The following is a 115,343-nucleotide window of genomic DNA, read 5'->3' on the forward strand; positions in this document are numbered from 1 at the left end:
CGGACGTACCCGGCGAGCGACGGCGTCGCTTGGCCAAGCTGCGCTTCCGCGCGCGGCACGAGCGTCGCAACGTACTCGTCGATCGCCGCGCGCACGGCGTCGGCGGGCAGCGAGCCGCGGTGCGTCTGCGGCTCGACCTGCGCAAGCGCAAGCGCGAGCTCGCCGAGCAGGAACGTGCGCTCGTCGGCGGACGCCGCTTCCACCTCGAGCGCACGGGCGAGCGCGTCCGCGCCGACCGGCCCGTGCAGCCGCCACGCGAGTGCGTTCTCGGTCGCGACCGGCTGCGCGAGCTTCTCGCACAGGCCCGCGATCGCCCACGACGCGCGGCGCGCGCGTTGCAGTAGGAACGCGCTCGTGTCGACGCGCCGGTGCGGGTCGAGGGTTTCATCGATGCTTGCACCGTGCAGCAGCTCGCGCGCACGGCGGCGCAGCCGCCGTCGCATGATCTCGAGCAGCGGCCGCGCGGACGTGAGGATCTCGATCAGCGCGTCGAGCGAGAGCGACTTGAGCTCCTCGACCGGCGGCAGGGCGAGCGCGTCGCGGATGTTCACCGGCCACCACGCGGGCTCGGTCGTGCCGGACCAGCCGACCTCGAGGCCCGCCGGCGGGCGCGGCTCCGGCCACGGGATCTCCATCGTCCGCGGCGCGCCCTCCGCCTGCCAGCGCGACTGATCGACGAGCGGCGTCCGCGCATCCTCCGCGCGCACCCACCAGCCGTCGGGCAGCGCCGCGCCGATGCGAAGCCGAAGACGCATCGCGCCGTGCTCGACGAAGACCTCGGCGTCCTCGAAGCCGGCGGGCAGCGCGGGCGCTTCGTCGCCGGCGTCCTCGTCGGCTTCGTTACGCGGCTGCCAGAGGGTGATCGTTTCGTCGTCGAGCGGCTCGCCGCGGAGGAACGCGGCGTCGAGCGCGGCAGCGCGCTCGGGGTTGCTGCGCGCGTTCGCCGTGTAGCACAGGTTCGCCTCGATGTTCGCCGCGCGGCCGAGGCCGAGCCCGGCGCTCGTGAAGTTGCTCGAGCCGATCAGCAGCGCGCGCCACGCGGGATTCGCAAGCAGCAGGCTTTTCGCGTGCAGCGGGCGGTAGAGCGGCCCGTGCTCGCCGGGGAGATCCGCTTCGGCGACGCGGTGGAAGCGCGTCGTGAAGCGATCGCCGGCGGGCGCGGCGTCCTTCAGCGATTCCGGCGCGTGCAGCACGATGCCCTGCTCGGCCGGGCGCGTCTCGCCCGTCGTGTGGATGCAGAGCTCGGCCGAGCGCCGCGCCTTGAGCCATCGCCAGAACGCGTGCGCCGGCGCGTTGCGCGTGCCGAGGTCGAAGAACGGGGTGACGACGTCGAGGCGGTTCGGTGCACGCTTGCCGGGCCAGAGTGACTCGAGCTGCGCCGGCACGGACGCGCGTCCCGGCGCAAGGCCGACGAAGTGCAGCTTCGGGCGGTCGGCCGTCGGGTCGCGCACGTCGGCGAGCCGCTCGCGCCGTTCTGGCGGCGGCTCGGGGACGCGCTCGCCGGCGTGCCATTCGATCCCGAGCGGCCGCAGCTGCACGCGAGCTACGCGTATGCTCACGCGCTCGATTGGCCGCGCACGATCGCCGCAATCGAGGCAGTGCCCGATCACGCCGACGAGCCCGTGCTGCTCGAGCGGCTCGCGATCGCACGCCTGCGCAGTGGCGACCGCAACGGCGCCATTGCCGCGTTGTCGCAGCTGCGCTGGCGGTCTCCGGAAACGGCATCGGAATGTCTCGAGCAAGGACGTATCCGCGACTTCACGGTGAGCCAGGCGTGGTTCGCGTTCGTCGAGCTCGACGCAGAGCCCGACGTGACGTTCTTCCCGACGTATCAGCTCCTCGCCGAACCCGGTCTCGTCCGCTCGTTGCCGGAGACGCTCGCGAGCGGCGAGCGCGTCAGCGCGGGCGAGCAGGCCTTCTCGGCCGTGCGCGCATTGCTGCGCGACGACACCGCCGGGACGCGGCGAGCCGTGCGTGCGGCGGCCCCGTGGTTGCTCGACGCGTATCACGAGGCGCGAGACCATCGGATTCGAGGAGCATAAGTTGATGCTTCGTTGTCTCGGCTTGGCAAGCGTGCCGTCTTAGCGGGAGAACGTCCGCAGCTCTCATGAGACGCCCCCGAGAGCTGCGAGCGGCGGACTCAGGAGGCGGGATTGCCGGAGGCAGCTTTACTCGACGAACGTTCGCCTCCCTCGCTCATGCTCGCGTTTCGCGTGCCCGAGGTCGACTGTGCCGGCAGCGGCGAGTACCTTCTCGCCATCTCGAACGCCATCGCCCGAAACTCCGCCCTGAGCGACGGCGGCTCGAGCACCTCGACCCGATCCCCGAAGCCGAGCAGCCACCACCGCAGCTCGCTCGTGTTCGGCACCGTCGCTCTCAAGACGACGTCGCGCGCACGCCGCTCGAGCCGCTGGTCCGCAGAAATCTCTCGCTCGTAGAGATGCGCGGCCGTTTCCTCGACGAACGCTGCAACGAGGCGGATCTTCTTCTCGTCGACGGGATAGGCGAAGCGCTCCTCTTCTATGTAGGCCTTCAACGTGAAGCCAGGCGGAGCCTTCGCGGGTAGCTCCTTTGTCTCCGCGCGGCTCATCCGATGCAGGGCGAGCTGACGCACGTCTTGATAGTCTCCGAGCGTCGCGACGAGGTACAGCACGTCCTCCTTCGTCACGAGACCGAGCGGATGGATCCGCCTGCGCTTGGTCTCGCCGGCGCTCCGGCTGTGGTAGTCGGCTTCGAGCTGGCGGCCCTCGAGCAACGCGCGATACACGGCATCCAGCACGCCCGGCGCGACGGTCGGCGCCTTGAGCACCGGACCCCGGCGGATCATTCGCACTCGGCGTCCCCACTGCTCTAGCTTCGTGCCTTTCAGTACCTCCTTTGCCTTCTCGAAGTACGGCGCGAGCTCGTTGCCGATCGACTTCGGCAACAGCGGGAGCAGGTAGTCGCGGACGAGGAGCAGCGTGATCGCCGTCGGTGTCTCGAGCCGCGGAATCTCGAGGCCGGGATGGTGACGCGACCAGCTCCAGTGATTCGTGCGGCCGTCCACTCGGCAAATGAGCGGAAATTTCGCTTCGAGCGTCGTCAGGTCGCGCTGGATCGTTCGTACGTCGGCCTCGTAGCCGTGCTCGGCAAGCCGGCCCTTGATCTCGGCGGTCGTGATCGATCGGGGCTCGCGCGGGACGAGCCGGAGAAGCTCCCACTGCCGGCCAATCGTGTCCGTGCTTCTTCTCATCAGCGGCGCTTCGTCATGTGCGATCCGGACAGCGCTCTTTCCGACAAACGTGCAGGACCGACCGTCTTCGGTCGACCAGGGCGGCCCGAGGCCTTCGGAAATGTGCTCGAACGATACGACTAGTTGCGTCGCATCGCAAACGACTGTTTCTCACTTACAGCGAACGACGTAGTTAGACGTGCTGCCGGCTATCGTCGAGACCAGGCAGGGAAGCGAAGAGATTCCTGCCGATGTCGCTCATACGACAGGAGGGCTCTCGAACACCATGCAGCTGCTTCCTGACAGCCGAACCGATCGAGTCAAGGCGGACGATGACACGGCAGAGGGTGACGCTTCCGTGATAAGCCGCACCATTCTTGGCATCAGGAATAGGTATCGTGAACTCGTGCAGCGCATCAGGCCCCAGGGACGGCGCAAAGTTTCCCGCGAAACCACCTGCGACACGTGGGACAGATCCGGCTCGGAAGGGCCCGAGACGTGAAAGCGCAATCATCCGGTGCTCGCCATATCGCCGTCGTCGACGTTGAGACGACGGGGCTCTCGCCCTGGCGCCACGACCGCATCGTGGAGATCGCCGTCGTGCTTCTCTCGCCCGACGGCGAGATCCGCGACGAGTACGAAAGCCTGGTCAATCCCGGCCGGGATGTCGGCCCGACCAGCATTCACGGCATCTCGGCGAGCGACCTGATCGACGCACCGCCGTTCGCCGCGATCGCGGGAGACGTGGTCGCTCTGCTGCGGCATGCGTTCGTGCTGGCCGGCCACAACGTCAGCTTCGATCGCAATTTCCTGATCGGGGAGTTCGAGCGGTTGCCGGCCACGTTCCCCGAGATGCCGCTCTTCTGCACATGCCGGCAGCTCGGCCGGCAGAACCTCGCGGCTTGCTGCGAGGAGCTCGGAATCGTCTTGGATGATGAAGGCGCTTTTCACAGCGCGTTGTTCGACGCTCGCGCCACCGCGAGGATCGTCGCCCGGCTCCTGGCGGAGGATCCCGGCCTGCTGAGCGTGCCACCCGCGCCGGTCGAGTGGCCGGAGTTGCCGGTCGGCCTCGCTCGGCCGGTCCCGCGACGGGCGGCGCGTGAGCGCCGCGCGTCACCGCCCGGCTTTCTTCAGCGCATCGCGTCGCGCTCCGCGCACGACACCGATACTTCGCCCCCGGACGTTCTGACGTATCTGGGGCTGCTCGATCGCGTGCTCGAGGACCGCATTGTCGTCCCGGACGAGGAGGAGGCGCTTTTGACCGCGGTCGAGCGTCTCGGGTTGTCGAAGCCACAAGTGGAGGCGGCGCACGCGAGCTACCTCTGGCACCTGGCCGCTCTGGCGCTCGCCGACGGGCACGTCTCGGAGCGGGAGCGGGCGGATCTCGAGATCGTGGCGCATCTGCTCGGCATCGACCGCTCGACCCTCGACAGTCTCCTCGCGCAGACCCGCGGCCAGCTCGATAGGCTGGGCGCGCAGCTCGCTCCCGTCGCGGACCTGAGTGGCAAGCGCGTGTGCTTCACCGGCGAGCTCCAGGCGAGGATAGACGGCGAGCCGGTCACGCGCGCCGTCGCACAACAGCTCGCCGCGCAGGCCGGTCTCGTGGTGGCGAACAGCGTCACGAAGAAGCTGGACCTGCTGGTCGCGGCCGATCCGAACACCTTGTCGAGCAAGGGCAGGAAGGCGCGTCAGTACGGGATTCGAATCGTGGCGGAGGCGGCGTTCTGGCGCATGCTCGGCGTGGCCGTCGAATGACGTGCCTGAATCGCGACGGATATAGGCGCATCGCGTGCGCACACTTCATTTGCCACTGCCAACGAAGAGCGTCGCTGGCAGAATCGGTACGGTCATCACTTTCATTTGGCGGACGCAGCTAAAGTCCACGCAAATCCTTTCGCCCCGACGGACCTCAGCAACTTCTTGAGCTGCCGTCACCTCTCCCGGCTCGATCTCGATGCCGTCCGCGGAGAGCGTGAGCGGCTCGTGCGCTACGGCCCGGTCATCGAGGAGTTCCGAAGGCGCGGGCTCGAGCACGAGCGGCGCTATCTCGAGCATCTGCGTGCCCAGGGGCGCTCGGTCACGGAGCTGACCAACGGCGGCATCGATGAGGCTCGCTCGAGCCTCGAAACCGCACACTCGCGCTTCCGGTCGAACGGCGTCTCGAGACCGCGGCGAGAAGAAGGCAATCGATGAGCGCAACGGTGTGCTCGAGTACTGGCTCGTTGACCCGCAAGCACGAGAGGTCACCGTGTTCCATGCCGTTGCCGGACGCTTCGACGGCGGGGACGTTTACGCCATGACTGACCGGCTCTCCTCGCAAGTGCTCGCAGGACTGACTATCGACGTGCACGATTTGATGCCGCTGCCGTAGCTAGTCCAAGCGACGTGCCTGCATCAACGAGCGCCGATGCTTTCTGGTCTCAGCCGGGCTTCATGCGTCATGTCGTCCGTGAGAACGTGAGTCGGCGCAGATCGTCGCCGACTCGTCACGGCGACCGCGGCGCCGCCGCGCATTCAGCCGCCCTCACGCCGCCCTCGCCTTCACCGAACGGAGCGTCAAACCCTTGCTTCGAGGCGCCGGAAGCTCGGCAGGAGCGGCGCTCGCGGTGCCGACGGACATCGCGGCTCCGGAACCGGGAGCGGTAAGGCGATGCAGCCATCCTCGCATTAGGTAACCGACAACGCTGCCGCCGGCAAACCCGACCGCCAGGACTCCCAGTGTGAGAAATTGCGTCAGCATCAGTGCAAGGCCCAGGCCAAGCGCGCCGCCGGACAAAAAGCCGGCCGTCAGCAGGCGCGACCGCGTCTTTGACACCTTCTCGGTCAATGTGCGGAGCTTCCCCGCCTCCTCCGCCCGCTCTCGGGCAAGCTTCGCATGGAGCTTCGCGGTTCGATTCGCCATGTGCTCGGAACGCTCCGCCGCGCCCAGCCGCCGCTGGTCGCGAAGCGCGGTCCAGAACCATAGCGCCGCAAGCAGGCCCACGCCCATAACGAGACCAATCCACAGAACGATCTGGCTTCTGCTCGCGCTCGATAGCGCAAGCCACGTCGAGGCTGCCGAAACGGCTTGCAGGAGCCAGAGCCCGAAAACTACTCGCATCGCTTCCCCCTTTGAGTGCTCGCCACTTTCGAGAGGAAGATCATACGCCGAAGGGCCGCTGTTCGTTTGCGCGCTGAACGCTGCGGCGAAATCGTTGCGATCACGCAGCCGGGGGCAACGACGTTCCTGCGCGATCGCCGGCAATCTGCTCGGCGCGATGCACGGCGTCGATGCGATCCCGCGCGTTGGCTCGAGCCCTACCGGTTACGCGTACAGGGCACGGCCGGCGCGGGCAAGACACAGCTGACGCTGAAGTTCGTCGGCAGTGCTCTGCGGCGCGGCAGGAAACCGCTGTTGCTGTGCTTCAATCGACCGCTGGCGGACCGCCTCGCGCAGCTCGCGCCGAACGGCACGACCGTCAACACCTATCTCGGCTTCTGCACGGATCGGGTTCGAGCCGCAGGTATCGACGTCGAATTCGGCCCCGACGGCCCGCGGAGCGGCACGTGGCAGCACGTGCAGGAGCAGCTGATCGCTTCGAACCTCGAGGCGGGACCAAGATTCGACTGCCTCGTCGTGGACGAAGGGCAGGACTTCGAGTCCGACTGGTTCGAGATCCTTCAGCTCTTTCTGACGGAGGACGCGGCGATCCTGTGGCTCGAGGATCCTCGGCAGGACCTGCGCGGCACGCCGCCCGTGGATCTGCCCGGATTCGCGCGCTATCGCGAGACGGCCAACTTCCGCAGCCCGCAGAGCATCGGCCGCTACATCCGGCGCGCGCTCGGCGTCGACATGGAGCTGCGCAATCCGCTGCCTGGGCTCGGCGTCAGGCTGCACGAATACGAGGACGAGCGGGGCCAGCAGAAGATACTGGCGCACCGGATCAACGAGCTCGTGAAGCTCGGGTTCACGCACGACGACATAGCGGTCGTCTCGTGCCGAGGTGTGAATCAGGCGGTGTTCGCCGAGCTCGGAAAGCTCGGCTCCGTGCCGATCAGGCGGTTCACGGGGCAGTACGATGATGCAGGGCAGCAAATCTACACGGATGGCAAGCTCACGTGCGACACGATCTTCCATTTCAAGGGGCAACAGGCGCCGGCGGTCGTTCTTGCAGACATCGATGAATCGCTCGCCTGCTCCGATCGGACGCGAGCGGTGCTGTATTGCGGTATGACGCGCGCTACGGTGCGGCTGGAAATGCTCGTGCACCGGCAGAGCCCGTTGCTGCCGGAGCTGCGAGACGCGATATGAGCAGAGTCGAAGGGGACGAAAAGGTGCCCGGCGCCCCCCAGAGCCAGGCAATCGAGCTCGCCAACCCCACACGCTCGCGGATTGCCGAACTGCTCGTCTTTCCCGGCGAAATCTCGGCGTTTCTGCCGAATACGAAGGGCGAGCGTCCTTTCGTCAGGCTGTATGAATAACCACATCTCATACAACGATGGGAGCCTTGGAAGTGGCCACCAGCCTCTTTCCGCTGTCACAATCGCTTTCGAGGGACGTCGGTCATGCACGATCTGGTCTTCGAGTCGACTCGCACGGTGACACCCAAAGAATTCGCCGAATTCGTTGCGACCCGCGAGGCGGCCGGTGACACCGGCCACTACGAGCTGCTCAACGGCAGAGTCGTGATGAGCCCGCCGGCCGGCTACCCGCACGGTGAGATCGGCAGTAACGTGCAGCGGGTGCTCGCGAGCTTCGTGTGGGATCGAAAGCTCGGCAGGGTCTTCGATTCGAGCCAGGGATTCGAGCTGCCCTCCGGGGACACGGTTGAACCCGACCACGCCTTCGTCTCGCATGAGCGCAGGGCCGCGGCGCCTGCGCCAGAAGCTGGGCGGTTCCTTCGCGTCGTGCCTGACTTGATCGTCGAGGTCATGTCCGGTCGAACGGCGTCTCAAGACCGCGGCGAGAAGAAGGCGATCTACGAGCGCAACGGCGTGCTCGAGTACTGGCTCCTCGATCCGCGAGCGGAAGAGGTGACCGTGTTCCATGCCCTTGCCGGCCGCTTCGACGGCGGGAGTGTCTATGCCGTGACTGACCGGCTTTCCTCGCAAGTTCTCGCAGGACTGACGATCGACGTGCGCGACCTGATGCCGTTGCCGTAGCCATGCCCCTGATGCTCCCTTTGCTGACGCGGGCCTGGGGTTGAGCGACTACTAGTGGTCGTCCCGGTCGGCCTCACTCCGCCGGTGCATGCCCTCGGACCCACCGTTCGATATCCCCCGCCCGCATCGCCCCCGACTGCCGCGCGATCTCACGCCCGCCCGCGAACATCACCATCGTCGGGATGCTGCGAATGCCGAGGCGCGCGGCGATCTCCTGCTCCGCCTCCGTGTTCAGCTTGAGCAGCCGAAAGTCGCGGCCGAGCGAGGCCGCGGCGCGCTCGAACTCGGGCGCCATCATTCGGCACGGTCCACACCACTCGGCCCAGAAATCGACGACGACCGGGATGTCGTTGCGCGAAACGTGCTTCTGGAACGCGCTTCCCGAAACCTCGTGCGGCTTGCCGTCGAACAATGCCCGATGACACTGCCCGCACTTGGGGGCCTCACCGAGACGGCTCGACGGTATCCGGTTCACGGCCAGGCAATGCGGACAAACGACGTGGCGCGGGTTGCTCATGGTCCTTTCCCGAGCTCGACTGCGCGGCTCGAGTCATTTAAATGAGAGCCGCGAGGGCGGGAATCAAGCCCGCCCGCACGCTGCGCTAGACTGGGGCGCTGCAAAGAGGCGTCGGAAGGACGAATGACCCACACTGCACACCCAGGCAGCGGCACCGCTCGCCGCTCGATATTCCCGCCGCGCCCCCTCGACATGAAGGGGCGCAGCGCCGAGGTGGACACGCTCGAGCGCACGATCACGGCCACCCGGCCCACGCGCATCGCGCTGGTGGGCTCGGGCGGGTGCGGCAAGTCGATGCTGGCGGCGGAGCTGTGCCACCGGTTGCACGATGCGTTCGGCGGCCGCGTCGACTGGTTCCGCTCCGGCGCGTGGGGCTTTCATACGTTGACCGAAATGCTCGCGCTGCGCTTCGGCACCGGCCGCGGCGAAGGCCGCGTGCAGCGACTGAAGCGCTTCCTGGCGGAGGGCCCGGAGCGGCTCATCGTGCTCGACAACCACGAAAGCGATGCCGCAGTGGCGAAGCTGTTCGAGACGTTTTCCGACTCTCGGGCGACCTTCGTGATCACGGCTCGCCGCTGCCTGCTCTCGGGCGTATTGATCTTCCCGGTCACCGCGCCGCTCGTGACGGCCGGCGAGAGCGCGTTTCCGCGCGTCGCGAGCCTCACGCGTCTCTTGCGCTGGAACCCGCTCGCGCTCGATATCGCGGACGGCATCGTGGCTTCGGGCGCCGCGAGCGCGGAGGACCTCGGCGAGTTCCTGCAAGAGGCAGGCGTCTCGCGCGTCCGCGCAATGGAGCACGAGGACGACTTGCCCGAGGTGGCGCTGCTGCTCGATTGGGCCTGGCAGCGCTTGAGTGATGACGCGCGCCGCACGCTCGGCGTGCTCGCCCACATCGAGGGCGACCAGGTGGATGTCGTGTCGCTTGCGGAGCTCGCGCAGGTCGAGCCGATTGCTCCGGCGCTTGCCGAGCTCGGGCGCTGGCACCTCGTGCAGCAGCCGGTCAACGAGCGCTACACGCTGCACGCCGTGGTCCGCTACGCCGTCGCGCGCCGCACGGAGCCCGATGCCGAGCGCGTCTTCTCACACTACGTCACGTTGCTCGAGCGCCATCCGGAGCGCAGGGAGCTCGAGCAGACGCACCTGTTCGCCGCGATGGAGTACGCCTCCCGGCAGAGCGACATGCGAGCGCTGCTGCGGCTCGAGGCGCTCGTCCGCAGGCTCAACGAGGTCGAGAGTCGAGAACCTCGCGGCGAGTAATGCGGGCCGCGGCGGGTTCGGCTGGGTTTGAACGTCCGCGTGGGCGCTGCTTGATCGGCTAGCGACCGCTGCGTCGTCAGAAGCGATAGTCTGCCGACACGCGGAACGACCGCCCGAAGAGCGGCCGCGCGAGATAGAGCGCCCCGACGCCGGCAGCGCCGATGTCCGTGCGCGGATTGCCCTCGGTCAATCCCACCTCGTCGGTCAGGTTCTCGCCCACGACTTGCAGCGACAAGGAACGGGTCACGTCGTAGACGAAGCCGGCGTCGATCTTCGTGTACGAAGGCAGGACGATGGTGTTCTCGTCGTTCGAGAAGCGATCATCGACATATGACACGCTGACGTACGCCTGACTTTTGCCGTTCGGCATGTAGTACGCGGGAACGATGCGCGCCATGGTCTCGGGAATGCGGCGGATCTGGTTGCCGGTATTGTCGATCTCCGCGCCCGTGAAGTTTTCGTACTCCGGCTTCTGAACCGTGACGCTGAAGTCCAGGCTGAACGTTTCGCTCGGGCGGTACACACCCTCGACCTCTATGCCGCGCGTCAGGGTCTCGGCGCGCCTTTGCAGGATCGACCCATCCGGCAGAATGTCGTTGAACGGCACGTTGTCGAACTCCGTCTCGAAGAGCGTAACGAACAGTCCGAGGTTGTCGAAGCTGTTCTTGTAGCCGAGCTCGAGGTTGGTGACGTTGTCCTTCTGCAGCACGTTGTTGCGAACGTCGTCGAAGTGCGGAAGCTTCGCCGACTCGGTGTAGTGACCGAAGAGTGCGTGCGTGTCGTTCAGCTCGTAGTTGAACCCCACGGACCAGGCCGTATCGTCGAAGTCGACGTTGCTCTCGGTGAACGCGTCGCCCGCGAGCGAGGCGACGTCGTACGGGGTGGCCGGATTGCCGTCCAGGTCGACGTCGGGGATGCCGTTGCTGATGCGCGCGTCGATTTCCTCGTCGTCGTAACGCAGGCCGAAGTCGAGGCGCAGCGCGCCCGTAACCTGCCACTCGTCGGACAGATACAGGCCGAGCTGAGTGGCGTCATAGTCCGCGACGAGATTCAGCGTGGAGTAGCGCGTAAAGCCTTCCGGGCTCGTGACGCCGGTCAAGAGCAATCTGTCCGGCCTGCTCGTCGCGTCCATCAGCAGCAGATTGCCGAGGCTCCAGCGATCCGCCATCTGGTAGTCGGCAAGGTACAGCCCGGCCGTGAAGCTGTGCCGTTCGCGGACGAGGTTCAGCCGAACGTCGTTCTGCAACGCCTCGTACTCTTTGTCGATGACCCAGTGACCGTGCTCTTGCACGAGCGCGCCGGGCTCGAGCGGAGCGCCGGTGCGGAGGACGCTGAAATCCGCCGCGACACCGTGCGCGGCGGCGAACTCGGCGTCCGTGACGGGCGCCGGTCCCGGAAAGATGCCGTCGAAGCGGACGTCGCCGTCGGTGTAGCGAAACCGTTCCACGAGATTCAGGCGGTCGCCGAGGTCCAGGTCGAGCTCGACGCCCGCGGTGAAGAGCTGCGGATGGATGCCGTCCTCGAGATCCGAGTCCTGGAGCCCCACTTCCGCGGCGGAAATGGGCAAGCCGGCCGCGGCGAGATCTTCGCTGTGCAGCGAGTAGTCTCCCGGGTCGAGCCCGGGGAGGACGGCGTCGGGATCCCCTGGATCGCCGCGGAGCGGAATCGGCACGACGAACAGCGATCGATCGTCGATGTACTTCGCGTACAGCTCGAGTGTGCCTGCATCGAGCTCGCGCACGAGCTTGGCTCGAAGCTGTCCGCCCTCGTCGGCGCGATAGCCCGGGTCGCGGATTCCGTCGGAGATGTGGTAATAGCCGCCGATGCCGAGGCCCCAGTCCCCGCCCACCGGCCCGCCCCAGTACCCGTCGAGACGGTAATAGCCGTAGTCGCCGATCGTCAGGCCGAGGACGTTCTCGGGGATGACGTACGGATCCTTCGTGATGAAGTTGATCGTTCCGCCGACGGCGCCCTGGGAGAAGATCGGTGCCGTGCCGCCGCGCACGACCTCGACGCGGCGTAACGTGTCGTCGACCCGCACGAACTGGTCCGGGTTATAGAACGAGAGCTCGTACACGGGATAGATCGGGATGCCATCTTCCATCAGACCCACGTAGCGATAGCCGCCGTCTTGGATGATGCCGCGCGCGAAAACGTTGCCTTGCGTCGTGCCGGACGTCGATTCCACCCAAAAGCCGGGCACGGCACGGAGCAGATCCGCCGTGCTGAGCGGGGCTTCCCGGGCGATGTCGACCTCTTCGAACGTCGTGATCGCGACGCTCGACTCGTATTTCGTGCGCTCCGGCGCCCCGGTGCCGGTGACGACAATCTCCTCCATATCGAGGGGCGTCGCTTCTTCTTCGTCTTCCGGTGCCTGAGCGACGCTCGCGAGCGGGATCAGGAACGAGACAAGCGGCAGGTGTTGGACGAATCGGCGAGACATCTCGGCCTCCTTCGTCGCGCGGCACTGGCGCGCCCCAAGCGGCGTAACGATGCAGACTGAATGCTCCGGGCGAGCCGGGATCTCCATTGGCCTTTGGTCGTACCTGCGCGTTGCCTGGCTTTCGGCCGCAAGGCATAGTAGTCCGGGGTCGGTCGCAGCCGCGATCGCCTGGAGCGTCGTTGCGGTCGTGGCCCTCGTGGGCGTGCTTACCTGGGGCGCCGTCGCTTGGCAGGACTCGCTGCCGCGCCTCGTGATCAGCGAGTCGAGCTTCTGCGATTCCACGACCTTCGTAATGGCGCCCGTTCTGCTGATCACGGTGCTCGCCCTCGTCATGCTCTCGGCTCGCCGCTCTTGAAGCCGCGCAAGTAGCTGAGATAAGCCAGGCCGAACCGGCTGCGATGCTGCCGTCCTCGCGATAGTAGAAGAGCCCGGCGAGCCAGCTCGGGTTCCGATCGCCGGACGAGGTCAACTGGAGCTCTTGGCTCCAAGCGGTGCTGCGCTCCGTAGCAAAAAGATCGATCAGCGCCGTGCTCGAAGGTGTCGAACATTGCAGCGAAGGGCCGCGTGACGTAGCGGTTGTCGATGAAGGTCGCGACCGAAGCTTCCATCCCGATCGGCGATTGCCGCGTGCCGATGCCGCGCAGATACGGCTGCGCGCCATGACCCGTCGCGACGTACGTAAGGCTCGGCACGACGGCTTGGAGCTGCATCGCGTCCGTCACTCCGACTTCTCGGAGGGCCGCGCCGTCGAAGGCCGATACGGCCATTGCGACATCCTGCACGTCTTCCGCGCGTCTCGACGCCGTGACGACCATCGTCGAAAGCGGCATGGCTGTCTGCACGGCGAGGGCGCTTTCCTGCAGCACGGGCAGCGCGCGCCGGCGAACTCGTCGTATCATCCCGCCCATGAAACCGACGCTCCGACGGTGGCCGGCCGCGTGCGTGGCCGCGATGCTGACCCTTTCCGTGCTCCTGACCGGCGAAGCCCTCGCCCAGTCCGGCCCGCTTCCGCCCGAGTTCCGAGTGGATCCGGCGTGGCCGACGCTCCCGAACGGCTGGGTGCTCGGGGAGGTGACGTCGGTCTCCGTGGACCTGCACGACCACATCTGGGTATTGCACGTGCCGCAGTCGATCCCGGAGGCCGAGCGCGCGAACGCGGCGCCGCCGGTGCTCGAGTTCGACGCCTCGGGCAACCTGCTCAGGAGCTGGGGCGGACCGGGCAACGGCGCCGAATGGGTCGGTCGCGAGCACGGCATCTTCGTCGACGCGGAGGACTTCGTCTGGATCGGCGGGCGCGCCGGCTGGCCGCGCGCGAATCCGCCTGGCAACAGCGACGACATGATCATGAAGTTCACGATGGACGGCGAGCTTGTCTTGCAGATCGGCCGTCGCGGCGAGAGCACGGGCAATCTCGATACCGAGAACGTGCATCAGGCCACCGACGTCTTCGTCGACACGGAGGCGAACGAGGTCTACGTCGCCGACGGCTACGGCAACAACCGCGTCGTCGTCTTCGACTCGGAGACCGGAAGCTTCAAGCGGATGTGGGGCGCGTTCGGCAATCCGCCGCCGGCGAAGTTCGGGCCGAACGTCCCCACGCCGCAGCCGCAGACGACGCCCGAGGGCCCGCCGGAGTTCGGCCTGCCGCACGCGATCAAGGTCTCGCGCGACGGCGTCGTTTACGTCGCGGATCGGATCAACAACCGCATCCAGATGTTCACGCGCGAAGGGAAGTTCCTGAGGCAGGTGCGCCTGACGAACGAGGGCAGCGACGTCGTGCCGGTGCCGGCGGGGTTTGCGTTCTCGCCGGACCCGGCCCAGCAGTTCCTCTACGTCGTCGACTCGGGGCCGATGCGCATCGTGATCTTCGATCGGCAGACCATGACGCAGATCGGCGCCGTCGGCACGAGGGGCACGGAGCCCGGCGAGTTCGACATCGTGCACCACATGGCGGTCGACTCGCAGGGCAACCTCTATACGGCGGAGATCGTCAACAACCGACGCGCGCAGAAGTTCGTGCCGCTGGAAACGGAGTGACGCGGAGGATCGACGTGAGAGCGAGTGTCCTGATCGTCGCGCTGCTCGGCGCGCAAGCGGCTTCCGCCCATCATGGCTTCGGCACGTTCGACATGAACGCCGAAATCGAGATCACGGGCACGGTCACCGATCTCGCCTTCGTCAATCCGCACTCGTGGCTTTATCTCGACGTCGTCGAGGAAGACGGGCAGGTCGTGCCCTATCGCTGCGAGATGCGCTCGGCGACGACGCTGCGCCGCTCCGGCTGGTCGCCCGAGATGTTCCCGCGAGGCGCGCGAATCACGATCACGGGCTCCCCGGACCGCAACGACCCGCATGCGTGCTACGTCAGCACGGTGATCTTCGCCGACGGCAGCAGCATCGACCGGTACGGCCAGCGCACGCCGCCGACGCGCGCCGTGCCTGCGCAGCGCGCGGCGCGCCGCCCGAGCGGCGAGCCGAACATCTCGGGCGAGTGGGCGGCGGAGCAGCTGGTCATGACCGATCCGCGAGGGCAGTCGGGCTCGCTCGTGCCGTTGAGCGAAGCCGCCGAGCGGCGCGCAGAAGGCGGCGAGCGCGGCGCGGACGGCGGGCGGGTGCCGCTGATCGCGGGCGAAGCCGCTCGGCGGCTGTTCGTCGCGCGCGTCGAGATGACGGAGGCCGGTCAGCGCGCGCTCGAGGCCATGCGGCAGTCCGTGAACCCGGCCATGACCTGCGCGCCGATCAGCGTCCTCGTCGACTGGAGCTATGACAGCCCGGTCAACCGCATTACGCAGAACGACGACACCATCGTGCTCGAGTACGGCAAGTTCGACTACGCGCGCACGATCCACATGGGATTGACGGAGCATCCGGCGGGGATCGAGCCGAGCCTCACCGGCCACTCGATCGGGCGCTGGGAGGGCGACGTGCTCGTCGTCGACACGGTCGGATTCGAGGCCGGGGCGCTCACGCGGGTGCTGCCGCACAGCGACCAGCTGCACCTCGTCGAGCGCTTCTCGCTCGATGCGGAGTCGTGGGCTTTGACCCGCGAGTTCATTGCGGAAGACCCTGCTTATTTCGCCGAGCCCTATACCGGCTACGATACGGTGTATCCGTCGAACGTGCCGTACGCGCCTCAGCCCTGCGACGATCGATCGCTGTTCTGATCGCCCGCCGCGCGGACGGCGGTGGCTCAACGACCGACGCGGCAATCACGGAATGATTGGACGCTCACTTCTAACGGGTCCGCGGGGGCGTCACTTCGTGGCGGCCGTCGCCTGCCGGTGCTCGGACGCGGTACGGCCTGCGCTCTTCGAGGCGGCGCGCAACCCGGGCGACGGGAGTGCGCTCGGCGCGCTCGTTCGGGCCCTCTCCGAGATCGATCCCGGGCGCGTCTCGGAGTTGTCGATACTCGAAGTCTACGAGGCGCTCGCGGACTCGGTGGCGTGGGCCCGTTACTGGCAGGAGCCGATCGAGGAGGATCGGCTCCTCGCGTCGCCGGCGCTCGACGCCGTGCTCGAGCCGATCGGCGAACGTATCCTCGGGCATGAGGCGGCCGCGGACTGGGAGGACGATCTCGTCGGATCCCGGCAGCGCTACGTTCAGTGGTCGCGCAGCCCGCCTCCGCGTCTCGTCGGAGCACGCCGGTCACTCGCCAAGTGGCACTCGGACGTGCTCGAAGAGGAAGCGCGGGCGCTGCGCGAGCGTCCTGCCGATCCGCTTGCGAACTTCTCCGGGACCTGGTGGTCCGCGCCGCCGCGCGCTCTCCTGTCGACTTCTCCCGGCTACGACTGGCTCGGCGCAACGGACCTGATCCTCACCGAGGACGAGCCCGGCTGGGAGCGCGCCACGATCTGGCCGATGGAGCCGACGGGACCCGTGCGGGTGTTCGAGATCGCCACGGCGGCCGACTGGGTGCGCCTCGTGGAGGCCGCTCCCGTGGACGTGAGTCGATCCAGGCTTCACGACTGGTATCGAGCCGCCGGGCGCGTCGGAGATTGGTTCATACCCGACTGGCTCCAGCTCTCGGACCGCTACGACGGCATCCACCTCAAGGTCACCGGGTACCTGGAAACCGCCGGTCGATTCCTTCCCGTCGGCAGCGGCGGCACGCTGCTCGCCGGGTGGAATCCCGGCGCCACCTACTGGCTCACCGACTGTCTCGCCGTGGCGGGGCCGCCCTCGCGCTGGGAGCGGCGGTCCTCCGAGAGCGCCGACCGGCGATGGCACGTTCAAGAGGATGACCCATGAACGACTTTCGAACGCTGGGACGCACCGGTCTCAAAGTCTCGCCCCTCGGAATGGGCGTGATGACTTACGGGTGGGGCGCGGACAAGCAAGCCGCGCGCGAGATATTCGATCTCTACCGCGAGCGCGGGGGCAACTTCTTCGATACGGCGGATATGTACGCCGGCGGCGAAAGCGAGAGCTGGCTCGGCGAATTCGTTGCGGACTCGGGCGCCCGCGACGAGCTCGTGATCGCCACGAAGTTCTCGTTCAACGCGCAGCCCGGGAACCCGAACGCCGGCGGCAACGGACGCAAGAACATCCTGCGTGCGATCGACGGCTCGTTGCGTCGTCTACGCACCGATTATGTCGATCTCTACATCCTTCACGCATGGGACCGCGTGACGCGCGTGGAGGAGGTCATGCGAACGCTCGACGACCTCGTGACCGCCGGGAAGGTGCGCCACATCGGTTTGAGCGACGTGCCCGCCTGGTATGCGTCGCGAGCGCAGGCGCTTGCGGACGTGCGCGGCTACGAGCCGATCGCGGCCCTGCAGCTCGAGTACTCTCTCGTCTCGCGCAGCCTCGAGCGGGAGCACGTGCCGCTCGCACAGGAGACGCAGATGTCGATCGTGCCGTGGAGCCCGCTCGCGAGCGGATTCCTGACCGGCAAGTACCAGCGCGTGGACGGCAAGATCACCGGCTCGGGACGCGTCTTCGACTACAAGGACTCCGGCAACCCGGCTCTCGAGAAGTTTGCGAAGCAGGAGCGCAACTGGGACATCTTGGCGGCGGTGCTGACGGCGGCGAAAGAGCTCGGCCGCACGCCGACCGAGGTGGCGCTCGCGTGGGTAATCTCGCGGCCGCAAGTCACGAGCGTGCTGGTCGGCGCTACTCGCAAGGATCAGCTCGAGCTGAATCTCCGGGCATTGGAGCTCACGCTGCCGCCGGAGGTGGAACGCCGTCTCAACGAGGTGAGCCGGCCCGAGTCCACCGAGCTCGACCATTTCTTCGAGCCGACGATGCAAGGGATGATTCACGGCGGCGTGCCGGTCCGCCGAGGCGTGTAACGCGAAGGCGCGGGCCGGCGTCGATCGCTGCGCCGGAACCGGCCGCGAAAGCCGACGGCGAGCGCTTCCGACGGTCAGCCGGGTACGGCCGTCGGCCGGCGGCTCACGCCGGAGCCGTCCGCAAGATCTTCTCCATCGCTTTGCCCTTTGCGAGCTCGTCGATCAGCTTGTCCAGGTAGCGAATCTCCCGCATCGTGGGCTCCTCGATGTCTTCCACTCGGACACCGCAGACCACACCCTTGATCGAGGTTCGCGCAGGATTCGGGTGAGGCGCTTTGGCAAAGAAGGTCTCGAAATCCGTTTGCTTTTCGAGCTGGGCTTCCAGCTCCGTCTGGCTGTATCCCGTCAACCAGCGAATGACTTCATCCACTTCCGCTTTCGTGCGTCCTTTCTTCTCCGCCTTGGCGACGTAAAGACGATAGACGCTCGCGAAGCTGGTCGTATAGATTCGATGCTTTGCCACGATACAAACGCTCCACTGCTTTCTTTCGGGCCCGCGCGATAGCCGCCGAAAGCAAAAGCGCCGGGCGTCTCCTCGACGCCCGGCGCCTGCCGACTGCGCGCAGGTTCTAGTGGCGAATCTGACTCGTGATGTCGTCGAGCTCGTAGGCCTGGCAGAAGCCGCGCTCCGAGCCGATCAATCTGGCGCGATCGGAGTCGGCACCGTCACCGCCGGTCGTCAGCAGCACCGGCGTCTGCTCCCAGGGCTGGAGGAGCACCTGAGGATCCTCCACCCTCACCTCGTAGAGCATCTGATCGCCTTTCCGCGTGAAGCGCTCGACGACTTTCATGTCCTCGGAGTGGAAGAAGCCGCCCCGCGCGAGCCACGTCGCCGGCGTGAAGCCGACCGATTCGATCACGAGCGTGTCGCCTTCCCAGTGGCCGACGGAATGACCCGTGTACTTGGTCTGGATGATGTCCCGTTCTTCGAGCTGGCGGCCGTCGGTCGGGATCACGCGGAAGTCCGAATAACCGCCTCCGCCGTCGCCGCCGCGGCCATAGAGCAAGGTAATGTCCTTCTCCGTATGGAAGATGCGCCCGGGCGCTCCTTGCCGCGGAATCCCCATCGGCTGGCAGGTCATGATCGGATCCATGCGATTCGTCCACATGTCGCGATAGATGACCTCGTCCCAGTGCTGCGGCAGGTACAGCGGGCGATTCGGGCCGAAACGCGAAGCCGCCTCGAACTCGAAATCGATCGTCTGATTCCACTGCGTGCTGCAACCCTCGAGCTGGGTCGGTGCGCAGCGGCGGCTGCCATAGCGCCAGATGAAGAACTTGCTGGGGCCTCTCCAGCTGCCGGTGAGGTCCGGCTTGCCGTCGGCCAGACGCGGCGTCGGAGCGTCGGAATCGAGAACCGGCGGTTCCTGGTCGCTCCCGAACATCGGCAACGGCTCGGTCGGGCCCACGCCCGGCGGCACGGGCACGACGACGTAGACGCTGCCGGTTTCCGTCTGGACCGTCCTCAGCTGGCGCATGACTTCGCCGTTCTTGGTCTCCGTCATCGTGCCGGCCATGTAGACTTCGACTTTATTGAGCGGATTGTTGTAGTCGTCGTAGTCGCCGTAGGTGAACTCGTAGGTATCGCTTCCGTGTGTGACGACGACTGATTCCGTCATGAAGCGATCGTCGAGCCGGGCAACGGCCGTCGCGCCTTCGACGCCCGGAATCGGGAACGTGACGACGGGCGTATCGCCGTCCCACGTGACGGACGTTTTGCCGATCTTCGAAGTCCCTTCCTCGAGCAGGCCGCCGGGGTTGCGAAACACTTTCAGCGGATCGATGCCGGCGCCCGCCAACGCGGCCTTCGGTGCGCCCTGAGGGCTCGCCCAAAGACGAATCAGGCGTTCGTCGCGTGTGTTCGGCATCGGCTTGGCCGTGCCTCTGCCCGGCACGAGACCGGCGCCCGGAACGTCTTCGTCCCACGCGTATTCGCCGCTGACGACCTCGATGTTGGAATACGTCTCGCCGTTCGGCAGCGTGCACTCGATCTGGGTGCGGCTGGCGAAGAATTGGTAAGCATTGCTGATGCGATATCCCGAAGTGCCGAGCTCGCCCTCCCGATCGGTGTTCTCGAACGGGGTGATCTCACAGGGTTGACCGTTTACCTGGATCGTGCCTTCACCCCGATACTCGAGCGTGACGATGAGCTCGTGCTCCTCGATGCCGCGCAGCATGCCCATGTGCCACGGCCAGTTGAACAGCACCGACTTCAGGTCGCGGGCGTCGGGCTCGGGCGTGTAGGCCGGCTCGCGCGGTCCGCCGAACTGTGCGCTTGCCGAGAGCGATACGCCGAGAGCAAGCGGCACTGACGCGGCGATCGACTTCCTAATGATCCCCCTGTCGAAGGTCATGATCATTCCCCTTCTAATTCTGTTGATGGCCCAGGCTTATTCCGGCTCGAACTCGATCGTCTGCTGGTTGGGCAACGTGATGGACCGAATGAAGCCGAGAGGCTTGCCGTTGCGTGCTGGGAAATACGTGATCGTGACCGTATCGCCGGCAATGACCGTGTTCGGGCCGCCGCGACCGAATCCGAGGCTCGACAGCGCGTTCGCCGAGCCCGTCGTCATAATCCATTCGGTGGTCTTGCCGTCGTCACTCTTCACGTCGAGGGTGATCGCCCCGTGGGGGTTCACGAACTCGACCTTCTTGACGACGCCCGTCACCTCTCCGGACTTGCGAATGTCGTAGACGCCGGAGAGAGAGTGATGGGCCAACGCTGCGCCGCTGGCCAGAATCCACGTGGAAAAGATCAGCGTTCCCAAAGTCCTCTTGATCATTTCGATCCCCCAACGAATCAAAGTAATCGGCAACTGTCAGGCGCGGGTCGCGGGCTGCTCGGGCAATTCGCCTTTTCGCGACATTACCACCGCGCGGATTCGACGACAATTTGGCGCCGGACCGAGACGGACAGGGGCACAGAAAACTTGACAATTCCGGGCCCGAAATAGGAAAAATTGCCGACACTGAACGCTTTGGAGCCGGCAACCGGTGATGCGAGCCCCGATATTATCCGCCGTCGTGTCGGTGGGATTGGCCCTCGCAGTGTGCCCGCAGGCCGGTCGGACGCAGGCCGACCGGGACTTCGTGTTCACGGACACCGTCGGACATCTCGTGATCAGGTTCGCCGGGACCGGCGCCACCGGCCTCAATTCCTGGCAACGGGAAGAGGTCCTCGATTCCGAGTTCTCGAGAATGGTTCACGACCGCCTGCGCGCCGACCTGCTGTTCGAGGCCGAGCCTCCCGATCCGGAATGGGCTGCATCGATGGAGCCGCTGATCGCGGAGCACGTCGAGCACGCCGGTCCCGAGTTCTCCGGTATCTTCACCGAATGTCGCAAAGCGTCGTGCCGCGTGATCATGGAGCAGCCCGTGCACTGGACCGTGACGGCGCATCAAGCCGTGCTCGACACCGTGCAGAAATCCCTCGAGGCCTTCATCGCGGCCCACCGGCAGGACTTCGAGCCGATCTTCATGATGACGGCCTACGATAAGGAGCACGAGATACCGCACATCAAGGCGTTCTTGCGGAGAGCCGGACGCGCGCCGGATCGGCCACGAAAAGGGGGGTTCCCACCGGACTCCTGACCAGCGACGGTCCCGGCGTTTCCGCGGAGGTCCGGATGCACCATCGTCGTGCGAAATCCTCCGGGAGCGTGCGAGGAGCGGCCGCGAGACCGGCCGGCTAGCCCGCGAGCGTTCCGCTCCGCTGCCGGTACTGCTTCGGCGTCATTCTCATCGAGCGTTTGAAGAAGCGGGTGAAGTACGACGGCTCCGAGAACCCCAAGCTGGCCGCGACGTCGGTGTCGACTTGTCCGTATAGGCGAGCTCGCGGCGCGCAGCGAGCAGCACGCGCTCGTGGATGAGACGGAGCGCGTTCGAGCCGGTGGTCTCTCGGCAGATCGCGTTCAGATGCGCCGGCGTGATGCCGAGCGCCTTCGCGTAGTCCGTGACCGCCCAGCCGGACCGGTGACGGCGCTCGAGCAGCTCGGTGAAGCGCTCGTAATGAAGGGCCCGCCGGCTCGCGTTCTCCGTGTGCCGCGCCGGCGCGCCGTGCCTGGCAACCCAGATCGCGAGCGCCTTCACCAGGCTTTCCAGCAAGGCTTCCTTCAGCGGCCGCGCGTGAACGTACTCTTCCTGGATCCGCGAGAACAACATGTCGAGATACTCGCGATCGTTGCTTGCCGCGAGCACTTCGGGCTCCGTGAACGCGCCGGCGGGGGCGCCGATCCGGTGGCGGAGGTCGTGCACGAGCGCCGACGCGATGGAGAGCGCATAGCCGTCCGAATCTTCGGCCCACTCGAACTCGTGCACGCAAAGCTCCGGCACGACGGCCATGCAGGGCGCGGAAAGCACGTATCGCTCGCCGTCGAAGCGCGCCTCGCCGGCGCCGCGGGTGAGCCAGAAGAGCTGCGCGAGGCTGCTGTGCCGGTGCGGGCGAATCTTCCAGGCATGTAGGCGACTGCGCTCGATCAGCGGCTCGCTGTGCAGCAGCGCCGAGGTCGACCACTCCGACGCGTCCCCATAGAAATCGACGATCGGTACGGCGGAAGCGGAGGCCCGTCGCTTCATGGCTCGCCCCCTTCGGAAAACCGAGATTCTGCGAAATGTACCATTTCCATTGCCGATTGTCCCTGGATTCAGGCCTACGATCATCCAAAAGTATCAGCAGGCAGGCAAAGCGGACCCGAGAAATGAGCTGGAGAAAGCACGCCTACGATTCGATTCCCGGCACCTATGTGTTCGACGGGAAGACCGCGCACGCCGCTTACGGCTTGAACAAGCTGCTCTTTTCGTTCAACCACGAGTCGAATCGCGCGGAGTTCGCGAGAGACAAGGCGGCCTACGCGGACAAGTTCGGCCTGAGCCCCGAGCAGAAGAAGGCTCTCCTCGAGGACGACTTCCTCACGCTGCTTCGGCTCGGCGCGAACATCTACTACCTGGCAAAGCTCGCCGTTCCGCGCGGTTTCAGCGTGCAGGACGCGGGCGCTGCGTTCCAGGGCATCTCGACAGAGGAATTCAAGGCGGCGCTGATGGCCAAGGGGCGCGGTCTCGTCGACAAGCTCGAGCGTCGCGGAGGTTACTGGAATGGCTAGAATCGTCGGCGGCGTGACCACGTCGCACATTCCCGCGATCGGCAACGCGATGACGGCGAAGCTCGAGGGCACGCCGTACTGGAAGCGGTTCTTCGACGGCTACGAGCCGGTCAAGGCGTGGCTCGCGGAGGTCGATCCCGATGTCGCCATCGTCGTCTACAACGATCACGGCCTCAATTTCTTCCTGAACAATATCCCGACGTTCGCCCTCGGGTGCGCCGATCGCTACGACAACGCGGACGAAGGCTGGGGCCTCCAGACGCTCGCGAGCTTCGAAGGCGACGCGCAGCTCTCGTGGCATATCGCCGAGGCTCTGATCGAGCAGCAGATCGACATCGCGACGTGTCAGGAGATGCTCGTCGACCACGGTTTCGTCGTGCCGATGGCGCTGATGTGGCGGCATCTGCCCCGGTGGCCGGTCAAGGTCGTCCCGCTCGCCGTCAACACCGTGCAGCATCCGATCCCCACGGCTCGGCGCTGCTACGCGCTCGGCAAAGCGCTGCGCAGCGCGATCGAATCGTACCCGGAGGATCTCAAAGTCGTGATCTTCGGCACCGGCGGCATGTCGCACCAGTTGCAGGGCGAGCGCGCGGGTGTGATCAACGTCGACTACGACCTGATGACGATGGACAGCGTGATCGACGATCCGGAGTGGCTTGCGTCGCAAACGATCTCGGAGATCATCGAGAACGCGGGCACGGAGGGCGTCGAGGTGATCATGTGGCTGGTGATGCGCGGGGCGCTCGACGACGACGTGAACGTCGTGCACAAGCACTACCACACGCCGATCTCGAACACGGGTGCGGGAGTGCTGGTGCTCGAGAACCGCCTCAGCGCTCTCCGGCTAGGCTCCGATAGACGACGCGCGTGAATTGCTCGGGGCTCATGTAGCCTCCGCCCCACCGCTCATCGAACTCTCGCGTCGGCTCGGCCGCGACGACGGCCTCTTCGGAAAGCCCTTGCTCGATCAAGCCGCGCACACGCTCTTGGATCGTCCGCAGCATGGACACGTACTCCTCGAGGAAAGCCGTGCCGCGCTCCGGCAGATCGCCATGGCCGGGGATGAACTGCGTTTCGTCGTTCGCGAGCGACATCGCTTTTTCGACGGCGTCGATCATGCCCTGAACGGAGCCGCCGCCGGCCGCATCGGAATCGATCCGCGGATAACCGCTCGTCCAGAGCGTATCGCCCATGTGGATCACGTTGGAGTCGACAAAGTGCACGATGGAGTCGCTGTCGGTGTGTGCATTCGGAACGTGAATGACGTGAATCGTCTCTCCGTTCCAATGCAGCGTGGTGTCGCTGGAGAAGGTGACCACCGGCAGCGCGGCCGCAGGCGCGGGCGGCGTGCGGCTGTCGAACAACGGGAGATAGACCTCGCGGCTCATGCGCTCTCGAACGTTGTCGTGCGCGACGATGATGGCGCCGGCGCGGCTCAGATTCTCGTTGCCGCCCGTATGATCCCCATGCCAGTGGGTGTTGATGACGAGCCGCACGCCGCCGTCGCTCACCTCGTCGACTGCCGCCAGGACCGCGTCCGTCGTCATCGCAAACTGATCGTCGACCAGCAGCGCACCGTCCGAGCCCACCGACAGGCCGATGTTGCCGCCGTTGCCGACCAGCATGTAAAGGCTGTCGGTGATCCGAACCGTTCGGATCGTCGGTGGCGCCAAGTCCTGCTGGGCCGCGGCGTCGGTATTGCCGAGAAATGCCGCGCAGGCCGCGAGCAGCCACATCCAAGCCGCCGCCGACCCCGGATTCGTGTATTTGTGCTTGGGACCTCTCATGGCGTTTCCTTCAATCCGCTCGTGAATCGTGGACGGTGATCGAACGCAAGTCGTACGATACTACGGGCTCGAGAGATTGGCGATTACGTGGGGGAAGCCATGAGAATGCTCGTTTGCGCTTTATCGGGCTTGGGTCTCTTGACGCTGATGCATCCCGCGGTTGCCGAGGTACCGGAGGGCCTTACCGGTACGCTGATCGTGCTCAACAAGGCCGACAATGACGCGAGCTTCATCGATCTCGCCACGGGCGAGACGCTCGCGACGCTGCCTACGGGCAACAACCCCCACGAGCTCATCGTCACCGACGACGGCCGGTGGGCCATCGGCACGAATTACCGCAGCGGCGACAGCCTGACCGTGTTCGACGTGCAGAGCCTCGCCGTGGCCCGCACCATCGATCTGTCCGAGCATCCGCAGCCCCACGGCGTGTTGCTTATGCCGGGGCAAGAGCAGGTCATCGTCACCTCCGAGGGCAGCAATCGACTGGTCGTCGTCGACTTCCACAGCGGTGAAATCGAGAGAAGCATCGAGACGGGCGCGCCCGGCTCCCACATGGTGGCGCTTTCGGAAGACGGCTCCATGGCTTTCACGGCCAATACGCAGGGCGACAGCGTGTCGGTCATCGACGTGGCAGCGAGCCGAATGCTGAACGTCGTGGATGTGCCGGCGGGGCCGGAAGCCATCACGGCCAACCGCTCGGGCACGGACGTCTGGGTGGGCAGCAACGACGAAGGCGTCGTGTCCGTGATCGATCCCGAGGACGGCGCCGTTCGCCGTCGATTGACGGGCTTCAGCTGGCCGTATCGAATCCTGCTGACGAACGACGAGCGCTACGTCGTGATCCCCGACGCGCGATCGGAGGTCGTACGCGTCTTCGACGCGGAAAGCGGCGAGGAGCTGGGCAGCCGGGAATTCTCGGGCGGCGGACCGCAAGGCGTAGCGCTGTACTCCGACGATCGAACGCTTTTCCTGTCGCTGAGCCGTCAGGGCAAGGTGGCCGTCATGGATATCGAGAGCATGGAAGTGCTCGGCGAATACGAGGTCGGAGGCGGACCGGACGGGATCGGGTATTCGGAGCTGCGTTTGCGCTGACTCGCGATCGGTCTCGGCGTACACTGGACTGAAGCGGCGCGAGTCGAGGTTCCGGTATCGACGAAGGCGCTCGGCGCCGCGCCGCTCGGCCGAAATGCCGTGGAATGCCGCGATATCGCCGGCGACTGATCGGAGTCCGCGATGGTACCGTCCGACCCTATGAGTGCCGCTCGTCCGTTGGTCGTCCCGCCGGACCCCAGCACCACCGATCACTTCGTGTATCTCCGCGTCGGTTGGCAAGGCTACGAGAAGCTGCTCGAAATGCGCGGCGAGCGGTCCGTGCCTCGCATCACCTACCTCGAGGGTGTCGTCGAGCTGATGTCGCCGTCGCGCTACCACGAAAGCGACAAGAAGCGCTTCGCGCGCCTGATCGAAGCGTGGTCCGAGATCGCGGGCGTGGAGCTCGAAGGCTACGGCTCGTGGACGCTGAAAGACGAGAAGCAGGACCGCGGCGCCGAGCCGGACGAGTGCTACACGGTGCGCCGCCTCGCCGTAGACGACAATGACCGGCCCGACATTGCGATCGAGGTGATCTGGACGTCCGGCGGGATCAACAAGCTCGAAGTGTATCGCAAGCTCGGCGTTCGAGAGGTGTGGATCTACGAGCGGGGATCCCTGCGCTTCTTCGCGCTTCGCATCACCGGCGACGATGCGCACTACACGGACATCGCGCGGAGCGAGCTGGTTCCCGAGCTGCCCACTGATCTGCTTCTCGCCTGCATGAAAGAGCCGAGCCAATCGGCGGCGGTTCGTGCGCTTCGGGCGGCCGTCTCGACGCCGAGATCGAATCAGTGAGCGCGCGACTCGAGGCCAAGCTCGAAGCCGCGTGCGCCACGCGACCGAGCCGTCAAAGCTCGGGCACTTCGTCGGGAGAGCTGATCGACACTGATCTCATCGAGATCCACACATCCGCCGATTCTTGGCAGATCGTCTCGACCTGGTAGGTCGCGCAGGGACCGGCCAGGTTCAGGTAACCGCCGTCGAGACGGGCGAGATATGTCCGCGGCTCGTTGCGGAGAGTCAACCGCTGCCGGTTCCCTTGGCGGATTTCCACAGCACGCGTCGTCTCGGGCTCGAGCGAGACGCTTCCGCTCGCGATCGAAAATCGCCCCGACTCGCGCACGTCGATGCCGGAGAGGCGCGGGTCGTTCCGAGCGCGTGTCCCCCAGTAGGCCTGGTACACGAGGTCGTATGTGCCGTCATCCCGGATCCACATCCATAGCGCATGAAAGAGCCAGGACGAGTTGCTGAAGATCGGGTCGCGGCTTGGGTCCACCTCCGTTTGCCGAAAGAACCACGCACCGCGAAGATCGGCGCCTGCAACGGGAGCATCTCCCGGCAAGTCCTGCGAGCCGTCGAACGGGCGCGCTTCCGGAAACTGCGTGCGCGAATCGTCTCGCACGTTCCTCGACACCGGGAACGTGCAGCTGCTCAAAGTCAACGCAATGAGCAGGCATGGCAACAGTGGTTTCACGTCTGTCAGCCCCAATTAGCAAAGGCGCTGTGCCACCCGTCCTCGGCCGCCATAGCAGCTCCCGTCGGTGGCCGGGCGACCCCGAACCTGCCCGGTACCCGGTTCCCGGACCGTTCATGCACGCCGGAGACGGGGAGCTCGCGCGGTGCTGTCGGTTAAGCGCGGCTGGCGGCCAAAAGGTTCACGACAAAGCGATTCCGGGCGTCACGGGCTCGGATTCCTCGTCTCGAGGCGAGCGAGGCGCATCGTGAAGAGGCTCGTCGTTCTCGCGCCCGCAGCCGACCTGCTGCGACCGAGCGGCCTGTCGTCGTCCGCGATCGCCTCGCGCGCATCGACGAGCGCGCCCCTTTTTTCAGTGGGTCATGCTGTAGACCAGATAGTCGACGGCGACTTCGTACGCTTGACCGGTAAATGGCTCGGGGTAGGCCGGGTTGTCGGCCTGTTCCCAGCCTTCGCCGTAGTCGACGTTGTGCGAGATCACGACCATCCATCGGCCGTCGTCGTCGCGGATGCCGCGCCAGTGCGGCGTGACGCCATCCACCCGCTCATAAGTCAGTCCCGAGTACATGTAGTTCGGTCCAGGTACCTGCAGACGCTCGCCGATCTCGTACGGTATCGTGTAAATGGGGTCGTCCTCCGAGATATTCTCGATCGGCCGGTCCGGGAAAATCTTCCGCATCCCTTCCATGAAGATCTGCCACTCGTACTCGCCGTGAAAGTCGTCGACCATCAGGAAGCCGCCCCGCAGCAAGTGCTCACGCATTCGCCTTGCCTGGGCATCGCTGAACGCCCAGGATCCGACCTCCACGGCATACAGCCACGGGTAGTCGAACAGGTCGTCTGAATTGGGGCTGACGACGTGCCCTTCCGGGTGCACGTCGATGAGCGTCAACCGATCGACGGCCTGCGAGAAGTGGTACTCGGCGCCGGGATAATCCACCGACCAGCCGCTGCCGCGGCCGGCGCCGTCGTACGCGAGCCGCGCGAACGTCCACTCCTTCGGCTCGCCGACCAGCGGCCCGTCGGGAGCAGGAGCGAAAAAGCGGCGAAAGCCGCGCTGCGCGAAGACGACCGAGGTCAGCGTGCCGAGCATCACCACCGCGACGATCAGGCGGATGCGTCGTTCCATGCACAGCCTCCGGAAATTCGGGCGCTCTCCGAATGGTAACGCAGAGTGCCTCCAGAGGTCGCTGCTGGGAAACTTCCGGTGGCGGCGCTAGAGTGTCCCCACTGGACGAAAGACAGGGTTATGGCTCCAACGAAGAAGCGACAGCGTCGGAAGCACGAGGTAAAGGCCGAGCTGCATAACTTCGATCTAGCGAAGGCACGGTCTTCCCTGAACCTTCAGATTTACGCCAACAAAGAAAAGATCGGCGAGCTGGAAATAGGGCGGGGCTCCCTCTACTGGTACGGGCGCGGGCGACACAAGAGCAAGCGCATAAACTGGACCAAGTTCGCCGAAATGATGGACGAGTTGGCCTACGGTCGACGATGACGTTGGCTCGATCCGCCTCAGTCGTCCCAATACTCGAGACCATCGGCTGCGCGGTGCAGAGCTTCGACTCGGCCGTCATTCCGCCCCGCCGCAACGCACGCTCGCGTCGCGGCGGCCGATCCACACCGTCTTGACGTTCACGAATTCCCGCAGCCCGAAAGTGCCGAGCTCGCGCCCGTAGCCGGACTCCTTGACCCCGCCGAACGGCAGGCGCGGGTCCGAACGCACGTAGTCGTTGACGAAGCAGTTTCCCGCGTGCAAGCGTCGCGACGCGATCTCGCGGCCGCGCTCGACGTCCTGCGTGAAGACCGCCGCGCCGAGCCCGTAGCAGGTCCGGTTCGCGAGCTCGATGGCTTGCTCGGCGTCCGCCGCTTCGACGATGGCGGCGACGGGACCGAAGACTTCCTCGTCGAATGCCGCCATGCCCGGTTGGACTCCGGTCAGCACGGTCGGCGGGTAGAAGAATCCGGGCGAGTCGGGGAGCGCGCCGCCCACGACGCACGCCGCTCCCGCGGTGACGCTCCGGCGCACCTGCTCGTGGACCTTCTCCCTGCCCTTCGCCTGCGCGAGCGGTCCGAGATCCGCGCTGGGATCGAGCGGATCCGCCGCGCGCTTCGCCCGCATCGCTTCGACGAACGCGTCGACGAAACGCTCGAGCAGCGGCGCCTCGACGATGAACCGCTTCGCGGCGATGCAGCTTTGACCGGAATTGATCAAGCGGCTCTCGACACAGCAGCGGACCGCGAGCTCGAGGTCCGCATCGCGCAGCACGACGTACGGATCGCTGCCGCCGAGCTCGAGCACGGTCTTCTTGACCGCTGCGCCCGCCGCGGACGCGACCGCGCGGCCGGCCGCGACGCTGCCGGTCAACGTCACGGCCGCGATCCGCGGATCGGCAATGATGCGCGCGACCGCGGCCTTGTCCACGAGCGCAACGCGGACGACGTCGTCCGGCGCGCCGGCCTCGACGAAGAGCTTTTCGATCGCGAGCGCCGTTCCCGCGACGTTGCTCGCATGCCGCAGCACGGCCGTGTTGCCGGCCATCAGCGCGGGCGCCGCGAATCTGAAGAACTGCCAGAGCGGGAAGTTCCACGGCATGATCGCGAGCACGGGGCCGAGCGGCCGAAAGACGACTTCGCTGCGCTCCGCCTCCGACGCGATGATCTCGGGCGAGAGGAGCGCCTCGGCATGCTCGGCGAAGTGCTCGCAGACCCACGCGCACTTCTCGACCTCGGCCTCGCCTTGCCGCAGCGGCTTGCCCATTTCGGTCGCGATCAAACGCGCGAGCTCGCTCGCCCGATCGCGCAGACGCTCGGCGAGCGCCGTCAGGCACGCAGCGCGCTCGGCGAAGCCGGTTTCGCGGAAGGCGCGAAAGGCCCGGCTCGACGCGTCGAGCAGCGCATCGATCTCCAGGTCGGTGTGGGGCTCGTAGCGGGCGATGACCCGCCCCGTGGCGGGATTGACGGTCGTGATAGTCATGGCTTCTGCATCTGAATCGGCTTCGGTGCAACCGCACCGGATGCAGGATTCGGGCCGCGCCTCACCCAGACGGGTGATCGAAGGGCGATGCATTTCCGAACGGTCGAATTCGGAGTCCGATCTACCACGAGTTCCTTACGAAGTACGACATCCTGCACACGTCATTCGGCAGATGCGCGTCCGCCTCCGCGGCCCCGCCTCTCGAGAAAAAGGTGTCAGACACCTTTTCTGCTACCGGCAGTGGGTGAGCTCGCGGGCGGAAAAGGTGTCTGACACCTTTTTCTTGCTCGGAAAAGGTGTCTGACACCTTTTTCTTGCTCCTTTTTTCTTGCTCGCGCGAGCTCAGAAGCGCAAGGACAAGCTCACTCCGTATTCTCTCGGCGCGTCCACGCCGCTGAAGTCGAACTGCCAGATGCTGTCCATGAACCCCGAGTTGAGATACACCTCGTCGGTGATGTTGTTGACGAAGCCCGCAAGCTCCCAAGCGCCGTCGGCGGGCGTGTAGACGGCACGCGCGTTCCATCGCCAGATATCGCCCGCTGGCGCGTTGGCGGGGCCGCCGTAGATGTCCGGCCTGAAGTTCGGGATTTCCGACCGCCAGAACTCGCCCTGGTAGTTGCCCTCCAGCCGCAGCTCCAAATTGGCGCCGTCGCCGCCCAGAGGCAAAACGTAGTCGCCCCAAATATGGTAGGTCTGCTCCGGCGCACCGCCGAACTCCGTGTTTTCGGTGAACTGAGCGGTCGGATTGACGTTCACGTACGCCGTGTCGAGCCAACCGAGGTCCGCGCCGAAGGAGAGTCTGTCCGTGGCGAGGAAGCCGAGCTCGAGCTCCAGGCCGTCGGCCTCCGCGTCGGCCGCATTCGCCGTGAACACCTCCGTGATCGGGTCGCCCGTCGCCCGGTCGATGACCGATTGCGCGGCCTGCACGCCGATCCAGTCCATCATGAAGTAGGTGGCGTTGAGCCTGAGGCGGCCGTCGATGAAGTCGGCACGCAGGCCGATCTCGGTGTTTTCGATGATCTCCGGGTCGAACGGCGTGATGAACGTGCCGAGAGAATCCCCGCTCAGGTCCGCGCCGCCGGCCGTGAAGCCCTCGCTGTAATTGAGGTAGACCATCGCGTTGTCCGTCACGTCGTAGCTCGTGGCGAGCCGGTAGGTCGTCTCGTCGAATTCGGCCGGAACGAGCGTGGCGGGATCGACCAGAGGACTGGTGACGGCGCCCTTCGGATCGATGAACCCGTGATCCCATTGAGTCGGGCGCTCCTCGACGAATCCGGCGGCTTCGCCGCCTGCGAGATCGAGGCCGTAAAACGTGTTCTCCTGATCGTGATAGCGGAAGCCGAACGTGACGTCCCAGCGATCGGTGATGTCGAAGGTCACATCCGTGAAGATCGCGAAGCCTTCCTGGTGATCGAACTCGCCGCGGTCGTGGGCGGGGCCGGTACCGTTGAACCCGACGACGGTCGCGAAGAGCGGCACCCACGCGTTGAAGGCGTCGCAGGGCCTCGGCCAGCCGTCGACGCTGTTCGGGTCGAGCGACGGATCGATCGTCGGGAACTGCCCGTTGCCGCTCAGGATCGAGGGGTTCAACGCCGGATCCGAGCTGCTGAAGTCGAAGCCGTAATCGGCCGGCGTCCGCTGGCAGGTCTCGCTCTCGAGCACGTCCTCGTAGCTCAGCGTCTGCGGAATGCCGGCGTCGATCGTCCGGAAGGCGCCGGGAGGCGGAGGGTTCGGCCCGGCATACGGTCCGCTGTCCGGATCCGATCCGCCCGCGCCGCCGCCCCAGCCCTCGGGGAAGCTCCAATCCGAGTGGGACCACTCCGTCTCTCGTTCTCTTTCCGTCTGGTCCCAGGTGAACGCGCCCGCGACCACGTGGACCCGATCGGAGTCGAAGTTGAGTTGCAGCTCGTGGCTGTCGAACTCTCTGAAGCCGACGTTGTAGTTCGTGAAGAAGTTGAACTCGGCTCCGGCGAAGTCGGTCCATTGCTCGTCCAGGAGCTCCGTGTCGCCGAACGTGTATCGCAGGGACGTCCGATCGCCGATGTCGTAATCGACGATGAATGTCGTAGAGTCGACGTCGATCTCGTCGGGGCTCGTCAATGCCGTCGTGGATTGGAATTCGTCCAAGTCGCCGCCTGGGCACCCGGCCACCTGCGACTTACAGTCGAATCCCCGGCCGCCGGCCGCGAGGCTCGCGATGTGATGGGCCTCGGCAATCCCGATCTGCCAACCGAATCGGTAAGCCACGTCGAAGTTGATGAAGGTCTGCACGCCCGCCGTGGTGTTGATTTGCTCGTCCTCCTGACGAATGAGGCGGAAGCTCAGACTGTCCGTGGGGGTCCACAGCAGATCGCCGCGAAGGGCCTCGTTCTCGAGCAGGCCGTGATCTATGCCCGTCGTCACGCTTTCGACGTAGCCGTCCTTCTTGTAGGAGGCCAGCGTCCATCGGCTCAGCAGGGTTTCGGTGATGGGAACGTCGATCGACGCGCTGACGTCGCGGCGATCGAAAGAGCCGGCGTTGAGCTTGATCGTCGCGCCGAACTCGTCCTGCGGCGGCTGCGTGTAGATCATGACCGAGCCGCCGGCGGAGTCTCGGCCGATCAAGGTGCCTTGCGGCCCGCGCAGCACTTCCACGCGATCGAGCTCGATGAACTGGCGCTGCAACAGGCCGGCGTCGGAGACTTGCCAGACGCCGTCGACATATACGCCGACGTTCGGGATGCCGCGCATCGTCAGCGTCGAGTTGGTGACGCCGCGGCCGGTCCCGTAGAAGAGCACGTTGGGCACGTTCGCGGTCAGATCCTGGGCGTTCTCGATGTTGCGCATCTCGAGATCGTCGGAGCTGATGGCCGTGATGGCGAGCGGCGTGTCTTGCAAGCTGACTTCGCGCCGTGTGGCCGTGACGATGATCTCTTCGAGCGCGCTCCCTTGCTGCGCCCAAGCCGCCGGCGACGCGGCGCCGAGCCCTGCCATTGCCGTGACGACCGCGGCGCTGAGTGGTGTGCGTCTCATTCCCCCGTCCCCCTATACTGGATTGGTGTGGCCGACAAACAACATCGCTGAGGCGAGTCTCGTCCGTCCAGTATCGTCGCAAAAGTGAGAGAAAAACAACAGGTGCCGGGAGCTGCGACTTGCTCGCTGCGGCAGCTTGGAGGCGCAAGCGACGCCTGTTCCGCCTGGCCGATCGACTGCCGCGGCCGATCACACGGGTCTTTTCCCGTGCGGAAACGGCCCGCGAGCAGGCACGCGAGCAATGCGCCATCATTGCCTATGCCGCGCCTCCGCGGTGGCGGCCGGCCGACGAGCGGCCAGAGTGCGAGAACGAGAAGGAGGATTTCCGTGCCGCAAGATTCGAGACGTTTCCTTCGCGCAATCTGCGGCCTGATTCTCTCGGCCGCAGCCGGCGCCGGCTTCGCGCAGGCGCCGATCGTCCAGCCGGGCGCCCCGGGCGATCAGAGCCGATTGCTCGGCGCCGAAGAAGCCATCGAGCTGGCAAACACGAGCTATACGCGGGCCGACGTGCAGTTCATGCAGGACATGATCCCGCACCATCAGCAGGCCATCGAGATGGCCGCGCTCGTGGCGGACCGCACGAACCGGCAGGAGCTGCTCGACGCGGCCGCGCGCATCGACGCCTCGCAGGCCGACGAGATCGAGTTCATGCAGAACTGGCTTCGACAGCGCGGCGAGGACGTGCCGGAGCCGGCCGAGCATCACGCGATGCACACGAGCCGCAAGATGGCCGGCATGGCGTCGCCGGAGCAGATGGCCGCGCTCGCCGCGGCGCGCGGGACCGAGTTCGACCGCTTGTTCCTCGAGCTGATGATCAAGCACCACGAGGGCGCGGTGACGATGGTCGAGGATCTGCTCGACCAGCCCGGCTCGGCGTACGAGCCCGCGCTCTTCGAGTTCACGACGGACGTGACGAACGACCAGACCGCGGAGATCGAGCGCATGAGCGCGCTGCTCGCGAGCATTTCCACGGACCCGCGCGCCGGCTTGGAGGCCGGATTCGAGGATGCGGCCCAGGCGATGCTCAACATGGACCTCGTCGCGTCGCTGCCGAAGCCGCCCGGTTTCTACGATCCGGAGAATCCGGCGGGGCTGCCGCCGAAACGTCTGGCGGAGCTCGCCGGCGACGCCGCCCCGAAAGAGACGGGCCGGGAGCGCGCGGCCGGCGGCGAGGCCCGGGCCGCCGAAGAATCCGCCGCGGCAGCCGTCGCCGACGAGGACGGCGGTGCCGACGAGAACGCCGCCGCGGGCGAGGAAACTGCCGCCGGCGAGAACGCCGCCGCGGGCGAGAACGCGGCCGCGGGTGACGAAGCCGTCGCCGACACGGAAGCCGATGCCGACACGGAAGCCGATGCCGATGCGGAAGCCGATGACGACGAGGAAGACGACGACCGCGGCAACGACCGCCGTCCGCTCCTCACTTTCGCCAATACCGACATCGCGTTCCGCGGCGACGTGATGGTCGTCGGCAACTACCACGGCTTCAACATCTATCGCCTCGGCGACGACGGCGTGCCGAAGCTCCTCTCATCCGTCGTTTGCCCGGGCGGGCAGGGCGACGTCTCGATCGTCGGCGACCTCCTGCTGATGTCCGTCGAGCAGACCCGCGGCCGGATCGACTGCGGGCTCGAAGGCGCCGGCGGCGACGTGAACCCGGAGCGTTTCAGGGGGCTGCGCATCTTCGACATCAGCGACTTGACCCGGCCCGTGCAAGTGGGCCAGGTGCAGACCTGCCGGGGATCTCATACGCACTCGGTGGTATCGGCCGACGACCGCAGAATCGTCGTCTACAACTCCGGCACGTCGAGCGTGCGCGACGAGGAGGAGCTCGAGGGCTGCATCGGAGAGGTGCCGGGCGATACGCGCACGGCCCTCTTCCGTATCGACGTGATCGAGATCCCGGTCGACGATCCTTCGAAGGCGCGGATCGTCGACAGCCCGGCCGTGTTCGCCGACCCCGAAACGGGCATCCTCGCCGGTCTCTGGCGCGGCGGCGACCATGGCGAAGACACGCAGGAGACCAATGCAACGGATCAATGTCACGACATCACGGTGTTTCCGGACCTCGACATCGCGGCCGGCGCGTGCTCGGGCAACGGGATCGTCTTCGACATCGCCGATCCGCTCCATCCGGAGCGTATCGACGCGGTGATCGACACGGGCTTCGCCTACTGGCACTCGGCGACGTTCAACAACGACGGAACCAAGGTGCTCTTCACGGACGAATGGGGCGGCGGCAGCCGGCCGCGCTGCCGTGCGCACGACCCGCTGAGCTGGGGCGCGGATGCGATCTACGACATCGTCGACGGCAAGCTCGAATACCGCAGCCACTACAAGCTCTCGGCGCCGCAGGCCGACACCGAGAACTGCGTGGCCCACAACGGCTCGATCGTTCCCGTGCCGGGCCGGGACATCATGGTCCAGGCGTGGTATCAGGGCGGCATCTCGGTGATCGACTTCACCGACTCGGCCCACCCCGTCGAGATCGCCTTCTTCGACCGCGGCCCGATCGACGAAGAAGAGCTGGTCGTCGGCGGGTTCTGGTCGGCCTACTGGTACAACGGCAGGATCTACGCCACCGAGATCGTGCGCGGCATCGACGTGCTTGCGCTTCTGCCGAGCGAATTCCTGACCGAGAACGAGATCGCCGCCGCGGCCGTCGCGGATCAGGGCCCGGTCTTCAACCCGCAGCAGCAGTTCCGCGTGACCTGGCCGGCCGAGCCGGTCGTGGCGCGCGCCTACATCGACCAGCTTCGGCGGAGCGACGCGCTCGCGCCGCCGGCGATCGAGGAGCTGATGCGGGCGCTCGACCTTGCCGAATCGCGCATCGAGAGCGGTGCGCGCGACGACGCGCTGGCCGCGAGCCTCGAGTCCCTGGCGGACGGCCTGGAAGCGGATGACGGCGACGCCGCGGTCGCAAAACGGAAGGCGGGGCTCGCGGAGACGTTGAGCGGCCTGGCCGCGCGGCTCCGCTGAAACCGCTCACGGGCGCGGGGGCCGGAGGGTTACTCTCGCACCCGCAGCCGCGCGAGCAGCGCCGGCTCGAGCGGGCGATCGCCGTCGGCGACGACGTCGAACTCGCCCAACGTCCCGGGCCGGCTCTCGATGCCCTCGAGCTTGAGAGGCTCGCGGCCGCATTCCCGAACCGGGGCCGTGCGCAACTCGCCGCCGGGCTCGAGCCAGCCGAAGCGGCAGCCGAGCACGGGCCCGTCCGTCAGCGCATCCGGGGAGTCCTCGGCGCAGGCGATGACGGCGATGCGCCCGTCCGCCGTCGCGGCGGCGTCGGTGAAGCCGAGCGGCGATCCGTCGATTTCACCGAGATCGAAGGGCGTGACGTCGAGCAACGGCGGCGGCGGCCCTCGGCCGTCCAGCCAACGAACGAAGCCTTCGAGGGCGAGCGCACCGACGGCGTTGACCGGCTCGCGCCCTCCGCGCAGAGCGCCATTACCGCGTTGGAAGAGCAGGAGCCGATCGCCGGCCACGACCGCTCCTTCGATGTTCAGCTGCGCGCCCGCGAAGGCGCGCTCTTCGCGAAGGGAACGATAGAGCGCCCCTCCGTCGCGCACGGAAGGCGGATGTCGGCGCGATACGACGGCAAGCCGCTCGCGCGTGGCGCTTGCACCGGAACCGAACGCCACGAGGCGCTCGTCGGGCAGCAACGCGAGCGCCTCGAGGTCCATCTTGAGGTGCTTGTTGCCGATGACGTCGTCGAACCTGCGACGCTCGCCGGGGCCTCGCGGCAGCATGATCGGGAAGAGATAGCCGTCCTCGCGGTCGTAGATCGCGAAAGCGTTCACGTCGTCCTGCACGATCACGAGGTGCCGCGTCAGGCGGCGAACGGCCGATGCCGAGCGCACGTAGGCCGGCAGGTCGTAATGCGGATCGGGAGGCTTCGTGTACGCGAGCGGTACCACTTCGTCGATGGCGACGTGCATCGACGGATCGAGCCGGGCCGTGACGCGCGGGCGAACGGCGGTCACGGCATCGTGCTCGCGCGCGTCATGCCGAGCTCCGGGCCGGCTTCAACACCACGCATAGTAGATGAGCGCGGCGGATCCGACGGCCAGCACGAGCGGCGTCGGGCACAGCGCCATCAATGATAATGTCATGAGCCCGACGTCCGCCTCCGCCTCGGTAAGCTCTCCTCCCGACACGAACTGAAGCTCGGAACATGTAAGCTCGCGCATCTCGGCTCCTCCATGGATTTGATTCGAGCGCAGCGGGATCGGCCTCGGCAGATGCCCCTCGATCGGCCTCGGGACCGCCGCCGGCCGACGCCCCGCGCTCGGCCTCCTGATTCGAAGAGCTTGCGCGCTCGTCCGGGGCGGAGTCACCGCTTCATTATCGTCAAAACGCAAGGATTCGGCGCGCGATACGCCGTTCATCGGGGCACCGAGATCGTCGCGGCACTTCACACGGCCCCCTTCTCGGGGTAGGTTGGGGCTCTATGAGCGCCGATCCCGATCGGAGAGTGTGAACCCGATGGCCATGACCAATTCCGCCGCCGTCGAGAAGACCTTCCTCGGTCATCCCCGCGGCCTGTTCGTCCTGTTCTTCGCCGAGATGTGGGAGCGCTTTTCCTACTACGGGATGCGCGCCTTGCTCATCTTCTACCTGACGCAGCACTGGCTTTTCTCGGACGAGCGCTCGTCGGTCATCTACGGCGCGTACACGGCGCTCGTCTACATCACGCCCGTCCTCGGCGGCTACCTCGCCGACCGCTATCTCGGCCAGCGCAAGGCGGTGCTGTTCGGCGCCGTGCTGCTGACCTGCGGCCATTTCTTGATGGCGGTGGAAGGCTCCGGCGGGCAGACGGACCCGGCGATCAACGTCTTCTGGCTCGCGCTCTCGTTCATCATCGTCGGATCCGGCTTCCTCAAGGCGAATATTTCGGTGATCGTCGGGCAGCTCTACCCGCGTACCGACGTGCGCCGCGACGGGGCGTACACCATTTTCTATATGGGCATCAACCTGGGCGCGGCCATCGGCACGATCATCGCGGGATACCTGGGGCAGACGTACGGCTGGCGCTACGGCTTCGGCGCCGCGGGCGTCGGCATGCTCCTCGGCCTCATCGTCTTCATGTGGGGCAAGCCGCTGCTGATGGGCCAGGGCGAGCCGCGCGATCCGGCCCGCCTCCAATCGCGCGTCGGCGGCATCAAGTTCGAGTGGCTGCTCTATTTGGTCAGCGTCGGCGCCGTCGGCGGCATTTGGGCGCTCATCCAGTTCCAGGAGGTGGTCGGCTGGCTGCTCGGCATTTTCGGCGTGCTGCTCGTGATCTACGTCCTCGGATATGCGGTTCTGAAGCTGCCGCACGACGACCGCGACCGGATCTTCGCGGCCATGTTCCTGATCCTGGGCTCGATCCTGTTCTGGGCGCTGTTCGAGCAGGCGGGATCGTCGCTGAACCTGTTCACCGACCGGTACGTGGATCGCGCCGGCGTTCCCGCGGCCGTGTTCCAGTCGATCAATCCGATCTACATCATCCTGTTCGCGCCGGTGTTCGCATGGCTCTGGACGTGGCTCGGGCGGCGAGGCCTCGAGCCCTCCGCGCCGGCGAAGTTCGGGCTGGCGATGGTGCAGCTCGGCGGCGGATTCCTCGTTCTCGTGGCCGGCGCGTACGCGGTCGGCATCGAGAACGTCACGCCGGTGATCTTCATCTTCCTCATCTATCTACTGCACACGACCGGCGAGCTTTGCCTCTCCCCCGTGGGCCTGTCCGCGATGAACCGGCTTGCGCCGGCGCACATGGCAAGCCTGATCATGGGCACCTGGTTCTTCGCCTCGGCCACCGGTAACTTTGCCGCCGGCTTGATCGCGGCGGCGACAGGCGCCGAGAAGGCGGGCGAGGGCGCCGCCAAGGAAGTCGTGCTCGACGTCTATACGACGGTGGGCTGGGTGGCCGTCGCGACCGGCATCGGCGTCATGCTCGTCGCGCCGTTCATCCGGCGGCTGATGCACCTCGAGACGCTCCGCGACCACGAGCCCGAGGAAGCGATCGCCGGCCGGCGCGAGCTGGCGGCGCCGGGCGCCCAAGCCTGATCTGAAGCACTGCCGGCCCGGCGCCCGGACCTGACAACGCGCGCCGGGCGCGCGTGCGCGCCCACGCCCACCCACACAGCCCTCTACGCGCGGGCCGCGGCGAAGCGCGATCGACCGCCGCCCACACGATGCGGCTTTCGGTTCTGTGTGCCGCTGCCGCTCCGACGCTTCCGCTATTGCTGCCCCTGCCCCTGCCCCTGCTCGGGCGACGGCTGCGCTTGGGCCGGGCCTCCCGGGCTCGACAGGTCGGACCGCATCGTCAGCACGATCGTCTCGCTGTGCTCGACCATCGAATCGCCGCGGTTCAGCAGCTCCTCCGCGGCCTGTTGACCCATCGAGGTATAGAGCGGCATCGGCTCATCGAGCGCCGCCCAGCCCCCCTCGAGCGGAACGGCGAAGACCCACGTGCGATCCTCGGCGCCGAACATCATCTCGTTGGCGACGACACCGAGCAGATCCGCTTCGCGAAGCGCCGGCATGAGCTCGTCACGCAGCCACGTCTGGTATTCCTGGCGTTTGCCGGGCAACAAGGTCTGCGTCACGAGAATCATCAGCTGCGGCGTCTCGGTGCTCGGCTGGCCTTGCGGCATGATCGACAGGTCGGGATGCACCTGCGCGACGGCCACCTCGTGAGAATCGATCGTGGCTTGGATTCGGTTGATCCAGGCGGCCCACTCCTCCGGCGGCATCGGCGGGTTCTCGGCCATCTCGGCCAGCTCCGCGAACGACGGAATCTGCGAGACGATGTGGTACGTGTCCTGGTCGCCGATCGCCACCTGCCATACCGTGAACCCGGGCGCACCCTGCTCGCGAAGCGCCTCGCCGAGCTCCTTCAAGAGATCCTCGAATTCCTGCATCCGCTCGCCCTTGACGCGAATGACTCTGACCTCGTTCAGCATCATCGGTGCAGCCTGCCCCGGCGTTTCGCCCGGCGCCGCGGCGAGCGCCACGTCTTCCTCTTGCTGACTCTGCTGCCCTTGCTGCTGTTGCTGCCCTTGCTGTGGCTGGCCTTGCTGTTGTTGCCCCTGCTGTTGCTGCTGCGCTTGCTGCTCTTGCTCCTGCTGTTGCTGCAGCGCTTGCTGCTCTTGCCCCTCTTGCTGGCTCGACGCGACAAGCGGAATCGACAGCATGGCCAGGCTGATCACGGAGGGTACGAAAGCCCGTTGCACGCCCGTTCGTTGGAGTTCCATCGCGCTGTCCCCTATGAAGACGCCGCTGCCGTCTTGCGAAGCTCGAAGCAGACGGCGACAAGGATGAATGGATAGTGAGAAGAGCTTCGGCAACCCGGCCGTCTCGGGCCCTTCGAGCAGGCCGAACGGTCACTCGAAGGAACGAGGACCCGTGGGCTTTCCGCCCCCGCCTTTCGACGGGTTTGGCTTTATCGTCGATGCAGATTACGCCGGTTCAGAGCAGCGAACAACATATCGCGAGTGCGACGTTCACCTAATCAATAGCAATTTTTTCGATCGTGATTCCATGCGATGCAAGCTGGCGCCCGGCATCCTGATCTCCGAAACGCATTTCCGATGTGTCGACGGAAGCGGTATGAATCTTGCCGGCGGCACGGCATGCAATGGGTAGAGCTCGCATGGCTGCGATGACGCGCGACGTCGAGCGCGATTGCATCGTCGGCGGCGTCCCAGCAAAGCCGCTCGCCGGACGCCGCGACCTCGCGAAAGCGCGCGGTCTATCTCAGGTCACTGTCAATTCACGGTCAGGATGTCATAGCCGACCGCGAGGCTGATCAGCGGATTGCGGCCCGGGCTCGGCCGATACTCCTGGGCGACGAAGCCCTCGTAGCCCATGTCGACGATCTCGCGCGCGATATAGCGATAGTCCAATTCGCTGTTGTCGAGCTCGGCCCGCGACGGAACGCCGGCGACGTGGACGTGGCACACGAGATCCAGGTTGTCGCGCATCGTGCGCACGACGTCCCCGTTGGCGATCTGGACGTGGTAGATGTCGTAGACGATCTTGATGTTCGGGGAGCCCGTCCGGCGGCAAACGTCGAAGCCCCAGTTGATGTCGTCGAAGACCTGGTCAGTGCGATTGTCCGCGGCGACTTTCGAGTTCGTGATCTCCATGCAGACGATGACGCCTTTCTCTTCCGCGTACGGCGCGACGCGCGACAGGATCTCGACTGCGTGATCGGCTCCCTCCTCGCGCGACATGCCGCGCCGCTCGCCGGGCAGCGCGATCAGGTTCGGGCAGCCGACCTTGGCGCACATGTCGATGCCGGCGTGCGTGGCCTCCTCGATCCGATCGTGCAACTCGCGCCGAATGAGGCCGTCCTGAAACGTCGTGCCCGTGCCCGTCATCAAGGCGGGCGTCAGGCCGTAATCCTGGAGCACGGGAATATCGTCCGGCTGCGGCAGATCCATGCCGGCGAAGCCGAGCGCGGCAAGCACCTCGCAGCGTTCCTCGATGCTCAAGTCGAGGTCCCCCCAAACCTGCGGCATGACGCTCTGCTTGATCTTCCCCTGGCGGATTCCCGGCTCGAGCGCGCGGGCGGCTTGGGCCGCGAGCAACGGCGAGGCCGCCAGGGCGGCGAGCAGCCGTCTTCTGCCGAGTGTTTTTTTTGCAATGATCGCGTGCATCGTTCTTCCCCCTAAACGTCGGTGCCGCTCGAGGAGCGCCGCAACCGGTGCCGATCGGGGCCGAGGGTACAGCAGGCGCTGCGTGCCGCAAAGCGGGCGTCTGCGATGGGGCCGCGACGAGCGCGCTTCGCCTCCGGGAACATGTCTCGCTGGGCATCGCCCCGGGTTGGGAAAGACCCGCTCCGGTTTGCTACATTGGCGCTCATGTCGGCTCGGCTCGTCCGTTGCGGAATCCTCGCGTGCTCGACGCTCGCCGGGCTCGTGCTCGCACGCGGTGCGAGCGCGCAGACGCTGAGGCTCGATCGGCTGCCGGTCGAGCGACTCGCCGTCACGGCGCCGTCCGAGCGCGTGACGGGCGAGCCCGGCCGAATGCAGATCGCCGCCGCAGCATGCCCGAGCTACGACGAAGCGAGCCTCCGCCGGCGCATCGTCGACATCGCCGTGCAGGAATGGGGGTTCTTCGGTTTCAACGTCGTGAACGAAACCGTCGTCGACGACGATGGCGAGCGGGATCGCCGCTGGTCGTGGCGCCGCCTCTCGCGGCTCGATCCGGCGGAATCGGCCCGCGTCGCCGGCTCGATCGCCGGCTACTGGTCGGCGACGCCCGACGGCAGCTGGATTTTGAGCAGACAGAACGAGATCTGGAACGATGCCGGCATCGGGGCCCGGTGGCGGGATCCGTGGTCCGCGGCATTCATCTCGTGGGTGATGTGCGAAAGCGGGCTCGGGAGCGAGGATCGGTTTCGCCGCCACATTGCGCACCATGTCTACATCGATCAAGCCATCGAAGCGCGCGACGATCCTGATTCGCTCGCGGCATTCGTCGCGTACGACGTCGGCGAGCTTGTGCTCGAGCCGGGCGACATGGTCTGTCGCGCGCGCCGCGGCGCTTATCGGTCGATCGCCGAGCGGCGCGCCGATATCGGCGTCGGCGTGCGTTCACACTGCGACATCGTCGTCGAGGTCGATGCCGACCGGAATCGCATCCTCGCAATCGGCGGCAACGTGCGCGGCCGGGTGAGCTTGAAGCTGCTGCCGGCGACGTTCGAGCGCCGCGGAGGGGGACCGCTCGCGACATCGATCGGGCGCGGTCGCCGCGCCATCTTCGCGCACCTGAAGCTGCGCGCTCCTCCGATCGAGGCCGACGCGTTCGAGAGCACGCCGACGATGGCAGCACTGTCCGAACGCACCGCTCAATTCGCCGCTCTCGAGCAGCGGTTGGACGGGGAGACGCCGCTCCGGGCAGGTGCGCCGGTAGAAACCTCCTTGTCGGGAGGCTCCGCTCCGGCATCTCCTTGAAGAACGCCGTACGCGATGCCCTTACGCTCGAAAGCTACTGCGCGGCTTTGCGGGCCCAAAGCCCGCCGTGCGCGAAGCTCCGCCACGCCCAAGGCAGCCAGCGCAGCAACGCGAAGCTGAGCCACAGCGCCCACGCGAGCATCGCCGCTTTGTAGAACCACTGCGACACGGAGAGGGCGCCGGCGTCCGGCGTGAGCCCGGCCGTGCGGTCGACGAACCAGCTGAGCCCGCCCGCAACCGGCGACACGATGTGCATGTCCGGCGCGCCGAGCAGGCCTACCGGAATAGCGCCGACGAGCGCGACGAGGGCGGCGACGGTGAGCACGCCGAGCGCGACCTGCATCGCGTTGAAGCGGCCGCGCGAGCGCGGGCCTTCCACGCGGCCGCGCGCGCTCATCGCGAACGCCCAGATCGCGAAGAGCAGGAGCACCGGCCACGCGAACGTGGAGAGACCGACGCCGAGCAGCAGCCATTCATGAGTGCGCAGCGGGCTCGCCGCGAGCCGCCCCAGCACGAGCGCGCCGAGCACGAGCGCGACGAGCTCCGGCCAGTAAAGGATCGCCGGGCCGAGCCGCGGCCCGAGCGCGAGGAGCACCCACCGGTCCTGCGGCAAATCGAGCCGCGTCTCGATGTTGCTCGCGCCGCCGCCGAGATCGACGACCGGCACGCTCGTCCACACGCCGACGCCCGTCGGCTCGCGCCATTCGATTTCGGCGTCGTGCTCGCCGGGCGTGACCGGGATGCCGAGCATGCGCCCTTCGAGCTCGAGCGGCACCGGGTCGCCGTCGATCCAAACGCTGTCGAGCTCGCTGCCTTCCGGCAACGTGATCACGTGCTGGCCGCCGCGCGTCGTGCGATACGTGATCTCGAGCGTGGAATTCGAGACGCGCGCACCCACGTCGCGCTCGTAGTTGACGGTGTCGATCGCGATCGTGTCGCCGCTCGCGGGCTCGGGGCGCCGGAGCGCGACGGTCAGCGTCTCGCCCGGCCGCGGGTCGTATTCCGGCGTGTAGAGCGAAGGGTCCGGATCGAGAGGTGCGGCCGACGGCAGCCCCATGTACTCCGCGTGCCAGATCGGCCCGACCTCGAAGAGCCACCGCTCGGTCCACGGCGCATCGGCGCCGGCCGCGGTCAGCGTCAACGTCTGCGCCGTCGGCAGCCGCGATTCCCAAACCACCGTGTCCTCGCCGTCGGCGAAAGCGACCGTCGCGCGGCCGCCGGCCGCTTCGATCCCCGGTGTCAGCACGGCCTCGTTCGGAAGCAGCGCGACCGAAAGCGTGAAGGCGCCGGACTCCGGCGCGACGCGCGTGACGGTCGTCCTGACCCGCCAGTCGAGATCGAACACGAGGCGCCGCTCGACGTCGACGTACGGCGCGATGATCGTGCCGCCGAGCTCGCCTTCGTCGCCGTCGCCGTCTTCGGGTTGGCGGGTCAGCTCGAGCGCGCCGGAGAGCAGGCGTCCGTCGGCGACGCCGGCGACGTTCCAGTCGGGAGCGTCCACGGCGATGCGGCGCGGCCGCAGCGGGAACGGCAGCGTGACGCCGTTCCCGGGCGGCACGGGACCGCGGAGCGTCACGCGGTGCACGCCGGCCGGCGCGGAGAGCCACGCGGTTTGGCCGCGGTCGCGGTAGAGGGAGCCGACGGGATCGCCGTCGACGGCGATCTCGAACGGGCGCCAGCCGCCGGGCGCGCCCGGCACGGGCACGGCCGAGGGCGCTTGCAGCGCGAGATCGAGCTCGACCGTCAGCACGTCGTCGACGACCGCGACGCGCGCGGCCGTCGCGTCGGCGCAAGCCGGGCGGCACGCCGCGGGCGCGGTCAGCCGCTGCTTCAGCTCCTCGAGCAGCGCCGGCGCCGGGAACTCGCCGGGCGCGATCTGCGCGGGAGAAGGCGAAGGCAGCGCGAGCGCGGCGACGGCGAGCAAGGCCGCGCTCGACGTGCCGCGCAGCCATCGACGCGGCACCGGGCCCGGTCGGCCGGAGAGGAGCCACAGCAGCGCGAGCGCGAGAGCGACGCTCGCGACGCGCCACAGCGCGACGAGCCATGGGCCGATCGTCACGAGGCGAAACGTCTGCCCGGCGTCGACCGGGCCGCCGAACGAGAGCGTATGGCGGGTCCACGCCCAGTCCGGAAGGCCGGGGCCGGTCTGCACGAGCGCGCCGGGCTGATAGCGCGTGAGCTCGCCGCGGATGATGCGGCTGGCGGTGACGGTTATCTCGTCGACCGCCGACGGCGCGGCCGCCGATCCCGCCGCGGCCCGCTCTCGAGCCAGGGACAACGCGTCGCCGCCGACGGCGGCGATGTCCTCGGCCGTCGTCAGGCCGCGCTCGAGCCTCGTCCGCTCGAGCTGCGGATACAGCGCGTTGCGCAGCTGCACGGTCGTGAACGGAATCAGCAGCAGCACGACGGCCGCGACGCTGAGCCGGCGATACCAGCGCGCGGCGGAGCCGAGACGGCCTTCCGAGGGTGCGACGCGCACGAGCGCGATCGCGACGAGCAGGTTCAGCCACGTCCACCGCGGCGCGTTCGGCTCGTGAAACGCGATCACGAGCGCGAGCAGCGCGACGATCCCCGCGGCGGGTCCGAAGAGTCTCCAGGCCGCGGCGCCGACGATCAGCAGGAGGAAAACGTCGAGAAGGCGCCAGCGCTCGAGCCATACGGTCGGCGCACGATCGGCGCCGAGCGCCGCGAGCACGCGGTAGCCGGGCGGGACGTGCACGGTCGTCGTGACGTCGTCGAACGCGGAGCGATAGCCGGTGACCGGCAGCCGTCCCGCGTTCGGCAAGCGGGCCGTCGCCGTGAGGTCGATCGCCTGCGAGCGAAGCTCGACGCCCTGGAGCCCCGGCTCCGTGCCGAGCGTCACGAGCAAGGGCTCGTCGTCGACGGACGCCATCGTCATCGTGTACGGCGCGGCCATGTCGAGCCGCCACTCGCTCCACATTCGGCCGTCGATCCGGTCGCGGGCGGTGAAGCCGCCGCCGTCGAAGTCGAGCCACAGGTCGCGCCGCAAGACGAGCCGATTCGCCTGCGCCGCATCGGTGCGGCTGCGCTCGACGACGGCGATCGGCTGCTCGGCGGCGACGCGGTAGCTCGCGAGATCGCGCCATTCGGGCGGCACGCCGCTGCGCTCGGCGTCGACCGGTTCCGCGCCTTCGAGCGCGGCGACGCGCAAGCGCGGCTCGGGCCTGAAGCTCCAGATCTCGTCCGGGGGCCAGGGCGCGACGACGGCCTCTCGCGTCACGGATTCGACGGGCGCGGGCGCCCGCGCCCGCAACGTGATCTCCCACCGGCCCGGCCGAATCTGCACGCGCAGCACGCCGTCCGCGTTCCATTGCACGGGCAGCTCGGACTCGACGTGCTCCGGGACGAAGCCCGCGACGGCCGCGCCGGTGAGCGCGAGCTCGCGCCGCTGCCCGGCGATGTCGAGCTCGATGCGCGTCGTGAGACGCATCGGCAGCGTGTCGCTCAAGAGGCGATGGACGATGACGTCGAGCCTGTCTTCCTCGGCTTCCGCATCCGGGCGAAGGCCGAGCCACAGCGTACCGCCGTCGATCTCCGGCCGCGCGACCTCCTCGCCGTCGAGCGTGAGGGTCACGAGCCCCGTCTCGGGAGGAATCGCGAGCGACGCCGGGCGCACGGCGAACCCGATCTCGCCCTCGATGCGATAGGTGCCCGCGGGGAGCCGCAGGGCGGGCCGGCCGTCGCGCGCGACGACGGGCCGAGCGCTGCCGTCGACCGTGACGCCGCTCGGCCAATGCTCCGCGTCGCCCGGCAGCGGCACCCACTCCTCTGAATAGAGCGTCCACGTTTGCGAGAAGCGCGCGCTTTCCGTGTCGACGGTGAGGCTCAGCGGGCCGGGCCAAGCGCAGATGTGGCTCGCCGTCTCGCCGGGCATGCGACCGTTGAGCACGGGGCAGTCGCGGAACTCTTCGCCGTAGAGGACCCAGTCGCGCCATGGCGCGAGCGGCTCGGGCACGTCGACATCCTGGCCTCTAGCCGCGGAAAGCACGCCGAGCAATGCAATGAGCGCGGCGACGGTTGGCGATCGGCGCATGGTCGGCCCTCTGTTGGTCGTCGAGGCCAGGCGCGTTCGGCCGCCTGATCGCTCGTTCGTTCCCGGTTGCGGCAGGATGCTAAGGCGCGTGCGGGAGGCGCACAACCGCGGCCGTCGCGGTCTCGCGCCCGCCCGCAAGCGCGCTCGGGAACGTTCGCTCCCTCGTCCGGCTCTTCAAAGGCCGGCGCCCGCTCCTTATGATCGGCAGCGGGAGACACTCGAGGTACCGCTGTGAACGTGGCGCTTTCCCGCGGCACGCCGGCGAAACGAGCACCGTGGCTCGCGGCCCTGGCCTGGCTTGCGCTGATCGCCGGCGTGGCCGTCGGTGCCGTCGCGCTCGCGGCGCCGGTCGGCGTGTGGCTCGGGCTGTGGGATTTCCGGACCGGTTTCCAGCTCCTTTTCAATGTCGCGAACGCATGGGGCGACGCGGTCGCGCTCGCGGCCGCTGCGGTCGGCGTGGCGCTGCTCGTCCTCGCAAGGGCGCTCGGCACGGGGAACGGCGCGAGGCTCGCCGCGCTCGCGTTCGCCGGCGCGGTCGTTGCGTGGGTCGGTTACGCCGTGCCGCAGTCGTACCGCCCCGACGAGAGCGTCCCCCCGATCCACGACATCTCCACCGATACCGAGGATCCGCCGCAGTTCGAAGCCGTGCTTCCGCTGCGCGCCGGCGCGGCGAACACCGCCGAGTACGGCCGCTCTCAGAACATGACTCCCGAGCGTCTCGCCGCTCTCACGCGCGAAGCGTATCCGGATCTCACGACCGTCACGCTCGCAGTGCCGCCCGCGGAGGCTTTCAAGCGAGCGCGCGCCGCGGTCGACGAGCTCGGCTGGGACCTCGTCGCGGCCGTGCCGGAGGAAGGGCGAATCGAGGCGACCGACACGACGTTCTGGTTTCGCTTCAAGGACGACATCGTGATTCGGATCCGTCCGGCGGACGGCGGCTCGGAGATCGACGCGCGCTCCGTTTCGCGCGTCGGCGTCGGCGATGCCGGGACGAATGCCGCGCGACTGCGGCGATTCTTCGCGGTGCTCCAAGAGACGGGTTGACGCCGCCGCGCGTTCGCGTCGTCGCACGTTGACGCCGCCGCACGGCTCGACCGCGGCTTCGATCCTTCTCCGTCCTGGAAGCTTGCGGTCGACGGGCTGCTGCTGATTCTCGGATCTTTCGCGATCACGCGGTCGGCGTTTAGCAACAGTTTGCGCTATACCGTGCAACGAGTAGGCTCGGTTTCGCTGTTTTACACGGCAAGCCGATCCCTTCGCTTTACCGCGACGATCAGCTGCATCTGGGTGCGGGCCGGCTACGCCGTGCTAGCCGCGTCCCGACATAACGCCTCGATTCGGCGCACCCGTCCGCAGAGCGGCCGCAATTTTCTTCCTATGCCTCCGCGTCGACGTGAGCCGAGCTAGGTGTCGTCACTTATTGGAGCTCGAGACGTTGCAGCTTCAGAATCAGGCGCAATGGAGAAGCATTTCTCCCGCGCCGAGCCGCGCTCGGAGAGCGCAATAAAAGTGATATGAGCGCGCCGCGACCCAGCCATTTGGAGTATCGGCCCGACATCGACGGCCTTCGCGCAGTCGCCGTGTCGTCCGTGCTCGTGTACCACGCATTCCCCGCGGCCCTGCCCGGCGGCTTCGTCGGCGTCGATATCTTCTTCGTGATCTCGGGCTTCTTGATCTCGCGCATCATTTTGCGCCAGCTCGAGGACCACACGTTCACGTTCGCAAACTTCTACGAGCGGCGCATTCGGCGCATTTTTCCGGCTTTGGCGCTCGTGCTGCTCGCGACGCTCGTGTTCGGCTGGTGGGTTCTGCTGCCGATGGCATTCGAGGATCTCGGCATACAGGTCGCGGCCGGCGCGGGCTTCGCCTCGAACTTACTGCTGTGGGCGCAGTCCGGGGACTATTTCGACTCGGCCGCGGAGCTGAAGCCCCTGCTGCACCTGTGGTCGCTCGGCGTGGAGGAGCAGTATTACCTTCTCTGGCCGCTGCTGCTCTTTCTCTTCCGTGGAGATCGGCAGCATCGCATCTTCTGGCTCATTCTCGGCCTCGCGGTCGCCTCCTTTGCCATCAACGTGCATTCTGTCGCCCGGGCGCCGTCGGCCGCGTTCTATTTGCCCCAGAGCCGCTTCTGGGAGCTCATGCTGGGCGGCATCATCGCCTATGCGGACGTGCACGATCCTGCCTGGGTCGCAGCCGTCCGCCGGCGGCGCCCCGCATGGCTCCCGGGCTTGGCGGCGGCGGCCGGCGCCGCGCTCCTCTTGGCCGGTCTCGTGCTCATCGAAGAGAACCACGGCTTCCCGGGCGCACGGGCCCTTCTGCCGACTAGCGGTACGGCCCTCCTCATCGCCGCCGGACCGGAGCCTTGGCTTCAGCGTCGCGTGCTCGCGTCGCGTGTCTTCGTCTTCGTCGGCCTCATCAGCTACCCGCTCTATCTGTGGCATTGGCCGTTGCTCGTCTATGCGCGCGTCCTGCACGGCGGCGCGCCGCCGGCGTCCACCCGGATCGCGTTATTGACCGGGGCCGTAGCGCTCGCGTCGGCGACCTATGCGCTCGTCGAGCGCCGAATCAGGCATCTTCGTCCCCTTCGGCTCCCGCGCAGCGTCGTCGTCGGACTCGCCTCGAGCGTTGGCGCGCTCGCCGTCTGCGGCGCAGTGATCTACGGCAGCCACGCCGGATCGCGCTCCTCGCATGTGCCATTCCTGCCCGAGATCGCGGCCGCCTATGACGATTGGGCGTTTCGGGGAAACCGGACGATCGTCGGTGATACGGAGCGCGCCGTGCTCTTCGTCGGCGATAGTCACATGCAGCAGTATCTGCCGCGCATCGACAAGCTCGCGCGGCAGCATCGAGCGCCGCTTCGGACGCTTATCTTCGACACCGAGGGCGGCTGTGCGCCCGTGCCCGGCCTCGAACGAATCGGACACGAGTGCAACGCCTTCGTGGAGCATGCGTTCGCGACGGCGCGACATCCGGAGGTCGAGATCGTAATTTTCGCCGCGTCGTGGCCGGGGTTCATCGCACGCGACGACTATTACGCGGTCGGCGATCCTGATCGCCGTCTGCTGGACTTGCACGGGCCCGCCGGGCGCCGTGCATTGCAGCGTTTCGAAGCGGCCCTTGCCGACCTCGTCGCCCCCGGCAAACGCGTGTATCTCGTGCTCTCCTCACCGCGCGGCAAGCCATTCGATCCGCGCAGCATGGTGAAGCGGGTCGGCTTGAATTTCGAAGTGCACATCGGCGCTCCCGTGCCGAGGAAGGAAGTGGCCGCCGCCACGGCCGCCATCGACGCGCGGCTCGCGGACATCGCCGCCCGCGTGGGAGCGCAAGTCATCGACCCGAAGGACTATCTGTGCGACGCGTTCGTCTGCCAGGTAGCGGACGAGACCGGGCGACCGCTCTACAAGGACGAGTCTCATGTGCGGGCTTCGACGGCGCGGGAGCGGTTCACCGCGTTCGACCGCTTCGTCTATGCCGAGTAGCGCATGGCACGCACTCGGGGGTAGACGCGGTCGAAGTTGTCGCGGTTCGGTGGCAAGCCGGACTTCTGCGGCAGGACGCGTGCCCGTCACTGCGGGGCGCGCGATGCACCCGTCGAGGGGCAGCGAGTTCATCGTGCGCGAGCTCATGCTGCCGCACCTTCGGAAGGCCTACGACGAGCTCCGGAGCGCGGCGCGGGGCGCAGACTTGCTGGTCAGCCACCCGGTCACCTACGCCGCGCCGGTGCTCGCGGAGCGCGAAGGGCTGCCGTGGGTGTCCACGGTGCTCGCTCCCATGCTGTTCTTCTCCGTCACCGACCTGCCGGCATTTCCGAACGCCCCGTGGCTCGTGCACGCGAACAAGCTCGGCCCCTCCGTGGCGCGCGCGATCGTGAACTTGAGCCGGCGCGCGACGCGTGGCTGGACGCTCCCCGTGCAGAGGCTGCGGGCCGATCTCGGCTTGCCCCCCGGGCGCCATCCGCTGTTCGAGGGGCTGTTCTCGCCGCTGCTCACGCTCGCCTTGTTCTCCAAGGTGCTCGCCGAGCCGCAACCGGACTGGCCGTCCAACGTCGCCGTTACGGGCTTCTCGTTCTACAACGGCCCCGACGGGCCAGCGCGATCGTTCATCACGGCGGCGTGGGCACGACGGGGCAGGCGCTGCGAAGCGGCCGGCCGATGCTGGTCGTGCCGCACAGCCACGATCAGCCCGACAACGCCTTGCGCGTGTGCCGCTTGGGCGTCGCACGAAAGCTGCCGCCCAGGCAGTACCGCGCGGAGCGCGTGGCCCGAGAGCTCGAGCGGCTGCTCGACGGGACCTATCGCGCGCGGGCGGAGGCGATTGCGGCCGTCGTGCGAGGCGAGGGCGGCGCGGACGCCGCCGCCGAGGCCATCGAGCGGCTGCTGCGCGCGGAGCACCGCTTGCCGTCCGCGGACGCCACGCCTGCCTTGACGTAGCGGTCCGTTCAGCGAACTCTCTCTGGCCGAAGGTAATCGCTCGGCGACGATCGGTTCACTCCGCTGCGCGAGACGCGGCATGCGAATCCGGCCTCGCAAGGGCCGCTGAGCGGCGGCAGAGGAAACACGGGAGCCGGCCGTCCCGTGGGGTCCGCGCGGTTCCACGGGCCGTGGAACCCCGCCTTCGTGTGATCGCCCGCATCGATATTTAGCGTCCCACGCGCGCGTTGCTACTAGATGTTGTATCTAGAGCGTGCTCGGAGTATTCTCGACTACAAGAGCGCGTCTTCGTGCCGGCGGCAATCGATGGGTTGCCTCGACGTGGGAGGTCGGACGAACGATGAGCAGCGCAACGGGTCCCACCAGTCTGCACAGGGTCGTCGTACTCAATCCGAAGGGCGGTAGCGGCAAAACGACGCTCGCGACCAACCTGGCCAGCTACTACGCGCTGCGCGGCGCCGCGCCGACGCTCGTCGATTGCGACCCTCAGGGCTTCGGTCTCCGCTGGCTCGAGAAGCGTCCGGCCGACCGCCCGGTCATCCACGGCATGCGAGGCTACGATGAAGGCGTCTACGCGTCGGCGCTGCTGACCCTGAAGGGGCATCCCGACTCGAGCGTCATGATCATCGACCTCCCGGCGGCGATCTCCTACGAGCGGCTCCACGCCTATACGTACGTGGCCGACAGCATCCTGCTGCCGATTCAGCCTTCCGCGATCGATGTTCACGCCGGCACGCGATTCATCGCCGAGCTGCTACTCGATGCACGGGTGGATCGAAACGAGCGGCGACTCGCGATCGTCGCGAACCGCGTCCGGGAGCGAACGAAGAGCTTCTCCATGCTCATGCGCTTTCTGACGAGCTTGAGGATTCCGATGATCGCGGCTCTACGGGACAGCCAGAATTTCGTGCACGCCGCCGACCAGGGCCTCGGCATTTGCGAGATGCCGGCTCACAAAGTGAAGAACGACCTCGCGCAGCTGAGCGCGATCGTGAGCTGGCTGGACAAGCGGCAGCTCGCCCTGATCGCGAGGGCCGCGTCTCGGGACGCCTCGAGTCCCGGTGTTCTGGAAGGCGGTCCCGTCGACGACTCGCCCGACGCGGAAGAGGAAGTCGGCGCGGGCGTCGGCCTGGAAGCACGCTGACCGGCTTCGACCGCTCATGCCGGTGCCGGAGACGCTCCTCGCGGAGCTTCGAGCTTTGCCGCTCGTGAGCTACGCGAAGGTGCTGCGCTTCTAGCCTGCAGGCATCGAGCGGTTCCCTCGCGCTGCCCGCGGCGAGGCTTTCGTGGACGCGCGGCGAGCGTCCTCACTCGTAGCCGAGCCGCACGACGCCCCGTTCCATGCCGTCGACGGTTCCGCGGTCGAGCCACTCGAGCGACGCGCGGAAGAGTAGCCCGTGCACGCGCTCCCACATCGCGTTGTGCGACGCGCAGCCGAGGTCGAGAAGCACCTTGCTCGGCGAGCCGAGGTGCTCGTAGAGCAGGCGCACGCGATCCGGGTTGACCTGTCCGTCGTGCACGCCGGCGACCAACAGCATCGGCGTCTGCGTGCGGCTCACGACGTCGCGGTTCCAGCCCCACACCGGCACGCGCGGCGCCCGCCGCACACCGGGTCCCCAGGTCGCTCCGACCGGGTCGGACGCGAGCATCTCCGACCAGACGGCCGCCGCGACCGCCGGGTCGTACTGGTCGGCGCAGCCGACCTGACGGTCCCAGTTCGCGACGAAGTCGGCCTGCGACTGCGAGGTCATCACGGCGGGCGCGTCCGCGGGACGCGCGGACGCGGAGACGTCGGTGGCCGGCTCGCTCGCTGCCCGACCCGCGGCCCGAGCGGCGCCGCCCGCCGCGGCCGCGTCGAGGCCCGCGCCGGCGGCCACCCAGGTCGGAGGATCCGCTGGCGAATTCGCGGTGTACGCCGGCGCCAGCAGCACGATCCTCGCGACCTTCTCGGGATGGCGAGCGGCGTAGCCGCCCGCGCGGGGCCCGCCCTGCGACCAGCCGATGAGGCTGATGCGCTCGACGCCGCGCAGCGCGCGCAGATACTCGACGACCGCGTCGATGTCGTCCCAGTCGGAAGCGATCGTCGTGAGCGAACGCGAACGGCTCGGCTCGCACTCGGCGTCGAGCGTGCGCGGGATCAACGCCCGCTGCGCTTCCGGCGCGAGGTTGCACGGATCGTTCATCGCGAGGGGGCGCGTCGAGCGGCCGTAGCCCGTCATGTCCATCGAGAACACGTCGTAGCCGGCCGCGGCGAGGTACGCCATCCAGCTGTAGTCCTCGTGCGGCACGTCGAACGCGACCTCGGCCGGCGTGCCGGCGCCGTGCACGAACAGCACGACGCGCTCGCCGAAGCCGGCGGTGCGCGCGAGCACGCCGGCGGCCACGCGCTCGCGGACGTACAGCTGCGCGATCTCGCTCTCGAGGGCCGGTGCCGTCGACACGTGCCGGACGTAGTGGTCGATCGTCAGCAGCTCGGTGCCGTCTGCGCCGGAGGACGGCTGCCCGGAGGCGCTCGGCGTGAAGCACGGCCCAGCGGCGAGCAGCAGCGCGACGACGAATGCGCGGCAGCCGCGCGGCGGTACCGCGACACGTGCGCGGGTTCTTTTCATCGTGCATTCCTCGAAGAGGACCACGGAATCCTAGCGGTAAGCCCGTGGCGAGACAAAGGTCTGTTCGGACCGATCGGCGCCAGGGCGGGAGGAATCAGCCTCCCTCCGGGCCTCCGCGCAGCCGCTGCTTGACGGCTGCCGCGATCTCGTCGAAGTCGGGCGCGCGAACGTCGTTCTCGCCGGGCCCCGCGCCGATCATGGCCCTGAGCTCGTCGCGCGAGTTCGTGCGCGGGAACGGCGCGTCCGGCACGTCGAGCGCGAGAAACTCGCAGAGCGGCTCCCAGCCCTGCTTGACTTCGTAGACGAGCAGGCGTTCGGGCGCGATCGTTCGCTTGACCTCGTCCACGTGGCGCTCGAACGCCTCGACCATGAAGTCGCGGTCGTCGAGCCGGCCGTCGAGACTCGGCCAAACGACGGCGTCGAAGAAGCTCGCCAGCGGCGAATTCTCTATGTGCCGGCGCATGGTGGGCGAGAAGATCGTGGCCTGGGTCGACTCGAACCAGTCGTGCGGATCGCGCACGGAGAGTACGACTTTGGCGCTCGGATAGAACTCGGCGAGCTCGCGCCAGAATCGGCAGCTCGGGTAGTCGACCGTCGCGGCGTAGCCCTCGAAGACGCGGTCCCAATCGGCGCGACCTTCGGCCGCGGCGATCCAGTCGGCGCAGCGCCGCGGCTCCACGATGATCTCGGACATGTGATAGCAAGCGCGAAAGCCGAGCTGCTCGAGCGCGAGCTTGAGCGACATCGTGCCCGTCCGGCCGAGGCCTGCGCCGATGACTTGAAGCGGCATCTGGTTCTCCTTGCGCAGCAGGCGTCCTCGAGTCCCGGCCACCGACGCTCAGTGCGTCATCGCGTAGACAAATGTAGTTGATCGCATACGGGTAAGCGAGCGCCGCCACCTTCTGCGGGTATTCGGGAAGCTGCGGCTGATGGGGCGCAGCGGGCGGGCGCGCTCGACGGCTTGCTCGAGCGTGCGCATGAATCCGGGCGGCGCATCGACGAACGCGGCGATGTTCTCGGCCCGGAACCCCGGCTCGACGCGACCGAGCTCGATCAAGCTCATGACGAGCGCCAATGCCGTGACGACTGCGACCGCCGACAAGCCGATGCCGATTGCCGGAAGAGCCGCAATGCGCCGGCTTCCCCGCACCTCGCGACTCATCTCGCCGCGCAGGCTCTGCAGCGGGCCTCCGCGCAGGGCGCGCACCAAAGGCGAAACGCCCGCGAGCAGGATGCTCGCGACGGCCGCGACCGCCGCGAACGTCAGCGTCGCGCCGTCGATCGCGATGTCTTCTGCGCGCGGCAGGCTGCCGGCCGCAAGCGGGCGGGCGATCGCGACGAAAAACCGCGCGAGCAGAACACCAGCGGCCGTCGCGAGCGCGGCGAGCAACGACAGCTCGACGGCCACGTCGACCGCGATGCGTCCGTGAGTGGCGCCCAACGTGCGTCGCACTGCGAGCTCGGCCTGCCGTTGCTCGAGCCGTATCGATACGAGGCACGCCGCGGTGGCGCACGCGACGAAGAGCACGAGCAGCGTCACCGCGAACAACGCGTAGAGAATCTCGCGCACGTTGCCGAGGCGCGATAAAGTCCTCGGGCTCGAAGATGACGTGCGTCGTACCGTCACGATAAGGTGTCTTCAATGCACAGCACACATTCCCGCCCTCGGTCAGTGACAGCCGCTCGGTGGCCACCGGTGGCGACGGCCGCGCCGGCACAGAAGCTGCCGCGCCATCTGATCGTGTTCATTGGCGCGCTGATCGCGCTCGGAGCGCTTTCGCTCGACGCGTATCTGCCCGCCATGCCCGCCATGGCCCAGAGCTTCGGGGTCGGCATCGTGGCCATGAACAACACGATCAGCCTGTACCTCGTCGGCTACGGGCTCGGCCAGTTCTTCGGCGGCTCGTTCTCGGACCAGATCGGCCGCAAGCGCATCGGGCTCATCGGCCTCGGCGTTTTCGCGGCCGCGTCGATCGCGATCGGCCTCTCCACGAGCGCCGAGCAAGTTGAGTGGCTGCGGCTCGTGCAGGCGATCGGCGGCGGCTTCTCGACCGTGATCTGCATGGCGATCGTCCGCGACGTCTATCCCGTCGAAGAGCTCGGCAAGCGCATGGCGATGGTGCTGCTCACGATGCTCGCTTCGCCCGTCATCGCGCCGTCGCTCGGCGCGGCGCTGCTGCGCTTCGGCTGGCCGTCGATCTTCTTCTTCAAGGCCGCGTATGCCGGCGCCCTCGGCACCTACTACCTCGTCGCGGTCCCCGAGACGCGGCCCGGCCGCTGGAGCCAGCTCTCGGTGCTGCGCACGCTCAAGCAATGCGCGCACGTCCTCAAGCAGAAGGACGACGGCGGCCGGCGGCCGATCGTCTACGCGATCGCGATGGCGTTCGGCGCAAGCTGCTTCATGACGTTTCTCACGAACGCGTCGTTCGCCTACATCCAGTACTTCGGCGTCTCGGAGACGGCCTTTCCGTTCTACTTCGGCATCGGCGTCGTCGGCATGGTCGCGACGCAGCTCTACAACATGCGCTACCTCACGCAGGCGAAGGCGCCCGGGCAGTTCCGCCTCGGGCTCGCCGTTCAGCTCGGCGCGGCGCTGTTTCTCGCGCTCGCCGTCGCGCTAGGCGCGCATTCGATCTGGGTCGTCGTCGTCTCGGTCGCCGTGATTGTCGGCAGCTTCGGGCTCGCAGGCCCGGCCGGCTCCTCGCAATACATCCGGCACTTCGGCGCGCTCGCGGGCAGCGCCTCGTCGCTCTACACGACCTTGATGTTTTCGATGGCGTCCGTGTTCGGCGCGATCTCCGGATTCTTCTTCGACGGCACGCTGCGGCCCATGGCCTTCACGATGTTCGCGGCCTCCGTCGCGGCGAACCTTTGCGCGCTCCTGACGGGTATTCGGTTCCGGACGCGCGCGCCGAAGCAGAGCGCCCCGGCCGTCGGCGCGAAGAGCCGGTGCGATGCTGCTCAGTCCTCGACGAACACCTCTTCGGTCAATTCGAAGCTCGGCGTGTGAACGAGCAAGAGCGTCGCGAGACCGTCACCCTCGTTGGCATAGCTGAACCGTCGGCCGCGTTTCACGAGGCAGAAATCGCCGGCGCGCATCACGTGCGCGGTTCCGTCCAGAACGAAAGTAATCTGCCCGGCCGCGACGACGTAGTATTTGTCCGATCGGCGGGACCATGCTTGCGGGTGCCGAACGCCGGGCGGCACTTCGATCAGCGCGACGGAGGAGCTTTCGGTGCGGCCTGCAGTGTAGTCGAAGATGCGCAGGCCTCCGAAGTCCAACGGCGTCATCGAGCTGCGTGAAAGATACATGGCGACCTCAGGAAATCTCACGGCGGAATAGCGAGCCGAGTTCGAGTCCACTCGACGTCCGACGTCTCGGGCGATCGGTTGACGAGCACTCTACCCTTCGCGCCGACGTAAATCTTGCCGTCTTCGTTCTTGCTGCATCCGAAAACAAGAACAGGCGCGAACCGCCGAAGCGCAACTCGGCGCATCCCGTCGTCTTCGCCGCGAGCGGGCAGGTTTGCAGGTGGCATACGGATATAGTAGATCCTGCTATATCTGTAGGAAGCAGCGCCTAAACGGAGAGACCCTGATGCGCGAAGCCCAGGGAAGACCCGGGAGTGCGGCTCGCACCATTCACTTCCTGTCGATTTCGGCGCTCCTGGTTCTCTGCGATCCGGTCTCGGCCCAACGATGGACCGAGCCGCTCTCGCAAGCCGAAGAGGTCTCGGCAACGCAGACCCTGATCCGCGCGATTCGCGCCGAGAACTGGCTCGAAGCGGTAGGAACGGCCGATCGCTTTCGCGGCTCGCCGACGTCCGCCTTTTCTCAATACCAAGCGTTCGCTTATGCGATGACCGGACGCCTGGATCTCGTCGCCGAGCTTCAGCGTGAAGGCCGAATTCCGAGCGCTGTGGTTTGCGAAGATACGGGCGGCCTCGAATTTCGCGATGCCGTGGAGACGATAGTCGAAGCCGCGACGCGGCATCGTGCGGTCATCCTGCAGGAAATGCATTGGGAGCCGCAGCATCGATCATTGCTCCACGCCCTGCTGCGCCGCCTGCGCGAGCAAGGCTTCACCTATTTCGCAGCCGAGGACTTCGAAGGCACGCCGGAAGCCTACCTGACCGCGAGCTATCCCGGAGAGGTGTCCGGCGCGGGCTCCTGTTCGAGACGGCGCCCGCCGATCCGCTCATGCTCGCGGGGGTTGCGCTCGCGCTCGTCGGCGGCGGCGTGCTCGGCTGTCTCGGGCCGGCGCTTCGTGCTACCGCCATCAATCCGATCGTGGCGCTGCGAGCCGACTAGCGTTCGGCGCCGGGGCGTGTCTCACTTTGGCCGTGTGGGTGTCGCGGTGGGCGGCGGCCGCGCCTCGAAGGCCTCTCCCGAGACAACGCCGAAAGAGTGTCCATGCGGCTCGGCGCCGCACATCCATGTGCGGCGACGGTCCGCTAGGTGCGAGGATGCGCGTGAGCCGGTCTGGCGGCGCCCGATCGAGCCGTTCGACATCATGACGCTCGCGCACAAAGGTTCGTTGTTCACGACGTGGCCGCTGCTGCCCGATCATCTCGCGAAGCGAGAGGACGTTCTCGCCGTTTGCTTATCGTCGTACCACAATGCTGGTTTGAGTGACCAACGGGCCAAACTCGTCCCTGCCAACGCCCTTGGGGGCGGTCGGGATTACCAGTTTCACCCAGACGGCATCCGGACCCTTGAAATACGAAGTCTCGGTCGCCTTGCGCAGGGCGTCGAGGCTGTCCTGCTGCTTCCCGGAGGTCGCGCTGGTGAAACCCGGCAGCTCGAACACGACCCATGAGCCTTCGGCCATTTCAGTCAAACTGATGGCAACTTCCGGTCTCTCGGTCTTCACGCGGATCTCGGTGCCGGCGCGCACAGTGCTCTGGTTGGCCGTGATCTGGAAGTCCTTGCCATTGCGGCTCAGGGTAATTGGCTGTTGAGGAGCAGCCGCCCGCGCAGGACCGGCCCCCCGCGCAGGAGCGCCCCCCCGCGCAGCCGCAGCTGACCGCACAGGAACATCGGGCAGCGCAAGAACGGCCCCCCTCGTGGGTCCGGGCCTCGGCATGCTGAACCGAATGCGTCCTATATCACCCGTGCACACAGAGGCGTTCCAGCTGGGATGAATCTCGCAGGTGTCGTCCGTGGCGACGCTGTCGTTCTCGCCGTCGTGGAGCAGGATATAGGAGTCAGGGATGCCGGTCGTCGAACCGTCCAGGTCGTGGATCGCCAGGCTCCGGTAGGCCACGGCATTCCGGTTGTCACTATCGAACCTCGGGTCGATTTTCGGAAAGTACACGGGCTTGGCATTGACGAACTTCGCACCCTTGACGGTGTTTTCGGTGGTAACCCCGGCGCCCGTATACAACAGCCATGTAAGCGCGCCTGATCCGCGCAGCTCGTTGCCCTGGAAATTCACGAAGGTCGTGTTAACAACGTCATGACGATAGTCGTAGTACTCATAGGCGTGGATCGGGTAATCCGGAATCAGAGGCTTCGGCAGGCTGCGGCCGTAGGCCTTTTCCTCCGGCGTCCCGGGGTTGCCGACGTTCTCGGTTTCGCCCACGAACAGCGAATCGACCACCCGTGACGTAAACAAGTCATCGCCGAAGGAACCGCTTGAATGCGTAAAACCTATGGCATTGTCCGCCGACTTCAGGTTCCTGAAGACGTGCAGTTCGCCTCGGCCCCAGACGCCGCCATTGCGGTTCTTGTAGGTGGTGAGGTTCTCGAAGTGCGCCTCCACGCCTTTGCTGTTCGGGTCGGCAGGGTTTTCCTTGGGCATGTACGAGGGACCGGCCAAGCCGAAGGTGTTTTCCGCATTGATGTTCCGGTCGAACATGAACCCGTCGTAGTTGGAGTGGGCCACGTTGCCCCGGAACTCGCGCAGCGGCGTGCGGCGCGGCCAGATCGCTTGCGCGATCGCCGCGCCCTCGAACTGACCGATTGGGTGCTCGGGCAGCGACATCCAGAAGCCGTTCGCATCGGAACCGGCGGCCACATTGTCGATGAAGGTGTTGTCCGGATTCGTGATCCAGTAAGACGCGACCGTGTTGTCCGAAGGCAGCAGGGTGTCCCCGCCAAAAAAGCTGGCCTCCCTGTAAGCCTGGCGATTCTCGTTCGCAAAGCTTCTCTCTCCGTTTGGGGCGAGATTGACCGGCTGGCAGGGCTTGGCCGGATGGCACTTGGTCTGGATGGCCAGGTTCCTGACGAACTCGTTGCCATGCTCGATGCCGTCCTCGAGGAAGAAGCAGTGACCGACGTTGTTGTAGGTCACGTTGTTCTCGATTCTCACGTTGTGCGTGCCGTGCACCGTCACGCAGCGGTTGAAGGTGTCATGGATGGCCGAGTTCTTGATGTACTGGCCCTTCGCATCCCCGACGAGGTGCCAGTGAATCGGATATCGGGCAAGGGTCAGGTGCTGGCCCATGAGATTGAGCTCGACGCCCGAGACGTACATCTCGCTGCCCGGCATCGCCATGATGTGGCCGCCGAAGTACGACTCCTCGGCGTCCTCCGATGCCTGGATCTTGATGTTGCGCGTGAGCAGGCCCACTTCGCCGCGCTCGTCCACGTCGAAGGTAATCTTGCCGAAATGCATGTACTCGAGCGGCTTGTCGAGCGTGATCGTGTTGCCGCGGATCGCCGTGATCTTGCGGACCTCGGCCTGGCGCGGATCGTAGTCCGTCGACGCGAGCACGATCTCGTCGCCGACGCGCCAGCCCGAGGCATCGAGAACCTGAATCTGCGTGGCGCCCTTCTCGGCCGTCGCCGAGAGCTTCGTCCAGGCGTTCGTCCGATCGCCGTGCAGGCTCAGCGTGCCGCCCGCGATCATGATGCCGCGATCGTTCATGCCGCCCATCACGGCTTCATTGGGGACGTTGTTGACGAAGGTGATGGTCGCGTTGCGGGTGTGTGGACGGGCTTCGGTGCCGATCTCCAACTCGCCGTGCAGCATGATCCACTCCGTGGTCAGCTCCAGATCGGCGTCGTTCGAGAAGGTGAGCTTGCCGTCGATGGAGAGACCGCCCAGAGCCGGGGGGCTGACATCGAGGATCACGTGCTGGTCCTTGGCGATGATGACCTTGTCGCCGGCGGCCGGAACCTTGTGATTTGGCCAAGTGGCAGGATCGGACCATTTTGTCGCCTGGACTGCTGGCGCTCTTGCGTTCTGGGCCTGGACGACGCCGAATGCGCCGCCGAGCAGGACCACCGGAACCAGCGATGCAAGCAGGACCGAGCGAGACCTTCGACTCATGGCGATACCCCTCCCCCCGCGATGGTCTGAATCGAGCCCAACATCCGTGAGTGGGAGATTAGCGCGGCTGTCCAGCTTTCGGCCAGCCACAGGGCGCGACGAAGCTCCACTCGCGCAAGACGATTACCTTTCGGGTCGGCAACAAACCGGTCACGATGTCGCTCGAGGCTACGATGCGGATAGTGTGTATAAGGGCCCTTATGTGAGCTGGCACGGAGCGAGCGAGCCTGCAAGGGGCGTCCGCCGAGCCCGGGCGGGAGGTGCGTACCGCAACAACGGGGCGATGCACTCGGTCGTGATCTCGACGGCCGGGGGCGTGAGCGCCGAAGCCGCCACGCGTGATCTTCCGTCACCCCGAGGGCGAGCGCTGGGCGTTCTTCGCGCCGGCGATCGCCGCACGCTGATCGCAGCCTCGCGCCGGAGCCGGCGAGCTCCGCCGCTGCACCGAGCGCTCGCTTGCCGCGAGCGGCTCAGCAGTTCTGCGGGCGGGCCGAAACGACCGTGCCGTCGCCGAGCGTGACCTGTCAGATCTAGCCCGACATCGAACCGTTGCGAGCGCGGCTCGCTTCGACGGTGAGGTGCTGGCCGATAGGCCCCTCGAATGCGGGCTGTCGACGTTGCGGTTTCGAAAGAAGCCGGCGGCGGCCCTTCGAACGACCAGGGTTCGACCGCGCCGTCCTCGTCGACATCGACATAGATGTAGATGTGCGGGTTGCGCCAATCGAGCTCCGCAAGCGTGCCGATTTGCGTGACGACTTGGTTGAAGTCGAACATCGCCGATATGTTGTGATGCGCGAAGGCGGATCCGGCCGAGAGGAGAACGAGATCGAGGGACCGAAGGCAGGCGGGCTTCATCTGACGTTCCTTGAGGTTAGAGGCGACATTCTCGGTCGCGATAACATTAGGAGCATCATGGGCCGGTTGTCCGATGCGGCTTGCTTCGGCGCAATTTGCTCTTCCGAAGCAACGTTTCAGATCAACGGCGGCCTGACGCAGGCGGACAGAAGGCACGAATCCCGTTTGGGAAGGGCACCGACGCTCCCGCCTGCGCACTATTCGCTTCCGGAGTACCGAATACCGCCTGTCGACTACTTCTTACTCTTGCCTGCCGTCGAGGACGCCACTGGTGTCAGAAGATCGTGGAGCACACCATGCCCACTCCAGCTCGCCTTGGCCGTTGCACGCTCGGCCCGCGGCCACGTCCGCGATGAGTAGAAAATCGCAGCTTGGATGTAGTTGCTGACTTGTCGTCGTCGACTTCGCTCGCCACCTCATCAAAGGCATCGGAAAACAGCTGCTCGAGATCGGGCTCCTCTGTCACGAGTGCTGCCTTCGGCATGATCGATGACTTGGCCTCGTTGAGGACAAGGTCGTAGCTGCGCAAGGCCGGAATGATCGCGCGAAGCACCTTCTCGCCCTCATCGACGTTCCTACATATATGTCATCCACGTAGCGAGCCGAGGGCACATTAAGTTCCTTCAGCATAAGATCGATAGGCGCGAGGTAATAGTTTCCGAACAGATCTGAGGGAAACATTCCCTGCAAAATACCGCGTGAATTGCGCTCACCCGTGTAGCGGGCAAGAACAGCTTCAAGCCTTGATGCCAACCCGTGAGGGTACCCGGCATCCTCGAGCACGTTGATGAGTTTGTGCTGATTGAGCGAGCCGAAGCAATTCGCCACGTCGAGCTTCAAAACGTAGCGAATGGCCGATGTTGGGACTTGCGGTAGATGAAGTTGATGTGCGGTGCGTAGATGAAATCCGATCGTAGGTCGTGAACGATGCGCGCAAGCGCTAGTTTCCAATTGATCTGCTTCAGCAGAGCAGCATCAAGACCGAACTGGGCGCCGACTTCCTGAGGGGACATAGAGCTAGCGGTGCTAGTGCTACTAACGGCAGCAAAACCTCCCTACCGCCGTTCGCCGATCGCGGCTCGAGCTGACAACAAAAGGTGCCAGCCCGTTTTGAGCGCGGAGGCGACACGGAGGATGAGCGAAGCGTAGTACGTACTCTCGTTCAACACCACCTTGAGCCGTTCACGTTCCTCGTGGACGAACGCGAACCCCGAGCCGCTGACGAACTTCTTCGCGCACGTCGAACTCCACCTCAGCCTCGATCTCGAGGGTCACGACGATCGCGAAACGAATGTCGAGATCCGGGTCCAAATTTCCCGTTCCATCCTTGCACTGCACTCTTATCGGCATGGTCGCGTGCTCGTCATACGTCGGCGTTGTCCTACTATCTGCAACAAGTCTGCGCGACCAAACGGTTCCATGACCGATCATGTTGTTGCCTGGCCCAACAGACTTAAGTTTGAGGTACCAGCCGTCATCGCGTTCTTCATCTACTTCGCCGTCGTGTCCAGCTGCCACGGCTTCGAGTGCAGCCATCCGATACCGCGCGCGCGTTAGGGTGACTGGCGAAAACCAGGCGATCGTAACGCGCAGCGACCTAGGTACTTTGCGCGCCGACAGCGACGGCGGGAGCGGTACGTCGAATATCTTCGCTTGATCGAGCCTCACGTCACCCAATCCCACAAGCGTCACGCCGGTTTTAGGGGCCTCTATCATCATTTCAGGAGCTAGGACGCCGTACCCGTAACGGCGAGCGACTTCCGCTTTCGCGCGGCGGTGCTGATGAAGGCCTAGCCTCGCGTACTCGGCGGCATAAAGGCGCTCCGCACTTTCTGGCCACTTCGATGCATTCACGGCCAACGCGCGTGTTAGAAGGGCGACGTCGCGTCGCGACAACTCAATGCCCTCATACGGGCCACCCTCTTCGGTGAGAGCCTCCGCGCATTGGAGAAGGGCGCGCGTAGTCAAAGCTGCCGCACAGCTTGTGCCGCAAGTCCTTTGAAAGGGAACGCGCAACGCCAGGTTTGGCGAAGCCACGTGCAACCCCGTGCGCTGTGAGGGGGACAATACGCGCAAACGGGTGCTCTGCCGCGAGGGATACACGCGGACTTCATGCACTCCCCCAACAGTCAAGAAGTCGGGTTTGATTGCTCCGAACGGTCCGAGCCCCATAGCGCTGGACACGGCAGGTAGATCGTCGTCGTCCGTATCGATGCGCAGGATTCCGGCAACCATTGGTGGATTACCGGGAGCCAGATCACACGAGACCGCACCAACGGTTAGGGCATTTAGGGCCTCGCCTGGCGCAAGAAGAGACCTTTCATAGACAGTTTCGCGCAAAAAGGCGTCGACGACCGCCCTCCGTTCTTCTACGGTTGCGGTTTCGAAATCGGCGTGGTGGTATGCGAGAAGAAGTTCTTCGCTGACGTTGCCCGCGGAAATAACAAACAGCACGCCTTCTTTTGCCGACCACCAGTCTATTAGACGCGCCAGCGAGCTAATGCGCCCGGCGAACCGTGACTGGAAAACGCCAATTGCTAGATTTACAACAAAAACATCTGGCGCATATGCCTCCGCACCGGAGAAGATCCGAACCAACGCGACGTGGATCAAATCGACGAGCAGCCGGTCCCGAGGTGACCGCTCGTCACCATCAGCGTGGACCAGCAACGGCACGCTCACGATCCGCGACTCACGCAAGGGCGCTCCATCCGCCACTAGATCACCCCTCAGGATCAGCGACGCCATGCTCGTGGCGTGGTAGCGCTGTTCAACTGGGGTCATTGGAACCAGTCCGTGCACGTCCTCGATTACGACGCCGCCGGCCAAACTAGGGTGAGCTGCCACAGGGGTACCGTCGAACAGCGCGGCCCGCAGAGGCCCATCGGGATTCGGTAGCAGCTCAGTCGCGTATTCGTTGGGCGGTCCATCGTCTGCTCGCGGAGCGAGGCCGATTGTCTGGGGCAGAATGAACTGAATCCCGTCTAGGATGGCAAGGCCACTGACGTCAAACGGGTCGTCGATGAGCGCACGAGTCACCCGAGCGCTCAGCCCAACGAGCAATGCGTCATACACAAAGTCATCGGCAACGATAGAGCTACGATCCACCACGCGCCCGCCCAGCTGGCGTACTCTCTCCTCCGTCTCTGCTCGCCATGCCGCTCTCTTTTGTGGGCTGTGCGGGGAACCACTTCTAGCTCGAGAAGTACTTCCTCATCGTCGTCTAGAGGGAGTCGATCGCGCAGCGCCGCTCGCACTCCTTCAGGAAATCGATCTTGCGGACCCCACGGTCGCAATTCGATCAGAAGATCGAAGAGATTCCACCACGGCGTCAAACCGTGCGGCGCGTCGTCACCACGCTGGTATGCGCGCCACATGCCGAGCATGTCTCTGAAAGCCTCGATTGTCGGGATGGTCGCGTATAGAGTTGGCGTCAGCGTCTCAGTACCCTTGGCTGGTAAGAAATCTTCGCTCGGTCCAATCGGGTCGCGCTCCATCTCCAAGACAATTTCGAGCCCGGCGGCGCGGGCGACTCGAGCGAAGTTCTGAATTGCGGCCGCCGTGACGAATACGAGTGCTCGCTCTGGCGCAATGCCGTTAGGGTCTCGACGAAGCTCGACCGCTGGATCGTCTGTCGTCAGTGCCTGAGCTAGCCGGTCGAACGCTCGTCGGAAGCGCTGTCCCTGCCTTTCCCTCCCCGGACCCTTTGCACGGGGGATTTTCCGTGGTGCCCCGGTCTGCCGCTGCGCATTACGTGGATTGGCTAGTCGAAGGATCGATCGCTCGGGCATCGTCGGTTGTGCTCTCAGGGCTGCTGGGCCGTTGGCGCCACACGCGCACACGATCGTCGATTACGGTGCGCAGTGAAACTGCTCCCTGATTCAACACCCAGCGCCGGTGAAGGTCCGAGAAGAAATTCTCAGCTTCGGAAAAACTTGTGAGACGCAGTACCGAACAAAGGCGCTTAGCGGTGTAACCGGGAGGTTCGGAAAACTCCTTTAGCCGCCCTGCGAAATAGGCTTGCAGCTGCTCGTTCGACGGACGATCGAGCTCAAGATGCAGTTGGAACCGCCGCCATGTGGCGCGATCGAGAAGCTCGGGATGGTTCGTTGCCGCTACAACGACACAGTACGAAGGCAGATCATCAAGCTGGAGCAGAAACGTAGTGACAACTCGCTTTATCTCTCCGGTCTCGTGGATGTCACCTCTTTCCTTCGCGATCGCGTCGAATTCATCGAAAAATAGAACGCATGGCTGCATTTGAACGAAATCGAACAACTTCCGAAGGCGTTGCGCGGTCTCGCCCAGATAACTGGTCACGACGGCGTCATACCGCACGACGAAGAATGGCAACGACAGTTCATATGCCAGGCATTCGGCGAGGGACGTCTTTCCGTTCCCAGGAGGACCCGACAGAAGCACCCGATGACGAGGCTCCAGGCCGTGTGCCCGAAGAACATCGGCGCGCCTCTGTTCTTCAATTAGTTCATCGCAGGCTGAACGAACTTGTGTCGCGAGGTGCAGCAATGCTAGTGGCCTACACGGCTCGCGGCGAACGATTCCCGTGCTGCCGTCACTGCGTGGCACGCGACGCAAGGCGTTCCCGTTCGATGTGGATGCCGATTCAAGAGCCCGCGCAATTCGATCCGCTACACCATCATGCTTCTTTGCCCTCTCATCGGCGGCGATCGCGGCGGCTACCGTGCGCAGTCGGTCCGTGTCGCCTTTGACGCCAGCGCGCACGAGGTCGATCAAAAGGTCACTTCTCGTCATGCCGTCGATCCACCGGGGGCAGCCATCCTATCCCACGGCATAGTACGCGGATTACCGTTTTTTTGCGCGGCAAACCGGAAATTCGGCACGGATGCGTGGTTCCGGCGCACGGTTTCTCGGAATTGGCCAGGGCCGCCGCGCCGACTCGGCCGCGCGCGCTCGTCGGCTCTCGGCTGGGACTAGAGTGCAACCCCAGGCTGGCGGGCTCCGCGCCCCGGCCGAGGTGCTCGAGAATCCGCTCGATCGTCGTGAGCTCCTCGATGCTGGCAATCACACGAAGGCGGCCGCCGCAGCGCCGGCACGTCTCGATCTCGATGGCGAATACCCGCTTGAGGCGCTGCGCCCAAGTCAGGGCCCGTAGCCGGTCGGTGACGGATGCCTCGCCGCACTCACTGGCGAGGGCGGCGCGCGTTCTGGGCACAACCAGGGCCCGATCCGGGCTCGCCGGCGCAAACACCCCGTGATAGCGGATCAGGTGCGCGCGGGGCTTCGGCACGAGTGCGGCAAGGCGCGCGATAAAGTCCTCGGGCTCGAAGATGACGTGCGTCGTACCGTCACGATAGGGCGTCTTCAATGCAGAGCGCACATTTCCGCCCTCGGTCAGCGACAGCCGCTCGGTGGCCACCGGTGGCCTTGCAACGTAGCACGCCAGGCGCTCGAGCTTGTCACGTTGCGAGGCCTTCGCGGCGATGCCCGTTCGCAATCCGTTGACGCGAATGTCCTCGTACCCCGTGCCCGGAACGTCAAACCGATCCCGGCGAGCGTGAAGCCGGACGCTCGTGCTCGTTTCACGCAATCGTCACGAACAATTAACGCGCTCTTCATGCATCGCCGCGGCGTGGCCCGTAGCGTATCGGCCGCTCGATCCCATCACCGCGCTGGAGAACCACCATGAACGCTCGCCTCGATGCATCGAAACTCGTCTTCGGCTTCTTCGCATTCGCCGTGCTCGCAATCGCTCCGCGCTACGCGTTGACCGACGCGCCGCCCCCGCGCGGTCCGCAGATCGCGGTCTCCTACGCCGACCTGAACATGGCCTCCGCATCCGGTGTGCAGGCCTTGTACCGGCGCATCCAGCGGGCAGGCGACAGAGTGTGCGGGCCGCGGCCCGCGAACGCCGATCTCAGGCGGTTTGCCGCGTGGAACGGCTGCCGCGACGACGCGATCGCAGGCGCCGTCGGAGCCGTGAATCATCCGATGTTGACCGCCCTTCACCAGGGCAGGTCACCGGCCGCCGTGCTGGCCGGTGCGAGCGTGCCGCCGAAGTAGGCTTCCGTTCGAGCGCCGCCCGGCGCACGATGCCGGGCGGCTGCCCGCCTCGGCGCTGCGTGCGTCGCAGCGATCTGCGGAGCTCACACGCCCGTAGTCACCGCCGCTTTTCTTTTGCGCACCTCGTCGTAACATCGTGGGTCCCTCCGCCTCCGAACTTCAGCGCCGAGCGAGGCGGCGCTGGGCATGGCACCCGAGGACGCAGGCCGAAGCAGACCGGAAGTGTCAGGCTACCGGGTCGCCGATCTGGTAATCGATGTCGGCCGGCAATCGGTCGCCCGGGGCGACACCGAGATCAAGCTCTCCCCGCGCTCGTTCGCGTTGCTGCTGGCGCTCGTGCGCGCCGCGCCGGATGTGCTGTCGGTCGAGCAACTGATGGAGCGCGCCTGGCCGGGTGTCGTCGTCGGCCCGGAGACCGTGAGCCAGCGCGTCAGAATCATCCGCGAGGCGCTGGGCGATTCGGCCCGAGCGCCGCGCTACATCGCCGGAGTCCGGGGGCGCGGCTATCGTCTGGCGGCTCCGGTTGTCGCTTGCGCGCCGCGCCGGCCGCGAGGCGACGCGAGCGCGGCCGGCGTTTCCCGATGGCCGAGTCGGTCGGCTTGGATCGCAGGCGCGGCGATCGTTCTCCTCGTCGCGGGAGCGGCCGGGTGGTGGAACGTCAGAACGGCCGGCGTTCCCGCCGGATCGGCGCCCGAAGCGGCCGCGGTGCGTGCGTCGATCGCCGTGCTGCCGTTCACCGACCTGAGCCGGGAGCACGACCAGGAATACTTCTCCGACGGCCTCGCCGAAGAGCTCGTCAACCTGCTGGCCCAATCGCCGGGGCTGCGGGTGATCGCGCGCACGTCGTCGTTCTCCTTCAAGTCAAAGGACTTGGATGTCGCGACGATCGCCCGGCTGCTGAACGTGACGCACGTGCTCGAGGGGAGCGTGCGCAAGTCGGGGCATCAGATCCGCGTCACCGTCCAGCTCGTCGACGCGTCCAACAGCGCGCAGGTCTGGGCGGATACCTACGAGGGCGGGCTCGACGACATCTTCGCCGTCCAGGAACGCGTCGCCGCGTCGGTGGCGAACGCGTTGCAGGTGAGGCTCGACCTCGAACGGCCCCGCGCTGCGACGCCGGCCGAGGCGCACGCGTACGAGCGCTATCTCAAAGCGCGCTTCTTTTACTATCGGCGCGCGTCGGGCGACGTCGAGAGAGCGAAGAAATACTACCTTCGAGCGCTCGAGCTCGCGCCCGGCGACGCGAGAGCGTGGGCGGGCCTCGCCGCAGTTTACGGGCTCGAGTTCGCGCGGGGCGGCCCCGGAAGGGCGCAAGCGCTCGCGAAGCAACGAGAAGCCGCGCAGAAGGCGCTGGCGCTCGACCCGGAGCTGCCGGAAGCGCATTCGCGGCTCGGCGACTATTTCGAAAACGCGGGAGATTCGAGCGCCGCCAAGCGTGAGCACCACCGCGCTCTGGCGCTCGATCCGAACGATCCGCTGGCGTTGTCCGTTGCGGCCGGCAATGCCGCCCAGGAGGGCCGACTCGCGGAGGCCATCGAGCTGCAGGAGCGTGCGGTGGCGCTCGATCCGGCCGCCTATGTCTATCAGTCCAATCTCGGCGCCTATCTGGCGGCCGCAGGACGCTTCGAAGAGGCTAGGGCAGCGCTACTGGAGGCGCTGGAATTGAATCCGGCGCCGACCGCGACGGATGCCGCCGGCGGCATCGGCCTCGAAGCCACGTTCGCTCAGGTTCTGCTTCTGCTCGGGCAGGTGGACGAGGCCGAGGCCGTGGTCGAGCACACCCCGCCGGGGCCGGACCGGGAACAAGGCCTGGCGCTGATCGAGCATGCCCGCGGGCGGCACCAGAGCGCGCGCGCCGCTCTCCGAAGGCTCGCCGCCGATTACGACGAGATCGACGCGATTCGGCTCGCCGAGGTGTACGCCTACTGGGGAGAGGTCGACAGGGCCTTCGATTGGCTCGAGGCGGGACAGGAGCGGATTCGCAGCGACGCGGCGTCATCGGCGGACTACGCCCACATACGGTGGGGCGATTACCGGATTTCGATGCTGCTTTCGCCGTTGCTTCGACCGCTGCGCGGCAATCCGCGCTGGGAAAGGTTGGTCGAGAACGCCGCGTAGCTCCGCAAGCCCACGCCGCGGCCGGCCGAGCATAAGCTTGCGGCGTTGGTCCTCCGATTACTCGCAGCGGAAGCTCGCCGCGGACTCGAGATCGCCCGTGCCGTCGTAGCGCGCGACCTGGGGCCAGTCGCAAAGCGGCCGCGAGCGCGTCGGGCTCCAGCCTTCGGGCAGCTCCGGGTTGTCGGCGCGGACGACGGCGGTCACGTTCTCGGGCGCCTCACCTTGCTCGACCCAGTCGACTAGCACGCTGAACAGGTCGAATCGGTCCGTGGCCGGGCCGCCGCTGCAATGCCCCATGCCCGGCACGGGATAAAAGCGCGCGAAGTCGCTGACGTCGCCGCCGTTGTTGGCGCGCAGCTTTTCGTACCAGTCGATCGTCGCCTTGATCGAAAACGCGCCGTCGCTCGCGCCGTGATAGACGATGAGCTTGCCGCCTTCGGCCTGGAGCTCCGCGAGCTTCGGATCGCGCCAGTCGGTCGGCGCCATCAGGTCCATCGCGGAAACGGGGAACGCGTCCGTCGTTGCCAAGATCTTCGGCGCGTCGCGCCCGAAATCGAACGCCCGAAGGTAGCCGAGCAGGCTCGCGGCGGTGCCCTCGAGCCGCGTCGGCGGAGTCGTGAAGACGTGCGCGAGCGAGCCGGCGCCGAGCGTGGCGATGAGCGGCAGGCCGCCGAGGTCGGAGATCGGGCTTTCGAGCTTCCACGCGCGCCAGCCTTCGGAGCCCAGCCCGCCGTCGTACCACCAGGAGGCGTAAAGCTCGCGGCCGTCCGCGTCGTGCGGCCCGCCGAACGAGCGCCGGAGCGCCTCGACCTGCTTCGCGTCGAGACAGCTGTCGGGGCCGCCGTCGCGGCAAACGAGCCGCTCGACGTCGAACTGCCGTTGGCATTCGGCGAGTGCGCCGACGATGCCGTCCGCGGCGCCGTCGAGCGCATCGCATTGCGCGAGGACCGATTCGCTCACGATTCGCATGTCTTCGCGGGAGAACGCGCGGCGGATGTCGTCGCCGACGAGCTCGAAGCTCTGCACGTCCCACGGGTGTTGCAGCGCCGCCATCGGCAGGTTGAAGCCCGGCGCGCCGGCGAGGAACCCGTCGAACTCGTCTGCAAGCCGCGTGGCACCGACGAACGCATGACGGCCGCCGTTCGAGCAGCCCACCATGTAGGAGTACTGCGGTCGCCGGCCGTAGTAGCGCTCGATGATCGTCTTCGCGATCGGAGTCAGCGTGACGTTCGCCGCGTACCCGTAGTCGGCGCGGGCTTGGGGGTCGAAACCGAACAGGTTGCCGCCGACGAGACCGGCCTCGGGGTTGGCTTGCCCGTCGTGCCCGGAATCGGAGCTCAGCACCGCGTAGCCGCGCGCGAGGGCGTTGTCCGGCTGATTGCCGAGCAAGTTGCCGTAGGCCGGGACGACGGCGCCGTCGTTGCCGCCGTTCACCTGATGAAAGTAGCGGCCGTTCCATTGCTCGGGCAGGCGCATCTCGAAGCCGATCGCGTAACGCTTGCCGTCGGTGCCCGTGCGCTCGTTGACGACGGCGCGCACGACGCAGTGCGGCCCGGCGCGCGGATCGTCGCGCACCGTCGTCGCGGAGAGGATCCGTGTGCCGGCGAGGCCGAGCCGCGCAAAGGCCTCGGCATCGCATGACATGGGCGCCTGCGCCGGTGCGGGCGGCGCAAACGCGGAAGCGGCGAGTGCTGCGATCGCACCGGAGATGGCCCTCCGTCGGACGGTGTATCGGCGTGTCGTCATGGATTCGCCCTCTCGCGTGATGGCGGGGAGCGTAGCCGCAGGATGCGCAATCGCGCAACTTGCGCGTCGTTGACGCCCAATCCCGATCATGCTGTAGTTGAAACAGCGACATAGTTGCAGTGAGGCGGCGAAAATGCACCCCACGACTCCTCCGCCGTCTCGCACCGCCTCCTGTAGCTGCGGCCAGTTGCAGGCGCAGGTCTCGGGCGAGCCGGTGCGCATATCCGTTTGCCACTGCCTGGCCTGTCAGCGCCGTACGGGGAGCGTTTTCGCCGTCCAAGCGCGTTTCCCACGCGAGGCCGTCACCGTCACAGGCGCGAGCGCGGAGTACGAGCGTGTCGGAGACGAAGGGACGAAGGCCACATTCAGATTCTGTCCCAAGTGCGGCGCCATCGTGTACTACACCGCGGACGCCTTTCCGGAGGCAGTCACGATACCGGTGGGCGCATTTGCCGATCCGTCGTTTCCGGCGCCGCGCGTTTCGGTCTACGAGGAACGAATGCACTCATGGGTCAGCATGCCCAGTGACATCGAGCACTTCGCATGAGGCCGAAGCGGTCGATGAGGTGCTGCAGCGGGCCGCCCGCTTCCTGACCCGCGCCTGCAAGCTTGTGGCTATGCCGCCGTTCACCCCTCCGACCCTGGCGGTCGGTGAATACGTTCTGCGACCCTTCAGGAGTACTGACGCGGCCGCTTGGTATGCGTACTTGGCGGACCCGCGCGTGACCGAGCACACGAGCTGGCCGCCTATCACGTCCGAGCTCGTCACTACCGTGGTCGCAAAAATAATCGCTGACTATGACGAGCCGAAGTCGCTGCGCTGGGCGCTCGCGCGCACGCAGGACGACGAGGCCATCGGGTCGTGTGGATTCACGCGCTGGCAACGTGAGCAGCGCGTTGCAGAGCTCGTTTACGATCTCGCTCCCGCGTACTGGGGCCTAGGCTTGATGAGCGCCGCCGTACGCGCGGCGATGGCTTGGGCATTCGGTCCCGGCTCCTTCAGTCGTGCGGAGGCGTTCGTGATGACGACGAACGAGCGGTCCATCGCGCTATTGGAGCGTACCGGTTTTCGGAGAGAGAGAATGCTCGGAGGGCATCGCTTGGCGCGCGGCGTCCCCCGGGACTTCTATCTCTATTCGGTGGTCTGCCGGAGCTGCGACGTTCGACACGGTCTCGTCCGCTCCGATCTGTGAAATTTCGCCCCGACTTCCGTATCCTGCGGCGCGGCTCGTCGTGAGCTGCACCGCCGGACGGAGGCGCCTCGATTGCTGCTCGATACGACGTACGACATCGCGACGCCGGAGGGCGTCGAGCTGCGGCTGCCGCTTGCGGGCCTCGCGCCTCGGGCGCTCGCTTGGCTCGTCGACGCCGGGATCAAAACCGGGGTGCTGTTGTTTGCCTCGATGTTTCTCCGTGTGCTCGGCGTATTCGGCCTCGGCGTCTACTTCGTCGTCACCTTCGTGCTGCTGTGGTTCTACAACGTCCTTTTCGAAGTGCTGGGGCACGGCGCGACGCCCGGTAAACGCTCCTTCGGCATCGCCGTCGTGAACCGGAACGGCACACCCGTCGGCTGGTCCGCATCGATCATCAGGAACCTGATCCGCGCAGTCGACGTGCTGCCCGGGTGCTACGCGTTCGGATGCATCAGCGTCTTGATCAGCGGCAGGTTTCAGCGCCTCGGCGACCTTGCCGCCGGCACCGTCGTCGTGCATCGACCGAGAGCCTCGGCGACGCCGCCGCGGCCGCGAGCCGACGACGTCGACCCGCTCCCGGTAGTCGTTCCGCTTTCGCGGGAGGAGCAGCAGGCGATCGTCGATTTCGGGGAGCGGTTCGGCCGACTCAACGTCGAGCGTGCGGAGGAGCTCGCGGCGGTCCTGAGACCCGTGTTCAGCGACGTGAACGCGGCGCGCCTCCGCGCCTACGCGGGCTGGCTCGCGGGCCGGGATCGACGATCATGAATCAGCACGCGTTCGAAGCCCGGTACGAGCCGAGCTGGGCCGAGCTCGAGGAGGCGATTCGCGCGCTTTCGAGCCGGCGCAGGAAGTCGCGACGCGATGCGAGGCGGATCGGCCGCGAGTTCCCGGGGCTCTATCGTCGGCTCTGCCACCATCTCGCGCTCGCACGCGCGCGGCGGTACAGCCTCGGATTGCAGCAGCACCTGAACCGCCTGGCCCTCGAGGGCCATCGGCATCTCTATCGCACGCGAACCGTCGGGCTCGCCGCGCTCGTGCAGTTCGTGCTTCACGATTTTCCCGCCGCGTTCCGCAGGCACGGACGGTACGTCGCCGTGTCTGTCTTGCTGTTCGGCGGATCCGGCCTCGGGATGGGCCTCGCCGTGCAGATACAGCCCGATCTCGTCTACTCGCTGCTCGAGCCGCACGAAGTTTCGGCCGTGGAGGCGATGTACGACCCGGAGAATCGGGTGCTCGGCCGCGAGCGCGAATCCGCGACCGACGTCGCGATGTTCGGCTTCTACATCTACAACAACGTCGGCATCGGCTTCCAGACGTTCGCCAGCGGCCTGCTCTTCGGCATCGGCAGCATCTTCTTTCTTTGCTTCAACGGATTGTTCATCGGCGCGCTCGCGAGCCATCTCACTTCCGCGGGGTTCACGGAGACGTTCTGGCCGTTCGTCGTCGGTCACAGCTCGCTCGAGCTCACGGCGATCGTCATCTTCGGCGCCGTCGGCCTCATGATCGGCTTCGCGGCGGCGGCGCCGGGCAGAAAGAAGCGCTGGCACGCGATCCGCGACCGCGCCGCCGACGCGATGCCGCTCGTCTACGGGGGCAGCGCGATGCTCGTCGGCGCCGCATTCGTGGAAGCCTTCTGGTCGTCGACCACCTGGCCGCCGATCGGGGTGAAATACCTCGTCGGCGGGATCCTGTGGCTCGCGCTGATCGTCTATTTCGGGCTGCTCGGCCGTGGATCTTGAGCATGTGACGGCGGAGCTCCGGCCCCGCAGCGCGTGGGAGGCAGCGGACTTCGGTGCGCGGCTGATTCGGCGCGATGCCGCCGCGATCTATCGCGTCTGGTTCGCCGTCACGCTGCCTCTCGTCGGGCTCGCCGCGCTCGCGGTCGCGTATACCCCGTATCCCACGCTCGCCGCCCTCGCGTATTGGTGGCTCGAGCCGCTCGCCGACGGGCCGATGCTGCACATCGTCTCGCGCCGGCTCTTCGGCGAGAAGCCGAGCGCTCGGGCCGCATTGAAGGCGCTTCCCGCGCTTGCGTGGCGCAATCGCATCTTTCTGCTTTCGCCGTATCGCTTCCACTTCGCGCGCTCGATCGCGATGCCGTTGACGCAGCTCGAGGGGATGAGCGGAAAGCGGAGGCACGCTCGAGCCAAGGTGTTGAACCCGAGGATCATGCGATACGGCACGGGTGTGACGGTCGCGTATCAGCATCTCGTCCTGTCGCTGTACGTCGGCGTCATTCTGATCGGCTTCGTGTTGGTGCCCGCGCAGTATCAGGAGACGATCGGGGTAGGCTGGGTCAGCCAGTTTTTTACCGGCGACACGCGAGTCGGCGCATTGCTCGGGCTCCTCATCGGCTATCTCGCGCAATCCGCGCTCGAGCCGTGGTTCGTCGGGTGCGGTTTCGGCTTGTACGTCAACTGTCGCACCGAGCTCGAGGCGTGGGATCTCGAGATCGCGTTCCGGCGAATGGTCCAGCGGCGCGCGGGCCGTGCGGCCGCCGCGGTGCTCGTCGCGGCCGTCGTGCTCGCACCGATGATCGCTCTGCCGCAGTCGGCGCGCGCGCAAGCGCCGGAGCCGGCACAGGCCGAGATGCTCGAGAATCCGGGGTTTCCGTTCTGGGGCGACGAGGCCGTTCGTCCGGCGGTCGACGAGGTCATGGCGAGCGACGCGCTCGACGTGACGCGCGAGATCGAGCGCTGGCAAAGAATCGATCGGCGGGACGCGAATGTTTCGGAGCCGGGGGCCGCCGAGGGCCTGCTCACGGCCATGCTCCAAACCTTGACCCGCGCGTTGTCGGCGGTCGTCGAGCTCGCGTTGTGGATTCTGATCGGCGTGCTGCTTCTGGCCGGGGCCGTCCTCGTCGTGCGGCGGCGACGAAGCCTCCGGGCGCGCGTCTCCGCGCCTCCGTCCGCGCAGAGGGTCGTCCTCGCCGGCGGCGAGATTAGCGCCGAGACGCTGCCGGGCGACGTTCCGGCCGAGGTGCTGAAGCTCTGGCGCGCCGGCGAGCGGCGCGGCGCAATGAGCCTCCTTTATCGAGGCAGCGTCTTCGCCGCGGTCGAGCACCTCGGCGTGCGTTTGCCGCCGAGCGCGACGGAAGGCATGTGCGTCGCGGCGGTAGAGCGGCAGGCCGAGGCGGCAAAGGCCGAGTTCTTTCGCAAGGTCGTGACGGCGTGGACGTGGTACGCCTACGGCGCACGCGATCCGAGCGACGACTTCGTATCGTCCATCTGCGCCGAGTGGCCGCGGCATTACGGGACGGCGTGATGAGAACGTGGCTTGTCACGCTGGCCGTGGTCGCCGCGTGCGCGCTGCTCGCTGCGTGGTTCTTCATGACGCACGAGAGAGTCGTCGTGGAGATACCGGCGACGTATCGGGGCGAGGCGAGATTCAACGAGTTTCTCGCCGCGGAGATGCTGCTGCGAGAGCTGGAGATCGAGGCCGATTCCCGGGCATCGCTCGAGCCGAGCGAGTGGCTGCCCGAGCCGGCCGACACGCTGGTCGCGCGCTCCTCGGCGACGTTCGCCGCACCCGAGGAGCTCGGGCGCCTCGACGCCTGGGTGGCGAGCGGCGGCCATCTGGTGCTCCTGCCGCCCGAGCAGCCGACGCGCGACACGGACGCCGTGTTCGAGCATTTCGGATTTCGGCTCGTGGAGGCCGATCCCGCGCTGGAAGCCGATCCCGCCGCGGAGGCGGGCCCGGCCGTGGAGGCGAACCCGGCCGTGGAGGCGGGCCCGGCCGTGGAAGCGAACCCGGCCGCCGAGCCCGATGCGGCCTCGGAGCCGGACGCAACCGCGGAGCCGGACGCAACCGCGGAGCCCGAGGCCGGCGCGCGCGTGATCGTCGCCGGCGGGCACGTGTTTGTCGTCGGCGAGCGAGTGCTCGTCGCCGGCGGGAGCGGCGAGTCGGAAACCGCGGCCTATCGGGTCGTCGGCGGCATCGTTCGACGTCTCGAGCTCGCCGCGGAAGGTCCCGACGGCGCCGGGCTCGGATTCGACGGCGCGACGCTCGCGGACGAGCACGGCCTCGTTGCCGTCCGCCGCCGGCACGGCGGCGGCTTCGTCACGGTGATCGCCGGATCGTCGTGGTTCGAGAATCCGTTCCTTGCCCAATACGATCACGCCCGCCTGCTGCTCGACGCCGTGGCCGGACGCATCCAGCCGGGCAAGGTGTGGTTCGTCTACGGCGCCGAATTCCCGCCGCTTTGGCAGCTGATCTGGACGCGCTTCCCGTACGCCGTCATCGCGATCGTGTCGGCGATTCTCCTTTGGCTGTGGTCGGTGATGCCGCGGTTCGGGCCCGCGATCGCACCGGCCGCTCCCGCGCGTCGATCGATCGTCGAGCACGTCGCGGCGGCCGGACGCTTCGTCTGGCGGCACGACGGCGCCGGCACGCTGGTCGCGGCCTCGACGGCCGCCATGCTCCGCCGCGCAGAGGCGATGCACCCCGGCATCGGTCGAATGCCGGCCCGCGAGCAAGCCGCGGCGATCGCGAGGATGACCGGACTCTCGGCCGAAGCCGTGCTGGCGGCGCTCGGGCCGCGCGCCGAGATGCGGCCGCGGGAATTCACTCACCGGATCCGAGCATTGCAGACGATGAGGAACGAGCTATGACGGAACGCGCCGAAGCGCATCGCTTACTCGAGGAGAAGATCGCGGCGCTGCGCGCGGAGATCGGGCGCGCGTTCATCGGCCATGCCGACGTCGTGGACGCCGTCGTGATCGCGCTGCTCGCCGGCGGCCACGTGCTGCTCGAAGGCGTGCCCGGCCTCGGCAAGACGCTGCTCGTACGCGCGTTGTCGCAAGCCTTCGGCGGGAAGTTCTCGCGAATTCAATTCACTCCGGATCTGATGCCGAGCGACGTGAGCGGCCATGCGGTCTACGACATGCAGTCGGAAACGTTCCGGCTGCGCCGCGGCGCGGTGTTCGCGAACCTGCTGCTCGCCGACGAGATCAACCGCGCGCCGGCCAAGACGCAGGCGGCGCTGCTCGAGGCGATGCAGGAAAACCAGGTCACCATCGAAGGCAAGTCGTTGCCGCTGCCGGCGCCGTTCATGACCGTGGCGACCCAGAATCCGGTCGAGCACGAAGGAACCTATCCGTTGCCGGAGGCACAGCTCGACCGATTCCTGTTCAAGGTGCTGATCGACTACCCGGACCACGACGTCGAGCTGCGCATCGTCGAGTCCGTCACGAACAACCGAGTGGGCGAATCCCTGCACGTGGACGATGTAAGGCAGGTGATGACGGCCGAGGATGTGATCGCGGCGCAGAAGCTCGTCGCGGCCACGCAGATGGCGCCGGCCGTGATCGACTACGCGGTGCGGATCGCCCGCGAGACGCGGCAAGTATCGGGCATCCGGATGGGCGCCGGGCCGCGCGGCCCGATATCGATCGTGCGGGCGGCGCGAGCGGCCGCGGTGCTCGAGCAGCGCGCGTTCGTGACCCCCGACGACGTGCGGAAGGTGGCGATTCCGGCCTTACGGCACCGCATCGCGCTAGCGCCCGAGCTCGAAATCGAGGCCTACCACCCGGACGACATCCTCGCAAACCTTCTCGAGAAGGTGAGCGCGCCGCGACAGTGATACCCCGCCGCCCGCTGCTTCTGGCCGCCGGAGCGCTTGCGCTCGCCGGCATCTTCGCCGGGCTCGACCCGCGCGTCGCCGCCATCTGGCCGTTCGCGGCGCTGGTGCTGCTCGCCGCGGCCTCGGCCGACGCGGCCGTGCACGCGCGCGTGCGCGCGCCGGCCGTGGAACGCGATCTTCCGCGCTCGATGGCGCTCGGCACGTGGATCGACGTCAAGATCACGGTTCGCAACGATACGGCGCGCCGGCCGCTGCGCCTGCAAATCTTCGATCACTATCCGCAGACCTTCGCCGCTCGCGACCTGCCGCAACAGACGACCGTCGCGCCGGGCCGTTTTCAGGACGTCGGGTATTCGCTGCGCGCGACCGAGCGCGGCTTCTTCACGTTTCCCGGCGTCGAGCTCCGCATCGCGTCGCCGCTCGGCCTGTGGTGGCGCAGGCGATTCGTGCCGAATGCGCAATCGGTGCGCGTCTACCCCAACTACTCGACGATCTCGAAGCTCCTGGCGTACGAGGTCGACAGCCGGCTGCAGCTCGCGGGCATGCGCTTGCGGCAGCGACGCGGCGAAGGCACGGAATTCCATCAGCTTCGCGACTACCGCGAAGGGGACAGCGTGCGGGCGATCGACTGGAAGGCGACCGCCCGAACATCGCGTCTTATCGCGCGCGAGTACCAGGACGAGCGCGATCAGCAGGTGCTGTTCATGATCGACGCGGGAAGGCGCATGCTGGCCAAGGACGCCGAGCTCAGCCATTTCGACCATACATTGAACGCGATGCTTCTGCTGAGCTACATCGCGCTCCGCCGCGGCGATTCCGTGGGCGTCATGATTCTCGGCGCGGATCGAAGCTGGTATCCCCCGCGCAAGGGCTTGCAGGCGATCAACGGCCTGCTGAACCACGTTTACGACGTCCAGCCGGCGCCGCACGAAGTAGATTACCTGGCGGCGGCTACGGAGCTCGCCGTGAAGCAGCGAAGACGCTCGCTGGTCGTGTTGCTCACGAACGTTCGCGAGGAGGACACGGACGATCTCGTCGCGGCGATCGGCCTCCTGAAGCGGCGGCATTTGGTGATTCTCGCGAGCTTGAGGGAGGCGGCGTTGGACGAGGCGCTCGCGCGCCGCGTGCTCGGATTCGAGGACGCGCTGCTGCACGCGAGCACGGCCCAATACCTCGAGAAGCGGCGCGGGGCGCACGATCTGCTGCGCGCCCGGGGAGTCTACGTGGACGACTGCGTTTGGAGCGAGCTGCCCGCGGCCATCGCGAATCGGTATCTCTCGATCAAGCGGGCCGGGCTGCTCTGACGCGGCCGTGACGCTCCCGCTCGGCCGACACGAGTCACAATATTCTCATCCGCTGCTAACGATTCGAGACGGATTTTGCTACTTTCCCGGGGAATTTTGCTCACCGGGAGGATATGAGCGCATGGTCCAAGCCAATCCCTATGCGGCGCCGAGCAGCAGCTTGACCGTCGAAAGCACCGACGAGGTCGGCGATTCGCCCGTGTTCTCGTTCAGCGGCCGCGCCGGGCGGCTGAGGTATCTCGCTCGCGTGAGCCTGTTCACGGTCGCCATCTACTTCGTCGTCGGCCTGATCTTCGCCGTGATTCTCGGCCTCGAGCCGAATGCGGTCGGCGCCAGCATCGCGATCGGCTACGGCTTGGTCTTCATCGCCTCGATCGTCTTCGCGGTCATGTTTGCGATGCAGCGCCTGCACGACATGAATCACAGCGGCTGGATGTCGCTGCTGCTGTTCGTTCCATTGGTCAACGTCGCCGTCGGCCTCTATCTGCTGTTCGGGCGCGGCACTCAAGGAGCGAACGACTACGGTCCTCCGCCCCCTCCGAATACGCTCGGAGTCAAGCTGGCCGCGTTGATTTTTCCGGTGCTGTTCGCGATCGGCATGATCGCGGCGATAACGATACCCGCTTACCAGGACTACGCGACGCGCGTAGAGCAAGCTCAGCCGATCGGAGCGGAGTAGCGGTCGGGCCTCACGCGGCCGCCGGCTCGCGAGCTCAGCGCCGCTGAGCTCCTCCGCCGGCTACTCCCAGCCGGTCGGCGACATGTAATCCACGACGATGCCGATCGCTTCGATCTCGTGAATCTGCCCGCCCCAAATCTTGAAGATGTGCATCGCGGGCAGGTCGAACGGGTCGAAGTCCATGACGCGCGTTCTCTGCCCCGGCACGCCGTACAAGGGGAACTCGTGGGTCTCGAACGCGTGGCGGAAATGCGAAAGGCCGAACGCGAGGCCGTTGACCTCGTCGGCGATCGACACGCGCCGATTGTCGATGCTCGTGATGTACTCGAAGGTATTCGTATCGAGCTGCGCCTCGCATCCCAGTGAGCCGACCAGCCCGAAACCTTGAGAGGGATCGCGTGCGACCGGGTTGCGTGCCGTCTGTCTGCCGTTCTCGAACCTGACGCAATCGTCCGCAAAAGGCGCCAGCGAGCCGTTGTTGCGGTCGAGCGCGTCGTAGTACGAGGCCGCGATGTGCAGCAGGCGTGACCGCGAATCGCGATAGGCCTCGTCCGTGACGGGAGAGACGAGCGGTGCGCGCGGGGATCGAAGGTTTGCGAGGCTGCTCTCATTGAGATTTCGGACCACGAGGTGCTCGGCCTCCGTGATCCGCCCGTCCTCGAGCTCGAGGCGCAGGCCGAGCTCGATCGGGATCCGATCACCGTCGCGATCTTCCATGAGCACCGCGAGATACCCTACCTGCTGCGCGACGGGGTCCGGCACGTGGATGACGAACGACGTCGGGACGGCGGCCGCAGTGGCCCACAATCCCTCGCCGGGCTCGATGCGCTCGATGTTCTCCACGATCTTGACGTTCTCGGCGAGCGGCACGCGCGACGGATCGTGGGCCACCATCGCCGCCACGTAGTCGTCGGCCAGGTCGATCAGGCATTGGCGGTCGCATTCCTGAGCCTGCGTCAACGGCGAGAGCGCCAGGAGTGCCGGCGCAAGGATCCGCTGCGTCCGCTTCGTCATCGTTGCCCCCCGAGGTTGCGTGGACGATCGAGAATGGGTTCTCGGCAGCCGGAAGCCTACAACATCGGCCGCACCGTCAGAAGCCGCAATGTGCACCATCGCGGCACTGCGACGTTCCGGCCGTTTCCACGAGCCGCTCGGGCGCGGGCGTCGAAGGTTTTCCCCGGCCCTTGACGAGTCCGTACGCGATGTCCGAGCATCTTCGCGTCGAGCCGAAGAACAACATGACGATGCGTGCAGTCTTGCTCCGCGCTGCGGGAATCCTCTTCGGGAGCGTCGCGCTTGCCGCGTCCGCCGCGCCGTCGGACGTCGAGGTCGAGGTCGAGTTCATCCCGTCGACCGCCGCGCACGGCTACGCGGTCCGGATGTATCGGTCGATCTGGGAGCAATACGGCGCCCGCATCGTGTCCGCGTTCGAAGCGCGCACCTGTCTGCCGTTCGTCGAATCCAAGGTCTGGGCGGTGGTCGCGGACGCGGTCAGCCATTCCGGCGGTCCGCATCACCCGATGCGCCTGCGCGGCAGCTATGCTCCCGACGTCAAGCGCTCCACGCTGGTCCACGAGCTCGGGCACCGGCACCTTTGGCAGCTCGCCGAGCGGCTCGACGGCCTCGACGGCCATCGAACGCTGTATCTCGTCCTCGACCGTGTTTGGGCGGATGTCTGGGGCGAGGAGTTCGCGCGGGAACGGATCCGCGGCGAGTCCGAGTGGCGGGCGGAGTACGACTATGCCGGCGCCTGGGAATGGGCGCGCTCGCTGGCAGGCGAAGACCGCTTGGAGCTCTGGAACCGGCTTCTGCGGATGAACGGCTTTCAGGGAAACTGCACCGGCTTGCTCGGAGCGCCCTGAGACGGAACTCGGCGCTTCCGCTTCGCCCGCAGCCACGCTCGGTCGCAACCCTCGACCGCGTTGTGAAAGCCGGCTCCGCCGCATCGGCGTGAGCCCGGGGTTCGATCCTCCTCGGCCGCATCCAAGCGTGACCTTCGTCACGGAACCCGGGCATCGATGAAACCCAAATAGCGCTCGGCCGTGACGCACGATAAGGCCGGGGATTTCAACGCGCGGCGCGGGTCTCGTTCGCCGACGCTGCCGGATGAGCGACCGAGGAGGGTCGAATGCGTATGCCGATCTCGACGAAGACTGCTCGACTGATGGTGATCGCGTGGATTGCCGCGTTGTCCGCGAGCGCGCTTGCCGATCCGCCTCCGCACGCGCCCGCTCACGGTTGGCGCAAGAAGCACGATCCTTACTACGTCGGGCATTCCGGCGGTCAATGGGAATACGACTACGACATCGTCTCCGGGCACTGCAATCGTGAGGCCATCGCCACGGTCGTGGGCGGCGTCGTGGGCGGCGTCATCGCTTCACGCGTCGCCGACGAGCACCGCGCGGTCGCGACGCTGATCGGCGCGGCGGCGGGCGCCCTGATCGGAAACCGGATCGGCCGCGAGCTCGACGAGGCGGATCGCGCGTGCATCGGCCACGCGCTGGAGATCGGCGAGGCCGGGCACCCGGTCACGTGGACGAACGAGTCGACCGGCGTGCGTTACGAGCTGCTGCCCGGCGCGGATCGCAAGCGTGACGGCGCCGCGTGCCGCGAGTTCACGATGATCGCCGTCGCGGGCCGCGAGAAGACGACCCGGCGCGGCGTTGCTTGTCCGTCGCAGCCCGGTGTCTGGCGCATCTTGTAGGGGCCGCGAGAGGAGAACCCGGATCACATCGGCGCGGCGCGATTGCCGTTATGCTTCGGCGATGCCGCCGCCGCCCCCGTCCCAGCTCGATCCGAGCCCGTTTCCGAGCTCGCCGTACGCAGTCGAGCTCGAGAACGGTCCCCGTCGCCGGTTCGCCCCGACGATCGAGGCGGAGTACGTTCGCAGTCATCTGCTGGAGAACCGCGCGCTGATTCGCGCCGCGTGCGTCGTCGCCGCCGTGACGAGCGCGCGCGGTGCGGTAACGGTCGCGTTCGGAAGCGTGCCCGGCATTGACCGCGTGGTCGAGATCGGGCTGCTGCTGGTTGTTGCGGGCGTGTTGCTCTCGCTCGCGTGGAGCCGCCGCTTTGCGGATCTCTACCTGCCGATCGCCCGGCGCCTCGTCCCCGTGCGAAACCTCGTGGCCGGCGCGCTCGTCGCCGGGGTCGCGGCAGACGGTCGGCTCGAATCGCTGATGACGCTGCCGCTGATGGTCGTCGGGCCGCTTTTCTTCATGGGGCTGCCGTTCGGCGTGGCGTTGACCGCGGTGGTCTTCGTCATCGCTTCGTTCTTCGTGAACGGTCTCGCCATGGGGCTCGCGCTTCCGCTCGTGCTGCGGTGCTCCACGACGCTCTTGCTCGTGACGGTCGCCGCCGCGATCGCCGCGCGGCACATCGAGAAGATGTCCCGCAGGAGCTTTCTCGAGCGCCGCATGATCGCCGAGTTCGCCGAGCACGACGCGTTGACGGGCCTCAACAATCGGCGCGTGTTCGACGAGCGGATCGAGCAGCTGTGGGAGCGAGCCGTCGCGACCCGCGGCAGCGTTGCCGTTTTTCTGGTCGACGTCGACCGATTCAAGGCTTACAACGATTTCTACGGACATCAGGCCGGTGACCAGACTCTGCGCAGAGTCGCCGGCAAGCTGCAAGCGCTCTTCTCGCGTTCCTCGGACGTGCTCGTGCGTTACGGCGGCGAGGAGTTCGCGGCGGTCGTCTACGACATCGGCGGCGACGAGGCGAGGGCGCTCGGGGAGCGTGCGCGGCGCGGGGTCAGCGACCTCGCGATCGAGCATCGTGGGGCGGGCAACGGCAGGGTCACGATCAGCGTCGGGATCGCCGTCGTCGAGCCCACGAGCCAAAGGCGGCCGCGGGGCGCGCTGCAGCTCGCCGACCAGGCGCTCTACGAAGCGAAGGCGCGGGGAAGAGACCGCGTCTACCTGCTGGACCAGGCGGCGCACGACATGCTGGTCACCGGCGTCTTCCAGCGCGACGTGCTCGCGCAGCGGCAGCGCTAGCTCGCAAATCGGCCGCGTCAACGTTTGTAGCAATTTTGTGTCGAGATGCGACGCGCGTGTCGCGGCTCGACGGCACGCGGGGCGCGCGTTTCCCGTTCGCCGGCCGCCCGCAGCGCTTCGCGCTCGTCCCGCCTGCGCCCGCCGGCGACAAAGACCTTCAACAATCGATACAGATTCCCGGCCCTCCGCGCAGTAACGTGCGCGGCCTCACGCGGTATTCGGCTTGAGGCAATCCATTCGATCAGAGGAGTCGGAGGCCATGATCAGTCAATCGTTTCGCAGCGCCTTTGTCGGTGTGCTCGCGATCGCCGCCTCGGCGCTCTTCACCGCCGGGGCGTCGGCCGACGACGGCCGGGTTCTCGAACCGAGCCCCGGCACCGGGCCGCCGCTCCAGGCGGAACCCCCCGCAATCGAGGAGATCGTCGTCAGCGGCGGGCGCGCGGCGTCCTCGTTCGAGATCGAGCGGCTGCGCGCGGACGTGCGCGAGCACATGCGAGCCTTGAACGAGCGGCTCAGGGAGACCCTCGAAGCGGAGCTGAAGCAGTTTGCGGACGCGACGCTGAATCTCGCTGAAGCCGACGTTCGACCCGCGGTCGACCTTCCCCCGGGCTGACCGCGGACGCGCGAGCTCGACTCCTCCCCGTCGAGACTCGCGGGACGGCCGGTCGTCCGAGCGCTTCCAGGGGCCGAGTGCACCGGCTGCGAGCGTGAGCCGTCCGAGACGGATTGCGCTCGCCTCGGCCCCGCTCTTTTTTCGTCGCGCGAGCAAGCCGAGCACGGCGCCGCCGCGGCCGACGCCCGCGCAGCGTGATGCGCGTTCGCGCATTCCTCGAGAAACCCGTGTACCATCCCGCCCTTCGCTCCAGTGTCGAGGGCGGCTCGACGCAGCGGGCCTGTTGCTCCGCCTCGCGTCGGCCTCTGCCCCGGGACCGCGAGCGCATCCCCGTGATTTTCTCGACGAGCACACAGGGACGCCGACGGACGCGCGGCGGCAGGCGCCGCGCGTCCCGAACGAAAAGGAGAATCGAAGCCGATGAGCTCTGCAGCCCGCACCCCTCTGCGAACCGTCTGGATTTCCGACGTGCACCTCGGGTCGCGGGCCTGCCGGGCGGCGCTCCTGCTCGATTTTCTCCGCCGAACGCGCTGCGACGTGCTCTATCTCGTCGGCGACGTCATCGACTTCGAGAGCTTGCGGCGTGACTTCTACTGGCCGCCGGCCCACACGGAGGTGGTGCGCACGATTCTCCGCAAGAGCAGCGAAGGCACGCGCGTCGTCTACATCCCGGGCAACCACGACGACCAGCTCCGGGCTCTGGCCGGCGCCAAGCTCGGCAACATCGAGGTGGCGGGACGAGCGATTCACACGACGCGCTCGGGCCGGCGGCTCCTGGTGCTGCACGGCGACGAGTTCGACGCGGTCGTCAGGGGCCGTTCTCTCGGCGTGCTGCTCGGCGCGCTCGCGTGCCGGACGCTGCTCTCGCTGAACCGCTTCGTCCACTGGCTTCACGACATCGCCGGACGTCCCTACTGGTCGCTCGCTCAGCACGTGAAGTCCCGTTTCGGCTGCGTGCAGCGTTACGTCGAGCGCTATCGGCACGCTACGCTGGTCGCGGCGCGCGAGGCGGGCGTCGACGGCGTGGTGTGCGGGCATATCCACAGGGCGGAGCTCGCCGAGCTCGACGGCTTGCTCTACTGCAACGACGGGGATTGGGTCGAGAGCTGCACGGCGCTCGTCGAGGATCAGCGCGGCGCGTTGTCGCTGCTCGACTGGAGGCCGCCCGTCGCCGTGCTCACGGCCTCCGCGACGGTCTCGGTCTCGGCGTGGAGCGGTATCGTGCGCGCCGCGGTCGATCGACCCGCCGCGGATCGACCGGCGGCCAGTCGCCCCGCGGTCGAGCCTCAGCCGCGCAAGGCGGTCGGCGAATGACGGCCGCGTAGCAGGTCCGCCCTGCGAATTACTCCCCCAGGTTGATGTTGTAGATCTTCGCGTCCTCGGGCGGCTCCCGATAGACGCTCATGCCCGACGAGCGCGGCGGGATCGGCAGACCCTTCGCAATCGCCTCGGTGACCTGCCGCTCGTAGGCGCGCTCACTGCGCAGCCCCTGTCCCACCGCCGTGTTGCCTTCGTGGCACGAGTACTCGTACATGTAGTAGCCGGGTTGCGTGGTCCACATCGTGCGCACGGTGAACGGCGCGGTGTACGTCTCCGGATCGTCGATCGTGATGCGGTACTCGATCATTTCCGGATCCACGCGCCGGAGGCGCTCCACGGTCCGCAGATTGCGGCTGTGCGGGCCGCCGCCGACGCTCGTCCTGTCCGTGAAGCCGCGGCTCTCGATGACGAGCGTGTCGCCGTCCCAGTAGCCGCGGCCGTTGCCCGTGTACTGGTCGATCCTTTCGTCGAGATGAGGACGGCCGTCGAGCGGAATGATGCGTGTCGCATGAATCATCTCGTACGTGATCGAGACGGCGCTCGGGCTTTGCGCGATGCGGATGCCGTTGCCGTAGATCGCCGCACCCATGCCGCGGTTGATGCCGAGCGCGATGCAGCGATCGTACAGCGAGAAATCCTCGAACGTGTTGAACGGCCCGGAGCCGAAGGTGCCGCGCCCGCCGTTCGCCCGGGCTCGTGCCCGGCCGGCGTCGTTCAGCGGCGGCGTGCGCCCGTCCGGCGGATCGACGACCAACGACGAGAACCCGAACGTGCGCGTGCCCCATTCGTTGCGCAGAAAGGTTTCCTCGTTTACCGCTCGATCGCGTCCGGCTTCCTGGCGCATCGCGCGCTCGAGGAACTGCTCCTCCGTGAGAAACTCCTGCGTGCCGAGCTCGCGAGGCCGGTCGCGCGGGATGCCGCGCATGTCGTCGGTGCTCCACGTGCCTTCGAGGCTCGGATGACCCCACGACGTTCTCGGCGCCTTCCATTCGGGATCGACATACGCCGCGGCGGTCTGCTCGGCCGGAATCCGCCGCGATTCGGGAAGGTCGACCTCGCGGTCGGTGCGCGGCTGCGCGAGAAGCACGGTGGACACCGAGGCCGCAAGCAGCGCCGCAGCGGAGCGAATGGCCGTGTTCTTCGTTCTCATTGGTATTGTTTCCTGGGCTGCCGATCGCCTCGGATATGGTATCACTTCGGCGACGGAACGCTCGCTCCGGGCCGGCCGGCGCGCGGCGGCGAGCGTGCCTCCGGCTCACCGGTAGCGGCTGACCTCGATGCCGCTCCCTATCGGCAGCATCACGCTCGACATGTCTTTCGCCGCGCGCACCCGCCGACGATAGGCGTCGGCGTTCGCGCGCGCGCTCTCGGGGTAGAGCATGTTGTCGGCGACGATCAGCGCCCCGTCGGCGAGCTTCGGGTAAACCGCGTCGAAAGTCGCGGTGTAGAGATCCTTCCAAAGGTCGATCAGCACGAAGTCGAACGGACCGGGGAGCGTCTTCAGCGTCTCGAGGGCATCGCCGACGCGAAACTCGACGTGCTCCGCGAGCCCGGCCTTCTCGAGCTCGGCGCGAGCGTAGTCGACCTTGCGCGGATGGATCTCGAGGCCCGTCACGCGCCCGCCCGTCTCGCGGGCGGCCTCGGCGAGCCAGACAGTGGAGTAGCCGTAGGACGTGCCGACCTCGAGGATCGCCCGCGCCTCGGCTTCCTTGATCAGCAAGTTCACGAACGAGGCGGTGGCCGGACCGATCGGCAGCAGGAGCTCGTCGATGTCGCGCTGCGGCCCGCCCCCCGCGCGGCTCGGCAGCTTCCCGCTTTCCTCGTCGGCCCGCGCCTGATACGCCTTCTTCACCGCTTCGACCTTTGCATCCATGACCGTCCTCGAATTCGTCGGCGGCGCCCACCGCCGGGAAGGGCACTATAGCCGGCCGCGGCGCCTTCACGCACGGCCGATGTCCGCGGACCCGCTTGGCGCTATGCTAAGCGCTCCTGCCGCGGGAGATTAGCCGCAGATGGCCGTTCGATACTTCACGTGGTCGAGTTTCTTCGTGCGGTTGCTGATGACCGCCGTGCTCGTGCTGCTCACCTACAACCCGACAGAGTTCTCGTACATTCACTGGCTCATGCGCGCTTTCGAGAACGACACGCTCGGCGCGCCGCATGCTTTCGCCGGCGTCGTGGTCGCGATCGGCTGGGTGATTCTGCTGCGCGCCACGTTTCGTTCGCTCGGCGGCGTCGGGCTCTTCCTCGGCGCGGCGTTCTTCGGCACCCTCGTTTGGTTCCTGATCAGCGTCGACATCCTGAACCTGCAGGATCCGAGAAGGATCGCCTGGGTCGCGCTCGCGTGCCTCGCGGGGCTCCTGGCCGTCGGGCTTTCGTGGTCGCACATCCGTCGCCGTTTGAGCGGGCAGGTGGACGTCGACGACGTGGACGTCGCTTGAGAAGAGCGCGCCGCCGTGCTCTGCGAGCGCGGCTACTGCGCGAGGTAGCCGCCGTCGACGGCGTAGTACGACCCGGTGACGAACGACGCCTTGTCGGAGCAGAGCCACAGCACGAGCTCCGCCACCTCGTCGGCCTCGCCGAGCCGGCCGATCGGGTGCAGGCCTTCCAGCGCCTTCAGCGTGTCGGCGTCGAGGTTCTCGATCAGCGGCGTCTTGATGAAGCCCGGACCCACGGCGTTCACGCGCACGTTGTCGCGGGCGTACTCGATCGCCGCGTTGCGGGTCAGGCCCACGACGCCGTGCTTGGCGGCCACGTAGGCGGCGGAGTTGCGAAATCCGACTTGGCCGAGGATCGACGCCATGTTGACGATGGAGCCGCCCCCGCGCTTCATCACGGGAATCTGATAGCGCATCCCGTAGAACACGCCGGAAAGGTTCACGGCGATCACCTTGTCCCAGCCTTCGATCGGATATTCGCCGACCGGCGCCATCGGCCCGCCGATTCCCGCATTGTTGACCGCGACGTGGAGCCCGCCGAATCGCTTCACCGCCTCGGCCACGAGCGCGTCGTTGTCCTCGGGCCTGGACGTATCCGCTTTGAAAAACACGGCTTCGGCGCCGCCCGCGCCGATCGCGGCGACGGTGTCGTGTCCGCCTTCCTCGTCGATGTCGGAGACGACGACGCGGGCGCCCGCGGCCGCGAGCTTCCGGGCGACGGCCCGGCCGATGCCGCTTCCGGCGCCCGTGACGACGGCGACTTTGTCTTTCAGCATGACGCGCCCTCCTTCTCGCTCGGCACCCCGCTCCATTTGAGCGCATACCGCGGGCGAGAAGAAATGCGTCGCGCGCCGGATGGGCGGACGCCCCCATGCGCCGCTCCGGGCGGCGGAGCGAGCCGGCCGTGATACCTGTGAAAACCTCGCGTATATAGCGGCATGGGCCTCGAGCGATCGGAACCGGAACGGCTCATGCAATGGGCGCCGGCCGAGGAAGTGGACTGGGACGCGGTGTACGCGGACTACCTGCCGCGCATCTACAACTACTTCCGATTCCGTCTGGGAGTCGAGACCGACGTCGAGGATCTGACCGCACGCACGTTCGAGAAGGCCTGGCGGTCTCGCAGCCGTTATCGGCGCGATCTGGCCGCCTTCTCCACCTGGCTGTTTCGCATCGCGCACAACGTCGGCATCGATCACCTTCGGGCGCGCCGCGAGCACTTGCCGATCGAGGCGGCCGACGATGCGGCCGCCGAGGGAACGCCGGAGGAGGCGGCGGAGCGCGCGTCCGATCTCGCGCGCCTCGCCGAGCTGGCCGCCCGCTTCTCCGAGCGCGACCGCGAGCTGATCGCGCTCAAGTACGGGGCCGGCCTCAGCAATCGGACGATCGCGGGGCTCACGGGGCTCAGCGAAACGAATGTCGGCACGATTCTGCACCGCCTGGTCGTGACGCTGCGGGCGCAGTGGTAGCCGTGGAGCTTGGCGATGGACGACGAGTTTTTGTACCGCCTTCGAAAGAGACCGCCGCCTGAATTCGCCGCGAGGCTGAAGGCCGCGCTCGACCGTCGGGCGCCGGTGCATCGGTTTTCGCCGCGAACGCGTTTTGTCCGCGGAATCGCTGCGGCCGCGCTGGTCGGCGCAGCCGCGGCGTTCGCGGTGCTGATGCTTTCGATGCCGGGGCTTTTCCGCGCCAACGGCGACGGCGCGGGGACGGCCGAGCCGCCGACCGTCGCGCGCGACAAGGGTGAGGGCGGCTCGACGGGCGCAGTCAAGCCGCAATTGCAGTCGAATGCGGGGGGAACGGTGAAGCCGGCCGGCGGCGGGGCGCCGAGCGCCGCGAAACCGTCGGCCGGGAGCGGTGCGCCCGCCGCGGAGACACCGGACTCGGATGCCGACGCGGAGGAGGGAAGCGCGCTCGCGTCGGCCCCCCCCGGCGTGGCTGTCGCGCGCTCTCGTGCCCGCACCGGCGTCTCGATCTCTTCGCAAGCTTATCGTTACGTGCAAGAGACGGCCGAGGGCGCGGGCGTCGATTCGGCCTTCTTCATCGAGAGCACCGCGGACGGCATGGAGGCGTTCTGCGGAGACGTGCGCGGCGTCGCGGCCACGCCCGCAATCGTTCGTTTCGGCCGCCTGAGCGCAGCAGAGCTTGCGGCCTGCGCGACCGCGCCGCTCGGCGAGATCATCGAGATCAAGATCGGCTACGACGCGCTCGTGCTCGGCCGAAGCCACGCCTACGCCGCGTTCCCGCTGTCCGTTCGCCAGGTCTTCCTCGCGCTCGCGCGCGAGGTGCCGGACGACCGCGACCAGGCTCGCGTGACGCCGAACCGGAACCGAAGCTGGAGCGATATCGATCCTGCGCTGCCGTACGAGCCGATCGACGTCGTCGGCCCTGCGGCCGACTCGGTGCTCGGCGAAAGCTTGATCACGCTGCTCGAGGCCGGCTGCCGTAGCTTTCCGGAGCTGCTCGCGCTCGAGCAGTCGGACGACGTGCGCTACGAGCGCGTGTGTCGCACGCTTCGCGACGACTCGGCCTACGACGAGATGTCGGAAGGCTTCGAGCTCCTCCAGCGGATCGAGACGTACCCGAACGCTTTCGGCGTCGTGAGCTTCGCGTTCTTCGACGGCAATCGTGACAGGCTCGATGCTGCGCCGCTCGGCGGCGTGGAGCCGTCGCTCGAGGTCCTGGCCGACGGCAGCTATCCCGCTTCGCGCACGCTCTATCTCTACGTCCGCGAGCGCGCGCTCGCGGCGCGCGCCGACGTGCGGCAGCTCGTCGACTTCCTCGTGTCATCCGATTTTGCGTTGACCCCGCCGGCCGAGGACGAGCGCCGGGAGATCCGTGCGCTACTGTCCGAGGCTTCTTCCCGGCTCTAGACGGAGAACGACATGAATGTGAAGACGATCGAGGCGGCCGCGGCCGCAGCGTTGATCCTGGGTCTGCACACGGGCGCCGCGCTCGCGCAGCAAGCGCCGCCGGAAGAGCCGCCGGCGACGGCCGAGGCGGAAGGCGGCCCGGAAACGATCCCGTTGATCGAGCTCATCGAGGGCGTCGCCGAGCGCAGCGGCCGCAACTTCATCGTCGACCCGCGCGTTCGCGCGGAGGTGACCCTGATCGGGCAGGACCCCGCGGACGTCGACTACGACGGTTTGCTCGCGATCCTGCAAGTGCACGGATACGCGGCGATTGCGACCGGGGACTACGTGCGGATCGTGCCGGACGCCTTTGTCCGCTCGCAGGCCATCCCGGTCGCCTCCGGCGAGTCCGACGCTCGGGACCTCGAGTACGTGAGCAAGGTGATCGAGGTCCGCGGCGGGCCGGCGCCTCAGCTCGTCCCGCTGCTGCGGCCGCTCATGCCGATGCAGGCGCATCTCGCGGCCGACGTTTGCCGCAATGCGCTGATCGCCGTCGACACGGCCGCGAACATCGCGCGCATCGAAGCGCTCGTCGCGGCGCTCGACACGGGCGAGACGTACGAGCCGCCGAGCTGCGAAGCGTTTTCGCGGCTTCCGGCGCCGGGGCCCCGCGGCGGCGAGCGCGGGCCGAGGCGGGGCGACGCCGAGGGGTGAGCTTGCCGCGACCGATCGGCGGCCCGAGGATGCGCGTGCGGAAGATCTTCGGCGGAAAATTCATGGCCGGCCCGCAGCTTCATGTCCGCGACCTCGGATCTTCCGGCCAGTGGTGCTTCGGGTAGCGGCCGCGGAGGTCCTTGCGCACTTCGGCGTAGGCGCCGCTCCAAAAGCTCGCAAGATCGCGGGTGATCTGCACGGGACGCTGTGCCGGCGACAGCAGCTTGAACGTGATCGGCACGCGCCCTTCGCCGATCCGCGGGCTTTCTTCGAGCCCGAACACTTCCTGGAGGCGCACGGCCACGACGGGCGCGTTCTCGTCGCGGTAGTCGATCCGGATCCGTGCGCCGCTCGGGACTTGGAGGCGGCTCGGCGCGAGCTCGTCGAGGCGGCGCATCCGCTCCCACCCGAGGCGCGCGGCGAGCGCGTCGACGAGCGGGAGCCGCGCGAGATGCTCGCGGCGCGTGACGCCGTCGAGCCACGGCCCGAGCCAGTCGTCGAGCGATTGCGCGAGCGACGCATCGTCCATCGGCGGCCACGAGCCGGTCTCGTCGAGACCGAGCGCGCGGGCGAACTCGACGCGCGCCTGGAGATCGCGTGCCTCGCGCGTCCACGGCAGCGCGTCGAGGCCGAGCGCGCATAGACCCGCGAGCATCGCGGCGCGGGCGGCTTCGGCCGGCACGTCGGGCAGCGGCTTCTCGTCGATCACGACCGCGCCGAGCCGGACGGTGCGCCGCGCGATCACGGCTTGCTCCCGCCGGCTCCACTCGACGGACTCGCCGTGCTCGAGGTCGGCGGCGAAGTGCGTCTCGAGATCCGCTTTCGCGATCGGCGCGGCAAGCAGAATGCGCGCGTCTCGGTCGCGATCGTCGAGATCCACGGCCACGAGATACTCCTCGCGGGCGAGCGGCTGACCCTCCGCGAGCGCCGCGCCGCGGCCGTTCGCGAGCGTATAGCGCGCGCCGGGACCGGCGCGGCGCCGACCGATGCGGTCGGGATAGGCGAACGCGAGGAGCACGCCGGCGAGCGCGTCGTCGACGCCGCCCGCGGTCGGCCCGGCGCGTCGTCCCCGCTCGCGCTCTCGTCGGAGTCGCCGCTGCGGCTCGCCGGCGAAGCGCCGCTCGAGCTCGCGCGCGAAGCGAAGCGCGCGTTCGATCGGGCCTTGTCGGGATCTCGACTCGAGCAGAGCGAGACGCGTGCGGACATCGGCGTCCTGTGCGGCTTCGGCGCCGCGCAGCAGATCGCGATCGGACAGAAGCGCCGCGAGCCGGGCGGCGAGGGGCACGGCGCCGAGCGCTTCGGCCTCGAGGAGCATGTGCGCGAGCCGCGGATGCACGCCGGCGGCCGCCATCGCGCGGCCGTGCGCCGTCACGCGGCCGGCTCGATCGAGCGCGCCCAAGCGTCGCAGCAGGTCGCGTGCGCTCGCGAGCATCGCTTCCGGCGGCGGATCGAGCCAGCGCAGCGCGCGCGCATCCGTCACGCCCCAGCTCGCGAGCTCGAGCGCGAGCGGCGCGAGGTCCGCGGCGAGAATCTCCGGCGGCGTGGCCGGCGCGAGGCTTCGATGCGCCGTTTCGCTCCACGCGCGGTAGCAGACGCCCGGCGCGGTCCGTCCCGCGCGTCCCTGCCGCTGCTCGGCCGACGCGCGGGAGATGCGCTGCGTCTCGAGCCGGCTCATGCCGGTCGACGGGTCGAACAGCGTGCGCCGCACGAGCCCCGAATCGACGACGACGCGCACGCCTTCGATCGTGAGGCTCGTCTCCGCGATGTTCGTCGCGAGCACGATCTTGCGCGTGCCGGGCGGGCTCGGCTCGAGGGCGGCATCCTGCGCCGACGGATCGAGATCGCCGAAGAGCGGCAGGACGTGCACACGGAACGGCGTGCCCGACGAGTCGGAGGCCGAGGCGCCGTGACCTGCGGTCCCCGCGCTCCGCGGCTCGCTCGATTCGAGGAGGCGTTGCACGTTGCGAATCTCCCGTGCGCCCGGGAGGAACACGAGGACGTCGCCGTCGGTCTCCCGCAGCGCACGTCGCACGATGCGCTCGGTGACGGTCTCGGGGGGCATCGGCGGGAGCCCTCGTCCGACGAAGCGCGTCTCGACCGGAAACCTTCGCCCTTCCGCAGTGACCACTCGCGCGTCGCCGAGCAGCGCGGCGACCGGCTCGACGTCGAGCGTCGCGGACATCACGAGGAGGCGCAGCTCGGGCGCGAGCGCGTCGCGCGCGTCGAGCGTCAGCGCGAGCCCCAAGTCCGCCTGCAATGCGCGCTCGTGGAACTCGTCGAAGATGACGAGCGCGACGCCCTCGAGCGCGGGGTCCGCTTGGAGCATCCGCGTGAGCACGCCTTCGGTCACGACCTCGATCCGGGTCGCGCGCGAGACGCGCGTGTCGAGCCGCATCCGATAACCGACGAGCCCGCCGACGTCCTCGCCGAGGGAGCGCGCGATCCGGCGCGCGATCGCCCGGGCCGCGAGCCGGCGCGGCTCGAGCATCACGATCCGCTTGCCGCGTGCCCAGGGCTCGTCGAGCAGCGCCGGCGGGACGACCGTGCTCTTGCCCGCGCCGGGCGGCGCGTGAAGCACGACGGCCGTGTGCGCGGCGAGCGCGGCGCGCAGCGCGGGAAGCGCTTCGTGGATCGGCAGCTCGGGTGAAGGACGATCGGCCACGGCTCGGCGCGGGACAGGCGAAGGCTCGTAACGATAACGTCGGTGGAGCGCGGCGTCATCGTCGCGCTGTCGAATTCCCCTGCCGCTGAACGACTACCTTGGAGCGGGACGAAAAGGAGACCGGAATGAAGTACCTGTGCCTCGTCTACGAGGAGGAAGAGACCCTGAACACGCTGTCGCGGGCCGAGTGGGATGCGCTGCGGCGCGAGACGATGGACTACGTGAAGGCGCTCCGCGACCGCGGACAGCTGCTCGTGGCCGAGCCGCTGCAAAGCGTCCGAACGGCCGTCACCGTGCGGGTGCGCGGCGGAAAGCTGTCGATGACCGACGGGCCGTTCGCGGAGACGAAGGAGCAGCTCGGCGGATTCTTTCTGATCGACGCGAAGGACCTGAACGAGGCGCTCCAGATCGCATCGCAATGGCCTTCGGCGCGCTTGGGCAGCATCGAGGTGCGGCCGGTGGAGGCGCAGCTTCGCGACGAAGGCCGCTACGCGCCGCTCGCACGCCGGGCCTGACGGGCTCGCGGGCTCCGCAAGCCGCGCTTCAAACGACCGGGCCCTCCATCGGGCGTGCCTCTAACGCCTCGACCGGCGCGGCGAACCGCGCCGACGTCTCTCGAGCGGTGACCACCGCGCCCACGGCCGCGACGCAGATCAGCACGAAGTAAGCGATGACCCAGCCGAGCTCGCCTCCGGACATCGCGAGGAGCGACGCGGAGATCACCGGCATGAGCCCGCCCCCGAGAATCGTGCCGAACTGGCGGCCGAGCGAGACGCCGGACAGCCGCAGCCGCGGATCGTCGAACAGCTCCGCGTAGAAGCTTCCGGTGACGGACAAGGACATCGGCTGCAGGATCGCGCCGGGAATGGCCATCGCGAGCACGATGATCGGCGCGCTGGCGGTCCCGAGCATCGGGAAGAACACGAGGAGCACGTAGAGGGCCGCGAGCGAATAGGCGGCGCCGAGCAGCGGCCGGCGGCCGATCCGATCCGAGAGGCCGCCGAAGAGCGGGTTCGTGACGATGCCGATCGCATTGCCGAGCACGACGCCGCCGAGGAGCAGGCCGTTCGGGAGGCCGAGGGTCTGGAGCCCGTACGAGAGCCCGAACACGGCCGTGAAGTAGAAGGTGGAGGACTCCGCCATCGCGCAGAACAGCACCTGCAACGCCGGAATCTTGCGGCGCCGGAGCACCGCGAGGAGCGGAACGCGCTCCGCCTTGTCGCGCTCGATCGCGGCCTGGAAGATCGGCGACTCGGCGACCTTCAATCGCACATAGAGGCCGACGGCGAAGATCACGGCGCTCGCGAGGAACGGCAAGCGCCAGCCCCACGACACGAGCTGCTCGTCCGGCAGCGCGCCGACCGCGAACGCCGCGAGCGCGCCGAGAACGGTGCCCGCGGCCCCGCCGCTTTGCACGAACGCGGCGAAGAGGCCGCGCCGATGGCCCGGGGCGCTTTCCATCGCGAGCAACGGACCCGCGCCGGACTCGCCGCCGAGCGCGAAGCCCTGAATGAACCGCAGGCTCACGAGGATGATCGGCGCGGCAATGCCGATCTGCGCGTAAGTCGGCGTGAGGCCGATCAGCGTGGTGGCGGTGCCCATCAGCACGAGGGTCGTGACCATGATCGGCTTGCGCCCGATGCGGTCGCCGAAGTGCCCGAAAAACAGCCCGCCGACCGGCCGCGCGGCGAAGCCGACGGCAAACACGCCGAGCACGGCGATCGTGCCGATCATCGGATCGAGGCTCGGGAAGAACAGGCGGTCGAAGACGAGCGGCGCGAGGAAGCCGTAGAGGAGAAAGTCGTACCACTCCATCGTCGTGCCGATAAAGCACGACCAGAGCATCCGCTTGTTCGGCCCGCTGATCGCTTCGCGCGTCGTCATCGCTCCCCCCGCCCCAAAAAAGGTGTCAGACACCTTTTTCTCGAGACACCAGAGATGTGTCTGACACCCCTTTTCCGAGGAAAAGGTGTCTGACACCTTTTTTCCGGACACCGTTTTGCTCAAATATGCAGCTCGAGCGGCGCCGCGACGACGCGGACGTCGACGACGATCGGGCCGCTCGAGCGGAGCGCGTCGCGCAGCACGCGCTCGAGATCCTCCGCGCGCTCGACGCGCACGCCTTCGCAGCCCTGCGCTCTCGCGAGGCCGACGAAGTCGAGCGACGGCAGCCGCGTGCCGACCGCACGCTCGATGCCGAAGTGCCCGGCGAATTGGTCGAGCGCCGCGTAGCCTTCGTTGTTCACGATGACGATCGTCATCGGCAGCTTCATTTGCGCCGCGGACCACAGCGCCTGGATCGCGTACATCGCCGAGCCGTCGCCGAAAAGCCCGATCACGCGCCGCTCGTGTCCGCGCGCCATCGCGATCCCGACGGCGGCGGGCAGGCTGTGCCCGAGCCCGCCGCTCGCGCAGGTATAGAAGCTCTCCGGCCGATCGATCGGCAGATAGGCTTGCATCGTCACGCGGCTCGACGGGGATTCCTCGACGATGATCGCGTCCGCCGGCCGCACGGCGGCGAGCGTCTGCATCAGATAAGGAACGGTGAGGGCGCCTTGCGCGTCGACGCGCGGCGGTGCGCCCCGCCCATGGGGAGCCGGCCGCGGCGGCGGAGCGGGGCGCGCGAGAAGATCCGCGAGGCCCAGCCGGATGCTGCAGACGATCGACGTGCCGACCGGCGTCCACGCGGCCATGTCCGGGTCGTCGGTCAGCTGAAAGAGCGCCGCGCCCGGCGGCACGTGCGGCCCGAAGCCCTCGACGTGATACGTGAACGCCGGCGCGCCGACCACGAGCACGAGGTCGTGGCCGTCGAGGCATTGCACGAGCTTCTCGCGGCTCGCGGGCAGGAAGCCGGCGAAGAGCGGATGCGTCTCGGGGAAGCTGCATCGCGACGACATCGGGCTCACCCAGACGAGCGCCCGATGGCGCTCCGCGAGCGCGACCATCTCGGACCACGCGCCGTCGCGATCGACGGCCGCCCCGACCACGAACACCGGTCGCGAGGCCCGATCGAGCGCCGCGCCGGCCTCGTCGATCGCAGCAGGGTCGGCGCGCAGCGCCTGCGAGACGCGGTGCGGCGCGGCGGGCTCCGCGACGCGATCCCAGTCGTCGACCGGGATCGACACGAACGTCGGCCCCCGCGGCGGCTGCATCGCGACGTGGTAGGCGCGGGCGATCGCGGCAGGCACGTCCTCGGCCCGGGCCGGCTCGTTGCTCCACTTCACGTACGGCTTCGGCAGCTCCGTGGCCTCCGCGGCGAACAGGAACGGCTCGTACGGCAGGATCGAGCGCGCCTGCTGCCCGGCCGTGATCACGAGCGGCGTGCGGTTCTTGTAGGCGGTGAAGACGTTCGCCATCGCGTGCCCGACGCCGGCCGCCGAATGGAGATTCACGAGTGCCGCGTTGCGCACGGCCTGCGCATAGCCGTCCGCCATGCCGACGACGACGGCCTCCTGCAAGCCCAATACGTAGCGGAAATCGCTCGGAAAGCCGCGGAACATCGGGAGCTCCGTGGAGCCCGGGTTGCCGAAGATCGTCGTCATGCCGAGCGTGCGAAGCAGCTCGATCACGGCCTCGCGAACGGTGACCCGCCCCGCGGCCGCGGGGGCCTCGACCGCCGGCGCGCCGGGCGCCCCGGATGTTTTCGTTCGCGCGTTCGCCATCGTGCTCCGCTCGTCCTGTCCGCAGGCGAGTTTACGCCGTGGGCGGACGATCTGTCGTCCCGAGCCGCTTGGTCCACGTGCGCACCCGCGGCCGGGTCGATCGCGCGGCCGAGCAGTCGGGCGCCGTCCGCTACATCTCGACGATCGACGTGAACCCGCCGTAGATCATGCGCTTCGCGTCGAACGGCATCGTCGACAAGTCCATGCTCTTGATGCGCGGGTCCTCCATGACCTTCGCATTCACTCGATCGCGCTGCTCGCGCGACTCGTAGACGATCCACGAGAACACCACGGTCTCGTTCGGCTCGAGCTTGACGGCCTGCGGGAACGACGTGTGCTCGCCGGGCTTCACGTCGTCGGCGACGCACTCGTGGAACTCGAGCGCGCCGTGCTCGCGCCAGACCTTGCCGGCATCCTGGGCCATCTTTCGATACTCCTCCACGCGGTCCTTCGGGACCGGCAATACGAAACCGTCGACGTATTTGGCCATGGTCGTGCTCCTGTACCTGTGTTGGCGAGCCTGCTCCGTGGGCCCGTGAAACCCTACTTGTACTCCGGATCTCGCGTGCCCGCTCGCCGGGTAGTCGTCCGGCCGCGAGCGATTTCGACGAGGGCGCGCCGGCGCTCGGTCGCACGGGTGGCCCGGAACTTGCTGGTCCTCGGCGTTCCGTTCCGCCGCGCGCACCTACCGCCATGCCCGAGCTGCCGGACGTCGAGAACTACGGCCGCTACCTCGAGCGGCACGGCCTGAACAAGCGGATCGACGACGTGACCGTCGCGTCCGCGAAGATCTTGAAGGGCGTCTCCGCGGCGGAGCTTCGCCGGCTGCTGAAAGGCCACCGGCTGAAGCGTACGCGGCGCCACGGCAAGCGGCTCTTCGCGGCCACGGACGACGGGCGCTGGCTCGCGTTTCATTTCGGGATGACGGGACGCTTCGACCATTTCCGGGACGGCGAGGAAGACCCGAAATACGATCGCGTGCGCTTCGATTTCGCCGGAGGCGAGCATCTCGCCTACGTCAATCCGCGGCTCCTCGGGCGCATCGAGCTCGCGGGCGACGCGGATGAATTCATTCGCGGCAAGGCGCTCGGTCCCGACGCGCTCGCCGTCGACGAGAAGACGTTCCGCGAGCGGCTCGCGAGGAAGCGGGGCGCGATCAAGAGCGTGCTGATGGATCAGAGCGTCGTCGCCGGGATCGGGAACGTCTACTCGGACGAGATCCTTTTCCACGCGAAGCTGCACCCGCGCACGCCGGTCGACGATCTCGACGACCGCGCGTTGAAGCGGCTGTATCGCGAGATGCGCCGCGTGCTCGCGACTGCGGTTCGGAAAGGCGCCGGAGCCGAGGACTTCGAGCAGCGTGCGCCGAAAGGATGGCTGCTCCGCCGCCGCAAGAAGGGCGAAAGCTGCGGCGCGTGCGGCGGGAAGGTCGCGACACTGAAAATGCACGGGCGCACGGCGTACTTCTGCCCGACGTGCCAGCCCGAAGGGCGAAGGGCCGCCGACTAGCGGCCGGCCGCCGTGTCGGCGCTCTGATCGCCGCGCACCTGTGTAGCGCGCAACACCGCGCGCTCCCGCCGCACGAACTAGACGCGTAGCACGGCCGCTTCGGGCCCAGGCACCTCGCCCGTCTCGCGCTGCCTGCCGTTACCCGTCTCGCGCTGCCGCTACCCCGCGTCCTCCCTGAGGCTCGCCCACAGGTGGAACGTCGCGAGGCTCCGGTACGGCGCGAACGGCCGCATCAGCGCCTCGACCTCGCTCGGACCGGGCCGCGCGGCGCTTCCGGTCACCTTGTGGAGCGCGGCCGCGAGCGCGACGTCGCCGACCGGCGCGCAGTCGGCGAAGCCCGCGCCGCGCATCAGCACGTAGCGGGCGGTCCAGATGCCGATGCCGCGAAGCTTCGTCAGCGATTCCTCGGCGGTCACGGCCGAGCCTTCCGCGAGCGCCTCGCAGTCGAGGGCGCCCGCGGCGACCGCGCGTGCGGTGTCGAGGAGATACTCCGCCTTCGATCGCGAGTAGCGCCGCGCCGCGAGCGCCGAGACGTCGACGTCCGCGAGCCGAGCGGGCGTCGGGTGCGCGATCATGCCGTCGATCCGCTCGCCCGCGAGAGCGAGCATCTCGCGGCGGAGCGCGCTCGCGAACGCGAGATTGATCTGCTGGCCGATGATCGCCCAGCAGAGCGCGTCGAAGACGGTCGGCGTCAGCGGCAGGCGCAGGCCGCGACGCTTCGCGACGAGGGGCGCGAGATGCGGGTCGCGTCGCGCGAGCGATTCGAAGGCCGCGACGTCCGCCGTGAGGCCGAGCATCCGCAGCGCGATCGCGTGGAGGCGACCCATCCGCGCCGGACCGAGGCGGCGGGGCGAATGCACTCGGCAAACCGCGCGCCGAGCGCCGAGCTCGATCTCGAGGATCGCGGGACCGTCGGGCGCGGCGAGCGCCTTGAAGACACGCGCGCCGTCGACGCGCTCGCACGGGCTTTCCGGATCGCGCGCGTGATAGGCGAGCACCTCGCGGGCGCGGTAACGGGCCGGCAGGCGCAGCACGAAGGCGTCGGCGCGCGCGAGCGCGCGATAGTCCTCGGGGCTCAGTCGTGCGAGCGCGAGGAAGACGCGCCGCAGCTCCGCTTCGCCGGCAAAACCGGCGGCCACTGCGACGTCCGCGACGCTGTCCCGCGTCTCGAGCAGGCGGCGGGCGGCCGAGCGGACGCGCTCGCGGGCGAGCCAGGCGGCCGGGGTCATGTGCGCGTGCGTGCGCAGCAGCGCCGTGAGCGCACCGCGGCCGAGGCCGGCGGCGCGCGCGAGGGCGCTGGGGGCTACCGGCGCTTCGCCGCTTCCGCCGGCGAACGCTGCGCGCACCTGCGTCGCGAGGGCGGCGAAACGAGCTGCGCCGTCGATGTCGCCGCCGCGGGGATCGGCCTGCGGCGCGGCCGGTTCGGCGCGAGCGCGTCCGGCTTTTCGGGCCGAGCGCTTCCCGGGCGGCGTGTCGCTATCGTCGCGTGCCACTAGGTCTCGAGCGGGAAGCCGCGCTCGCGCCACGCCTCCATGCCGCCGTCGAGGGCGGCCGTGCGCAGGAATCCGAGCTCGCGCAGCGTCGCGGCGGCGAGCGTCGAGATCTTGCCGAGCTCGCAGACGGTGACGATGCGCCACGTCGGATCGGCCAGCTCCTCGTTGACGCGGAGCTCGAGCTGGCCGCGCGGGAGGTGGCGCGCGCCGGGCACATGCCCGGCGGCAAATGCCTCTCTTTCGCGCACGTCGAGCACGACGAGATCCGGATCGCGCCGCTCGACCCGACGCTGCAGCTCCTCGAGCGACATGAACGGCGTCTTCTCCGCGGCTTCGGCGAGCAGCCGATCGACCGTTTTGCCGCCCGTCATGTTCGTGCGCAGCGCCTCGGTCAGGTGCGTCGGCGCCGAGAGGTTCAGCCGGCGCATCATCTCGACGAACGCCTCGCGGTCGCGCTGCTGCAGGCGCGGGTTCGTCGCGAGCTCCTCGCCGATCGTGCTCGATTTGCGCCCCTTGTAATCGTGCGCCGGGAACACCTTGAGCGACGCGTCGAGCGTCAGCACACCGTTGAACAAGCTGTCGTACAGCGCTTCGGGATCTCCCGTCGGCAAATCCGTGCGGCCGGTGGCGCCGATCAGAAGCGTGTCGCCGGTGAACACGCGGTCGCCGGCGACGAGGCACATCGAGTCGCGCGTGTGCCCCGGCGTGTGCATCGCCTGCAGCCGCAGCGTCCCGACCGCGAGCATGTCGCCGTCCTGCAGGCGCAGATCGGCGTGCGGCGCCGGGCTCGCGTGATGCATGACGACCGGGACGCCGAGCGTCCTGCCGAGGTGGCGGGCCGCGGAGAAATGATCGGCGTGCGTGTGCGTGTCGATCACGTAATGGATGCGTAGACCATCGCGTGCGGCCGTCGCCTGATAGCGATCGATCTGCCTGATCTCGGGGTCGATGAGCGCGGCCGCACAGGTTTCCGTGCAGCCGATCAGGTAGGACTGGCATCCCCCGGTAGCGATTTGCTCGAAGATCATCGTGGCGCTCCGAGGCGGGGCGATGCGCGAACTGTAGCACCGGAGGACGCCGGCGTGGCGTCGGGGGAACCACCTCGCCGCCGTTTCCTGGGCGCGAAGCGGCCGCGCTGCGTGGCGACTGCGTGCGGCGGGGCGTACGTCTACGGTCCGGCGGGGCGTATGGCGTTGCGCCGCTCGGCGCCGGGTCACAGCGTCGGCAAGCCGCGCCTCGGTCGGACGGGGAACGCGCCGTCGAGCTCGCGCATCTCGGCGGGCGTGAGCTCGATCTCGCCCGCGTCGGCATTCTCGAGCACGTGCTCGACGCGCGCGGCTTTCGGGATCGCGAAGACGCCGCCTTGCTGCACGAGGAAGGCCAAAGCGAGCTGGTAGGGGCTCACTCGCCGCCGCTCGGCGATCGACGCGAGCACGCGGCCGCCGCCGCTGCGGGTCGACGGGAATCGGCCGCTGCCGAACGGGCTGTAAGCCACGACGGCGACGCCGTGCTCGCGGCACCACGGGACCACGCGCTCTTCGATCGAGCGCTCCTTCAGATGGTAGAGCACCTGGTTGCAGGCGATGCGGCCCTCGCCGACGATCCCGACCGCTTCCTCGAGGTCGTCGACGTCGAAGTTGCTGACGCCGTACGCCCTGATCTTGCCGGCCGACTCGAGCGCCTCGAACGCGCGGAACGTCTCCTCGAGCGGGATCGTGCCGCGCCAATGGAGGAGATAGACGTCGAGGCGGTCGGTGCCGAGCCGCTCGAGGGAGCGGTCGCAAGCCTTCAGCGTGCCGGCGTAGGACGCGTTCGACGGCAGGACCTTCGAGACGAGGAAGATCTCGTCGCGGCGGCGCCGGACGATCGGCGCGATCATCCGCTCGACGCGTCCGTTGCCGTAAAGCTCGGCCGTGTCGATGTGCGTCATGCCCGCGTCGAGACCGGCGTCGAGCGCGGCCAGCGCTTCGGCCTCGTCGTCGTGCTCGAGGTTCCACGTGCCCTGACCGACGAGCGCGACGTCGACACCGGTCCGTCCGAAAGGCGCCTTCCTCATGCGCCCGAGCGTATGACCCGGGCGCCTGCGGGGTCAATTGCGCCGACTACGCCCAACGAGAAAAGGTGTCAGACACGATTTCGGCCAAAAAGGTGTCTGACACCTTTTTCAGGAGGGCAGGGAGTCGACGAGCTCGACCATCCGGCGGCGCTCGTCGGCGTCCGGCAGCCGGCCGCGCGCGGCGCCCATGTTGTCCAGCATGTGCTCGGGATTGCTCGTCGACGGCGTGACGACCGTGACGGCCGGGTGCGACGCGGCGAACTTCAGGAAGAACTGCGCCCACGTCCGGGCGCCGAACTCGGCCGCCCACGCCGGCACCTCGCGGCCTTCCACCCGGCTCCAGAGCCGCGTGCGGCCGAACGGCAGGTAGACCATCACGGCGACGCCGCGGTCGGCCGCGAGCGGCAGCAGCCGCTCCTCGGCGCTCAGGTTGTCGACGGCGTAGTCGATGCCGATGAAGTCGAGCGGCTCGCTCTGCAGATACCGCTCGAAGGCCTCGTACTGCTGCTTGAAGGTCGACGTCGCGCCGATGTAGCGCACGCGCCCGGCTTCCTTGTACTCGCGCAGGATCGGCAGCTGCGTGTCCATGTCCGCGAGGTTGTGCACCTGAATCAGATCAACGGGCTCGCGGCCGAGCCGCTCGATCGACGTCTCGACCTGACGGCGGGCCGCTTCCGGATCGGCCGAGCCGCCGCGGAAGCCGGCGACGTTCAGCTTCGTCGCCCAGAAGACGCGCTCCGCCGCGCCGAGCTCCTGAACCATCCGGCCGGCGACTTCCTCCGACGCGCCGTAGGCCGGCGCCGTATCGAAGACCGTCCCGCCGCTCTCGAGCATCGTGCGCATGACCTCGCGCACGGCCTGGGCCTCCTCTTCCGCGGCGTCGCTGAACGTGGCCGAGCTGCCGAGGCCGATGATCGGCAGCTCCTCGCCGGTGGACGGGATCGGTCGCGTGATCAGATCCGCCGGGCTCTCGTTCTGAGCCCCCGCGAGTCGCGGTGCGACGGCGAGCGCGGCGCAGGTCTTGGCGGTCAATGCCAGGCATTCGCGGCGAGTCAGCATCGGTTTCTGCCCTCCCAAGCAGCTCGGTCTCGTGCGGTCCCGGCAAGTTAGCATCAAGGTCGGGGCGCGGGGAAGCGGGTCCCGCCGGGCGGCCCGCCCCGTTAGGCGGCTTTCGCGTGCGGGAACGCGGGACCGCGGTCCGGGCCGTCCCGGCGTGGCGTGCTTCTTGCTTGTCGAGCGCCGTCTCCGGGGAGAGATCGAGGACGACGGTGACATTCGACGCGAGCCCGCGCCGAGCCGCGGGATTCCTGCTGTGCGCGCTTTCGCCGGCCGCGGCGCTCGCGGACACGCTCGTCGTTCCGACCGACTTCGGCACGATCCAGGAGGCGATCGACGAAGCCGAGGACAACGACACGATCGTCGTCGAGCCCGGAACCTACACGGAGAACATCGAGCTTCGCAGCGGGATCGACGTGACCGGCCGGGAAACGGCGCGGACGATCCTGTCCCCGGATGACGACACGCTGCCGACCGTGACGATCAACGGCGTCACGGCCGCGCGCTTTTCGAACTTCACGCTGACCGACTCGAGCGTCGGCGTCTCGATCACGGCCAGCAACGCGATCGACGTGACGAACGTCGTGTTCGACCGCGTGAGCGACACCGGCGTGCTGGCCGACGACTCCTCGGTCGAGCTCGCCAACGACGTCTTCTTCGACAACGAAGTCGCCGTGAGCCGGGCCGGCGTCGACGTCGAGATCGTCTCGAGCATCTTCGCCGGCAACGGCACCGCGATCGCCAACGTGCTCTCGCTCGCCGACCCGTTCGAGGGCGTGCGCACGAGCTGCTACTTCGAGAACGAGGAGTCGCCGAGCGACGTCGACGGCACGGGCGGCAGCGGCGCGGAGTTCGGCGATCCGCAGTTCGTGGATCCCGCGGCGCTCGATTTCCACCTGCAGGAAGGATCGGCCTGCATCGACATCGGCCGGGGCACCGACGCGATCGACGGCACGGTGGCGGACGCGGGCGCGTACGGCGGCTCGTTCGCCGACCCGTTCCCGTTCCCGGTGCCGGAGCCCGCGCTCGAGGCCGTGACCGGGGACGATCCGGCGATGCCCGGGATCGAGGTGACCTGGGAGCCGAACTTGAGCCATCGCGTGACGAGCTCGACGAATCCCGGCGGGTACCGCGTGTACTACAAGCAGGGCGCCGCGCCCGAGGACAACCTTCCCGAGGAGTACGACGGCGACGACGCCGCGGCCGGACCGTCCCCGATCGACGCCGGCGACGTCACGAGCTTCACGCTCGAAGGGGTGAGCGCGGAAGTCGACGCGCCGCTCGCGCCGCGGCTCTCGTCCGCGGAAGGGCGCAATGCAGCGATCGTCGTCGCCTGGGAGCCGGTGGAGGGGGCGACGGGGTACCGCGTGCACTACGGGCGCGACGACGTCGCCGAGAACGCCGTGGACGTCGGCGACGTGACGTCGCACACGATCACGGGCCTCGAGAACGGCGTGACTTACCGCGTCGCGGTCAGCGCGCTCGATCAGGCGATCTATCACGTCGCGGTTTCGGTCCTCGACAACTCGCAGGCACGGCACGAGAGCGTGCTGTCGCCGCCGGCGTCGATCGCGCTCGGCGAGCCGGCCGAGAGCCCGCTGTCGCAGGTGCTGACCGCGACGCCGGGCGAGATCGCGCCGACGCCGGACCTGCCGGACGAGGACGCGTGCTTCATTGCCACAGCGGCATTCGGCGCCGAATGGACCGCCGAGGTCGAGGCGCTGCGCGCGTTCCGCGACCGCTTTCTGCTCCCGCATGCGGCCGGGCGCTGGCTCGTCGCGCGGTACTACGCGTTGAGCCCGCCGGCCGCGCGCTTCCTCGACTCGCACGCGGCGTTGAAGCCCTTCGTGCGCGCGGCGCTGCTGCCGCTCGTCGGGGCGGCGCTCGTGCTGCTCGGTGCTTCGCCGGGGTCGGCCGCGGCGTTGCTGGGCCTCGCCGCGGCGTGGATCGCCGCACGCCGGCGCAGCCGGCGCGCCGGCCGCGCCGCGCTGTGGCTCGCGGCCCTCTCGCTCGTCGCGTTCAGCGCATCGGCGCAGGAGCCGCCGTCGGGCCCGCGGTGGATGTACTCGCTGAAGGGCGGCTTCATGTATCCTGACATCGACGAGTTCGAGACGTTCTACGGCGACGATCGCGACGGCGTCTTCGCGGTCTCGGGAGGGTACCGGTTCCGCGACTGGCTCGAAGCCGGCGTCGGCATCGGCTATTTGAGCGAGCGCGGCGACGGCCTCACCCCGGACGGCGCGCGCGTTCCGGACGCCGTCAAGCTCGAGCTTCTGCCCGTGCACTTCTTCGCCGGATTCGCGCTCCCGGATCCGGACCGCCGTCTCGTGCCGTACGCGGAGGTCGGCGCCGGGTGGACTTTCTATCGGGAGGCGATCGAGCTTCAGCCCGATCGCGACGGCAAGAGCGAGCTCGGCACGTTCGCCCGCCTGGGCGTGCGGTGGCGCTTCGCCTCCGAAGGCAGGCGCATGCCGTCCGGCGAGCCCTCGATCGATATCTTCTCGCACAGCTACGTGTTTCTCGAAGCCGAGCACGTCGCGACGGAAGCCGACGGCATCGAGCTCGGCGGCACGAGCTGGCTCCTCGGCGTGCGCTTCGAGCTCGAGCTCGGGCCGCGGCGGGATCGCGGCGAACGCGCTTTCGGCGCGCCGTAGGGCTCAGCCGGGCAGCGCGACCCGCACGATGCCGCCGCCGACGGGGAAGTGGATCCAGCAGCTCGCGACTTTCCGCCCGGCCGCCTCGAGCGCGCTCCGGTAGGCGGCGAGCTGCCCGGAGTGCCCGGCGGCTTCGGTCGGCCATTCCACGCGCGGGCGCGGCGAGGACTTGTGATCGATGACGATCCAGCCGGCATCGGTCTCGACGAGCACGTCGATCGCGCCCCGCACGACGCAGCCGTCGTCGAGGCGGTGCACGATCGGGCATTCGACGAGCACCTGCCGCGCGCCGAGCCGGTCGACGAACGCGCGCAGCCGGCGCGCCGCGGCCACCGCGTCGTCCGCTCCGACGAACGCGGCGACGCCGAAGCCCTCGAGCAGGGCACGCGCGCGCTCGACGGCGTCCGGGCGGCCCGGGTTGATCAGCTCGGCGGCGATCACGGCGTGCAGGCCCGTGCCGATCGCCGTCATGTCGTCGCCGAAAAGGCGAATGCGCGCACCGAGCTCGACCGTCTCGACGGCGGCGGCGCCGGCCACCTCCGCGGCCTGCGACGGCAGCACGCGCTCGCGCCGCCGCTCGGCGAGGGGCGCGCGCTCGGGCAGGCGGCGCGGCGCGAACGGCTCGGGCGCCGCGCCCTCGATGTCGCCGCCGACGACGGTCGCGCGCGTCGCGATCGTGCGCCCCGCGCCGAGCACGAGCGCATCGCCTTCGGGCAGCACGGACGGCCCGCCGAACGCGTGCAGCCAGGCCTCCGCGCTCGGGTCTCGCGCCGGCGTCGCGAGCACGAGCGCGTCGCGGGCGCGCGTGAGCCCCACGTAGGCGAGGCGGCGGTTCTCGCGCTCGTCCTTCTCGAGGCAGGCCCGTCCTTCCGCGGAGTCGCGAATCGCGTCGAGGATCGGCACGCCGTTCGTGCGCGGGCCGAAAATGCGCGGCCAATAGCGGACGAAGCGATCCTCGAGCGGGCGCTCCGGGTCGAACGGCGCGTCGCCGCGCTCGATCCGCACGTCCCAGAGCCCCGGCGGCCAGCAGTAGTGCAAATCCGCGGCGACGACGACCGGCCATTCGAGGCCCTTGGCCCTGTGGTACGTGAGCACGTGCACCGCGTCGCCGGTCGTCACGACCGGCTGGAGATCGAGCTCCGGCGAGCGCGGGTGCTCGAGCCAGAATAGAAAGCCGGTCAACGTCGCGGCGAGATGCTGCGCGTCGCAATGGCGCTCGTACTGCACGGCGAGGTTCAGCAGCGCGTCCAGGTTCTTCTGCCGCTGCGCGGCCTTGATCGCGCTCGGGCCCCACGCCGTCACGACTTCGCGCAGGCCGACCGAGTTCAGCACGCGCGCGACGATCTCGACCGGCGATTGCGTGCCGGTCTTCTCGCGCAGCGCCGCGAGCTTCGCGACGATCGGGTGCGTGTCCTCGGCCCACGCGTAGCCGTCCTCGCCGGCGGCCACGCGGCGCAGCCGGTCGGCGAGCCACGTCTCGGGCTCGACGCAGTCGCTCATCGCGACGATCTCGGCCGTCGCGAGCGTATCCGTCGGATCGTTCAGCCGGCGCAGCGCCGCCTTCGCGAGACAGATCTCGGGGACCGCGAGGAGGCCCGACAGCGTCATCTTCATCGGCACGTGCGCGGCGCGCAGCGCCTTCGCGATCGCCTCGACGTTGTCGTTGCTCGCGGCGAGCACGGCGACGTCGCCCCAGCGCAGCGGGCGCGTCTCGCCCGTCTCCGGATCCTCGATCCGATAGCCCGTCCGCACGAGATCGGCGACGCCGCGCGCGATCGCGTCGACTCGCTCGCCGCCCCGGCCGTCGATCGTCCAGCGCAGCACGGCCGGCTCCCGCGTCGCGTCCGTGCGCTTCGCCGCGAGCTTCACCTGCGCGGCCTCGAGCTCGCCGTCGAATGCCTGCACGAAGACTTGGTTGACGTACTCGACGAGCGGCGGGCGCGAGCGCCACGAGTGCTCGAGGACGTCGGCGCGCCCGCCGCGGGCGATCAGCGCGTCGAGCGTGTCGCGCACGAGCTCGGGGTCGCAGCCGCGGAAGCCGTAGATCGCCTGCTTCACGTCGCCGACGAAGACGACCTCGTCGGCGAGCGTCGCGAGCTTCATGAAGATCGCGAGTTGCATCGGGTTCGTGTCTTGAAACTCGTCGACGAGCAGCAGCTCGAGCTCGTCGTCGAGGCGGGCGCGGATCTCGGGGAGGTCGAGCGCGCGCAGCAGCTCCTGCTCCATGTCGCCGAAGTCGATGAGCCCGCGCTCCTTCTTGATCGACTGAAAGCGCTCGAGCGCGGCCGCCGCGATCGCATAGCCGCGCTCGAGGTATGTGCGCACGTCGGCCTGGAACCGCGGATGCTTCTCGTAGACGGCCGCGGCCTCACGCACGGTCGCCGCGATGTCGTCGCTCTTTTTCGTGGCGCCGCGGTTCGCGAGGCTGATCCAGAGCGGCCACGGCACGGGCGGCCGGCGGAGCCGGTAGATCGCGGCCTTCAGCCCGTCGTGATACTTGCGCGTGCCGACGGTCGTGTCGTGCTCGAGATCGATCGCATCGAGGGCGCGCGAGACGGTTTCCACGAGCCACGCGTCCCAGTCGCCGGAGACGGGCGGCGGGAAATGCGCGAGCAGCTCGTCCGCGCAGCGCCGGCCCATCGCGACGAGCGCGTCGGGCGCGATGTCGTTCTCGCGGGCCCGGTCGGCGATCTGCTTCACGTCCCCGCGCCAGTCGTCGATGCCGAGCCGGTACGCGACGCCGTTCATCGTTCGCACGGCGTCGGGATCGGGCGCGAGCGCGTCGTCGAGCGCCTCGTTGAAGAAGTCCGTGCAGTCCTCGAGGCTCGCGACGCGCAGCTCCGGCGAGAGGCCGAGCTCGAACGCGAAGCGCGCGAGCAGGCGCTCGCAGACGCTGTGCACGGTGCCGATCAACGACTGCGCCGTCTGCTCGGCGAGCGCGATGCGCCCGGTTCGAATGAGGCGCTCGCGCACGCGCTCGCGGAGCTCGGCCGCGGCCTTCACGGTGAACGTCGTCGCGATCACGCCGCTCGGCGCACGGCCGTCGCGGACGAGGGCGTTCTCGAGCTCCTCGGTCAGCCGGTACGTCTTGCCGCTGCCGGCGCCGGCGCTGATGAAGCGGACGTGAGCGAAACGGCCGCTCACTCGCCCGGCTCCCAGCCCGTGAGCCGCGCGAACTCGTCGTAGCCGTCGGGCTCCGCCTCGTGCGTCGCGAGCGCGCCTTCGGGCGGCGCCGACGCGTCGTCCGGCTCGGTGCCCGCCGCGTTCACCTCGATCGCGCCGCGCTCGAGCTGCGCGCGCCGCCAGTCACAGGTCGCCGCGAGGCGCATCCATACCTGCTCGATGCTCTCGGGCGCTTCGGCCGGATACGGCACGGCCGACGGGAACACGCGCGTGTCGCGGGCCACGACGTCGCCGCTGCGGACGATGAAATACGCCTGCTCCGGCCAGCGTCCCACGGCGCCGTCGGTCTTGCGCATGTACGCATAGGTCGCGAGCTGGAGCGCGCGGTTCTCGGCGAGCTCGCGGCCGCGGCGCTCGAGATTGCTCCATTTCACATCGAGGACGATCTCGCGGCCGCGGCGGTCCGTGAGCAGCAGGTCGATCGCGCCGCAGAGCCGCGCGTCGCCGCCGGCGGCGGGCAGCGCGACGTCGAGCCATTGCTCGGCCGCGGCGCGCGCGACGCCCGCCTCGACGAGGTGGCGCAGCAGCGCGAGAAGCGCGTCCTCGAGCGTCGTGACCACCTGCTCGCGCGTGACGCCCATGCCGCGGCCGTCGAGCACGGCGCCTTCCTGCGCGATGATCCGGGGAAGCGTCCGGCCGATCCAGAGTCGAACGCGGCTCTCCTCGTCCGCGGAAAGCGCGGGCGGCAGCTCCGGAAAAGCGTCGAAGTACGACTCGAAGAGCCGGTGCGCGAGATTGCCGTAAAGGAGCGGGCCGCTCGCGAGGCTCGCCGCCCGCCCCGGCGCGAGACGCGCGGCGTAGCGCAGCACCCATTGATGCGGGTGGTACGCGAGCTTGCTCAAGCTCGAGTAGGACTCGGCGTCGCGTCTCGGAATCGGGCAGCCGGGCGGAAGGTGCCACCAGCGGCGCTTGCCGGGCAGCGGCTTCACCTCGAGCGCCTCGGTCTCGACGCCGATCGCGGGAATCGCGGGCCCGCGCGCGCCGCCGAGCAGAATGTCCTCGATCCGCACCTCGTTGAAGCCGCGCGCGAGGCTCGTGAGCCGGCTCCAGATCGGGTGGTGACCTTCGTCGCGGTCGTGCACCGCGAGAATCAGCTGCGAGCGGGCGTTCAGGATCGGCCGCAGCCACTCGCGCGTCCGCGCGCGAATCGTCTCCTCGGGCGCGGGCAGCGCCACGCCGTGCGCGGCGAGCTCGTCGAGCTCGGCCCGCGACCACGGGTAGCCGACGCGGGCCGGCGTCGGCGCGAGGTCCCACCAGATCACGGTCGGCCACGTCGCGGTGATCGCGGCCGGGTCCGTGGCCGCGCGCACGTGCCCGGCCTCGGCGAACGTCGCCGGATCGGGCGAATGCCCGGCGACCTCGTCGACGAGGCGCTCGAGCTCGAGCCGCGGTATCCGGCGGACGCCCCGCGCCGCCCGGCTCGCGAGCGCCGCGATCAGCGCTTCGCTCTGCGCGTGCGCGGCGGCATAGAGATCCGCCTCGCCGCCGCTTGCCGCCCCGAGCCTTCGGGCGAGCCATGTGGCGCAGCGCTGCGTGCGCTCGACGAGCACGCCGATCGGCGCGCCCTCGGACGGCGCGAACCGCTCGCATGCGAGCCAGTACCGGATGTCGGCCATCAGCCGATCGATCCGCTCCGCGGCGGCCTCGCCGAAGTCCGCTTCGAGCTGAACCCAGGCGCCGGCGGGGCCGTCCTGACGTGCTTCTGCGGGCGCGGCGGGCGCCGGCGCATTCGCCCGCCGCTCCCGCTCCGCGATTTTCTCGAGCGCCTCCTGCCACGCGCGCCCGCCGACGCCCGGCGCGCCGGCCACGGCCGCCGCGAGCGCCGAGCGCACGCGCCTCGGCAACGGTCCCACCGGATGCAGCAGGAACTCGAGCAGCAGCTCGGCGTCGACGGGCCGCCAGACGAGCCCGAGGCAGAGCTTCAGCACCTGCGTCACCGCGCGGAAGCGCGAGTAGTGCTGAAACCCCGCGCGCGGCAGCCCGACGCGCTCGAGCGCGTTGTCGACGATGATGCCGTCGCGCTCGGCGATCACGACCGTCTCGTCCGGCGCCTTCGTCTTGCGGAGATACTCGCCGAGCGCTTGCGCGGAGAGATCGCGGGAGACGCCGCGAACGACGACGAGGCTCGAATCGCCCGCGAGCTCGATCGGCTCCGGAGCGCCGCCGTCCCCGGAAGCTTCGACGGCGAGGAGCGCTTGCTGGATCGCGAAGAGATCGGTGCCTTCGGCCGCGTTCGCGCGCAGGGCGACGCCGGGCGCGGTTTGGCAGTCGAAGTGCGCGAGCACGCGCCGCCAGGCCGCGGGCATCGACTCCGGCTCGTCGTGCAGCACGACGCGGCGCACCTGCGTGACGAGGCCGCCGTCGAGCGCGGCGGCGATGCGCCGGAGGCGCTGGCCCGGCGTCGGCGGCACGCGCTCTCGGGCGAGCCGCTCGACGTCGGCCAAGTCGCCGAGGCGCCGTGAGACCGAACTGTCGAAGCGGCCGTCCCAGCCCGCCTCGTACCACTCGGCGCGCCACTGCAAGAGCGTGCTCGCGACGCCGATCGGATCGACCGCGAACGAGCGGTGATAGAAGCGCGCCGGCCCGTCCAGATCCTCGAGGCATGCGCGATACGCGAGGAGCGCTTCGGCCGGGCGGGCCGCGGCGGGCGGCAGCCCGAGCTGCTGCTCGAGCACGTCGAGCCATCGCGCGGGCCCGAGAGCGACCTCGCCGGCCGCCGTGACCGGAGCGGCCGGCTGCATGCCGTCGAGACGAAGTCCGAAGTGCACGATCATCGCGGCCCTCGAATGCCGAGCGGCGATCGCCGATGTGGCCGCGCCGCCGGGCAGGCCCTCGTCGACGTGCTCACCGCTTGTCGTGACGCAATCGCGTCGCCGCCGACAACGCCGCGCCTGCGCGCGACAGCTCCGGATTGCGCTCGATCTCGTAGCGGATCAGTCGCTCGGCCATTTCCTCGTCGCCGTGACAGAGCCGCAGCAAAGCGGCTTCGTGATCCCAGGGGCGATACGCGTCGCGCGCGAGCCGTAGCCACGACGTCGGGCGCGGCCCGCGAGCGCCGCGTCCTCCGGTGCGCCGCCGCCGAAGCACGATCGCAAGCACGATGCCCGCGATGATGACCCAGATCAGCGGGTCGAGGCGGTCGACGAAGCTCGAAAGCATGGCGGGGCGGGCGCTGGCGGAATCGGAAGGGCAAGCTAAGAGAAGTTGCCGCGGTCGTCAAATGACCGGGTCGCGGCGGAAACGACTCGTTCGTCGTGCGAGAGCCGGGCCGAGACTATCGTGCGCGATATTGCGCCGACGAGCCGCCAGAGCTGCCGGTCGGCGGTGTCGATTTCTCCGGCACAGGCACTAGAATGCGCGCACGGGCCGCGCCGCCGCTCGGCGGCCGCGTGCCCCACGAATCGAGCCGAAGATCGCGCGTGCATTGAACGAGTTCGACTACGTCATCGTCGGAGCCGGGACGGCCGGCTGCGTGCTGGCCAACCGGCTCTCCGCGGACCCGGACGTCACGGTCGCGTTGCTCGAGGCGGGCGGCAAGGACGACTACTTCTGGATCGACATTCCGGTCGGCTACCTCTACACGATCGGCAATCCGCGCACGGATTGGTGCTATCGGATCGAGCCGGACGCCGGCCTGAACGGCCGCGCGATCGGCTATGCCCGCGGCAAGGGCCTCGGCGGGTGCTCGTCGATCAACGCGATGATCTACATGCGCGGGCAGCGGAGCGACTACGACCATTGGGCGTCGCTCGGCAATCGCGGCTGGTCGTGGGACGACGTGCTGCCGGTGTTCAAGCGCTCCGAGGACTACCAGCACGGCGCGGACGACATGCACGGCGCGGGCGGCGAGCTGCGCGTCGAGGAACGCCGCGTCAGCTGGGAAATTCTCGATCGCTGGCGCGACGCGGCCGAGGAGTGCGGCATCCCGAAGATCGCGGAGTTCAACCGCGGCGACAACTTCGGTAACGCGTACTTTCAAGTGACGCAGCGGCGCGGCGTGCGGTGGAGC

General features: G+C 67.8%; 97 protein-coding genes, 2 pseudogenes and 1 riboswitch (1 of these 100 running past the window's edge). Of the genes and pseudogenes, 51 read left to right on the forward strand and 48 right to left on the reverse strand.

Annotated features, from left to right (window positions below; genetic code table 11):
* Positions 1-1,451: hypothetical protein (locus tag VF329_06000; GenBank protein ID HEX7080547.1), on the reverse strand; the 1,451-nt coding region annotated here is incomplete at its 3' end.
* Between VF329_06000 and VF329_06005 the strand changes: the two genes are divergently transcribed.
* Complete coding sequence (locus VF329_06005; GenBank protein ID HEX7080548.1) at positions 1,416-2,042, forward strand: hypothetical protein; 627 nt, start codon at positions 1,416-1,418, stop codon at positions 2,040-2,042. The genes VF329_06000 and VF329_06005 overlap by 36 nt on opposite strands.
* A 98-nt stretch (positions 2,043-2,140) precedes the next feature.
* On the opposite strand, the gene VF329_06010 is transcribed toward VF329_06005, so the two are convergent.
* The gene (locus VF329_06010) at positions 2,141-3,232 is read right to left on the reverse strand and encodes a WYL domain-containing protein (GenBank protein ID HEX7080549.1); all 1,092 of its coding nucleotides are present in this window, start codon (positions 3,230-3,232) and stop codon (positions 2,141-2,143) included.
* Between the two features lie 477 nt (positions 3,233-3,709).
* On the opposite strand from VF329_06010, the gene VF329_06015 reads away from it, so the two are divergent.
* The 3 genes from VF329_06015 (at position 3,710) to VF329_06025 (ending at position 5,582) form a co-directional block, all read left to right on the forward strand.
* Positions 3,710-4,966, forward strand: a complete 1,257-nt coding sequence (locus VF329_06015) for an exonuclease domain-containing protein (protein ID HEX7080550.1) — start codon at positions 3,710-3,712, stop codon at positions 4,964-4,966.
* Positions 4,967-5,131: 165 nt separating this feature from the next.
* Complete coding sequence (locus VF329_06020) at positions 5,132-5,404, forward strand: hypothetical protein (protein HEX7080551.1); 273 nt, start codon at positions 5,132-5,134, stop codon at positions 5,402-5,404.
* 10 nt (positions 5,405-5,414) lie between these two features.
* Positions 5,415-5,582, forward strand: a complete 168-nt coding sequence (locus tag VF329_06025) for a hypothetical protein (protein ID HEX7080552.1) — start codon at positions 5,415-5,417, stop codon at positions 5,580-5,582.
* A 153-nt stretch (positions 5,583-5,735) separates the two neighbouring features.
* Here the strand turns inward: VF329_06025 and VF329_06030 are convergent, their stop codons facing one another.
* Positions 5,736-6,455 (reverse strand): hypothetical protein, encoded by a 720-nt coding sequence (locus VF329_06030; protein HEX7080553.1) that lies wholly within the window; start codon positions 6,453-6,455, stop codon positions 5,736-5,738.
* 150 nt (positions 6,456-6,605) lie between these two features.
* Here VF329_06030 and VF329_06035 point away from each other — a divergent pair, with 150 nt between their 5' ends.
* The 3 genes from VF329_06035 (at position 6,606) to VF329_06045 (ending at position 8,353) form a co-directional block, all read left to right on the forward strand.
* Positions 6,606-7,502, forward strand: coding sequence for an ATP-binding domain-containing protein (locus VF329_06035; GenBank protein ID HEX7080554.1), 897 nt, complete (start codon positions 6,606-6,608; stop codon positions 7,500-7,502).
* On the forward strand, positions 7,499-7,672 hold the full coding sequence (locus tag VF329_06040; GenBank protein HEX7080555.1) for a hypothetical protein: 174 nt from the start codon (positions 7,499-7,501) through the stop codon (positions 7,670-7,672). The genes VF329_06035 and VF329_06040 overlap by 4 nt, the downstream gene beginning before the upstream one ends.
* Positions 7,673-7,756: 84 nt before the next feature.
* Positions 7,757-8,353 carry a Uma2 family endonuclease gene (locus VF329_06045; protein ID HEX7080556.1) on the forward strand — a complete coding sequence of 199 codons (597 nt, stop codon included), beginning with the start codon at positions 7,757-7,759 and terminating at the stop codon, positions 8,351-8,353.
* Positions 8,354-8,426: 73 nt separating this feature from the next.
* Here the strand turns inward: VF329_06045 and trxC are convergent, their stop codons facing one another.
* Positions 8,427-8,870, reverse strand: coding sequence for a thioredoxin TrxC (trxC, locus tag VF329_06050; GenBank protein ID HEX7080557.1), 444 nt, complete (start codon positions 8,868-8,870; stop codon positions 8,427-8,429).
* Between the two features lie 123 nt (positions 8,871-8,993).
* Here trxC and VF329_06055 point away from each other — a divergent pair, with 123 nt between their 5' ends.
* Positions 8,994-10,127 (forward strand): ATP-binding protein, encoded by a 1,134-nt coding sequence (locus VF329_06055; protein HEX7080558.1) that lies wholly within the window; start codon positions 8,994-8,996, stop codon positions 10,125-10,127.
* Between the two features lie 76 nt (positions 10,128-10,203).
* On the opposite strand, the gene VF329_06060 is transcribed toward VF329_06055, so the two are convergent.
* Positions 10,204-12,570, reverse strand: coding sequence for a TonB-dependent receptor (locus VF329_06060; GenBank protein HEX7080559.1), 2,367 nt, complete (start codon positions 12,568-12,570; stop codon positions 10,204-10,206).
* 49 nt (positions 12,571-12,619) lie between these two features.
* On the opposite strand from VF329_06060, the gene VF329_06065 reads away from it, so the two are divergent.
* Positions 12,620-12,925: a hypothetical protein gene (locus VF329_06065; GenBank protein HEX7080560.1), complete on the forward strand. Its 306-nt coding sequence runs from the start codon at positions 12,620-12,622 to the stop codon at positions 12,923-12,925.
* Here VF329_06065 and VF329_06070 read toward each other — a convergent pair.
* Positions 12,900-13,469 carry a hypothetical protein gene (locus tag VF329_06070; GenBank protein HEX7080561.1) on the reverse strand — a complete coding sequence of 190 codons (570 nt, stop codon included), beginning with the start codon at positions 13,467-13,469 and terminating at the stop codon, positions 12,900-12,902. The two genes, VF329_06065 and VF329_06070, sit on opposite strands and share 26 nt — an antisense overlap.
* 7 nt (positions 13,470-13,476) lie before the next feature.
* On the opposite strand from VF329_06070, the gene VF329_06075 reads away from it, so the two are divergent.
* The 4 genes from VF329_06075 (at position 13,477) to VF329_06090 (ending at position 17,864) form a co-directional block, all read left to right on the forward strand.
* On the forward strand, positions 13,477-14,607 hold the full coding sequence (locus VF329_06075; GenBank protein ID HEX7080562.1) for a hypothetical protein: 1,131 nt from the start codon (positions 13,477-13,479) through the stop codon (positions 14,605-14,607).
* Positions 14,608-14,621: 14 nt separating this feature from the next.
* Positions 14,622-15,734, forward strand: coding sequence for a DUF6152 family protein (locus VF329_06080; protein ID HEX7080563.1), 1,113 nt, complete (start codon positions 14,622-14,624; stop codon positions 15,732-15,734).
* A 97-nt stretch (positions 15,735-15,831) separates the two neighbouring features.
* Positions 15,832-16,818 carry a hypothetical protein gene (locus tag VF329_06085; protein HEX7080564.1) on the forward strand — a complete coding sequence of 329 codons (987 nt, stop codon included), beginning with the start codon at positions 15,832-15,834 and terminating at the stop codon, positions 16,816-16,818.
* On the forward strand, positions 16,815-17,864 hold the full coding sequence (locus tag VF329_06090; protein ID HEX7080565.1) for an aldo/keto reductase: 1,050 nt from the start codon (positions 16,815-16,817) through the stop codon (positions 17,862-17,864). The genes VF329_06085 and VF329_06090 overlap by 4 nt, the downstream gene beginning before the upstream one ends.
* A 103-nt stretch (positions 17,865-17,967) precedes the next feature.
* Here the strand turns inward: VF329_06090 and VF329_06095 are convergent, their stop codons facing one another.
* The 3 genes from VF329_06095 to VF329_06105 all read right to left on the reverse strand — a co-directional run bounded on the left by VF329_06095 (position 17,968) and on the right by VF329_06105 (position 20,647).
* On the reverse strand, positions 17,968-18,327 hold the full coding sequence (locus tag VF329_06095) for a DUF2200 domain-containing protein (GenBank protein ID HEX7080566.1): 360 nt from the start codon (positions 18,325-18,327) through the stop codon (positions 17,968-17,970).
* A 106-nt stretch (positions 18,328-18,433) separates the two neighbouring features.
* Complete coding sequence (locus VF329_06100; GenBank protein ID HEX7080567.1) at positions 18,434-20,218, reverse strand: hypothetical protein; 1,785 nt, start codon at positions 20,216-20,218, stop codon at positions 18,434-18,436.
* A 36-nt stretch (positions 20,219-20,254) separates the two neighbouring features.
* The gene (locus VF329_06105; protein ID HEX7080568.1) at positions 20,255-20,647 is read right to left on the reverse strand and encodes a DUF6152 family protein; all 393 of its coding nucleotides are present in this window, start codon (positions 20,645-20,647) and stop codon (positions 20,255-20,257) included.
* Positions 20,648-20,858: 211 nt separating this feature from the next.
* On the opposite strand from VF329_06105, the gene VF329_06110 reads away from it, so the two are divergent.
* The gene (locus tag VF329_06110; GenBank protein ID HEX7080569.1) at positions 20,859-21,455 is read left to right on the forward strand and encodes a hypothetical protein; all 597 of its coding nucleotides are present in this window, start codon (positions 20,859-20,861) and stop codon (positions 21,453-21,455) included.
* Between the two features lie 147 nt (positions 21,456-21,602).
* Here the strand turns inward: VF329_06110 and VF329_06115 are convergent, their stop codons facing one another.
* Positions 21,603-22,439, reverse strand: a complete 837-nt coding sequence (locus VF329_06115) for an AraC family ligand binding domain-containing protein (protein HEX7080570.1) — start codon at positions 22,437-22,439, stop codon at positions 21,603-21,605.
* A 122-nt stretch (positions 22,440-22,561) separates the two neighbouring features.
* Between VF329_06115 and VF329_06120 the strand changes: the two genes are divergently transcribed.
* Positions 22,562-22,963: a protocatechuate 3,4-dioxygenase gene (locus VF329_06120; GenBank protein HEX7080571.1), complete on the forward strand. Its 402-nt coding sequence runs from the start codon at positions 22,562-22,564 to the stop codon at positions 22,961-22,963.
* Positions 22,956-23,834, forward strand: coding sequence for a class III extradiol dioxygenase family protein (locus tag VF329_06125; GenBank protein ID HEX7080572.1), 879 nt, complete (start codon positions 22,956-22,958; stop codon positions 23,832-23,834). Before VF329_06120 ends, VF329_06125 begins: the two co-directional genes overlap by 8 nt.
* Here the strand turns inward: VF329_06125 and VF329_06130 are convergent.
* Positions 23,794-24,750, reverse strand: coding sequence for an MBL fold metallo-hydrolase (locus tag VF329_06130; protein HEX7080573.1), 957 nt, complete (start codon positions 24,748-24,750; stop codon positions 23,794-23,796). The two genes, VF329_06125 and VF329_06130, sit on opposite strands and share 41 nt — an antisense overlap.
* Before the next feature lie 99 nt (positions 24,751-24,849).
* Between VF329_06130 and VF329_06135 the strand changes: the two genes are divergently transcribed.
* Together VF329_06135 and VF329_06140 are read left to right on the forward strand one after the other, a co-directional pair.
* Positions 24,850-25,842 carry a YncE family protein gene (locus VF329_06135; protein ID HEX7080574.1) on the forward strand — a complete coding sequence of 331 codons (993 nt, stop codon included), beginning with the start codon at positions 24,850-24,852 and terminating at the stop codon, positions 25,840-25,842.
* A 141-nt stretch (positions 25,843-25,983) separates the two neighbouring features.
* Positions 25,984-26,637, forward strand: coding sequence for a Uma2 family endonuclease (locus VF329_06140; GenBank protein ID HEX7080575.1), 654 nt, complete (start codon positions 25,984-25,986; stop codon positions 26,635-26,637).
* A 52-nt stretch (positions 26,638-26,689) separates the two neighbouring features.
* On the opposite strand, the gene VF329_06145 is transcribed toward VF329_06140, so the two are convergent.
* On the reverse strand, positions 26,690-27,244 hold the full coding sequence (locus VF329_06145; protein HEX7080576.1) for a hypothetical protein: 555 nt from the start codon (positions 27,242-27,244) through the stop codon (positions 26,690-26,692).
* A gap of 424 nt (positions 27,245-27,668) precedes the next feature.
* On the reverse strand, positions 27,669-28,445 hold the full coding sequence (locus VF329_06150) for a DUF4159 domain-containing protein (GenBank protein ID HEX7080577.1): 777 nt from the start codon (positions 28,443-28,445) through the stop codon (positions 27,669-27,671).
* Positions 28,446-28,565: 120 nt separating this feature from the next.
* Here VF329_06150 and VF329_06155 point away from each other — a divergent pair, with 120 nt between their 5' ends.
* Positions 28,566-28,811, forward strand: coding sequence for a hypothetical protein (locus VF329_06155; GenBank protein ID HEX7080578.1), 246 nt, complete (start codon positions 28,566-28,568; stop codon positions 28,809-28,811).
* A gap of 75 nt (positions 28,812-28,886) precedes the next feature.
* Here the strand turns inward: VF329_06155 and VF329_06160 are convergent, their stop codons facing one another.
* Positions 28,887-30,290, reverse strand: coding sequence for an NAD-dependent succinate-semialdehyde dehydrogenase (locus tag VF329_06160; GenBank protein HEX7080579.1), 1,404 nt, complete (start codon positions 30,288-30,290; stop codon positions 28,887-28,889).
* Positions 30,291-30,632: 342 nt separating this feature from the next.
* Positions 30,633-33,302: a TonB-dependent receptor gene (locus VF329_06165; GenBank protein ID HEX7080580.1), complete on the reverse strand. Its 2,670-nt coding sequence runs from the start codon at positions 33,300-33,302 to the stop codon at positions 30,633-30,635.
* Between the two features lie 327 nt (positions 33,303-33,629).
* Between VF329_06165 and VF329_06170 the strand changes: the two genes are divergently transcribed.
* Positions 33,630-36,278: a DUF305 domain-containing protein gene (locus VF329_06170; GenBank protein ID HEX7080581.1), complete on the forward strand. Its 2,649-nt coding sequence runs from the start codon at positions 33,630-33,632 to the stop codon at positions 36,276-36,278.
* 29 nt (positions 36,279-36,307) lie between these two features.
* Here VF329_06170 and VF329_06175 read toward each other — a convergent pair whose 3' ends face one another.
* Both VF329_06175 and VF329_06180 read right to left on the reverse strand, forming a co-directional pair.
* Positions 36,308-37,282: a hypothetical protein gene (locus VF329_06175; protein HEX7080582.1), complete on the reverse strand. Its 975-nt coding sequence runs from the start codon at positions 37,280-37,282 to the stop codon at positions 36,308-36,310.
* A gap of 42 nt (positions 37,283-37,324) precedes the next feature.
* The gene (locus VF329_06180) at positions 37,325-37,489 is read right to left on the reverse strand and encodes a hypothetical protein (GenBank protein HEX7080583.1); all 165 of its coding nucleotides are present in this window, start codon (positions 37,487-37,489) and stop codon (positions 37,325-37,327) included.
* A 295-nt stretch (positions 37,490-37,784) separates the two neighbouring features.
* On the opposite strand from VF329_06180, the gene VF329_06185 reads away from it, so the two are divergent.
* Positions 37,785-39,344 (forward strand): peptide MFS transporter, encoded by a 1,560-nt coding sequence (locus VF329_06185; protein HEX7080584.1) that lies wholly within the window; start codon positions 37,785-37,787, stop codon positions 39,342-39,344.
* Between the two features lie 173 nt (positions 39,345-39,517).
* On the opposite strand, the gene VF329_06190 is transcribed toward VF329_06185, so the two are convergent.
* Together VF329_06190 and VF329_06195 are read right to left on the reverse strand one after the other, a co-directional pair.
* Positions 39,518-40,534, reverse strand: a complete 1,017-nt coding sequence (locus VF329_06190; protein ID HEX7080585.1) for a hypothetical protein — start codon at positions 40,532-40,534, stop codon at positions 39,518-39,520.
* Positions 40,535-40,619: 85 nt separating this feature from the next.
* Positions 40,620-40,731, reverse strand: a riboswitch (cyclic di-GMP riboswitch).
* Between the two features lie 316 nt (positions 40,732-41,047).
* Complete coding sequence (locus tag VF329_06195) at positions 41,048-41,941, reverse strand: TIM barrel protein (GenBank protein ID HEX7080586.1); 894 nt, start codon at positions 41,939-41,941, stop codon at positions 41,048-41,050.
* Between the two features lie 204 nt (positions 41,942-42,145).
* Here VF329_06195 and VF329_06200 point away from each other — a divergent pair, with 204 nt between their 5' ends.
* The gene (locus tag VF329_06200; GenBank protein HEX7080587.1) at positions 42,146-43,240 is read left to right on the forward strand and encodes a DUF2272 domain-containing protein; all 1,095 of its coding nucleotides are present in this window, start codon (positions 42,146-42,148) and stop codon (positions 43,238-43,240) included.
* Between the two features lie 34 nt (positions 43,241-43,274).
* Here the strand turns inward: VF329_06200 and VF329_06205 are convergent, their stop codons facing one another.
* Entirely contained in the window at positions 43,275-47,294 is a 4,020-nt protein-coding gene (locus VF329_06205) for a hypothetical protein (GenBank protein HEX7080588.1), read from the reverse strand.
* A gap of 231 nt (positions 47,295-47,525) precedes the next feature.
* Here VF329_06205 and VF329_06210 point away from each other — a divergent pair, with 231 nt between their 5' ends.
* A complete protein-coding gene (locus VF329_06210) occupies positions 47,526-48,338 on the forward strand; it encodes a DUF1499 domain-containing protein (protein HEX7080589.1) in 813 nt (270 codons plus the stop codon).
* A gap of 470 nt (positions 48,339-48,808) precedes the next feature.
* Positions 48,809-50,773, forward strand: a complete 1,965-nt coding sequence (locus tag VF329_06215; protein ID HEX7080590.1) for an acyltransferase family protein — start codon at positions 48,809-48,811, stop codon at positions 50,771-50,773.
* A 228-nt stretch (positions 50,774-51,001) separates the two neighbouring features.
* Here VF329_06215 and VF329_06220 read toward each other — a convergent pair whose 3' ends face one another.
* The gene (locus VF329_06220; GenBank protein ID HEX7080591.1) at positions 51,002-51,283 is read right to left on the reverse strand and encodes a hypothetical protein; all 282 of its coding nucleotides are present in this window, start codon (positions 51,281-51,283) and stop codon (positions 51,002-51,004) included.
* A 42-nt stretch (positions 51,284-51,325) separates the two neighbouring features.
* Between VF329_06220 and VF329_06225 the strand changes: the two genes are divergently transcribed.
* Both VF329_06225 and VF329_06230 read left to right on the forward strand, forming a co-directional pair.
* Positions 51,326-51,724 (forward strand): nucleotide disphospho-sugar-binding domain-containing protein, encoded by a 399-nt coding sequence (locus tag VF329_06225; GenBank protein ID HEX7080592.1) that lies wholly within the window; start codon positions 51,326-51,328, stop codon positions 51,722-51,724.
* A 340-nt stretch (positions 51,725-52,064) separates the two neighbouring features.
* Positions 52,065-52,868, forward strand: a complete 804-nt coding sequence (locus VF329_06230) for a ParA family protein (GenBank protein HEX7080593.1) — start codon at positions 52,065-52,067, stop codon at positions 52,866-52,868.
* Between the two features lie 163 nt (positions 52,869-53,031).
* Here VF329_06230 and VF329_06235 read toward each other — a convergent pair whose 3' ends face one another.
* The 4 genes and pseudogenes from VF329_06235 to VF329_06250 all read right to left on the reverse strand — a co-directional run bounded on the left by VF329_06235 (position 53,032) and on the right by VF329_06250 (position 56,033).
* Complete coding sequence (locus VF329_06235; GenBank protein ID HEX7080594.1) at positions 53,032-54,333, reverse strand: alpha/beta hydrolase; 1,302 nt, start codon at positions 54,331-54,333, stop codon at positions 53,032-53,034.
* Between the two features lie 94 nt (positions 54,334-54,427).
* Positions 54,428-55,123, reverse strand: a complete 696-nt coding sequence (locus tag VF329_06240; GenBank protein HEX7080595.1) for a sulfotransferase — start codon at positions 55,121-55,123, stop codon at positions 54,428-54,430.
* Positions 55,124-55,171: 48 nt separating this feature from the next.
* A complete protein-coding gene (locus VF329_06245) occupies positions 55,172-55,960 on the reverse strand; it encodes an FtsX-like permease family protein (GenBank protein HEX7080596.1) in 789 nt (262 codons plus the stop codon).
* Positions 55,914-56,033, reverse strand: a pseudogene (locus VF329_06250) (transposase). The gene VF329_06245 and the pseudogene VF329_06250 overlap by 47 nt, the downstream one beginning before the upstream one ends.
* Between VF329_06250 and VF329_06255 the strand changes: the two are divergent.
* Positions 55,976-57,343, forward strand: a complete 1,368-nt coding sequence (locus tag VF329_06255) for a multidrug effflux MFS transporter (GenBank protein ID HEX7080597.1) — start codon at positions 55,976-55,978, stop codon at positions 57,341-57,343. The pseudogene VF329_06250 and the gene VF329_06255 overlap by 58 nt on opposite strands.
* Here the strand turns inward: VF329_06255 and VF329_06260 are convergent.
* From VF329_06260 to VF329_06290, 7 genes and pseudogenes are all read right to left on the reverse strand, one after another.
* Positions 57,295-57,645, reverse strand: a complete 351-nt coding sequence (locus VF329_06260; protein ID HEX7080598.1) for a cupin domain-containing protein — start codon at positions 57,643-57,645, stop codon at positions 57,295-57,297. The genes VF329_06255 and VF329_06260 overlap by 49 nt on opposite strands.
* Before the next feature lie 268 nt (positions 57,646-57,913).
* Positions 57,914-58,369 (reverse strand): hypothetical protein, encoded by a 456-nt coding sequence (locus tag VF329_06265; protein HEX7080599.1) that lies wholly within the window; start codon positions 58,367-58,369, stop codon positions 57,914-57,916.
* Positions 58,370-58,936: 567 nt separating this feature from the next.
* Complete coding sequence (locus VF329_06270) at positions 58,937-61,609, reverse strand: G8 domain-containing protein (GenBank protein HEX7080600.1); 2,673 nt, start codon at positions 61,607-61,609, stop codon at positions 58,937-58,939.
* 1,129 nt (positions 61,610-62,738) lie between these two features.
* Positions 62,739-63,017 (reverse strand): hypothetical protein, encoded by a 279-nt coding sequence (locus tag VF329_06275; protein ID HEX7080601.1) that lies wholly within the window; start codon positions 63,015-63,017, stop codon positions 62,739-62,741.
* A gap of 629 nt (positions 63,018-63,646) precedes the next feature.
* Positions 63,647-65,248, reverse strand: a complete 1,602-nt coding sequence (locus VF329_06280; protein HEX7080602.1) for a S8 family serine peptidase — start codon at positions 65,246-65,248, stop codon at positions 63,647-63,649.
* 966 nt (positions 65,249-66,214) lie between these two features.
* Positions 66,215-67,219: an ATP-binding protein gene (locus VF329_06285; GenBank protein ID HEX7080603.1), complete on the reverse strand. Its 1,005-nt coding sequence runs from the start codon at positions 67,217-67,219 to the stop codon at positions 66,215-66,217.
* A 238-nt stretch (positions 67,220-67,457) separates the two neighbouring features.
* Positions 67,458-67,931 (reverse strand): annotated as a pseudogene (locus tag VF329_06290) (transposase).
* A 197-nt stretch (positions 67,932-68,128) separates the two neighbouring features.
* Here VF329_06290 and VF329_06295 point away from each other — a divergent pair.
* Together VF329_06295 and VF329_06300 are read left to right on the forward strand one after the other, a co-directional pair.
* A complete protein-coding gene (locus VF329_06295; protein HEX7080604.1) occupies positions 68,129-68,506 on the forward strand; it encodes a UrcA family protein in 378 nt (125 codons plus the stop codon).
* 222 nt (positions 68,507-68,728) lie between these two features.
* A complete protein-coding gene (locus tag VF329_06300; GenBank protein ID HEX7080605.1) occupies positions 68,729-70,624 on the forward strand; it encodes a winged helix-turn-helix domain-containing protein in 1,896 nt (631 codons plus the stop codon).
* A 57-nt stretch (positions 70,625-70,681) separates the two neighbouring features.
* On the opposite strand, the gene VF329_06305 is transcribed toward VF329_06300, so the two are convergent.
* Positions 70,682-72,268, reverse strand: coding sequence for a tannase/feruloyl esterase family alpha/beta hydrolase (locus VF329_06305; protein HEX7080606.1), 1,587 nt, complete (start codon positions 72,266-72,268; stop codon positions 70,682-70,684).
* A gap of 235 nt (positions 72,269-72,503) precedes the next feature.
* Here VF329_06305 and VF329_06310 point away from each other — a divergent pair, with 235 nt between their 5' ends.
* From VF329_06310 to VF329_06350, 9 genes are all read left to right on the forward strand, one after another.
* Positions 72,504-72,917: a GFA family protein gene (locus VF329_06310; protein HEX7080607.1), complete on the forward strand. Its 414-nt coding sequence runs from the start codon at positions 72,504-72,506 to the stop codon at positions 72,915-72,917.
* 70 nt (positions 72,918-72,987) lie between these two features.
* On the forward strand, positions 72,988-73,563 hold the full coding sequence (locus tag VF329_06315; GenBank protein HEX7080608.1) for a GNAT family protein: 576 nt from the start codon (positions 72,988-72,990) through the stop codon (positions 73,561-73,563).
* Between the two features lie 72 nt (positions 73,564-73,635).
* Entirely contained in the window at positions 73,636-74,328 is a 693-nt protein-coding gene (locus VF329_06320) for an RDD family protein (GenBank protein HEX7080609.1), read from the forward strand.
* Positions 74,325-75,302, forward strand: a complete 978-nt coding sequence (locus tag VF329_06325; GenBank protein ID HEX7080610.1) for a stage II sporulation protein M — start codon at positions 74,325-74,327, stop codon at positions 75,300-75,302. Before VF329_06320 ends, VF329_06325 begins: the two co-directional genes overlap by 4 nt.
* Complete coding sequence (locus VF329_06330; protein ID HEX7080611.1) at positions 75,292-76,827, forward strand: hypothetical protein; 1,536 nt, start codon at positions 75,292-75,294, stop codon at positions 76,825-76,827. Before VF329_06325 ends, VF329_06330 begins: the two co-directional genes overlap by 11 nt.
* Positions 76,827-78,173 (forward strand): DUF4350 domain-containing protein, encoded by a 1,347-nt coding sequence (locus tag VF329_06335; protein HEX7080612.1) that lies wholly within the window; start codon positions 76,827-76,829, stop codon positions 78,171-78,173. Before VF329_06330 ends, VF329_06335 begins: the two co-directional genes overlap by 1 nt.
* Positions 78,170-79,144 carry a MoxR family ATPase gene (locus VF329_06340; GenBank protein ID HEX7080613.1) on the forward strand — a complete coding sequence of 325 codons (975 nt, stop codon included), beginning with the start codon at positions 78,170-78,172 and terminating at the stop codon, positions 79,142-79,144. Before VF329_06335 ends, VF329_06340 begins: the two co-directional genes overlap by 4 nt.
* A complete protein-coding gene (locus VF329_06345; protein ID HEX7080614.1) occupies positions 79,141-80,448 on the forward strand; it encodes a DUF58 domain-containing protein in 1,308 nt (435 codons plus the stop codon). The genes VF329_06340 and VF329_06345 overlap by 4 nt, the downstream gene beginning before the upstream one ends.
* A gap of 121 nt (positions 80,449-80,569) precedes the next feature.
* Positions 80,570-81,127: a DUF805 domain-containing protein gene (locus VF329_06350; protein HEX7080615.1), complete on the forward strand. Its 558-nt coding sequence runs from the start codon at positions 80,570-80,572 to the stop codon at positions 81,125-81,127.
* A gap of 60 nt (positions 81,128-81,187) precedes the next feature.
* Here the strand turns inward: VF329_06350 and VF329_06355 are convergent, their stop codons facing one another.
* Positions 81,188-82,141 (reverse strand): hypothetical protein, encoded by a 954-nt coding sequence (locus VF329_06355; protein ID HEX7080616.1) that lies wholly within the window; start codon positions 82,139-82,141, stop codon positions 81,188-81,190.
* A 188-nt stretch (positions 82,142-82,329) separates the two neighbouring features.
* On the opposite strand from VF329_06355, the gene VF329_06360 reads away from it, so the two are divergent.
* The 5 genes from VF329_06360 (at position 82,330) to VF329_06380 (ending at position 87,049) form a co-directional block, all read left to right on the forward strand.
* A complete protein-coding gene (locus VF329_06360) occupies positions 82,330-82,989 on the forward strand; it encodes a hypothetical protein (GenBank protein ID HEX7080617.1) in 660 nt (219 codons plus the stop codon).
* Between the two features lie 266 nt (positions 82,990-83,255).
* Entirely contained in the window at positions 83,256-83,831 is a 576-nt protein-coding gene (locus tag VF329_06365) for an RT0821/Lpp0805 family surface protein (protein HEX7080618.1), read from the forward strand.
* A 61-nt stretch (positions 83,832-83,892) separates the two neighbouring features.
* Complete coding sequence (locus VF329_06370) at positions 83,893-85,122, forward strand: diguanylate cyclase (protein HEX7080619.1); 1,230 nt, start codon at positions 83,893-83,895, stop codon at positions 85,120-85,122.
* Positions 85,123-85,381: 259 nt separating this feature from the next.
* Positions 85,382-85,735 (forward strand): hypothetical protein, encoded by a 354-nt coding sequence (locus VF329_06375; GenBank protein HEX7080620.1) that lies wholly within the window; start codon positions 85,382-85,384, stop codon positions 85,733-85,735.
* A 420-nt stretch (positions 85,736-86,155) separates the two neighbouring features.
* Positions 86,156-87,049 (forward strand): UDP-2,3-diacylglucosamine diphosphatase, encoded by an 894-nt coding sequence (locus VF329_06380; GenBank protein ID HEX7080621.1) that lies wholly within the window; start codon positions 86,156-86,158, stop codon positions 87,047-87,049.
* Positions 87,050-87,077: 28 nt separating this feature from the next.
* On the opposite strand, the gene VF329_06385 is transcribed toward VF329_06380, so the two are convergent.
* Together VF329_06385 and VF329_06390 are read right to left on the reverse strand one after the other, a co-directional pair.
* The gene (locus VF329_06385) at positions 87,078-88,205 is read right to left on the reverse strand and encodes a hypothetical protein (GenBank protein ID HEX7080622.1); all 1,128 of its coding nucleotides are present in this window, start codon (positions 88,203-88,205) and stop codon (positions 87,078-87,080) included.
* A 105-nt stretch (positions 88,206-88,310) separates the two neighbouring features.
* Entirely contained in the window at positions 88,311-88,928 is a 618-nt protein-coding gene (locus VF329_06390) for a class I SAM-dependent methyltransferase (protein ID HEX7080623.1), read from the reverse strand.
* A 139-nt stretch (positions 88,929-89,067) separates the two neighbouring features.
* Between VF329_06390 and VF329_06395 the strand changes: the two genes are divergently transcribed.
* Entirely contained in the window at positions 89,068-89,496 is a 429-nt protein-coding gene (locus VF329_06395; protein ID HEX7080624.1) for a DUF6524 family protein, read from the forward strand.
* Between the two features lie 32 nt (positions 89,497-89,528).
* Here VF329_06395 and VF329_06400 read toward each other — a convergent pair whose 3' ends face one another.
* The gene (locus VF329_06400) at positions 89,529-90,269 is read right to left on the reverse strand and encodes an SDR family oxidoreductase (GenBank protein HEX7080625.1); all 741 of its coding nucleotides are present in this window, start codon (positions 90,267-90,269) and stop codon (positions 89,529-89,531) included.
* Positions 90,270-90,464: 195 nt separating this feature from the next.
* On the opposite strand from VF329_06400, the gene VF329_06405 reads away from it, so the two are divergent.
* The 3 genes from VF329_06405 to VF329_06415 are packed head-to-tail and all read left to right on the forward strand — an operon-like array spanning position 90,465 to position 93,059.
* Entirely contained in the window at positions 90,465-90,962 is a 498-nt protein-coding gene (locus VF329_06405; GenBank protein ID HEX7080626.1) for a sigma-70 family RNA polymerase sigma factor, read from the forward strand.
* Between the two features lie 15 nt (positions 90,963-90,977).
* Entirely contained in the window at positions 90,978-92,366 is a 1,389-nt protein-coding gene (locus tag VF329_06410; protein ID HEX7080627.1) for a substrate-binding domain-containing protein, read from the forward strand.
* A 12-nt stretch (positions 92,367-92,378) separates the two neighbouring features.
* On the forward strand, positions 92,379-93,059 hold the full coding sequence (locus VF329_06415; protein HEX7080628.1) for a secretin N-terminal domain-containing protein: 681 nt from the start codon (positions 92,379-92,381) through the stop codon (positions 93,057-93,059).
* A gap of 79 nt (positions 93,060-93,138) precedes the next feature.
* Here VF329_06415 and hrpB read toward each other — a convergent pair whose 3' ends face one another.
* The gene (gene hrpB, locus VF329_06420) at positions 93,139-95,721 is read right to left on the reverse strand and encodes an ATP-dependent helicase HrpB (GenBank protein HEX7080629.1); all 2,583 of its coding nucleotides are present in this window, start codon (positions 95,719-95,721) and stop codon (positions 93,139-93,141) included.
* 125 nt (positions 95,722-95,846) lie between these two features.
* Between hrpB and VF329_06425 the strand changes: the two genes are divergently transcribed.
* Positions 95,847-96,236, forward strand: coding sequence for a YciI family protein (locus VF329_06425; GenBank protein HEX7080630.1), 390 nt, complete (start codon positions 95,847-95,849; stop codon positions 96,234-96,236).
* 28 nt (positions 96,237-96,264) lie between these two features.
* On the opposite strand, the gene VF329_06430 is transcribed toward VF329_06425, so the two are convergent.
* The 3 genes from VF329_06430 to VF329_06440 form a co-directional block, all read right to left on the reverse strand.
* The gene (locus tag VF329_06430) at positions 96,265-97,605 is read right to left on the reverse strand and encodes an MFS transporter (protein HEX7080631.1); all 1,341 of its coding nucleotides are present in this window, start codon (positions 97,603-97,605) and stop codon (positions 96,265-96,267) included.
* Positions 97,606-97,724: 119 nt separating this feature from the next.
* Positions 97,725-99,383: a benzoylformate decarboxylase gene (gene mdlC / locus VF329_06435; protein ID HEX7080632.1), complete on the reverse strand. Its 1,659-nt coding sequence runs from the start codon at positions 99,381-99,383 to the stop codon at positions 97,725-97,727.
* 130 nt (positions 99,384-99,513) lie between these two features.
* The gene (locus tag VF329_06440; protein ID HEX7080633.1) at positions 99,514-99,873 is read right to left on the reverse strand and encodes a DUF1428 domain-containing protein; all 360 of its coding nucleotides are present in this window, start codon (positions 99,871-99,873) and stop codon (positions 99,514-99,516) included.
* Between the two features lie 203 nt (positions 99,874-100,076).
* Between VF329_06440 and VF329_06445 the strand changes: the two genes are divergently transcribed.
* The gene (locus VF329_06445) at positions 100,077-100,892 is read left to right on the forward strand and encodes a DNA-formamidopyrimidine glycosylase family protein (GenBank protein ID HEX7080634.1); all 816 of its coding nucleotides are present in this window, start codon (positions 100,077-100,079) and stop codon (positions 100,890-100,892) included.
* Between the two features lie 158 nt (positions 100,893-101,050).
* Here VF329_06445 and VF329_06450 read toward each other — a convergent pair whose 3' ends face one another.
* The 4 genes from VF329_06450 to VF329_06465 all read right to left on the reverse strand — a co-directional run bounded on the left by VF329_06450 (position 101,051) and on the right by VF329_06465 (position 105,500).
* A complete protein-coding gene (locus VF329_06450; GenBank protein HEX7080635.1) occupies positions 101,051-102,385 on the reverse strand; it encodes a helix-turn-helix domain-containing protein in 1,335 nt (444 codons plus the stop codon).
* Positions 102,385-103,413, reverse strand: coding sequence for a rhodanese-like domain-containing protein (locus VF329_06455; protein ID HEX7080636.1), 1,029 nt, complete (start codon positions 103,411-103,413; stop codon positions 102,385-102,387). The genes VF329_06450 and VF329_06455 overlap by 1 nt, the downstream gene beginning before the upstream one ends.
* 185 nt (positions 103,414-103,598) lie before the next feature.
* Positions 103,599-104,441, reverse strand: a complete 843-nt coding sequence (locus VF329_06460; GenBank protein HEX7080637.1) for an aldo/keto reductase — start codon at positions 104,439-104,441, stop codon at positions 103,599-103,601.
* A 108-nt stretch (positions 104,442-104,549) separates the two neighbouring features.
* Positions 104,550-105,500 carry an aldo/keto reductase gene (locus tag VF329_06465; protein HEX7080638.1) on the reverse strand — a complete coding sequence of 317 codons (951 nt, stop codon included), beginning with the start codon at positions 105,498-105,500 and terminating at the stop codon, positions 104,550-104,552.
* Between the two features lie 209 nt (positions 105,501-105,709).
* Between VF329_06465 and VF329_06470 the strand changes: the two genes are divergently transcribed.
* The gene (locus tag VF329_06470) at positions 105,710-108,151 is read left to right on the forward strand and encodes a CFI-box-CTERM domain-containing protein (GenBank protein ID HEX7080639.1); all 2,442 of its coding nucleotides are present in this window, start codon (positions 105,710-105,712) and stop codon (positions 108,149-108,151) included.
* A gap of 3 nt (positions 108,152-108,154) precedes the next feature.
* On the opposite strand, the gene VF329_06475 is transcribed toward VF329_06470, so the two are convergent.
* The 3 genes from VF329_06475 to VF329_06485 form a co-directional block, all read right to left on the reverse strand.
* A complete protein-coding gene (locus tag VF329_06475) occupies positions 108,155-111,295 on the reverse strand; it encodes a UvrD-helicase domain-containing protein (protein ID HEX7080640.1) in 3,141 nt (1,046 codons plus the stop codon).
* Positions 111,292-114,108 (reverse strand): PD-(D/E)XK nuclease family protein, encoded by a 2,817-nt coding sequence (locus tag VF329_06480; protein ID HEX7080641.1) that lies wholly within the window; start codon positions 114,106-114,108, stop codon positions 111,292-111,294. Before VF329_06480 ends, VF329_06475 begins: the two co-directional genes overlap by 4 nt.
* 70 nt (positions 114,109-114,178) lie before the next feature.
* A complete protein-coding gene (locus VF329_06485; GenBank protein ID HEX7080642.1) occupies positions 114,179-114,493 on the reverse strand; it encodes a hypothetical protein in 315 nt (104 codons plus the stop codon).
* A gap of 265 nt (positions 114,494-114,758) precedes the next feature.
* On the opposite strand from VF329_06485, the gene VF329_06490 reads away from it, so the two are divergent.
* Positions 114,759-115,343, forward strand: the 5' end (the start) of a protein-coding gene (locus VF329_06490; GenBank protein ID HEX7080643.1) for a GMC family oxidoreductase N-terminal domain-containing protein. Its footprint extends 1,080 nt past the window's final position; the window shows 585 of its 1,665 coding nt (coding positions 1-585); the start codon lies at positions 114,759-114,761; its stop codon lies beyond the right edge, outside the window.

It is taken from the genome of Gammaproteobacteria bacterium (genome assembly GCA_036381015.1).
Classification (GTDB): domain Bacteria; phylum Pseudomonadota; class Gammaproteobacteria; order Steroidobacterales; family Rariloculaceae; genus ZC4RG20.

Coding starts and splice junctions, on each gene's coding strand:
- VF329_06010 (HEX7080549.1), bottom strand. CDS start 3,232: ATGAGAAGAAGCACGGACACGATTGGCCGGCAGTGGGAGCTTCTCCGG.
- VF329_06040 (HEX7080555.1), top strand. CDS start 7,499: ATGAGCAGAGTCGAAGGGGACGAAAAGGTGCCCGGCGCCCCCCAGAGC.
- VF329_06045 (HEX7080556.1), top strand. CDS start 7,757: ATGCACGATCTGGTCTTCGAGTCGACTCGCACGGTGACACCCAAAGAA.
- trxC (HEX7080557.1), bottom strand. CDS start 8,870: ATGAGCAACCCGCGCCACGTCGTTTGTCCGCATTGCCTGGCCGTGAAC.
- VF329_06055 (HEX7080558.1), top strand. CDS start 8,994: ATGACCCACACTGCACACCCAGGCAGCGGCACCGCTCGCCGCTCGATA.
- VF329_06060 (HEX7080559.1), bottom strand. CDS start 12,570: ATGTCTCGCCGATTCGTCCAACACCTGCCGCTTGTCTCGTTCCTGATC.
- VF329_06065 (HEX7080560.1), top strand. CDS start 12,620: ATGCAGACTGAATGCTCCGGGCGAGCCGGGATCTCCATTGGCCTTTGG.
- VF329_06070 (HEX7080561.1), bottom strand. CDS start 13,469: ATGATACGACGAGTTCGCCGGCGCGCGCTGCCCGTGCTGCAGGAAAGC.
- VF329_06075 (HEX7080562.1), top strand. CDS start 13,477: ATGAAACCGACGCTCCGACGGTGGCCGGCCGCGTGCGTGGCCGCGATG.
- VF329_06090 (HEX7080565.1), top strand. CDS start 16,815: ATGAACGACTTTCGAACGCTGGGACGCACCGGTCTCAAAGTCTCGCCC.
- VF329_06100 (HEX7080567.1), bottom strand. CDS start 20,218: ATGACCTTCGACAGGGGGATCATTAGGAAGTCGATCGCCGCGTCAGTG.
- VF329_06105 (HEX7080568.1), bottom strand. CDS start 20,647: ATGATCAAGAGGACTTTGGGAACGCTGATCTTTTCCACGTGGATTCTG.
- VF329_06115 (HEX7080570.1), bottom strand. CDS start 22,439: ATGAAGCGACGGGCCTCCGCTTCCGCCGTACCGATCGTCGATTTCTAT.
- VF329_06120 (HEX7080571.1), top strand. CDS start 22,562: ATGAGCTGGAGAAAGCACGCCTACGATTCGATTCCCGGCACCTATGTG.
- VF329_06125 (HEX7080572.1), top strand. CDS start 22,956: ATGGCTAGAATCGTCGGCGGCGTGACCACGTCGCACATTCCCGCGATC.
- VF329_06130 (HEX7080573.1), bottom strand. CDS start 24,750: ATGAGAGGTCCCAAGCACAAATACACGAATCCGGGGTCGGCGGCGGCT.
- VF329_06135 (HEX7080574.1), top strand. CDS start 24,850: ATGAGAATGCTCGTTTGCGCTTTATCGGGCTTGGGTCTCTTGACGCTG.
- VF329_06140 (HEX7080575.1), top strand. CDS start 25,984: ATGGTACCGTCCGACCCTATGAGTGCCGCTCGTCCGTTGGTCGTCCCG.
- VF329_06150 (HEX7080577.1), bottom strand. CDS start 28,445: ATGGAACGACGCATCCGCCTGATCGTCGCGGTGGTGATGCTCGGCACG.
- VF329_06155 (HEX7080578.1), top strand. CDS start 28,566: ATGGCTCCAACGAAGAAGCGACAGCGTCGGAAGCACGAGGTAAAGGCC.
- VF329_06160 (HEX7080579.1), bottom strand. CDS start 30,290: ATGACTATCACGACCGTCAATCCCGCCACGGGGCGGGTCATCGCCCGC.
- VF329_06165 (HEX7080580.1), bottom strand. CDS start 33,302: ATGAGACGCACACCACTCAGCGCCGCGGTCGTCACGGCAATGGCAGGG.
- VF329_06180 (HEX7080583.1), bottom strand. CDS start 37,489: ATGCGCGAGCTTACATGTTCCGAGCTTCAGTTCGTGTCGGGAGGAGAG.
- VF329_06185 (HEX7080584.1), top strand. CDS start 37,785: ATGGCCATGACCAATTCCGCCGCCGTCGAGAAGACCTTCCTCGGTCAT.
- VF329_06190 (HEX7080585.1), bottom strand. CDS start 40,534: ATGGAACTCCAACGAACGGGCGTGCAACGGGCTTTCGTACCCTCCGTG.
- VF329_06195 (HEX7080586.1), bottom strand. CDS start 41,941: ATGCACGCGATCATTGCAAAAAAAACACTCGGCAGAAGACGGCTGCTC.
- VF329_06200 (HEX7080587.1), top strand. CDS start 42,146: ATGTCGGCTCGGCTCGTCCGTTGCGGAATCCTCGCGTGCTCGACGCTC.
- VF329_06205 (HEX7080588.1), bottom strand. CDS start 47,294: ATGCGCCGATCGCCAACCGTCGCCGCGCTCATTGCATTGCTCGGCGTG.
- VF329_06215 (HEX7080590.1), top strand. CDS start 48,809: ATGAGCGCGCCGCGACCCAGCCATTTGGAGTATCGGCCCGACATCGAC.
- VF329_06230 (HEX7080593.1), top strand. CDS start 52,065: ATGAGCAGCGCAACGGGTCCCACCAGTCTGCACAGGGTCGTCGTACTC.
- VF329_06235 (HEX7080594.1), bottom strand. CDS start 54,333: ATGAAAAGAACCCGCGCACGTGTCGCGGTACCGCCGCGCGGCTGCCGC.
- VF329_06240 (HEX7080595.1), bottom strand. CDS start 55,123: ATGCCGCTTCAAGTCATCGGCGCAGGCCTCGGCCGGACGGGCACGATG.
- VF329_06255 (HEX7080597.1), top strand. CDS start 55,976: ATGCACAGCACACATTCCCGCCCTCGGTCAGTGACAGCCGCTCGGTGG.
- VF329_06260 (HEX7080598.1), bottom strand. CDS start 57,645: ATGTATCTTTCACGCAGCTCGATGACGCCGTTGGACTTCGGAGGCCTG.
- VF329_06265 (HEX7080599.1), bottom strand. CDS start 58,369: ATGCTGCGGCTCCCAATGCATTTCCTGCAGGATGACCGCACGATGCCG.
- VF329_06270 (HEX7080600.1), bottom strand. CDS start 61,609: ATGAGTCGAAGGTCTCGCTCGGTCCTGCTTGCATCGCTGGTTCCGGTG.
- VF329_06280 (HEX7080602.1), bottom strand. CDS start 65,248: ATGACCCCAGTTGAACAGCGCTACCACGCCACGAGCATGGCGTCGCTG.
- VF329_06295 (HEX7080604.1), top strand. CDS start 68,129: ATGAACGCTCGCCTCGATGCATCGAAACTCGTCTTCGGCTTCTTCGCA.
- VF329_06305 (HEX7080606.1), bottom strand. CDS start 72,268: ATGTCATGCGATGCCGAGGCCTTTGCGCGGCTCGGCCTCGCCGGCACA.
- VF329_06310 (HEX7080607.1), top strand. CDS start 72,504: ATGCACCCCACGACTCCTCCGCCGTCTCGCACCGCCTCCTGTAGCTGC.
- VF329_06315 (HEX7080608.1), top strand. CDS start 72,988: ATGCCGCCGTTCACCCCTCCGACCCTGGCGGTCGGTGAATACGTTCTG.
- VF329_06325 (HEX7080610.1), top strand. CDS start 74,325: ATGAATCAGCACGCGTTCGAAGCCCGGTACGAGCCGAGCTGGGCCGAG.
- VF329_06335 (HEX7080612.1), top strand. CDS start 76,827: ATGAGAACGTGGCTTGTCACGCTGGCCGTGGTCGCCGCGTGCGCGCTG.
- VF329_06340 (HEX7080613.1), top strand. CDS start 78,170: ATGACGGAACGCGCCGAAGCGCATCGCTTACTCGAGGAGAAGATCGCG.
- VF329_06350 (HEX7080615.1), top strand. CDS start 80,570: ATGGTCCAAGCCAATCCCTATGCGGCGCCGAGCAGCAGCTTGACCGTC.
- VF329_06355 (HEX7080616.1), bottom strand. CDS start 82,141: ATGACGAAGCGGACGCAGCGGATCCTTGCGCCGGCACTCCTGGCGCTC.
- VF329_06360 (HEX7080617.1), top strand. CDS start 82,330: ATGTCCGAGCATCTTCGCGTCGAGCCGAAGAACAACATGACGATGCGT.
- VF329_06365 (HEX7080618.1), top strand. CDS start 83,256: ATGCGTATGCCGATCTCGACGAAGACTGCTCGACTGATGGTGATCGCG.
- VF329_06370 (HEX7080619.1), top strand. CDS start 83,893: ATGCCGCCGCCGCCCCCGTCCCAGCTCGATCCGAGCCCGTTTCCGAGC.
- VF329_06375 (HEX7080620.1), top strand. CDS start 85,382: ATGATCAGTCAATCGTTTCGCAGCGCCTTTGTCGGTGTGCTCGCGATC.
- VF329_06380 (HEX7080621.1), top strand. CDS start 86,156: ATGAGCTCTGCAGCCCGCACCCCTCTGCGAACCGTCTGGATTTCCGAC.
- VF329_06385 (HEX7080622.1), bottom strand. CDS start 88,205: ATGAGAACGAAGAACACGGCCATTCGCTCCGCTGCGGCGCTGCTTGCG.
- VF329_06390 (HEX7080623.1), bottom strand. CDS start 88,928: ATGGATGCAAAGGTCGAAGCGGTGAAGAAGGCGTATCAGGCGCGGGCC.
- VF329_06395 (HEX7080624.1), top strand. CDS start 89,068: ATGGCCGTTCGATACTTCACGTGGTCGAGTTTCTTCGTGCGGTTGCTG.
- VF329_06400 (HEX7080625.1), bottom strand. CDS start 90,269: ATGCTGAAAGACAAAGTCGCCGTCGTCACGGGCGCCGGAAGCGGCATC.
- VF329_06405 (HEX7080626.1), top strand. CDS start 90,465: ATGCAATGGGCGCCGGCCGAGGAAGTGGACTGGGACGCGGTGTACGCG.
- VF329_06410 (HEX7080627.1), top strand. CDS start 90,978: ATGGACGACGAGTTTTTGTACCGCCTTCGAAAGAGACCGCCGCCTGAA.
- VF329_06415 (HEX7080628.1), top strand. CDS start 92,379: ATGAATGTGAAGACGATCGAGGCGGCCGCGGCCGCAGCGTTGATCCTG.
- VF329_06425 (HEX7080630.1), top strand. CDS start 95,847: ATGAAGTACCTGTGCCTCGTCTACGAGGAGGAAGAGACCCTGAACACG.
- VF329_06430 (HEX7080631.1), bottom strand. CDS start 97,605: ATGACGACGCGCGAAGCGATCAGCGGGCCGAACAAGCGGATGCTCTGG.
- mdlC (HEX7080632.1), bottom strand. CDS start 99,383: ATGGCGAACGCGCGAACGAAAACATCCGGGGCGCCCGGCGCGCCGGCG.
- VF329_06440 (HEX7080633.1), bottom strand. CDS start 99,873: ATGGCCAAATACGTCGACGGTTTCGTATTGCCGGTCCCGAAGGACCGC.
- VF329_06445 (HEX7080634.1), top strand. CDS start 100,077: ATGCCCGAGCTGCCGGACGTCGAGAACTACGGCCGCTACCTCGAGCGG.
- VF329_06455 (HEX7080636.1), bottom strand. CDS start 103,413: ATGATCTTCGAGCAAATCGCTACCGGGGGATGCCAGTCCTACCTGATC.
- VF329_06460 (HEX7080637.1), bottom strand. CDS start 104,441: ATGAGGAAGGCGCCTTTCGGACGGACCGGTGTCGACGTCGCGCTCGTC.
- VF329_06465 (HEX7080638.1), bottom strand. CDS start 105,500: ATGCTGACTCGCCGCGAATGCCTGGCATTGACCGCCAAGACCTGCGCC.
- VF329_06480 (HEX7080641.1), bottom strand. CDS start 114,108: ATGATCGTGCACTTCGGACTTCGTCTCGACGGCATGCAGCCGGCCGCT.
- VF329_06485 (HEX7080642.1), bottom strand. CDS start 114,493: ATGCTTTCGAGCTTCGTCGACCGCCTCGACCCGCTGATCTGGGTCATC.